The organism is Xanthomonas arboricola, assembly GCF_002940665.1.
Lineage (GTDB): Bacteria > Pseudomonadota > Gammaproteobacteria > Xanthomonadales > Xanthomonadaceae > Xanthomonas > Xanthomonas arboricola_B.
Window position 1 is genome coordinate 1,142,627 of record NZ_MIGY01000001.1, and the last position, 110,268, is coordinate 1,252,894.

Genomic DNA, 110,268 nt, shown 5'->3' on the forward strand with positions numbered 1-110,268 from the left:
GTCTTGCACCGCTGCGATGTCTTCCTGCTGCAGCGCTGCAATACGCGCGATGTTGGCGCGTTGCGCAGCGATGACATGCTGGCCCGAGAGCAGGCTGCACACCGTCAACACCGCCAGCAACAGCAAGCCGGCCAGCGCGGCGCGTGCGCGCAGCAACAACAGCAGTTCGTATTTCCACAGCAGCATCAGCGCGCCACTCCCACACGTCGGCCGGCCACCACCAGCATGCACAGCGCCGCCAGCAACCAGGCACCGACCAGGCCGAGCGCCGCGCCTGCGGCGCGCAGCACCTCGGTGGTGGCAGGCGGCTGGAATGCGAACACCGGAATCTCGTGCCAATGCGCGGAAGAGATGCGCTTGCGTTGATCGGCACCGGCATCCTGCGCGGTGTCGTCGGCCATGCTCACCGCATCGGCCTGCAGCTGGTTGAGCTGCTGCACCAGCGCGTAGCGGTAACGCTCGGCCTGCGCGAGAAACCGCTCGTGCGCACGCAGGTCGGTTTCTGCCAGCGTCATCGACAGCTCGCGCAGCGCAACCGTGGGGCTCACCAGGGCGAACGTGCGCACCAGCAGATTCTGTTGCTGCTGGATGGCCGAATCGCGCGCGGCATAGCGCTCGAACAGGCTCGCGGTGAGCCGCTCGCCTTCCAGCGCCAGCAGGCCCTTGTAGTTCACCGGCAGCTCTTCCACCCGCTGCACGCCATAGCGCGCCAGCGTCTGCTGCTTGAACTGCGCAAAGTGCGGGTCATCCGGGTTGTGGCTGTCGCCGAGCGTGCGCAGGTCGCGCTGGATCGCCACATCGGTTTCCAGCCGCGTCGGCAGGCGATACGCCGCACTGGCCACATCCGGCGCCACGCGCGGCACCAGCAGGGCCAGCCACACCCACACCGCCAGCGACACCAGCAACGCATCGCGGCCGCGCCGGCACAGCATCGACACCGACAGCACCAGCGCGCACCACACCAGCAGATACACCGCATACGCCAGCACCAGCAGCGCGACCCGCAGCGCCTGACCCGGCAACGAGGCGATCGGCAGCAACCCGACCAGGGCCGGCAACAGGCAGGCAGCAGCCACCACCGCGAGCGCGAGATATTTGCCGCCGAACAATTGCCCACGCGTGGCACCCTGCAGCAACAGCACGCGCAGGGTGCCGGTTTCCTGCTCGCGCGCCACCGCGCCATAGCCGAGAAACACCAGCAGCAGCGGCGCCAGCACCTGCAACACGAACGCGGGGGTGAGCTGGCCGAAACGCACCAGCAGCGAGCTCTGACGCACATCGCCGAAGTTGGCGGTGTTCTGGCGATGGCCTTCCAGAAACATGCTGTTGCCGGTGAACGCGTCCACGCCGGCATCGAAGGCGGCCAACGCCGGCAACGGGCGATAGATGAAATGGCCGTAGTGCACCACCCGATGCGGGTGGCGGTCCGGCTGCGCTGCGAAGGCCTGCTGCGCGGCCAGCTGCTGGCGCGCGCGGAACTCGGCCACGTCGCGCTGATGGTGCGCGGCGGTCAATGCCGCCACCAGCGTGAGCAGCATCAGCAGCACCACGCCGATGGCAGCGGAACGGTTGCGCGCCATGAAACGCAGTTCTTCGCGCGCGACCAACAGCACAGGACTCATGCAGCCCGATCCTGCTCACGCGCAAAACGCGCATGCAGGGTGCGTACGTCGAAGCCGCTGTCGCCGGCACCGATGTCTTCGGCAATGCGCCCGTGTTCCAGGAACCCGATCCGGTCGGCCACATCCACTGCACCGAGCAGGTCGTGGGTGACCATCAGCACCGCACCACCGCGTTCGCGCACGCTGCTCACCAGCTGGTTGAAGTCGGCGATGGCGCGCGGGTCCAGGCCGGAGGTGGGCTCGTCCAGCAGCAGCACCGGCACCTGGCGCAGCGTGGCCACCGCAATCGCCACCTTCTGGCGCATGCCCTTGGAAAACCCCACCAGCCGCTGGCGCCAGGCCTCACGCTGCAGACCGGCAGCGGCCAGCGCCAGGCCGATCTCGGCCTGGCTGCGGCGCTGGCCGGCCAGCGCGAGCAGGTAGTCGGCATTTTCCAGCGCGCTCAGGTGCTCGTAGAGCGCGACGTTTTCCGGCAGGTAGGCCAGCCGCGCACGCGCGGCGCCAGGGTCGGCGACCGGGTCGATGCCATCGATCCGCAGGCTGCCGGAGGCGGGTTTGACGAAGCCGAGCAAGCTGGAAAGCGTGGAGGACTTGCCGGCGCCGTTGCCGCCAAGCAAGGCGTAGACACTGCCGGGGGCGACCTGCAGATCCAGCCCCTGCAGCACGGCACGGCCGCGGTAGGCCACATGCAGGTTGCTGATCGAGATCGCGGGGGTGGCTGTGGGACTGGAAAGCATGACAAGGCGATGGGTCAACGAAATGATACGTTATCACATTTCGATAGGTGCTTGAGTCGGACGGCCTCTCGAGCGCGCCAACCGACTATCAGCGAACGCGCTGCGTCCTGCCTTTGGCGACACCTATATCCGAGATGCCGCGAAAACACGCAGGCTCCGCAGCGCCTGCAATCGGCACGTCCCGCTGGTAATCGCCCGCTTCGTGAAGCCGGAGGTCGCGTGCAGCGGACGCGCGACGGTGGCCGCCGAGGTCCCGGCCTTCTTCAGGTGGCCCGACTCAAATGTTACTGTATTACGCAAATGCCCTGCTGTTAGCTGTAGCGCCGGAGGCAGCGAACTCCCCGCACCGCGCAACCTGCGCGTAGGGAATGACCAGATCCCGACGCATGCAACCTGCTGCAATGCGTCGATGCGGCGTGGCACCTTTCAAAGGCCGCCGCCGCTGCCGATGCGGCCATCCGGAATCAGCAGCCCTGCCACGTCCTCCCCTCAATCGAGCTCCCGTACCTCCCCCATGACTTCCGATACGCGCCCCTCCGCCCCGCACGCTTCGCACCTGCCCGAACTCGCTGCCGATAACGCCATAGCCGAGATCACGGCACGCAGCACCGCGCGCGCAGCCGCCGGCCTGCTCGCCGCAACCCTGTTCACCACCGCACAGGTCAGTGCGCAATCCATCGATACCAGCGCGCCGCTGCCGCCGGTACGCGCCTGGCATGGGGCCAGCGAGGCGTTGATCGTCAGACCGGACGATCCGTGGAGTACGCCGGTGGAGCGCGGCGATTTCGCCAGCACGCCCAGCTATGACGAGACGCGCGCGTGGCTGGAACGGCTGGTCGCCGCCTCGCCGCTGCTGTCGTTGGACGTGTTCGGCAAGAGCAGCGAGGGCCGCGACCTGCTGCTGGTCCGCGCGCACAAGGGCGCGCCCGGCAAGCCGGTGGTGCTGGTGCAGGCCGGCATCCACGCCGGCGAGATCGATGGCAAGGATGCCGGCCTGATGCTGCTGCGCGATATCGCGCAACGCGGCAAGGACCACCTGCTCGACCAGGTGGATCTGGTGTTCGTGCCGATCTTCAATGCCGACGGTCACGAGCAACGCGGCCCGCTGATCGGCGCCGCATTGCGCGGCCCGCAGCAGATGGGCTGGAACACCACCACCCGCGGCATCAATCTCAACCGCGACTACCTCACCCTGGAAGCACCGGAAACGCGCGCGATGGTCGCGTTGCTGCATCGCCTGGATCCGGCGCTCTACATCGACCTGCATGTCAGCGGTGGGCTGGATCACCAGTACGACATCACCTTTACCTTCGCCGGTTGGGGCACCTATGCGCGCTCGCGCGCCACTGCCGACTGGCTCCAGCAACGCTTTACGCCGGCGGTGAACACCGCATTGCGCAAACAGGGCCACGAACCGGCCATCTACCCGAGCCTGATCGACGAGGACGAGCCGCGATCGGGCCTGCGTCACGCCCCGGAAGGCCCGCGCTATTCCACCGGGTATGGCGACTTCGCCGGCATCCCTACCGTGCTGGTGGAGAACCATCGCTTGAAGTCCTACCGGCAGCGCGTGCTGGGCGACTATGTCCTGCTGGAAGCAGCACTGCGCGTGGTTGCCCGCGATGCAAAAAACATCGATGCGGCCAAGCGCGCCGATCGCGCCGATCGCCCGCAGGAACTGATGGTGGCCTGGGAACGCCTGCAACAGCCGATCGCCCAGGTACCGTTCAAGGGCGTGAGCTACACCCGCGCCTTCTCGCCGGTGTCCGGGCGGCAGGAACTGCGCTGGGAAGGCCGCGACGAAACCTGGACCATGCCGGTGATCGGCTATCGCCAGACCCAGGCGGTGCGCTATCCGCTGGCCTGGTGGATCCCGCCCGGCAACGACGATGTGGTGGAACTGCTCAAGGCGCACGGCATCCGCTACGAACGCCTGCAGCAGCCGCGCCAGATCAGGGTGCAGCAGATCCGCGTGGTGAAACAGGCCGGCGCCCAGACAGCGCAGGCCGACGAAGCGGACGAAGCCTTCGCCGCCGGCAGCGTCCGCGTGCCTGCCGATCAACCGATGCGCATGCTGGCGGCCGCGTTGCTGGAGCCGCAGAGCAGCGACTCGTTGCTGGCCAGCGGACATTTCCGCAATGCCGGCAGCCCCGACAGCGGCTTGTACGGCGCCGAACTGGTGGACTTCAGCGAGCGCGTGCTGCGCAGCGACGCCGCCCTGCGCGCCGCCTTCGAACGCAAGCTCGCAGACGATGCCGCATTCCGCGCCGATGGCGATGCGCGGCTGCAATGGATCTATGCGCGCTCGCCGTATGCGGCGATCAACGGCTGGCGTTATCCGGTGCGGCGTCAGCTGGCGGACTGACCCGCACAGTGCCGATTCCACGCTATGGGATCGGCACTGCAGCTCGGAGGTCTGTCGCATCGCACAGCGCATAAGACAAGCCGCATCGGCACGCACGTTTGTGTGACTGTTGGCAGGCAGGGCGCCAGCTTCATCGCCGCAGTGAGCGATCCATCACCTGTGCGGGCCTTGAACCCTGCGTCCTAACCCGCCGTCACCGCAGTGGGCGTGACCTGGCTGGCCGGCTTCCGGTTCGGGATCAAGGTGGTGGTCGAAACTGCCGGCGCGGCAGCAGTAACCGTTTCCAGTACCTGCCGGTCGTGTATCTCCTCGCGTGTGCATGCACCCGGACCAAATCTCCGATGGCCGCATCGCACTGGCGATAAGCAACTAGTACGCCCGCTCGAAGTAACAAAAAAAAACGCCACGCCTGGCTCGCCAGTGCGTGGCGTTTTTTTGCGTGCGCACTCAGAGCAGAGGCAGTGATATCCACTTTGACCTAGAAAATGGGGCTTTTTCCCTTCCGTCCTCCCTCACCTGTCGCGCTGGTAATCGGCAGGCCACCGATGCGGACGCTTATGTCCGCAGATACTCATGCCAGCTGTTTCAAACACGTAGAACGCGCGTCTCGATAGGGCAAAACTATCGTCAATCTTTTTTTAGCGCTTCGGCTTCTTAACTTAATTCCAGATTGTAAAAATCCCGCTAAAGCAACGATGCAGACGGCCGCTACCGCAATCCAGGGCGTTGCGACGCTCACTCACGTTCTGCCCGCGCGCCACTCATGGCGCAGCGTCCATCACCCACTCCGCAGAGATTTCAATGAAACTGACCGTCAAGCTTCTCAGTGGCGCCATCGCCCTGGCATCGTCGACCTGCGCCTACGCGCAGCAGGACTCGATGTTCTCCTTCAGCGGCTTCGGCACGCTGGGCGTGGTGCATTCGACCGAGGACCAGGCCGACTTCACGCCCGACATCCAGACCGTGGAAGGTGCCGGTGCCAGCCACTCCACCTCGGCACGCCCGGACTCGCGCATCGCCGGCCAGGTCAATGCCAATTTCACCGAGAAGTTCACCGGCGTGTTGCAGGTGACCAGTGAGTACGCCGAACGCGGCGATTACGATCCCAAGGTCACGCTGGCGCATGTGAAGTATCAGTTCGGCCCGCAGTTCGCTGCGCGCCTGGGCCGCATCACTGCGCCGCTGTACATGCTGTCCGAGTACCAGCGCGTCGGTTACGCCACCCCGTGGGTGCGTCCGCCGTACGAGGTCTACAACTACCTGCTGCCGATGGACGGCGTCGAAGGCGTCTACACCATCAACGCCGGCGAGAGTGTGGTCAGCGTGCAGGGTTTCTACGGCCGCATCAATTCGAAGAAGGCCGATGTGTACGCCATGCGCGGCCTGGCGCTGGGCTTGGAATCGGGTGCGTCCACGTTCCGCGCCGCCTACATCGTGGGCACCACCGATTTCGATACACCGTCGCTGGATCGCCTGTTCTCGGTCTATCAGCGCGTCAATCCCGCGCTGGCCGATCGCCTGACCACCTATGGCGTGGACGGCAGCTTTGCCAGCGTGGGGTATGCCTACGATCCGGGCAGCTGGTTCCTGCGCAGCGAAGTGATCCGCGCCGATTACTCGCCCTCGCTCAACGGCAAGACCACCTCCGGTTATCTCAGTGTCGGCGGTCGCTTCGGCACGCTGACGCCGTCGATCACCTATGCCAACGTCGATCGCAAGGGCCCGACCATCGCGGCCGGCCAGGATCCGGTCGGCGTGATGACGCGCGCACTGGCGCAGGCCGAAAGCGGCCGTCACAGCTTCACCGCATCGCTGCGTTGGGACGCGCGTGAAAGCGTCGCGTTCAAGCTGCAGGCCAGCCACATCAACAACAACGCGGGATCGTTCGGATCGTTGAACAACATCCAGCCGGGCTTCCGTCCGGGCGGCAGCTACAACCTGCTGTCGGCCTCCGTCGACTTCGTGTTCTAAGAGAGCCCCCATGACCATTTCCAAGTATTTTGCAGCCTCCCTGCTTGCTGCGTTGTCGCTGAGCGCGTTCTGCGCCAATGCCGATGTCGTGGTGGTGATGTCGGCCAAGGGCGGCCCGGACAGCCTCAGCGCCGCGCAGGTGTCGCAGATCTTCCTGGCCAAATCCAACAGCGTGCCCGGTGGCGGCGCGGCGGTGCCGATCGATCAGGAAGAAGGCGTCGCCACCCGCGATGAGTTCTACAAGAAGGTCGCCGCGCGCGACGCGGCACAGCTGAAGTCGTACTGGTCGCAGCTGATGTTCACCGGCAAGGCGCAGCGTCCCAAGCGTGTCAGCGGCGACGATGCGGTCAAGAAGGCCGTTGCCGCCACGCCGGGCGCCATCGGTTACATCAGCGCCAGCGCAGTCGACGCCAGCGTCAAGGTCGTCCTGAAGCCGTGACCCGCCACCTGCTCGAGACTCAAGTCATGAGACGCATCCTGTCGCTACCGTTGTTCTGGAAAATCCTGATGCCGGCCGCGGTGGCGATCCTTTGCCTCTCGAGCTATGTGGCCTTCAGTACGCTGGTCTTTCACCGCAACAACGACCGCCTGGAAGCGGTACGCGACGTGCATTTTCCGATGCTCGACGCCATGACGCGCAACGTGGCTGCGCTGGACAAGCTCATCAACGGGCTCAACGGCGCCGCTGCCGCCGGCGATGCCGACATGCTGGCGGCCACCAAGCCGGTGGCCGACGAGATCCACGCCTCCTACGTGAAACTGCAGACATCCGATCCCGCCAATGCGACGGAGCTGGCACGCCTGGGCAACCAGTTCGATCAGTACTACAGCCTGGCGCACGGCGTGGCCGCCGCGTTCGTGGAGCAGCGCGAACCCGATGCGGCGCAGATGAGCGCCATGGCACCGGCACTGGAAACCTATCGCACCACCCTGACCGCCATGCAGAAGCGCGCCGATGCACGCTTCCGCGGCACCGTGCAGGAAGCAGTGGACAGTTCGGTGGCGGCAAGCATCGGCGGGCTGGTGCTGGGCCTGGTCGGTGCGGTGCTGTGCATCGCCTTCGGCTGGATCGTGGCACGCGCCATCACCCAGCCGCTGCACCGTGCGGTGGGCATTGCGCATGCGGTGTCGTCGGGCAAGCTGGACAACCGCATTTCGATCGACCGCAACGACGAGGTCGGCCAACTGCTGCAGGCAATGGACAGCATGCAGCGTCAGCTGCGTCGCGTGATCCAGGCGCAGACCGACATGGGCGACAAGCACGAAGCCGGCATGGTCAGTCACCGTATCGCCGAGCAGGACTTCCCCGGCGAATTCGGCAGCATGGTGCGTGCCAGCAACGCGCTGGTGTCCAGCCATATCGCGGTGACGATGCAGATCGTCGCATTGACCGAACGCTATGCCGCCGGCGACCTGTCGCAGCAGCTGGAGCCGTTGCCGGGCGAGAAGGCGGTGATCAGCCAATCGATCAACGATGTGCGGGCCAGCCTGTTGTCGATCAATGGCGAGATCAAGCGGCTGGCATCGGCCGCAGCGGCGGGCGACTTCGGCGCACGTGGCGACGAGACCGCGTTCGAGCATGATTTCCGCCAGATCGTGGTGGACCTCAATCATCTGATGAGCAGCTCGGACAAGAGCCTGGGCGCGGTGTCGCAGGTATTGCAGGCGATTGCCGGCGGCGACCTGACCACGCGCATGCACGGCGACTTTGCCGGCGTGTTTGCGCGCATGCGCGACGATGCCAACACCACGGTGGACCGCCTGACCGACATCGTCGGGCGCATCCAGCATTCCTCGTCGGAGATCGATACCGCGGCCGGCGAAATTGCCGCCGGCAATCAAGACCTGTCGCGGCGTACCGAACAGCAGGCGGCCAGCCTGGAAGAAACCGCCGCCTCGATGGAAGAACTCACCTCCACCGTCAAGCAGAACGCCGAACACGCGCTGCAGGCCAACGAACTGGCGCGCACTGCGGCCAGTGTGGCCTCCAAGGGTGGCGAGGTGGTCAGCCAGGTCGTCGGCACCATGTCGGGCATCGAAACCTCCTCCAAGAAGATCGCCGAGATCATCAGCGTCATCGATGGCATCGCGTTCCAGACCAATATCCTGGCCTTGAACGCTGCGGTGGAAGCCGCACGTGCCGGCGAACAGGGCCGCGGCTTTGCGGTGGTGGCCTCGGAGGTGCGCACGCTCGCGCAGCGTTCGTCCGCTGCGGCCAGGGAGATCAAGGAGCTGATCGACGCCTCGGTGGGCAAGGTGGCCGAAGGCTCGGTGCTGGTGCACAAGGCCGGCACCACCATGACCGAGATCGTCGCCAGCGTGAATCGGGTCACCGACATCATGGGCCAGATCACCGCCGCATCCAGCGAGCAATCGGCGGGCATCGAACAGGTCAACCAGACGGTGATCCAGATGGACGAAACCACCCAGCAGAATGCAGCGCTGGTGGAAGAGGCCATGGCCGCGGCACGGGCAATGGAGAAGCAGTCCAGCACCCTGACCCAGCTGGTCTCGCAGTTCCAGCTGGAGCCTGCCGGCGTAACGCAGCGGGAAACAGAGCTCGCATAGTCGATCGAGCGGATCGTCTCGCGACGTATCCGGCGCCCTCTTCTGCACGGAGTGCAGGAGAGGGTTTTTTGTATCCGTTGGCCGCGCAGACAGCGGTGATCCGGGATCGTTGCGGGCGAGCCATGTGCGCGTCGCGGCGCTGACCATCGCTGCGGTGCTCCCGCCTCTGTCGCCGGCGTCGGCTGCTGCCCGCTGGTGCTGGGGGGCAACTCCGAGCTCCAGGTGTGCGCTTGCACGCCATCAGCCACCGGGCTTTGCCGATGGCGCAGCTGCGCGCCACCGCACAGCGCATGCGTCAGCGGCACGTTCGCGCGCTCCAGGCATAACCGCACACTTATCGCTTGCCGGTGGCATGCCAACGAATGCGCCGAATGCATCACATTCCTGTGGAAAAAAACGGTGCGACCGCACATTCCTCACGCATACGTCACCACCAAGCAACATTTGCGTGCGATAGCTGTCGCGCTCGTTAGATAGCGAGCCAACCGTCCCCCTACAGCGCGCGTTCCGCTGAGCGTCGATCTGCCCATCAGCAGCCGGCGGTGGCGTCGTGCGTCCGATCGATTTCCAGGAGATTCACTGCCCATGCGCTTCCGGACTTTCTTTGCCGTTCTGCTGTTCACCGCTGCCAGTGCCAGCGCAAACGCCCAGGTCGTCACCCTCAACAAGGGCGGCTACAGCTTGCGCTACGACTGCACCAACCACACCGCGTTGCGCTACGAGTACGTCCTGCAGGCCGATACCGGCTCGGCCGCGCGCCCGTCCAGTTTCAATCTGGATACCGAACTGCCCAGCGGCTGCGCCGGCCAGACCTCCACCGCCTCCTACGCCAGCGTGCGCACCGGCTACGATCGCGGGCACCTGGTGACGTCCAACCACATGGACTACAACGCGACCTACATCCGTCGCGCCAATCTGATGTCCAACATCGTGCCGCAGGTAGCCAGCTTCAACCAGGGCATCTGGGTGCGCGCCGAGAACGTGGCCGAGTGTTACCGCGACATCGCCAGCGTGCAGGTCTACGGCGGGGTGATCTACAGCGACACAACCAACGATTATTTCCTGAGCAGCCACGGCATCCGCACCCCGGATTTCTTCTGGAAGACGATCATTACCGCCAACCCCGGCGGCGGCACCCGCGCAATCAGCTGGCTGATTCCCAACAGCGCCACCCTCGGCTCGCTGGACAGTTACATCGTCAGCATCGACGAACTGGAAGACCTCTACGGCGCCAGCACCATCGGCATCACTGCACCGGCCGCGGTCAAGGCCATGCTGCCTGCCACCACCTGGCCGCAGCCGAGCAATTGCGATCTGGGCTGAAGGCGGTTTCTCTCTTTTTCTAGCCACGTCGATCAAGCGCGGCTGACACCCTGTTGCAAGTAGGCGTCAGGTGGTGCGGACGGCACGCCCGGAACCGGAGTATCCGAGTGGTCCATGCCGATTCCGGGTACCGGCTGCGCCCACCTGGCGGTGAGCGCAACAGCCTGGTCAGCCGCTCTACATCGCCGGGCGTTTGATCCAGCGGACAAGGCCCGGGATTTCCGGGCCTTGTCTGTGCAGGCGGCGGCACGCCTGGCCCGCTGCAACGCGCACTCAGGCATCGGGCGCGGCAAGCGCCGCAAACCAGTCCGCGTACGGGGTGTTTTTAACCAGATGCCGATTGAGGTCTTGTGCGCCATCGCTCCACCACACCGGGCCGCGCTCTCCCAGCGCCGTCTTGGCACGGTCGACCACCGCACGCGCCGCAGCCAGCCGCCCGGCATCGCCGTCGCGCTTGGCCGCCTTGACCGCGCGTCGCGCGTCCATCAACGCGCTGACCAGCCCGGCACGCACGTCTTCGCGCAGATGCGGGTTGGCGGTGCGCCAAAGCCGGCCACGCACGATCAGATACCGGCCATCGGGCGTGGTGACTGGCGCGGCAGCGGCGGCCGTCACCAGCGTCGCGCCGGCTGCAGGCAAGCACGTAGCATCGGACAGACCAGGCCGTGCCTATTCGACCCGCGCGAAGCGGGGACGCGCCACGCCCTCCACCTCGACCTGCGCGACGAACATCGCATACGGCCGCACCCATAGACCGACATCGCTGTCCAACGGGCGATAGAGCACCAGTGGGGCCAGCGTCTCGCTGCACCGCACGACGCCAAGCACTTCATAACGGCCGCCCTTGAAGTGGCGGTACTGGCCCAACGCGATGCTGGGCAATGGCGACAGAGAGGTGTCCATGGATGTCACAGGATGGGCGAACCGCAAGTCTAGGCAGCATGGCCGGCCGCAGCCAGCACATGCCGCGCAACCGGCGGCATGCCGGGTTCAGCGCTGCACGCCCGCGTACAACGCTGCGCCCTGCCTACTGGTCGTCGTCGTCGTCTTCCTCGCCCAGGTCGTCATCGTCCTTCACCGGGTCTTCGATGCCGTCGTCGTCATCGATCTCGCTGTCCTGCGCGGGCCCTTCCTGGATCGGCGCAGTGTCCCGGCCCGGCGCCTTGACGCCATTGGGCGGGGTCGGATCGTCTACGCCGCGGTTGCCGTTTTGATTAGTGCTCATGGTCAGCTCCAGCGGTAAAGGACCGCTCAGCCACCCTCCTCCCGCCGATGTGATGCGCGCGTGTGTCCGGCCCGGCCGCAGCGCCACCCGTGCAGGGTGGCGCGGGCGAACGGGCGCCACTGCATCCGGCCAGCGCCTTCGGTCGTACTGAAGATATCGCCAATGGAGCAACCAGCATGCCGAGCCTGATCTGCGACCTGGAAGACCTGCTCGCCGCCTGGAAGGCCGAAGCCAGAACCTTCGATGCCTGCGACATGCCGGCCTCTGCGCTGGCCTTTCGCGACTGCCATCGTCGTCTGTCCGCGTTGCTGGACGCACATGCAGGCCACACGGCGGCGCCAACGGCCGAGCTGGCTGCGCACGGGCGGCTTCCGAAGAATCCGCCAGCGCTCGCTTGCGCCGCCGCGCCGGCAATGCCACCAGATCCGCCCACAGACCGCCCGACGGCAATTCCGATAGCTGGGTGATGGTGACCGGTTCGGCGGTACTGCGCCGCTGTTCCGGCGCAGGCATCGACAGCCGGGCCTGCAGAGCAGGCGCAGTGCCCTCCTGCACCGCCATCGGTGCCGCGGCGACCGGACCGACGGGCGCTTTTACGGCAGAGCGCAAACCCGACCCCACTCAGTGTGCGGCAGCGCACCCGGCACAGCTGAGGCCTCTCGCGTGCAGCACAGATTCGCCTGCGGCCTGCCGTCGTCTGGCGATACATCAATCGACCAGACACAACGGCTTTTCTCCGGGGCGCAACGTCAGCACACGCACACCGGTACGCGTCACTGCCACGGTGTGCTCGAACTGCGCCGACAACTTGCCGTCGCGCGTATGCACCGGCCACTGATCCGGCTCGGCGCGGATCGCCGCCCTGCCCTGATTGATCATCGGCTCGATGGTGAACACCATGCCTTCCTGCAGCTGCATCCCGCTGCCGGCATGCCCGTAGTGCAGGATCTGCGGCTCTTCATGCATCTGCCGGCCGATGCCGTGCCCGCAGTACTCCTTCACCACGCTATAGCCCTGCTCGCGCGCATGCCGCGCGATCGCATGACCGATGTCGCCCAGCCGCGCGCCAGGACGCACCGCGGCAATCCCCTTCCACATCGCCTGATAGCTGGCCTGCACCAATCGCCGCGCCGGATAGGCCACGTCTCCGATCAGATACGTCGTGCTGGAGTCGGCGATATAGCCGTCCTTTTCCAGCGTGATATCCAGATTGACGATCTGCCCGTTGCACAGCACGTCCCCGGCCGATGGCACGCCATGGCACACCACATCATCGATCGAGGCATTGAGCACGAAGGGGAAGTCGTACTGCCCCTTGCTGGCCGGCCGCGCGTCCAGCTCATCGACAATCATCCGCTCGACGAAGTCGTTGAGTTCCAGCGTGCTGCGGCCTGCCAGCGGCAGTTGATCCAGCGCATGGAACACCTGCGCCAGCAACGCACCGGCGTTGGCCATCAACGCAATTTCCGCCGGCCGCTTGATCATGTCCGCGCCGGTTTCAACGATTGCGGACGCACGCCTGCCGCGCGCAGTTCCTGCGCCACGATGTCCTGGAACGAGGATTCCGGATGCATCTCGCACAGCATGCCGACCTTGATCCAGAAGGTGGCCTGCGCGTTGATCGAACGGCTGGTCACCGTGCACGCGCGACGCAGCTGATCGTGCAGTTCGTCATCGATATTGACGATGCCCATGCAAACTCCAATGCCGTGAATATACGGATCGTATATGAAACGTATATTCGCGCACAATGCCGGCAGTTGCCGTGGACTGCACCGATGGGTGCCGGCAACGCATCCGGGAAGCTGCAGAGCTGGCACGTGACCAAGCTCAAGTTGAAAAAAATTCAGCTGGTGCCAAGCGCGACAGCGAAAAAAATTCAGCCCGAGTTGTGATCAAGTTCATCGATCACGCAAGCCGCTTCTCACTTGCGGGCCTTGGCCTCCCGCGTACCGCGCCGCTTTGGCTGCGCCTTGGTCGGCGCGAGGGCGAACGCAAGGCTCGTGAGTCGATTGCGGCCTTCGGCTCTGGGCTGGCTAGTGAGCTCGCTGAGTCGCTCCAGCAGTACGTTGACCTCCTGGAGATCCCGGTCACTGAGCCAGCCCTTGTTGCGCGAGACCCACAGTTCGCGCTTCTTCCCTTCGGTGACCACCCCCTCAACCTCAAGAGCGGCCTCGAAGTCCTGCTGCGCCACTTGCAACAGGGAACGGGCGAAACGTGCCAACTCGTCTGCATTGCCGTGGGGAGCTAGGTCGTAGACCAAACGGACGGGGCCGGCGCCTTCTCCCGCCAGGCGGAAGACACGCTCGCCCCCAGCCTCCATTACTTCCGTGAGCAAGTCGCCGGCGACCAGCTCGCGCAGGTGGTAGTACAAGCCGTCCGCAGGCCGGCCCAACTGCTCGGCGAGTTCGGCCGTGCTTGCCGCTCCTGCCAGAGAGGCGAGCGTGTCGACGATCTCTTGCCGCACTGGCGAGCTCAGTAGCCTCACTTGCTCGGGCCGGGAAACGAGATGCCGCGGTGATGTCCGCATGGGTATAGACGCTTGTTGAAATTTGTGTGCATTATTTAAACACAAGTGGCGCGCGGGAAGGCGCGCTTCATCAACCGCCCGGAGCAGATGTGTCGATCGATCGATGGAAGACCCTGGGCCTGGCCGCCCTGGCGCTGTTGACAGCGCCTGCGATACCCGCCGTTGCCGCACCCCCTGCTTCCGTCGTTTCTGCAGCGGACTTGCGTGCCGACCTGCAGACCGCGATCGAGGCCATCGAGAAACATCATCCTGACCTTGAACACATGGTGGACAAGGCGACGCTGCACAGCACCGCCAAATCGATCGCGCGTGATCTGGACCGGCCGATGGATCAGACCCAGGCCTGGTCCGTGCTGGCCCAGCTCAATCCTGTGCTGGCCGACGGCCACCTCCTCATCGGCTTGCCCGACTGGAGAGCCTCGGCCGCTTCTGCCACCGCGCAGGGGGCCCCATGGTTTCCTTTCGAGGTCTCCGTGGCGGCATCCGGACATCTACGCCTCGTTGCGCGACTTGGGGGGGCTCCGTCCGCCGATGCCGGGCGTTCTGTCAGCCGTATCAATGGGATCCCGGCCAAAGACGTCGTTCGGACGCTGCTAAAGCGCACTCACGGCGACACGCCCAGTGCCCGTGCGGCGCTGCTGTCGCAACGCTGGTGGCTCTTCTATGCCAAGGTCTACGGCACACCAGAGAGCTTCGATCTCGAATTCACCGACCGGCGAGGTCGGCAGCGGCAGGCCGCGTCACGCTTGGTACTGCCCGCCATCCTGCAACGCGACGCGAGCTTCGAGCGGCTATTTCGCTGCGAAATCAGGAATACAGGCGCCGTACTGACGGTGAGCACGTTCTCCTGGCCAGACAAGGCCCGCTTTTTCGCGTTCACGCAAGCATGCTTCACGCAAATGGCCACAGAACGGGTTCGGCGCCTCGTCATCGACATTCGCCAAAACGGCGGTGGGGATGACGACATGTGGCGCGACGGCATTCTCCGCTATATCGCCGATCAGCCTTACCGGCACGGTTCGCATTACATCAAACGCGTGCTGACACCAGGGCCGGGAGAAGTCGCCGGGCAGCGTGTGGAAGGAACGATCGAATCCGTCACGGAACCGGCAACCGCAGAACCGGCGCACTTCACGGGAGACGTCAACGTGCTGGTCGGCCCGCTGACCTATTCCTCGGCGGTGCTGTTCTCCAACGTCGTCCAAGACTACCGCTTCGGTCACGTGGTGGGTGTCGGCAAATCGGTCAGGACGCGACAGACCGGCGGCGTAAAGACACTGATACTTCCCAATATCGGCCTCCTGCTGTCCTATCCACGCTTCGTCCTCGACCGCCCGTCGGGAGCTCGGCGACCGAAGTGGCTGACGCCCGACAGGCAGATCGCGGACGATCCACTCAATCCAGAAGTCCCGATTGACGTACTGCTTGAGACCAACGATTAGCCACGAAAAGAGGGCGGCTATCTGCCCTCTCATTCTGCGATGCGTCGGCGGTCAGCGGCAGCTGCCGCCAGTCGGTGAACAGCGCGGCGCTTGGCAATGGTTTCGGCACTGCCACAGCTGCGAGACGTGGTTCTTCGACACTATTGCCGCAGCGTTGCGGATTTTCCCCGTTGACACGCTCCAAGCGGCGGAGCGAGTATTCCAACGTCGCCGCATATTCGGCGACCGGGATTGGTCTCCCGAATCAAAAGGCGCACCAGCGCCCATCGATCGATGCACGGCGCTTTTTCATCGCCCGCATCGTCGCGGGTGCATGCCGGCCAGCTTTATGGCGGGCGGTGCGCGGGGGCCGCAAGGCCCACCGGTTCCTTTTGGCCGGCAGACCAACCGCGCACTGTCCGCCACCCCGATTGGTCTCGGCATGGCGGATTCCAAAACACAAAAGGAGTCCAGCATGTCTTACAACACCCAAGTAGCGCCCGCGTCTGCGGCGCGGCAGATGCCCCAGCATGTGGGTCTGATCGCCAACACTCTCACATGCAGCCATGCCACGTGGCTAAGCCTGATGGCGCACCTCGCAGATGCACGCAAAGCCATCCACACCCTCACGATTGCCGACGCTGCTGCAGCGATCGCTGCCGTCGATGCCTTGTATGCGCAGGTGCGGCGATGAGCATGAGCAAACAGTTCCGCGTCTGCACAGGCGTCACCCTCAGCTTCGAAATGATGCAGGGCTATGTGCTGGCCATGCTGCATTCCCACGCGCAACCTGATCTTCCGCCGGTCCTGATCGCCTGCGAAGCCACGGGCGTTGATGACGTCTTGCCGGGCGGCGATGCGCAAAGCGTGGTGCTGGGCCGGCTGCATGTCTGCATGCATGAGGACCCGGCCGTTGATGTCCTCACCTGGCTGCGCAAGCAAGCGCATCACAGCAGAGCAGCACGATGAATACCGCACACGCAATCGCTTATCCAGAAGACGCCGACTACGCGATCAGCGAAGAAGAAGAAGACGTTTCCCGATAGTTTCCTGAGCCACAAAAAAGGCACTTGGACGCGCGTCCAAGTGCCTGCATTTCATTGGTGGGCCCACCAGGATTCGAACCTGGAACCAAAGGATTATGAGTCAGGCCCATTGACCTTAATTATCAAAGAGTTATCGCCATGAATTTTCCCGTTGGCGCCGGAGTAAGCGCTTGCAGCCCAGGGGTGGGCTCGGCATTTTTCCTGCAGACAGCCCATGGACTAAGGCCGTTCCTCGTGGTGGAACGAGAGCGCCCATAGAGACTTGTACATTTTCAAGGAGGTCCGGGCGCCTCCCTCATATTTCTGGACTGCGCTGCCATGCAACCACTGCACTTCCAAATGCTTGTCCGGCTCTAGTCAAGTTCGCTAGCCCACTCAGCAGAGCGCTGGAAGAGGTCCGACCAGAGAAAGCTGAATAGGAGCCCCCTCCCTCCCCGGGTCACGCCTTTGCGTCCACGTCTTTGTGTGGGCTTGTACTCACGCTTTTTATTAGCTAGTCTAGCGTTATGATGATGTTGCCTGAGCTTACGGCTCCAGGGCGTGGCCCGATTTGTGAAGCAAATCGGGCCACGCCCTGGAGCCAATAAGCTGGGGACTTTTTGGTCCAGAACGTGCACACTACCGTTTCTACGCTGAGGGTTCACAATGGCTAAGACACTGACAACAAGGGAGCTGAGCTCAGCAACCTATGGCAAGTTCAGCCGCGCTGGCGTGACTGTGGACGTACGGAGCTTCTTAATGAGTTCCGAAGGTCAGAAGGTCTTACAAAAAATTCATGGCGCCGCCAACCTCCAGATACCGGCCAAGCCTAAAAAATAACCACTGAGCTTTACAGGGCAGGATGCCATGCCGTTTAACCAGCTCATCCTGCCCTTGCTCGGGGGGTATCTTTTAATTACTTATGCTCATTGCTTTGTTTACTGGAGTTCACGCCAGTCAAAGGAGCAATTGCTTTTTGCGTCGGCTTTTGCTGGCGCTTTACTGGCTATATCCGCACGCGTTTTTACCTTGGCGGTAGCAAGTACGGATTGGGGACATTGGCTTTATGAATTCCTCCATCGCTTTGTAAACTACGAGGGCATCGGCACAGCAGTACTTTCGCTAGCTTTTGGTGTCGTATTAGTTGTTTGGATAAATCGCGCCTGGCCAAAAGCTGAGGCAGGCCTTTGGTTATATGGCCGAGGATCTCTCACGCATTTAGAAGCGTTACTCTATGCAAGCTTCACGGGCAGCGTGCCTTCTGAAGATGCGATATTCCGCTCACTACCGGTAGAACTTCCTCTCCGGCTCTTTGCCAGCGTGCCTTTAATTGGGCTACCCGTTAAACGTAAAATTCAGGCGCGCAAGTCCTGGAGAATCTTCACTATCTATGACGAAACTAACAATCTTGCAGTGCCTGCACCATTGATGGTGACTATGAAGGATAGGAAAGTATACGTAGGCTTTTTGCAGCACTCCCCTAGCCTTCAGCAGTCAAGCATGTCTCATCTCAGCTTTGAAGTGGTATCAAGCGGTTACCGAGACAAAGATGATTTGCGCGTTCAATTCACGGATGACTACACCGAAATTTTCTCTTCTGAGAATCCCGTGACAACGCTACCTTCTTATAAAGTTTTTCCGGTAGCGGACATTGTTAGCGCCAACTTCTTTGACGCGGGAGTATTCGATAAATTTCAGCGCCAGAAAATCTGGCTTGGAGACTAGTGATCTCTTGTGATGCGGGTTAATGCGGTCAGCTCAAGCGGAAGCCACCTAAATCTCGAACACTGAGACTGGTTGGATCCAAAATTCGCGCCATGCCTGCCCTTCCCCCGCCCCATACATATGCCCAATTACTCGGGCGAGTCAATCACGATCCAGTACCACTCGATCTGCCACTAAGCGCAATCCGGATACAGCTCGGCTTCCCCTCGCCCGCCGAGGACTTCCAAGACGACGAGCTCGATCTGAACCGGGTGCTGATCCGCAATCCGCCGGCTACGTTTCTGTATCGGGCCGAGGGCTGGAGCATGATCCTGGCCGGCGTTTGCGACGGGGACATCCTGGTCGTTGACCGCTCAGTGAGTCCGATCAATGGCGACATGGTGCTCGCCATCTGGGATGGTAATCAGCCGGTCTGCAAGATTCTTCAAGTCGCGGTCGACCACGTCGAGCTCCACAGCCGCAGCCCACACTGCACGCCGATTGTCCTGGCGCCAGGCACAGAGGTCGAGGTGTTCGCGGTCGTAGGCTTGGTCCGCCAGGTCACGCGCGCTCATTCCCGCGCTGGCCGCTGATGTTCGCGTTGATCGACGGCAACAACTTCTACGCCAGTTGCGAGCGGGTGTTCCAGCCCGAGCTGCGCGGCAGGCCGTTGGTCGTGCTGAGCAACAACGATGGCTGCGCCATTGCTCGATCGGACGAGGCCAAGGCGCTAGGCGTGACGATGGGACAGCCCATCCACAAGGTGCCCACGCAGATCCGCCGGGGGCTGGCGTTGCGCTCCGCAAACTTCGGTCTGTACGGCGACATCGCCTCGCGCATCGGCGTGATCCTTCGCCAAGCCGCGCCACGTGTGGAGGTGTACTCCATTGACGAGTCGTTCCTCGACCTGACCGGGATCCGCGATCGCCGGCAGCTCGCGGTCGACCTACGCGAGCGCGTTCACCAGTGGACTGGCATCCCGAACTGCATCGGCATCGCGCCGACGAAGACCCTGGCCAAGTTGGCCAACCGGGTCGCCAAGGATGCGGCGCGCAAACCGGGCAGCTACCCGGCCGATCTGGCCGGCATCTGTGACTTGGCAGCGCTCAGTGCAAGCGAGCTCGATGCCGTGCTGCGGGCCACGTCAGTTGGCGACCTCTGGGGCGTTGGTAGGCGCTGGAGCGCCAGGCTGCAGGCACGCGGTGTGTATACGGCAGCGGATCTGCGGGATGCAGCTGCAGACGACCTGCTCGCGGAGTTCGGAGTGGTGATGGCGCGCACGCAGCGCGAGCTGCAGGGTCACGCCTGCCTCGAGCTTGAAGAGGTCGAGCCAGACCGGCAGCAAATCATGGTCAGCCGATCGTTTGGAACATGGGTAAGCGACCCGCAAGATATGTCAGAGGCGCTGGCCACCTTCGCCATGCGTGCCACCGAGAAGCTGCGCGCTCGCGGATTGACGTCGAGCGCGATTGGCATCTTTGCCGAAACGGACTCGTTCAAGCCGGGCGTACCGCAGCACAACCCATCACGCACCGCCCCACTCGCCTCCGCCACCTCTGACAGCCGCATCGTGCTCACGACTGTACGCCGGCTGTTCCAGGGCTTCATGCGAGAAGGCTTCGCCTACAAAAAGGCCGGCGTGTGCCTGATGGATCTAGCCAAGCCTGAAGACCTGAAGGGCGACCTATTCACTCCGGCTCGCATCGGCGACGAGAAGCTGATGAGCGCCTTGGACGCTATCAACCGACGCTTCGGGCGGGATACGGCCGGCCTCGGTGCAAGCGGGTGGCAGAACTCTCCAGCATGGGCCTCGCGGCAAGAGCTCTTGTCGGGACGCTTCACTACCTCACTGGCAGATCTTCCGCGCGCCACGTGCTGATCGCGCGCCGGCAGGCCTGACTCAGGCGGCTCGGACTGGTTCCAATTTCTACGGCAACGTGCAGGCCTGGCCATCCGCGAGAGATGGGCGGTCGATGCGCGTGTGCTCAAGCGTATAGGCAAGTGCGGTGGCCGGAGCCCCGTTCCAGGCCCCTAATAGGCAATTTTCGGGATGACCATCGGGAGAAGGTAATTTAGGTAATCCGTCCTCATAAATTCACAAATCCATATATTTATCAAACACTTACATAAAAATATCAAAGGTAATTAAAGGGTAATCTAGAGGTAACGGGATTACCTTTTAGGGAGGTAATCAAGCTCCCAAAAAATATCCTTAAAATTCAAAGGCATAACTTTTTTATGGGAGGACAATTACCTTAAATCACCCCAAAAGGTAATCTATAATTTTCTATTTAAATCAGTTACTTATGCCCTTTTTCAGGTCTCGGATTACCGATTACCTCGTTCCGATGGTCAGTTGCCGAAATGCGCCCGGCGGTCAAGCTGAGGAAAGCAGCCGTACCCACCCGCAAAGCGCCCTAGGCGCGCAGGGATCTGCAGGGAAGAGAGGTCCCCTTGAATCGTACGGATCGGTAACAGCAGCGCGGTCTAGGCCCACCCTGCGGGGGTGCAGCGAGAACCGTGCACGAAGCCCGCAGGCGTGGCGGGGCGACGATTGCGCGCGCCCAGCCGAGGCGGCTAGGTCGACCCAAGCGCTAGGCGTCGTCGTCCCGCGTTATGCCTGCTATCGCCGTAGGGTTCTGAGCCCGCTACTATGGATTGGGAAGGAACTGAACAATCGGGGGGAACGCTTGACTTCTGCACAAACAACCCGTTGTAGCCAGATAACGTCAGAGTTATACTCATGACATGGATTGTTGAGCTGTTGGAGCAAGCTCAAGAATTCTTCGACGAGCTGGCGCCAGATGAACAAGTGCGGGTCGCAGGGGCTATGCGAATGCTCGAAGCGCATGGGCCTACGCTGGGTCGACCGCACGTAGACCTATTGAAGGGCTCACGCCACAAGAACTTGAAGGAGCTTCGTGTTCAGTGTGGAGACAAGCAGTTCCGAATCCTCTTCGCTTTCGACCGCAAACGCAGCGCGGTTTTGCTGCTCGGTGGCGACAAGCTTGCCTATGGTGTTGACCGCTTTTACGTAGATCTCATTCCTATTGCGGAAGATCTGTTCGATGCCCATCTAGAGAGGACCGCAGCGGCCGCTACATCGGTCAAGAAGACCGCTGCCAAGAAGACAAGGGGAAGAAAACCACCATGACCACCATGAACCTCGATGAGTTCCTGTCGAGCAGAGGTTTGAAGGGAAGTGCCGACGTAGAGCAGGCATTTCATGAAGCGATTCAGAATCTGCCCCTGGCCGCACTGCGAGCCAATGCGAATCTCACGCAGAAGGAGATTGCCGGTCTGCTTGGCAAGTCTCAGGCAGCAGTCTCAAAATTTGAAGGTCGCGGAGATTTTTTGATCTCGACGCTGTTTCAATACGTGAAGGCACTACGTGGCAGCATAGATCTCAGCATCAGTGTGGGTGAAGGTATGTTTACCCTCGCCCCGATCGATGATGAAGGGGAAATCTATTTCAAGTTGATGAGAAAAGCTGCCTCGGAAGCTATCAATTCAGGCCCAAGGCAGAGGGACGTGTTCACACTTCGCAGCTTGACGCAAAATCCTGAGTTGCGCTCAGTGCCACGGCGCCACGTCGCATGGTTGAGTGACCATTCGCTCGAAAATTACACAAGCGCTTCCGACGCAATTTCCGACGTATTCACGAAACTAGCAGCGAACGATGAAGCTCAGCCCCTTGCAGCTTGATACTCCTCAGTACCCTGTGGTGAGCATTCGCGCCGTACCGGGCGTGTCAGAGGAAATGCTAGATGCACCGCTGCCTGTGTCTGTGCGAGCGCAGGTACTGTACGACTCAGATTTGTCCCACATGGCGTCCCTTTCGATTGAGCAAAACGACGAGACCCAACCCTACGTGGTCTCGATACAGGTTTTGACAAGCTTTCGTATCGACATCGAACGGTGTCGAGAAGCCTACAAAGCTCTAAACCCTGAAATTGTGGCCGTCAACATCGCAAGAATTCTGTACGCGAGCGCGCGCGAAATACTTGCGATGGTAAGTGCACGTGCGCCTTACGGAAGCGCCATGCTGCCGGGCATGACAATTGAGGCATCCGATGTCGACATCAAATTTGAGACTGGCAAAGTCGACTTCATTCTTGAGCACGCCTTTGGGCTAGATCCCCAAAGGATCCAAGCTTTACGCCAGCAAGCACTTGCAGAAAAATCAGAATCCGAGGTGGCCGAAGAAGCCCCGAAGAAGAGGGTAAAAAAGCTAGCCGTAAAACTGTAAAAAAGAGGCCGCAAGGCCTCTTTTTTTACTTACTATCCTGTCCTATGTGGCAAGGCGATTTCGTGCAATGTCTGCATACTGTGCAGTGAGCTCGATGCCCGTTGCCGCGAAGCCTTCGAGCTCGGCTGCGAGTAACGTGGTTCCCGAACCAGCAAACGGGTCGAGCAAGCGACCGCCCGACTCGCAGATCCTCACCAATTGCCGCATCAACTCGGTCGGCTTGCCGGTCAGGTGATGCTTGTCGGCCTTGCGCACCGACTCACGGATGACCCCAGGCAGCACCGGCGCACGACGATCCAGCGGCATGTTGCCCTTGCTGCCCCACACGATGTATTCGGCCTGGTTGCGGAAGCGCCCCAACTGCGGTCGCACGCCTTCGGTCTTGTCCCAGACGGTGATGCCGCGCCAGGTGAAGCCGGCGATCTGCAGCGCGTCAGTGGTCAGCGGCAGCTGACGCCAGTCGGTGAACAGCAGCACTGGGGCGCCATCCTTGAGCACCCGCGCGCATTCGGATAACCACAGGTGCATCCATTTCAGGTGCGAGCGCTGGTCGCGCTCGTCGCCAACGAAGTCGGCATGCCCACCATCCCGGCAATACTTTGTCGACGGCGGCCGGGCCCGGGCAGCGGCGGTCAGGCCGCCACTCGCGTAAGGCGGATCAGTGATCAGCGCGTCGAACGAATTCGCTTCGAGCGTGGGCAGGATGGTCAGGGCGTCGCCCTGCAGGAGCTGGTTTTTCATGGTGAGAGCCTTCTTGGATTCGCTCGCGGCGATCGGAGGTGAGGCTCTCGGCCTTCAGGTGATTGAGCGTGCCGCAACGCGGGCACTTAATCTGGATTTCATCGAATGCGCCGGCCTTGCACAGCAGGCGGGCGCATTCGCCACAACGGAGGTTCTTGAGCATTGCGTGGTCTTGCGGTGGGAAAGGATTACGCGGCCGCTGGCGGCGCGTAGGGGGTGAAGGCGATGACCTCATCACCCACCCAGTCGTTGATCTTCAACATGCGCGCCTGCAGCGGTTCCAGCTCGTTCGCGGCCCAGACGGCAGCGGCCTCGCGGATCGAGCCGAAGCCGCCTGCGTTCTGCGGCACGATGCCCATGAGTTGCGGAGGGATGCGCAGCGCGGCCAGCATGTCGTCGCGGGTGATGCCCTTGATACCGCTGAACTCATCCTTGGCCGCCACTTCGCTGACCGGGATCAGCTTCAGGCCGTCCTTGTTGCCGCCTGGCGAGTACAGGAACAGATTGCGGAAGTTGCCCGGCCCCTTGGCGCCCTTCATGGCATTGCGCAGCGCGTCGACGTCTTCCTGGCTCTGCTGAGGGTCGGTCAGATAAAGGATGAAGCCGGCATGCGAGCCGTTGTTGTAGTACTTGCGGCGGAACAGCGTGGCCGACTCGTTGAGTAGCGCCGACTGCATCGCCGGCATCCACTCAGGCAGGCCGTAGAGTTCTTGATCGACATCGGCTTCGCGCAGCTGGAACACGCTGCCCGGCTCGAACACGTGCTCGTCGTGCCAAGTGCGCACTTGGAAGTACTCGCCCTCGGTGATGCCGCGCCGCATGTACTTGGACAACGGCGCCGCCAGCGACAGCGCACCGCCCATGCGGTTGCGGCGCCGCTCAACGTAGCCATTGCCCAGCGTGATCCAGTCCAGCGACAGCTGCTCGAAGGCCTCGCGGGTCAGCAGCCGATGCGGCTTGAAGGTACGCGCCAGCATGTTGCGCTTGAAGATCAGTCCGGACTGCAGGAACGGATTGCTGCGCGTGGTCTTGGAAAGGCCATCCAGCGCCACCGGTGGCTCATACCAGCGCCCGTTCTGCCAGCACTCCAGATAGTCCAGCACGCCGCGCCCATCGAGCACCGGCGTCGGGTCACCAAAGGTGAACGCCTCGGTGCGTGCGGGCACGGCTGGCGCTGCAAGCGCGGTGGCGGGCAGCTGGTCGGTCAACATCAAGAGATCTCCATGAAGCCGGAGTTGCGCGCGGTGCGCCCTTCCAGCGGTTCGTTCTGCAGCGCGTGGAACAGTGCCCACGCCAGGTCCGCGTGGCCGGTCTCTTCCGAGCGGCCAGCGGTGAAGGTGGATTGCCGGCCGCTGGCCGTCATGGTCTTGCGGATGGCCATCAACGACTGGGCCACGTCGGTCCAGCCAGCATCGAACTCCAGCCGTCCGTTGTGGATCACATCGAACGCCTTGAGCACCAGGCGCGTCTTGACCTCGGGCGAGTAGCTGAAGGTGACCAAATTCGGGAAGAACTGCTTCACCAGCTGCGCTACGCCGCTGCCCATGCCAGTGGTGTCGATGCCGATGTAGGTCACCCAGTAGCGGCACGTGATGCGCTCGATCTCGGCGGCTTGCTTGGCAAAATCCATGCCCCGGAACTGGATGCGCTCCAGCAGCCGGAACTTGCCGCCAGGCTGCTGCGGTGGCGCCAGCACGACCAGGCCGGCGGTGTCGCCGGTCTCGGCCGGGTCGTAACCGACCCACACCGCGCGATCGCCGTAGGGGCGCGCGGCGAACGGTTTGTAGTCCTGGCCCCATTCGACCCAGCTGTCGACCATGCACGGCTGCAGCATCGCCAGCGGGAAAATGCTGGCGCCGTCGTCGACGAAGTCGCACATCAACAGGTTGGCGAAAGCGTCGGGGCTGTATTCCTCGCGCAGCTCGTCGATGTCGAACAGGTCGCAACCACGGCGCTGGGCATCGAGGATGTTGACGATCTGCCGCCACGCGCGGTCCTGGCAGCGGCGACCGCCGGCCAGCGCATCGTGCGAGACATCGATCTGGATCCGCTGCGCGGCCGGCTTGCCCTTGTTGCGGCGCTCGCCGGTCCAGAACGTGTAGGCCTCGTGGGCCATGCTCGATGGCGTGCTGAAGTAGGTCTTGCGCCACTTCATGTGCATCGCCATGCCGCTGGCGACCTTGTTCAACTCGTTGAACCCGTAGGTCCAGAAGAATTCGTCGAAGTAGAAATTGCCGTGGTAGCCCTGGGCGGTGCGTGCATTGGTGCCCAGGAAGAACAGCTCGGCGCCGTTGGGGAACACGATGCTGTCGCCGCCGGAGAGCGTCTCGTCGATCGTCTCGCGCACGAACTGCTGCATGTAGCCGCGGAACAGGTGCGCCTGCGCTTTGGACGCGCTGAGGAAGATCTGATTGCGCCCGGTGGTGAGCGCATCGATCAGCGCCTCGCGGGCGAAGTAGTACGTGGCACCGATCTGGCGCGACTTGAGGATGATGCGGGTGCGCTCGTTACCGGCCCTATACCAGTCACGCTGATAGTCGAAGCAGCCGTCGACGAACGCTGTGGTCAGCTGCTCGATCTGCTCCTCGCTGAAGTCGTTGCGCTTGGGCTTCTTCTTGGGCGCTGCGTTGCGGTTCGCCACAGCCGGATTCAGGTCGGTTTCGTTGCCGCCGCCCTGGTAGCGCTGGATGCGCGCCTGGCGCTCCAGCTGCCGATGCAGCAGATCGATTTCTTTGAAGTCGCCGCCGGACTTTTCCGGCTTCATGATCAGCACGACCAAGCGCGCTTCGAGCGCACCACCGATGCGCTCAACGTTGTCTGCGCGATCCCACTCGTCACGCGACTTCCAGCTGTGTACAGTCTTCTCGTTCTCGCCAATGGCCTGCGCAATTTCGGTCACGCGCCATCCCATCCAGTACAGGAACTTGGCCTGTCTGCGGGTGTCCATCGGGAGCTGGGTGGCAACGCTTTGCATGCCGACCAGGGTGCGGCCCACCTCTTAATCCGGACAGTTGAACGACGCGTAATCGCCTGATTTACACGGTGATTGCGTTGCTGCGCTATGCGTCGCGTTTGACCATGGGTCATCGCAAATGCATCCAGCGCAGAGGGCACCCATGTCGGGCAAGACCAAGAAGTTCCGTTCCAACTGGTTCCGTGTGGCCGTCGAAGGCGCCACCACCGATGGCCGCACGATTCAGCGCAGCTGGATCGACGACATGGCCGCCACCTACAACCGCGAGACCTACAACGCCCGCATCTGGATCGAGCACATGCGCAGTCTGCTGCCGGACTCGCCGTTCCGTGCGTATGGCGATGTCACCGCCGTCAAAGCCGAAGAGGTCGAAATTGACGGCAACAAGCGTCTGGCGCTGTTCGCCCAGATCGAGCCGACTGCCGACCTGATCACCATCAACAAGTCCAAGCAGAAGCTCTACACCAGCATCGAGGTGCAAGAAAAGTTCGCCAACACCGGCAAGGCGTATCTGGTCGGCCTGGCCGTGACCGATTCGCCGGCCAGCCTGGGCACCTCCATGCTCAGCTTCGCCAGCCAGAACCCGGACGCCAATCCGCTGGCCGATCGCAAGCAGTCACCGGGCAACCTGTTCACCGTCGCCGAGGAAACCGCGCTGGAATTTAGTGAAGTCAGCGAAGGCCCGGTCGCCAATCTGCTCAGCCGGATCCGCACCGCGCTCAGGAGCGAGGACGCCACCAGCATCACCGCCGAGCAGTTCGCAGAGCTTGGCGAAGGCGTCGAAGAGATCGCCGAACACGTGCGCGGCCAGGACGAACGCTTCAACCGCCTGCAGGCCGAGCACGCCGAGCAGAAGACCAAGCACGAACAGCTGGCAAACGACCTGGCGCAGCTGCGCGAGTCGCTGTCGCAACAGCCGGACCCTACACAGCCCGCACGCCCGGTGGTCACTGGCGGCGGCGCAGCCGTGCTGACCGACTGCTGATCCCACACCACACCAAACACGCCGCCAGCGCCCCACCTTCGGAGCCACCATGCAAAACGCCACCCGTCTGCAGTTCAACCAGTTCGCCGAGCAGATCGCCAAGCTCAATGGCATCACCTCCGCCTTCCATTCCTTCGCCGTCGATCCGACCGTGCAGCAGAAGCTGGAAACGCGCATGCAGGAATCCAGCGAGTTCCTGTCCAAGATCAACATCATCCCGGTGGACGAACTGTCCGGCCAGAAGGTGGGCATTGGCGTCACCGGCAGCATCGCCAGCCGCACCGACACCGGCGCCGGCAAGACCCGCACCCCGCGCAACGTCGCCGCGCTCGACAAGAACGAGTACGTCGCCAAGAAGACCGACTTCGACACCGCCATTCCGTATGCGCTGCTCGATGCCTGGGCCAAATTCCCGGACTTCCAGGCGCGCCTCCGCGATGCCATCGTCAAGCGCCAGGCGCTGGACCGTCTGCAGATCGGCTTCAACGGCACCCATGCCGCTGCCGACACCGACCGCGCCGCGTTCCCCTTGCTGGAAGACGTCAACATCGGCTGGCTGCAGCATTACCGCACCAATGCAGCCCAGCGCGTGCTGGCCAGCGGCAAGACGGCGGGCAAGATGGTCATCGGCGCAGGCGATGGCGCGGACTACCGCAACCTCGACGCGCTGGTGTTCGATGTGGTGAGCAACTTGCTCGACCCTTGGCATCGCAAGGATCCGAGCCTGGTGGTGGTGCTCGGCCGCGACCTGATGCACGACAAGTATTTTCCGATGGTCAACAAGGACCAGGCGGCGAGCGAGAAGATCGCCACCGATCTGATCTTGAGCCAGCGCCGCGTCGGCGGCCTGCAGGTGGCCGAGGTGCCGTACCTGCCGGACGGCGCGTTGATGGTCACCTCGCTGGCGAACCTGTCGATCTACTACCAGACCGGCGGCCGTCGCCGTTACATCCAGGAAGTGCCCGCACGCGATCGCATCGAGAACTACGAGTCCTCCAACGATGCCTACGTGGTCGAGGACTACGGCCTGGGCTGCGTGGTCGAGCACATCGAGATCGAGGCCTAAACCATGGCCGACAGTCCCGCCAAGCGTCACCACAGCCGCGTGCTGGCCGAGCTGGAAGCGGCGCAGCGCGCTCCGCACCAGCTGATGGCCGGTGCAACGGCCTACGAGCAGCATATGGCGCAGCTGCAGAGCGATCGCCTGCGGCTGAAGCAGATCCAGTCCACCCAAGGCAAGGCGGCGCTCAAGGTGCAGCTGCTGCCGACCTACGTGCCGTATCTGGCCGGCGTGCTGGCCGGCGGCCAGGGCGCGCAGGACGAGATCGTGATGACGTGCATGGTGTGGCGCATTGATGCCGGCGACTATGCCGGCGCGCTGGAGCTAGGTGCCTACGTGCTCAAGCACTGCCTGCAGATGCCTGACCGCTTCTCCCGCACGGTGGGCTGCGTGCTTGCTGAGGAAATTGCCGAGGCGGCGTTGTCAGCGCAGAAGACCGGTCAGAGCTTCGATGAGGCCGTCCTGGCCGACACCGCCGCGCTGACTGCAGAGCAGGACATGCCTGATGAGGTGCGCGCCAAGCTGCACCTGGCACTGGCCCGCGCAACGCTTGCGGGCATCACCGATGAGACGCCTGCCGACCAGGCGCAGCCCATCGCCGCTGCCGCTGTCTCCGACCTGCAGCGCGCCATCGCACTGCATGGCAGCTGCGGCGGCAAGAAGGATCTCGAGCGCGCCGAGCGGCTCTTGAAGAAATTCAGCGTTGAGCCTGCGGGCACCAACGCATAACCGAGCGTCCCCGCAACCCTCGCCGGCTCGGGGCTGATCCACAGCACTCCATCGCTGCGGTGACGCCCCGACCACCGGCGATCTATTCCGAGCCATCCATGAGCGGATTCACTGCCACCGGCACCACCAGCGCCACGCTTGATGCGATCGCCAATGCGCCGTTCTGGCCGGCGATCGCACCGGGTGCCGTGCGCGCGAGCATGCGACTGGATGGCACCGTCACCGATGCGCGCCTGCGCCACGCCATCGTGGCCGCGATGCTCGCGGTCAACGATGAGTTGCAGACCTGGGCGCAGACGCAGCAGGCGGCCGGCTACGCCGCGTTGACCGATGTGCCCAGCACCACTGTCGATGGCCTCTCGCGCCGCGTACAGCTGTACCTACGCGCCGTCGCGTGTGCCACCGCTGTCGAGGTGGCAGAGCGTTATCGCAGCTTCGACGCGACCGACAGCGCCAACCAGCGCGCCGATGACCTGTCACCGAGCATCACCGAGCTGCGCCGCGACCAGCGCTGGGCCGTGCGTGACCTGCAGAACCTGCCGCGCAGCACGGTAGAGCTCATCTGATGCGCGTGCACGCCATGCAAGGCGACACCGTCGACCTGCTGTGCTGGCGCCACCTGGGCAGCACGGCCGGCCTGGTCGAGCGCACCTACCTCCTCAATCCCGGCCTGGCCGAACTGGGCGCCGTGCTGCCGCATGGCACGCCAGTGGAGTTACCCGAGGTAACCACCACCACAGCGGCGATGACGCCGCTTGTGCAGCTATGGGACTGATCTGATGACCGAACCCACCTCCGTATCGAGCGGCTTTTTGATCGCCACCGGTGTGGGCCTTGCCTCCGTGCTGCCTGGCATCGACGGCGATGCACTGATCGGCGCCTTCGCCGGCGGCGCGTTGTTCGTGGTGTCTGCCGCCAAGCAACCGCTGCTGGCGCGGCTGATCTATTTCCCGGTGAGCGTGATCGCCGGCTACCAGCTGGCGCCGGAAATCCTGCGCTGGTTGCCCATCAAGTCCAGCGGCGTGGCCGCCTTCGCCAGTGCGGCGTGCGCGATCACCGTCACGCTAGGCCTGATCGAAAAGAGCAAGTCGTTCGACTTTTCCTTCCTACGTCGTGGAGGTCCGCCCAGTGCATAGCCTGGTCACCGTCCTGACGTTGATGGCCTCGCTCGCCATCTGCGTCCGCCTGCTTACCTACCACCGCCCGGTCGACGCGCGCCATCGACGCGGCGCGGGCTGGTGCGCGTGGTTGCTGATCGCCAGCACCGGCGGTCAGGCGCTGCACATCCTGCTGGCCGGCGCCAGCTCGCAAGTCAGTCTCTGGCACCTGGGCACGTTAATCGTGCTGGCGGTGCTCACCTACCGCGCCCAGGGCAATGTGGCGCGCATCCTGAAGGTCGATTGATGTTCACCGATACCCAGCTCGCCTCGATCATGCAGTGCTCGGCCCAACGTGCACAGCGCTGGCACGGCCCACTGCTCGCCGCCGCCAACCGCTTCGGCATCACCACCAAGCGCCGCGCCGCGCATTGGCTCGGCCAGGTCGGCCACGAAAGCCTGAGCCTGTCGCGCATGGAAGAAGGGCTGACCTACACCACCAGCGCACGGCTGCTGGAAGTGTTCGGCGCACGCATCACGCCGGCACAAGCGCCCAAGTTTCTGCGCAACCCGGTCGGCCTGGCCAACTTCGTCTACGCCGATCGACTGGGCAACGGCAACGCCGCCAGCGGCGACGGTCACCGCTACCGGGGCCGTGGCTCGATGCAGCACACATTCCGTGGCAACTACCGCCGCATCGGTGAGCTGATCGGCTTGCCGGTGGAAGAGCAGCCGGATCTGCTGCTGCAGATCGAGCCAAGCGCACTGGGTGCAGCGGCGTACTGGCACGACAACGGCCTCAACGTGCTCGCCGATGCGGGCGATGTGCTCGGCCTGGGCCGCAAGATCAATCTGGGCAACGTGCGTGCCAAGCGCTTGCCCGAAGGCCACAGCGATCGTGTCACGCGCACGCAGCGCGCCCTGCAGATCCTGGGTGTGAGCTGATGGTCACGCGCCTGATCATCCTGATGGCGCTGATTGCAGTGCTCGTTGGTGGCTGCGTGTGGCAAGAGCAGCGCGTCAACACCGCGCAACGCGAACGCAAGCAAGCTCTAGACGCAAAAGCTGCCGCTATCGCCGAGCGCGACAGCGCAAAGAGTTCCACAAAGGTCGTTGTCGAGTACGTCGACCGCGTGCACATCGTGCGCGAGGCCGGCGCCACCATCACCCGCGAGATCCCGATCTATGTCACCCAGAAAGCAGACGCTGCTTGCGCTATCCCTGCTGGCTTTGTGCGGTTGCATGACGCCGCCGCCTCGGGCAACCCTGCCGGGCCGCCCACCGGAGATCCTGATGCGCCGGCCGCCGGCATTACGCTCTCTGGCATTGCCGGTACCGTCGCCGACAACTACACCAGCTGCCACGCCACCGCCGCGCAGCTGAGCGCGCTGCAGGACTGGATCGATCTGCATCTACCGGCAGCGGCTCCATGATCAAGCCCGCCAGCCTGCGCGCGCATCTGGTCGCGGCCTTGCCTGACCTAGCGCGCGATGCCGACCGGCTGCTGGTATTCATCGACGCCGGCAGCCTGGTCAGCACGTTCCAGCCGGGGCTGTCGTTCGAGTACCAGTACACGCTCAACCTGATCCTGACCGACTACGCCGGCCACCCAGACAACGTGATGCTGCCGCTGCTGGAATGGGTGCAGGTCAATCAGTCCGAGCTGCTGTCCAATCCTGCGCGCCGTGGTGAGATCGCTTTCGAGGCCGACATCCTCGCCAACGATGCCGTGGATCTGTCGATCAAGTTGCCGCTGACCGAACGCGTGATCGTGACCGCGAAAGACGGCGGCGGCTATGACATCACCCATGCGCCCGAGCCGGTGATCGATCCCACATGGATGAGCTGACCGCGCTGGAGAACTGGGCCGCTCCGCTGCTGGCCCGCCTGCAGCCCGGTGAACGCCGCAGCCTGGCACGCAAGATCGGAACGGAACTGAGACGCTCGCAGAGCCAGCGCATCGGCAAGCAGCAAGCGCCCGATGGCTCACCTTATGCACCGCGCAAGCAGCAGCTGCGGCAGAAGTCCGGGCGCGTCAAACGCGCGAAGATGTTCGCCAAGTTGCGGCAGGCCAAGTTCTTCAAGGTCAGCGCCAGTCCCAACGCTGTGAGCGTGGGGTTTGTGGGGCGTGTGTCGCGCATTGCGCACGTGCATCAAGACGGGACGACCGAACGTGTGCGAAAGAATGGCCCCAAAGCGCGATACGAGAGGCGTGTGCTACTCGGTTTTTCAACTGACGATCAGCAGATCGTGCGCGAGCACTTCTTGAGTCATTTAAGTCAATGAGGTCGCCAAGTCATACGAATTACAGTCTGAGCGAAGTGCGTTGGCCATCATTGATGGTAACGCGAACATTCAAAGTGCCGAAATTCTGACGCGAATGGCAGGTGCGGTTAAATGGTGACTACGAGTAACCACATGAAGCGCTGACCGGACCGTACTTTGTCGTCTTCACCATTCCGGTGCTTGGCTGTGGCCACGCTTCTCCAAAATTTCACGCCAGGCTCTAAAGATTAGAGCCTGTAGGCCGATCTAGTATCAATGCCCAGGCATAACGCGTCGGCAGAGTTCTGAACCAACTGTTCTTGGCCTATGGGTCATGCCCCCCCCTACCTGCATTGGGATCTCGTAATGAATTTTACACGCCGCCTCCGTATCGGAGCGCGACTAGCAACCGGCTTTGGCCTGCTCCTTGCGCTCATCGTTTTGACTAGCACCGTGGCACTTGAAGGTAATAAAACGCAGAGCCGAGAACTCAACCGCGTTGTGGATGTCGGCTTGGCGAAGATGGTGGCACTCACCACGCTACTGGACATCAATAACGACATGATTGTTGCGCGTCGAGAAATGACACTTCTGCGCGATCCTGCAAGTTCAGGAGCCTATCAGGCGCAGATCAAAACGCTAGTTGGGCGCTATGAGCTGACTTGGAAGAATTACAATGAGAAGTTCCCTGCGCCGGATGCGGCTGCCCGTGGTCGGCGCACCCGCATTGAGCAACTGCGTGCCATTGCGATGCCAATCAATCGACAAATAGGCGAGCGGCTGGAGGCTGGGGATTACGATGGCGCGGTGGCCATCACTCTAAACAAAGCAAGACCTGCGATGCAGGCGTGGAACAAAGCAATCTCCGAGAGCGTGGCAGAGCAAAAACGTAATATTGCAACATCGGCCGCCCAAGCAACTCAGGCTAACAAACGTAGCAACGCGATGATTTGGATATTTGGCGCTTTAAGTCTACTGATTGGAGGCTTGGCGGCATGGATGATCACGCAGAGCTTGACGAAGCCGCTATCGCAAGCACTTGCATCCATTACTGCCGTCGCGCGAGGAGATTTGAGCGTAAAGAGCAATGATGCAACTGGCGATGAGATTGGCCAGATGCTGAGAGCGTCCGACGACATGGTAGCGATGCTGCAGCGGTACTCTGACCAAACAGCGACGATGATTCACAAGCACGCCGGCGAAGACATCAGCTACCGGATGCCTGAATCCTTTCCAGGGATCTATGGAGAGCTGGCACGGGGCATTAATACGATGATGTTTGAGCACCTTGATGCCATTGTCGATTCCATGGCAGTACTTGAAGAGTATGCGCGAGGAGATCTGCGCCGGGATGCTCGCCGCCTGCCTGCTACGCGAGCGTTCTTGCATGAATCTATGGACGCAGCTAAAGCTAGCTTGATGGCTATCAATACGGAAATTAAACGATTGGCTCAATCTGCGGCAAATGGCGACTTCGCCGCGCGGGGTAATACGGATCACTTCCAGCATGATTTCCGAGTGATGGTCGAAGATCTGAATTCCATGATGCATATCAGCGATACAAATCTCGGTAAGCTGTCAGAGCTTCTCGGGGCGATTGCGCAAGGCGACCTTACTGCACGGATGGATGGAGAATTTCTGGGTGTCTTCGCCACATTGCGTGATGACGCCAACATGACCGCGCGTCAGCTTGCGACCATTGTTGGCCGGATTCAGCAGTCAGTCACCGCGATCAACTCTGCGGCTGGAGAAATCGCGGCAGGCAATCAGGATCTTTCCCAGCGCACCGAACAGCAGGCAGCCAATCTGGAGGAAACTGCCGCCTCTATGGAGGAATTGACATCAACCGTGCGTCAAAACGCAGAGCACGCGCGTCAAGCGAATCAGTTGTCAATCGGTGCGGCCGAAGTGGCTTCCGAAGGAAGACAGACAGTGGCTAAGGTAGTTGAAACGATGGCTGGCATCGAGGTGGCCTCGCGTAAGATTGGAGATATTAACTCGGTTATCGATGGCATCGCATTCCAGACCAACATTCTTGCGCTAAACGCGGCCGTCGAAGCTGCTAGAGCTGGGGAGCAGGGCCGTGGCTTTGCTGTTGTTGCAACTGAAGTACGCACTCTTGCCCAGAGGGCTACCATTGCGGCAAAGGAGATCAAGGACCTCATCGACGATTCTGTGGGGCGCGTAACTGAGGGCTCACAGCTGGTGAACAAAGCCGGCGAGACTATGGTTGAAATCGTGGCAAGTGTGCAACGGGTCACCAACATCATGGGTGAGATTTCTGCTGCGTCCCAAGAGCAGTCTGCAGGTATCGAGCAGGTTAATCAGACCGTTACGCAGATGGATGAAGCCACACAGCAAAATGCTGCATTGGTTGAAGAAGCAACCGCTGCTGCCCGGTCAATGGAGGAGCAGGCTAACCAGCTGAGTGATGCAGTATCGGTTTTCAAGGTTGAGAGCGCTGCCTCAGCGATCAGTTCATCTACAAAACCCCTTAGTTCCGCCTCACCTCGTATCACACCGTCAGCCAAAGAAAAATTAGCCTGGCAAGGATCCTCCAAGGTAAACGCTAGACTTCCAAGCACTACAGAGTGGCAGAACTTATAAGGCGGCTATAAACATTAAGGCCCGGTTGCCTTCGCGACCGGGCTCTTTAATTTTCGCAGTCTGTCCGAACAAGCTACCCAGGGGCGAGAACGTCCTGTACATGCAGACGCCGCTCTAGTTAGATATGTATAGGTGCAACAAGGTTTGTCTCCGGCAATGACTCAAAACGCGCAGACCCAGACGAAGATGTTCATGCCAGTTGGTAACCAGGCGACAGAGGGCGATTCTTACAAAGCCGGCAGATAGTTAGGCGCCGCCTTCTCAGATGTCTGTAATTCCAAAGATTAACAACGTGGTTAACTGATCGCGAGACGTGATGGCTAGGCGCTTTAAGGTCGTGCCTGAAAAATGGATTTACATTTTTCACGCGCGTACCAACCAGCTTTACAAAGCAATTTAATTGGCTCGATCACGAGAACCGGGGACCCTAGTCAGGTCCTCTCTTTCTTTCCGAGCAATGGCATCTTTCACCGCAGTCGATCTATCGAAACTTCAAGCTCCAGACCTGATCGAAGCTCTGGACTTCGAGACGATCTTCGCTGATGCATTCGCACAGTTTCGTCGGCTCATGCCGGAGTTCTCCGCGCTCACGGAAGCCGACCCGGTCTACAAGCTCCTGCAGCTGTTTGCCGCCCGTGAGCTGCTGATCCGCCAGCGTGCTAATGACAAGGCACAGCAAACCATGCTGGCCTTCGCCACCGGTACCAACCTCGATCACCTCGGCGCGCTGTTCGGCGTCGCTCGCTTGGTGCTGGACCCCGGTCAACCCGACGCCGGCGTCGCGCCGGCCTTTGAGACCGACGTGGACTTCCGCCGCCGCATCCAGCTGGCGCCCGAGGGCTTCAGCGTTGCCGGCCCAGAAGGCGCGTACATCTATCACGCGCTCAGTGCTGCCGCCGATGTCATGGACGCCAGCGCGACCAGCCCCGCACCTGGGCAAGTGCTGGTCACCGTGCAATCGCGCACCGGCGATGGCACCGCGCCGCAGGCACTGCTCGATCAAGTGGCCGCCATGCTCACCGATGACGACGTGCGGCCCATGACAGACGAAGTCGCGGTGCAGAGCGCTCAGATCGTCCCGTACGCCATTCGTGGGCGCATCTACACCTATGCCGGGCCTGACTCAGCGGTAGTCATGCGCGAAGCACTGCGCAGCCTTCAGGCCTATCTCGCCGAAGCGCACCGCATCGGCCGCGACGTTCCGGAATCCGCCATCAAGGCCAAGCTGTTCGCCGATGGCGTGCAACGCATCGAGCTGGACTCGCCTGCAGCCGACATTCGGATCAGCCGCACGCAGGCCGCCTACTGCACCGCGATCGACATCGTGCACGCCGGCATCGATGAGTAATTCACCGCTGCCGCCCAACGCCACGCCGATGGAGCGCGCCCTGGCCGCCGTCACCGAGCGTCTGGAAGCGATCCCGCTGCCGTATCCAGACCTGTGGAACCCGGACACGTGCCCGGCCGGTCATCTGCCGTGGCTGGCGTGGACGCTATCGGTCGACGACTGGAAGGCCGACTGGAGCGATGCGGTCAAGCGCTCGCGCCTGCGCAGCGCCATGGCAATCCAGCGTCGCAAGGGCACCGCCAACAGCGTCCGCATGGTGGTCGCCTCTTTCGGGGGGGCAGTGACCATCCGCGAGTGGTGGCAGCAGCAGCCTCGGGGCCAGCCGCACACCTTCGAGCTGACGCTCACGCTCAACGGGTCCGATGGGCAAGCTGCAAGCGCTCGATTTGTCGATGAGGTCATCGCCGAGGTCGAGCGCACCAAACCCGTTCGCTCGCACTTTGGATTCGTGCAGGGGCTGCAAGCCACCGGCAACGTCTCGCTGGTCAGCGGTATTCGCATCATCAACTACCGCCGTCTGTCGATGACGGCGCGGGGATTCGGCTTCGTGCAGGGGCTGCAAGCCACCGGCAACGTTTCGCTGGTCAGCGGTATTCGCATCATCAACTACCGCCGTCTGTCGATGACGGCTCAGGGATAAACCATGGCACTACAACTGGTCCTCACCACCGCTGGTCGCGCGGCGCTGATCAACGCCGAGAAGAATGGCACCAACGCCGTCAAGGTGGCCAGCATCGGCTTCACTGCGGCGGCATTCGCTGCAACGGAAGACCTGAAGAGCGTCCCGAGTCAGCACCTGGCGCTCTCCAGTATCTCTGGCGGCACGACGTCGTCCACCACCATCCACGTCACCGTCAACGACACCAGCCGGGCGACCTACGAGGTACGCGGGTTTGGACTGTATCTGGAAAATGGCACGCTACTGGGTAGCTACTCCCAGCCCGATCTCATCATGGAGAAGGCGGCCGCCTCGGACCTGCTGATGTCGGCCGACATCCTGTTTTCAGGGGTTACCGTGTCTTCGGTCACGTTCGGCAACGCCAACTTCACCAACCCGGCCGCGACCACCGAGAAGGAAGGCATTGTCGAACTTGCCACGCGAGCAGAAGCGATTGCAGGCGTGGACCCACAACGTGCCGTCACACCGGACGCATTGAAAGCCGCGATCGATAGCCGCAGTGGGTGTGCGCGCTTTGAGGCGTCCGGCACCTTTGTTGTTCCGGCAGGAGTAACGGCGATCTACGTCAGCGGCTGTGCCGGCGGTGGTGGCGGCGGCGGCGGCGGAACGCGCGCCGAGAAGTCCAATGGGACGGGGGTCTACACCGCGACCGGCGGTGGCGGCGGAGGTGCAGGCCAGTCCATCCAGCGCGTGCGTTTTGCGGTCACGCCTGGGGTCAGCCATCCCATCGTCATCGGTGCCGGCGGATCGGCTGGGACAGGCTCAAGGACAGACGGTGCATCTGGAGCCGCTGGTAGTGCGGGGGGCGCAACGGTCATTGGCAACCTCATCACCCTGGCCGGAGGCCAGGGCGGCGGCGGGCTGACGGGCGCCAATCAGGTCGGCGGCGCTGCTGGCGGAGATGGCTATCCGGCGGGCGGCGACTCGGCATCTATCGCCGCGGTTTCGCCCTATGGCCCCGCCGGCACCGGTGGTTCCTGCGCGTTTGGCGGCGGCGGACCGGGCGGGCGGAGTGCTGGCGAAACGACATCGGCCAGTCGTAAAGGCTATGGCTTTGGTGCAGGCGGCGGCGGTGGGGGCGGCGTGTCCAACGGCTCCACCGCCGCGACGTTTGGCAAGGATGGTTCCACCGGGTGCCCCGGCTTCGCTTTTATTGAGTGGTGCTGAGATGACGATTGGACGTTACGCGATGATCCAAGCCGGGACCGACGTGGTGGTCAACATCATCGTTTCCGATAGCGCCTTCACCATTGACGGTTTCGAGTTCCGCGCACTCCAAGACAAGACCGTGTGCGAGCCTGGCATGTACTTCAATCGTGACGATGGGCTGTACTACTTCGACGCGCAGTTCACCCAGCGCGAAGTCATCGCACCTGAGCCGCCTGCGAATTTGTAGCACTGCTGCACCGCGTAGATCACGCAGTTACAGCACAACTGCGGTGTCATCCTGCACGCGCGCGACGACCATGACTGCATGGGCAACGCATCCTCCGCATTGAGTAACGCCATTCGCCTCGGCACCGTTGCCGAGGTGAATCTCGCCACCGCGCGATGCCGCGTGCAGGTCGGGGAGATGCTGACCGACTATCTGCCCTGGGTGGTCACACTGGCGGGTAGCACGATCATCTGGTCGGCGCCGACGATCGGCGAACAAGTCGTAGTGCTGTCGCCCGCTGGCGACCTGGCCGATGGCGTAGTGCTACGGGGCTTGTACTCCGACCAATTCGCAGCGCCTGCAGCATCCGACACGCTCCACGTGCTGGGCTTTGCCGATGGCGCGCAGATCCATTACGACACCGACGCGCATGCGCTGCAGGCCACGCTACCCAGCGGCGGCACCGCCTCCATTACCGCCGATGGCGGTATCACGCTCAATGGCCCGCTGACCGTCAACGGCAAGACGATGCTCAACGGTGATGCCACCATCACCGGTACCGCGACTGCGACCGCCGATGTCATTGGCGGCGGGATCAGTCTCAAGAACCACAAGACCACCGGTGTGACCGCCGGCAGCGCGCTCAGCGGTGGCCCGCGGTGATCGGCGTCGATGCCACCACCGGCCGTGTGATCGAGGGCGAGCAGCACCTGGCCCAATCGATCGCCTGCATCCTCACCACGCCCATCGGAACGCGTGAGCAGCGCCGAGACTTCGGCTCGCTACTGCCGGAGCTCATCGACCAGCCGTTCAACGGTGCCACCCGCACGCTGCTCTACGGCGCCACCGCCACCGCATTGATGCGCTGGGAGCCGCGCCTGCGCCTGACTCGCGTCGACCTGGTCATCGGCGATGTGCCTGGCAGCTTCGTGCTGACCATCGATGGCGAACGCACCGACGTTGCTCCCGCCAATGCGCGCTCGCGCATGACCATCCCGCTCCGCTTCCGCTCTTCCTGATCGAGGAACCTATGTCTACTACCTACCACCACGGCGTTCGCGTCATCGAAGTCAGCGCAGGTACGCGCGTCATCCGCACTGTCTCCACCGCGATCGTCGGCCTGGTCGCTACGGCGTCCGATGCGGACGAGAAGATCTTTCCGCTCAACAAGGCCGTGCTGGTCACCGACGTGCTGGGTGCCATCGCCAGTGCCGGCACCAAGGGCACCTTGCGCGACACCCTGCAGGGCATCGCTGACCAGACCAACCCGGTAACAGTCGTGGTGCGCGTGGCCGAAGGCGAAGACGCGGAGAAGACCTCGTCCAACGTCATCGGCAAGGCAGAGTCCAGCGGCTACACCGGCCTGTATGCACTGCTCGCAGCACAAGCGCAGCTGGGCGTGCGCCCGCGCATCTTGGGGGCGCCTGGTCTGGACACACTGCCGGTCGCCAAGGCGCTGGCGACCATCGCCAAGAAGCTGCGGGCAATGGCCTATGTGCGGCCGGTCGCCGAAACCGTGGCCGATGCCATCACCTACCGAGGGCAGTTCGGCGATCGTGAGTTGATGTTGATCTGGCCGGACTTCCTGGCCTTCGACACCGCCACCAGCACCACGACAGCGGCCTATGCCACTGCACGTGCGCTCGGCCTGCGCGCGAAGATCGACACCGAACAGGGCTGGCATAAGAGCCTATCCAATGTGCCTGTGGCCGGCGTCACCGGCATCTCCAAGGATGTGCATTGGGATCTGCAGGATCCGGCTACCGATGCTGGTTTGCTTAACGAGGGCGACATCACCACGTTGGTCAACTTCAACGGGCAACGCTTCTGGGGGTCACGCACGTGCGCGGAGGACAACATGTTCGCCTTCGAGACGGCCACGCGCACCGCGCAGGTGCTGGCCGACACCATCGCCGAGGGCGTGGCGTTCTACGTCGACAAGCCGATGCATCCCTCGATTGTCAAAGACGTCATCGAGACGATCAACGCCAAGTTCCGCGACCTGAAGGCATCCGGCTACCTGATCGATGCCACCGCCTGGTTCGACGGCACCGTCAACAGCGCTACCACGCTCGCCGATGGCGCGCTGCGCATCGACTACGACTACACGCCGGTGCCCCCGCTGGAGAACCTGCAGCTGTACCAGAAGATCACCACTAGCTACCTGGCCGACTTCGCCGAACGCGTCAACGCGTAACGCACCCGCCTTAGATTCCCGGAGAAACCCATGGCTTTGCCCAAGAAACTCAAAGCGCTCAACCTGTTCAACAACGGTGAGAGCTATCTCGGCCAGGTGGTCGAAGTGAAGCTGCCCACGCTGTCCCGAAAGATGGAGGAATATCGCGGCGGCGGTATGAACGGCCCGGTCGACATCGACTTCGGCCAGGAGAAGATCGAGCTCGAATGGAAGTGCGGCGGCATGATGCGCAGCGTGCTGAATCAGTACGGCGCCACCACGCACAACGCCGTGCAGCTGCGCTTTGCCGGCGCCTACCAGCGCGACGACAGCGGCGCGGTGGATGCCGTGGAATTTGTGGTGCGCGGCCGTCACAAAGAGATTGATCCCGGTACCGGTAAGTCCGGCGACGACACCGAGTTCTCCGTCAAGACCTCCGCCAGCTATTACAAGCTGATGATCAATGGCTCCACGGTGATTGAGATCGATCTGATGAACATGATCGAGATCGTCAACGGCGTGGATCTGCTTGCCCCGCATCGCCGTGCCATCGGCGCCTGACCCTTCCGGCCTGGCGCCGCCAGGCCTCAGCCCTGAGACCTTCCGATGACACCGACCTTTTCCCCAGCCATTCCCCTCGACCAGCCCATCGCGCGCGGCGAGCAGACCATCACCGACCTCAAGGTGCGCAAGCCCGGCGCAGGCGAACTGCGCGGCCTCAAGCTCACCGACGTGCTACAGCTGGATGTCACCGCGCTTGCAACACTGCTGCCGCGCATTTCCTCGCCCACGTTGACCACCGCCGACGTCAATGCGATGGATCCGGCCGACCTGCTGGCGGTAGGCCAGGAGGTACAGGTTTTTTTCTTGCCGAAGGCCCAGAGGGAAGCGGATTTCCCGACTGCGTAGAGGATGCGATGGCCGACATCGCGGCCATTTTCCATTGGCCGCCGTCTGAAATGGACGGCTGGTCGCTGCACGAACTCACGGCGTGGCGCGAGCGTGCCCGCCTGCGAAGCGGAGCCGAATGATGCCCCACCCAACGAACGAGGCCGCCTAAATGGCGGCCTCTGACAATCTGCGCCTGCAGGTCATCCTGGCCGCCGTCGACCGCGCCACCGGCCCGTTCCGCCGCGTGCTCAATGGCAGCCGTGGCGTTGCCACCGCACTGCGCAATCAGCGCGACGCGCTGCGTCAACTCAACAGCCAGCACCGCGACATCGGCGCATATCGCGAACAGGTGGCGTTGGCACAGCGCGCCAAGGCCGCGCTCGATGCGCAGCGCCAATCGGTGCGCACGCTTGCCCAACAGATCAAGGCCACCGGCACGCCCACCGCTGCCATGAATGCCGAGTTTGAGCGCGCCGTTCGTACCGCACGCGAACTCAAGACCGCACACGGCGCGCAGGAAGCCGGCCTGCAGCGCCTGCGTGGTCGTCTGGAGACGGCCGGAATCAGCACCCGCGAGCTGGTCACGCATGAGCGCCGTTTGCGCAGCGAGATCGACAGCACCAGCGCCGCCATGCGCGCCCAGCAGCAGCGGCTGGTGGCGATCGACGCCGCACAGCGTCGCACCGCCCGGATCCAGAGCGCTGGCCTGCAGGCGAGCGCCTATGGCGCCGGCATGGCCTTCGCCGGCCAGCGCGCACTGGGCGCCTCGGTGCTGCCGATTAGCGATGCGATGGAGTTTGAATCGGCCATGGCTGACGTGCGCAAGGTCGTGGACTTCAAGACGCCGCAGCAGTTCCTGCAGATGGGCCGCGATGTCGAGAACCTCTCGATGCGTTTGCCGATGCTGCCGGCCGAGATTGCCAAGATCGTGGCGGCCGCCGGCCAGGCCGCCATCCCGCGCCAGGAGTTGGTCCGCTTCGCCGAGGACGCGGCCAAGATGGGCGTGGCTTTCGACAGCAGCGCCGAGGAAGCCGGCCAAACCATGGCCACCTGGCGCACCGCTTTCCGGATGGGCCAGGACGAGGTCGTCGTGTTGGCCGACAAGATCAACTACCTCGGCAACACCGGCCCGGCCAGCGTCAACAAGATCAGCGCGGTGGTGAACCGCATTGGTGCCCTGGGCGAGGTCGCCGGCCTGCAGAGCGGGCCACTGGCAGCGTTGGGCGCCACCGTCGCCGGTATGGGCATCGAGTCGGAAGTCTCGGCCACCGGCATCAAGAACATGCTGCTCACCCTGGCCTCGGGTGAGTCGGCCACAAAGAGCCAGCGCGAGGCCTTCGACAAGCTGGGCATCAAGGCCACGACCATGGCCAAGGTCATGCAGAAGGACGCAGGCGGGGCAATCTTGTCGGTGCTGCAGAAGTTGCGCGCACTGCCCAAAGCCGAGCAGGCCGCAACGATGACGCAGCTGTTTGGCCGCGAGTCGATCGGCGCGATCGCGCCACTGCTGACCAATCTGGAGCTGCTGCAGGGCAACTTCGCCAAGGTCGCCGACGCGCAGCGCTATGGCGGCTCGATGTCGGCCGAGTACGCATCGCGGGTGGCCACCTCGGCCAACTCGCTGCAGCTGCTGAAGAACACCGCCGTGGTGGTGTCGCAATCGATCGGCCAGGCGCTGCTGCCACAGTTCAAGGCACTGACCGAGCGCACGGCTGCGGTGGTCGGCCAGGTCACGACGTGGATCCGCGCCAATCCGGTGCTGGTGGGTGCGATCGCCAAGACGGCGATCGCCGGCGCCGCGCTGGTCACGATCCTAGGCGGCTTGCTGGTGACCGGTGGGGTGGCCGCGATGGCGTTTTCGCAGATCCACAGCGCCGTGGCGCTGCTGTCGGGTGGTGGCGGCTTTGGTGCGCTGGTGCGTCAGGGGCTGGCGTTCGGCGGCCGCGTGCTGCCCATGCTCGCCAATGGCGCGCGCCTGCTGCTGCCGCTGCTCGGCGGGGTCAGCCTGCCGGTGGTGGCAATCGGCGCCGCCGTCGCTGCGGTGGCGCTGCTGGTGTGGAAGTACTGGGGGCCGATCAAGGCGTTCGCCATCGGGGTGTGGCAAGGCATCGTCGATGTGGCCGCACCGGTGCTGGCCGAGCTGCAGGCGGCACTCGCGCCCCTGGCGCCGGTGTGGGACACCGTGGCAGCAGCGATGGGCCAGGCCTGGACGTGGGTCAAGCAGCTGCTGATGCCGTTCGAGGCCACGACCGCGCAGTTGCACGGTGCAACTCAGGCCGGTCGCGGGTTCGGGCAGATCCTGGGCGCGGTGCTGGTCACCCAGCTGCAGCTGGCGGTCAAGGCGATCGGCTGGCTGGTGCAGGCCTTTGTGTTCGTGCTGCCGGTGGTCAAGCAGATCCTCGGCGGGGTCTGGCAAGCGGTCCAGGGCACCTGGTCGCTGATCGTAGGCGTGTTCACCGGTAACGGTGATCGCATCCGCCAGGGGCTGCTGCAGCTGTGGGCCGGCATCAACCTGCAGCTGGCCAACTGGCCGGCCAGGATGCTGCAGGCCGGCGCCGACATGACCAGCGGATTGATCAAGCCGTTCGCCTCTGTACTTCCGGTGATCAAGCAGATCCTCGGCGGCGTCTGGCAAACGGTCCAGGGCGCTTGGTCGCTGATCGTGGGCGGGTTCACCGGCAACGGCGATCGCATCCGCCGAGGGCTGCTGCAGCTGTGGAACGGCATCAACCTGCAGCTGGCCAACTGGCCAGCCAGGATGCTGCAGGCCGGCGCCGACATGACCAGCGGCTTGATCAAGCCATTCGCCTCTGTACTTCCGGTGATCAAGCAAATCCTCGGCGACGTATGGCAAACGGTCCAGGGCGCCTGGTCGCCGATCGTGGGCGTGTTCACAGGCAATGGCGATCGCATCCGCCAGGGACTGCTGCAGCTGTGGGCCGGCATCAACCTGCAGTTGGCGGACTGGCCGGCCAGGATGCTGCAGACCGGCGCGGACATGATCAGCGGCTTGCTCCAGCCGTTCCCGTCCGTGCTGCCGGTGATCAAGCAGATCCTCGGCGGCGTGTGGCAAACCGTCCAGGGCACGTGGTCGCTGATCGTGGGCGTGTTCACCGGCAACGGCGATCGCATCCGCCAGGGGCTGCTGCAGCTGTGGGCCGGCATCAACCTGCAGATGGCCAACTGGCCGGCCAGGATGCTGCAGGCTGGTGCGGACATGATCAACGGCCTTGTTCAAGGCATCCGCTCCAAGCTCGGCGCCGCCAGTAATGCGATCGCCAGCGTCGGCACCGGCGTGGTCGACCGCTTCAAGGGCTTGCTGGGCATCCACAGCCCCTCGCGCGTGTTCGCCCAGTTGGGCGACTTCACCATGCAAGGCCTGACCGTGGGCCTGCAGCGCGGCCAGGGCGCCCCTGTGCAGGCCGTCATGGCACTTGGCAACCGGATGCGTGCGGTGGGCGCCGGCCTGGCCTTGGCGACGGCCACACCGCCCGTGGCGGCGATAGACAGCCGGGCACCGCTGTCGGCCCCTGCCCGCGCGCCCAGCGCCGCCAGCGCGCCTGCAGGCGGTAACAGCTACGTCATCCACGTCCATGCCGCACCCGGCATGGATTCAACCGCACTGGCGCGCGAAGTCGCACGCCAGATCGAAGAGCGCGAACGGCGCGCAGTGGCCACCCGCCGTTCCAGCCTACGCGACGACTGAGGATCCACCCCGATGATGATGTCCTACGGCACGTTTGTGTTTGCCCTCGATAGCGCCGCCTATCTGCAGCTGCAGCGGCAAATGAGTTGGCGCCACCCCACCAGCGAGCGCGTCGGTGCGCGAGCGGCCAGCCAGTTCCTGGGCCCAGGCGATGAGACCATCGAGCTGTCGGGTCTGATCGCGCCGGACCTGACGGGCACGCGGACCTCGCTGGACACGTTGCGCACGCTAGCTGCCGCCGGCGAGCCGTTGCCGCTGGTGGATGGGACAGGCTTGGTCTACGGGCCGTATGTGCTGCTGTCGGTCAATGAGACGGCCTCGCTGTTCTTCCCGGATGGCACGCCACGCCGGGTCGAGTTCCAACTGAGCCTGCGCCGTGCAGACGACGTTGCGCCGGAGGCGACCGCCGCATGAACTACCCGATTCCGCAGTGGCGCGTCGTGCTGGATGGCACCGACCTCACCGAGCGCATCGCACCGCGTCTGCTCGATCTCACCCTCACCGAATGCCGTGGCGGCGAAGCCGATCAACTGGATCTGCGCATCCACGACCACGACGGCAAGATGGCGCTGCCCAAACGCGGAGTGCGCCTAGCGGTTGCACTGGGCTGGAAAGCCACCGGCCTGGTCGACAAAGGCACCTTCATCGTGGACGAGGTGGAGTACAGCGGCGCACCTGACATCATCACCGTGCGCGCGCGCAGCGCAGATCTGACTGCCGACATGCGCACACGACGAGAGCGCAGCTGGCACAACACCACGCTGGGTGCAGTGCTCAACACGCTCGCCGGCGAGCATGGACTGACCCCGCGCGTGGCCGAGGTACTGGCGCGCACCAAGTTGCCGCATCTCGACCAGGCCAACGAGAGCGACATGAATCTGCTCACTCGCCTGGGGCAGCGCTTCGATGCGGTCGCCACAGTGAAGGCAGGTGCATTGGTGTTTGCTCCGATCGGCGCCGGCACCACGGCGACCGGCAAACCGCTGCCGACTGTCACCCTGACGCGGCGTGATGGCGATCAACACCGCTACTCCGTAGCCGACCGCGATGCCTACACCGGCGTGCGCGCGTACTGGGTGGACAAGGGCAAGGCGCGGCGGCAGTCGGTGCTGGTTGGCACAGACGACAACGCCAAGCGCCTGCGCGAGTCGTATGCCGATGAGGCAACTGCACGCCAGCACGCGCACGCGGAGCTGGAGCGGGTGAAGCGTGGCGTGGCGAAGTTCGACTACACGCTGGCGATCGGGCGAGCGGATCTGTTCCCAGAGCATATCGTCACGGTGAGCGGCTTCAGGCCGGAGATTGATAGGCAGCGCTGGCTGATTGCAAAGACCACCCACGCCATCAACGGCTCAAGCGGTTTCACTACTTCGCTTGTGTTGGAGAGCACACCTTGAACCTTCGTGTATATCAACGTGCGGCATCCATACTAGCATCGCTACTTCTACAGATAAATTTTCTTACGGTCCCGTTCCCTTTCACAGCGACCTATCCCCCAGCACATGTAGGAATTCTCTGATGGTCAGCTAGACGAAGGACGTTTAGCCTTGGTCATCGACGTCGTGCGACTAGGAGAATGACAAGCAGATCGCAATAAGAACAGCGCACCAGAAACTCTAAAATCTGCTGAAAATAGGGCTCCTGGTCAATTATCTTTTCGTGTCGGAGTCGATCGACTGAACCTGCGCAGCTAATGAAAAGAGCTATGCGGACAGCCCGACCGGGAAAAAAACGGAGAATCCAGATGGACCTGTGCACAACGTTGTTGCCGAAAACCCTTACTTTCATCACCACGTACCGATGCACTGCAGCCTGCACGCAGTGCTGTTTTGAAAGCAGCCCCAAGGTCAAAGGACGACTTAGTCGTGACGAGATGATTCGGGCACTTCACGATGTAAAGAATCGCTTTAAGTCGCTGCGTGTCGTGGTGTTCACGGGCGGCGAAGCGACCTTGCTCAAAGATGACCTGATTGCCGTCATCGCCGAGGCTACCTCTCTGGGTTTGGTCACGCGTATCGTCTCCAATGGCTCTTGGGGAAAAACGAAGACCACGGCCAAGCGCTTGGCTGACAAGTTAGCCGGCGCAGGCTTGTGCGAGTTAAACATCAGCACCGGCAAGGACCACCAAGAGTGGGTTCCACAGGAATCAGTCGTCAACGCAGTGGAGGCGGCATTTAATGCTGGTGTACTTACTTTGGTGACGGTCGAAGCTGACACCGCCGACAGCGCAAAACTGGCAGCGCTTATGAAAGACCCAACCTTGACGACCCTCCGATCAAGGGGAGTGATTGTCCAATCCAATAGTTGGATGTCGTTCAAGGCCACTGGCGAGGAGCGAGACCACGCGCTTACAACGGGACGACGTGCCACACCATGCGAACAGATTCACAGCAACATTGTCGTCACGCCGTACGGCGAGGTCTCGGCGTGCTGTGGGCTGACGTTGGAGCACATTCCCGAAATGAAGTTGGGAACAATGCATGAGGGTGTTTCCGACACATATCTACTACAGCGTGATGACTTCCTCAAATACTGGCTGCGCATGGACGGCCCGGGGGAAATCGTGCGCAAGGTTATGGGCGATGAGCGCGCTGATGAATTGCTGTCCGATTCTGTACATATCTGCCAGGACTGTGCCGTGCTGCACAAGAACCCCGAGATTCGCGAGCGAATTGCTGCTACTTACGAGCAATTCGTTCCAGAGGTGATGAGCCGCTACGCGCTCACCTCAGCTATCGATCAACTTGTCGAACAAAAGGAGTGTGGACGGTGAAGCGACGGAAGTTCATTCAGTCAAGTCTTGTAGCCGGTGCCGCTGCTGCTGCTCCCGTGGGCGCGGCAGCGATCGAAGGCACAGCAAGGGTGTTTGGCGAGCCCGCAAGCCTAACCGGTGGCACCGCCAATGCCACGGTTACCAAGATGCTGCTTCCGCTGTCGCGGGGAGGCATGCCAGCAGAAGGATGGGACCGCTGGTCGCGCTTGTCCGCCTCCGTTGTTCAAATGTTCTCAGACCCGGCGCAGCGCGAGGTGTTCAACTCGAACCCACAGAAATTTTTGTCCACGGTAGGGTACGATGCCCGAGCGCTTGACGCACCAACCCTATCCCTGCTCGTTGCGCTTTCAGCACCAGAAGTCCAGAGCGCAGTCCACGAAAAGGACTATGCATCGCTGCTCAGCTATCTTCATGTTTCCGGAGCGCTGGATAGGCCAAAGCCGGATGCGCTTACCCAACAGATGGCCAAGGTCCTGTCTACGAACCTTGGGATCATCAAGGAATCCTTGGGGCTGGCCCCAGATTCACCACTGACGGGCGAAATCGTCCAGAAGTTCGTTTCAACCGGCAACGCTTCGCCGTCGACGGCTGACCTGGCCGCGATCGGTAACATTGCCGAGTTAGTGCGTGTAGCACCGGGTCAGGCAGTTGTTGGGGCGTTCGCGCTAGCTGTGGCAGCGGTAGAGGCGGCAGTGGGTGTGCACGCCGTAGCCGTCCTGTTCACTGCTATTACATTTGTCAACAGCGTGTCGGTAACTGGCCAGAGACCGATGGATCAAGTGGCTGAAATGTCAGCGTTCACAGGGCAGATGAGTCGCTTAGATCCTGAGATCTGCGAAAGTTGCAGCGTTGCGCAGCGCGCTGCTGCAATGCTGGGCGCTCCTGCGTTGTATTCGGAGCACGCGAAGTTGGTCATCCGAAACGAAGTGGCGGCGTTCCTGCGCGCCATGCAGCAAGTGGGCCTGATTTCATATGAGGAACACGCATTTCCCACTATCGTCGATGCTGTTTATGAATATGGCATGCGCACGATTGCAGCATAGGAGAAATTAAACATGAATTGCGATATCCCACTGCACTTGGCCGATGGCAAGACATATCTTGCGATCTTCGGTCCGTTCGTGCTTGTCATGGGGCTCGTGGCATATATGCTCTATGCCGGCAAAGCGCCAACTCCATCAAAAAAGGCTGCTTTGGCGGCGGTTCTCCTAGTCAATATTGGAGCTGCGTCATTCTTCATCTGGCAGGCACGTAGCGCTCAAGTTACTGTCGGTGACGACAGCCTTACACTGCGCGTTGGGACGGAGAGGGTGATCGTGCCGTTGAGCGCCCTGCGCTTGGACGAAGCATTGGATGCAACATCCATTCGCTTCCCCCTACGCAAGTTCGGCACCAGCCTGCCGGGAATGCACACTGGCTGGTTCCGAAAAGAGGGAGGCGGTGACGCATTTCTACTGCGCTCTTCGGAGCCCTCGACGCTCGTCCCGACCTCCAGTCAATTCGACGTGGTCATTCCCACCGTGGCCTACGAACAAGTACGTCAGTGCGCATCTGCCCCCAGAGCAGCGCAGTAGGTTCTCTAACTGGATGATTGCTGATCAGCCGGCGGCCTTCCGCCGGCTTTTTTATGACAGCCGCTTTGCTTAGCGAAATCAATCATTAAACGTCTGCCGCTGGTTGCCGATAACGCACTCTTTTGCGAGGACCAGCTGTCCTATCTGTAACTCGATCAGGACTTCTTTTTTTTGCGCCCGCCAACATTGATTTGTATGTGGCTTTGATCGACGATCGCTGTCGTCGAAACCGCTTGGCCCACGTCGCTGTTGTCGAACGACAGGACTGGGCCAGCCCCTGTATTGGAAGACGAGGCATCGCTTACCAAGCCCAATGCCGCAAGCACAGCGTTGCGAGCAGCCGGTGCTGCATCTTTGAACGCAGACAGCAGGAGCCTATCAGCAGGGTCCAACTGCGCCCGATGTCCAGACAGCACGTACATGACATCAACGCCACGGTCTAGCGCGGCCAGTAGATAAGCTCCGCCGGGCAGATTGATGTCTTTCTCGAAGTTCAGTTGCGCGTAGCGCGTGAGGCCAAGTTGCACAGCCATCTCGTCCTGCGTCAGGCCAAGTCGCTTGCGCTCTTCCTTCAGGCGTTTCCCTACCGTCATTACAGGCATTTCCTTACTTGACAATGTTAAGTTAAGTCCACAAAATTCCCAAAAGTAGACGGAACCACCACATGCCCCGGAAGAGTCAAATGCAGCAGTTCACGCCCCGCAGCCCGGAACAGGCGCGGCAGTGGCTCGAAGCAAATGGCATCACGGTCTCGGCATTCGCCAGGCAGAACGGCGTGGATCGGTCGATCGTGCATGACCTGCTCCGTGGCCGTTCTCAAGGCAAATATGGCGAGTCTCACAAGGCGGCGATCGCCCTAGGCCTCAAGGCACCACCCAATAGTGCCACAGAAATCCCAACCGCTAAGAGCTCAAGGGGGTGAGCATGTTTGGTCGGAAAAAAATCGTGTTTCGCTGCGAAGCGTGCAGTGCACGTCTCATCAAGCGCACCAGCGTCCTCGCACACAAGTTCCTCCGGCATGACTCTTACGTGTGCGAGAACCCGATGTGTGGTGCGACCTACACAGGCCATTCGGAGTTGACTGGGATTGCCAGCCCCAGCGGGGTGCCCACATCACACAGCGAGCTTCCACCAACACCGGCGTATCAGCGCGCCCAAGCGCTGCAGGCCTACCGCGAATCGCTAGGCGACCGCCAGCTGGATTTGCTTCCCGTCGGCGGCGAGCAGTTCTTCCCTCACCTCTGAGGCATCCCTAATGCGAAAGACCATTGATTGGGCGGCATTGCCGCCCACGGCGAAGCTTTGCCTGGAAGTTGCGCTCATCCACGGCGGCTTGTTGAAGACCGAGCACGGCTACATCGGCCGCACTGCTGCGCCGGAGACAAGTCAGCGCTTCGGCGCAGTTCTAGTTGCGGCGCTCATGCGCGAAGGCCTTGCCACCTCTGACGCCTTCGATGAGCGACTTGTCGCGCTGACCGACGCCGCGGCGGCTTTGTTCCATCTCCAACACGCAAACATTGAGGTCGGCTCGTGATGCACGCCAATAGCTGGTTCACCGCACAGGAGCCGCGATTCGTAGATGCGGCCAGCAATGTCCCGCAGCGCATAGCACCGCACGCCAAGCACGAAGAAGCACGACTGCTCGCTGCTGCCGTTGACGCGCACCGCCGGGCCGGCGGCGCTTACGTCGTGATCGACAACGCCACAGCTCCGCTCGCGCCTCGGCGCTCGCTCGGCGTCTAAGGAAGTTCGATGCAAGAGGATCTGCGGCAACAGGTGCTGTCCCGGCTGGAACGGGATTACGGACTCAAGCACCGTAGTGGTACCGAGTACATGCGCGGCGGCAAGTGCCCGTCGTGCGGCAAGAAAGAGCTTTACACCAACCATCTCAAGCCTTGGGTGGTGAAGTGCGGCCGCCAATCCAAGTGCGGGCGCGAGCTGCACGTCAAGGATCTCTACGACGACCTGTTCGACGACTGGTCCAAGCGCTTCCAGCCAACGGCTGCGGCTCCCAACGCTGCGGCCGATGCATACCTGCAGTTCTCGCGTGGCTTTGACCTGGCACCGCTGAAGGGCCTCTACACCCAGGACAGCCACTACGATCGCAAGATCAGCGCGGGCACTGCGACTGTGCGCTTTGCGCTGGTCAAGGGCGGCTGGTGGGAGCGCCTGATTGATCGTCCGCATCGCTTTGGCAAGCAGAAGGCGCGCTTTGCGCCAGGCCAGAGCTATGCGGGGGTGTGGTGGGCGGCGCCTGCATCGCTGACAGCGATGCAGACGGCGCGCGAGGTGTGGATCGTCGAGGGCATCTTCGATGCGATCGCGCTCCTGCAGCACGGCGTGTGTGCAGTGTCGGCCATGTCCTCCAACGCTTTTCCGGAAGAATCGCTGCGCGAGCTGGCGAAGGCACGCATGGCCGATCTTCCGACGCTCGTGTGGGCACTGGACAACGAGCCAGGCGCCCGTGCCTACACGCACAAGCACATCAAGCGCGCAGCGGCGCTGGGCTTCGACTCGCGGGCCGTGCAGATCCTGCAGCGCGACGGCAAGAAGACCGACTGGAACGACCTGCATCTGCGCGCGATCGCGTCCGACGATCCCAAGCAATGGGATAACGACGTCAAGGAAGCTCGCTACCAGGGCGACCTGCTCGTGGCCCGTACGGCGGTGGACAAAGGTCTATTGATGTTCGAGCACGACGGCCGCAACGACTTCTGGCTGGAATATCGCTCCCGCCTGTACTGGTTCGATTTCGACACGCAGCGCTTCGACAAGCTGCGCAAGGAGAAGCTGGGCGACATCGATGCCGACGACGGCGACGAGGTTGCTGCCGAGGATCTGAGGAAGATCAAGCGCGCCGCCTGTTCGGTGCAGAAGATCGCCAACTGCTACCCGGAGGCGCTGTACTTCCAGCGGCAGGAGGTCACGGACGAGAGCTGGTACTACTTCCGCGTCGATTTCCCGCACGACGAGCCCAGCGTAAAGGGCACCTTTACCGGTGGCCATGTCTCCAGCGCGTCCGAATTCAAAAAGCGCCTTATCTCTCTGGCGGCCGGCGCGATGTTCACCGGTACCGGCCACCAGTTGGACCGCCTGATCGAGGAGCAGACCGAGGCCATCAAGAAGGTCGACGCCATCGACTTCGTGGGCTACAGCAAGGAACACCGCGCCTATCTGCTCGGCGATATGGCCGTGCGCGACGGTGAGCTGGTGACGGCCAACGAAGAGGACTACTTCGAGTTCGACAAGCTGCGCTTGAAGACCACGCAGAAGTCCATCCGGTTGGAGATTCAGCGCGACGCCGAGGCATTCCGTGTGGACTGGCTGCCGTGGCTATGGCAGTGCTTCGGCACGCACGGCATGGTCGCCATGACGTTCTGGTTTGGCTCGTTGTTCGCGGAGCAGATCCGTGCCGGGCACAAGAGCTTTCCGTTCCTTGAAGCCACTGGTGAGGCCGGTGCCGGCAAGACCACGCTGCTGACGTTCCTGTGGAAGCTGCTGGGCCGCTCGGACTACGAGGGCTTCGACCCGGCCAAGTCGTCCAAGGCCGGCCGTGCGCGCGCCATGGGCCAGGTGTCCGGCATGCCCGTCGTCCTGCTGGAGGCCGACCGCAGCGAGCCTGACAAAGCGCACTCCAAGACGTTCGAGTGGGATGAGCTGAAAGACTTTTTCGGCGGCGGCACCCTGGCAACCCGTGGCGTGCGCAACGGCGGCAACGAGACCTACGAGCCGCCGTTTCGCGGCACGATCGTGATCACCCAGAACGCCGCGGTGGACGCCAGCGAGGCGATCCTCACGCGCATCGTGAAGCTGCACTTCAAACGACCGCAGGTCACCACCGAAAGCCGCATCGCGGCCGACAACCTCAACGCGCTGCAGGTCGAAGAAGTCAGCCATTTCCTTGTGCGTGCCATCCGCCAGGAACGCGCCATCCTCGATCTGTTCGCCGAACGCGTAAAGGTCTTCGAGGCCAAGCTGCGCGCGCAGCAGGATCTGCGCCTGGAACGCGTCATCAAGAACCACGCTCAGATGCTGGCGCTGTTCGACTGCCTGCGCCTGGTCATCACCATCCCTGACGACATGGTCGAGCAGACACGGCTCGCGCTGTTGGAAATGGCCCTGGAACGGCAGAAGGCGATTAGTGCGGACCACGCGATGGTCAACGAGTTCTGGGAGGTCTACGAATACCTCGAAGCCACCGGACACGGCAAAGCTGTGGTCAACCACAGCCGCGACGCGCAGCGCATTGCGATCAACCTCAATCACTTCGCTGCGCGGGCCGCGCAGTTCAGTCAGTCCGTGCCCGATCTAAAGGTGCTACGTGCGCTGCTCGGCGACTCGCGCCGGCACAAGTTCATCGGCGCGAACGTGGCGGTCAACAGCGCCGTCCTCAAGGACGATCTGACCGGCGTCGGCACCACCGTGAAGTGCTGGGTGTTTTCCAAATGAGCGCACTCGCACATGTGGGAAATTTTGAGAAATTTTCGTTGACATCTGCCCAGGAGCGGAGCAACCATTACCGCGTCGCCGCAAAATCGGCGACCGGGATTGGCGTCCCGTACTTACACGGCGCAACAGCGCCCATCGATCGATGCTCGGCGCTTTTTTCTCGCCCGGCGTACGCTCGGGCGCGTGCCTGCCAGTTCTATGGCGGGCGGTGCGTGGGGGCCGCAAGGCCCGCCGGTTCCGTGTATCCGGTACGCCAACCCGCACCGTCCGCCACCCCGATTGGCGTCGGGGCGGCGGATTTCTGTCAAAGCACGGAGTTCCGCATGTCCTACGACGCTCAAGAAGCGCCGGCTAATGCCGCGCGTCAGATCGCCCATTACTTCGGCCTGATCGCCGACACCCTCGATTGGAACCACACCGCCTGGCTCGCCCTGCAGGCGAAGCTGCAGGCTATGGGCAAGGCGCCCGAGGCGCTGACGTTGGCCGATGTCGAGGCCGCCATTTCCAGCACCAATGCCGACCTGGCAGAGGTGCGCCAGTGAGCCGCCGCGACCTGCATAAAGCGCTGCGCGTCGCTCCCGGCGTCTACCTGCTCCTGCAGATCCGGGCGACCGACGTCCTGGCCGAACTGTACGCCGACAGCCTGCATGATCGCCCACCGGTCATGTTCGCCTGCAGCGCGATCGAAAAGGCTTCCGAGTTGTTCCTGGTCAATGACGGCACTGGCCTGGCCATTGGCTCGTTGCACGTTGTGATGCCGGAAGCCGAGGCCGCCGCGCTGCAGGAATGGGTAATCGATCGCATGCCCACATTGGAGGTGGCTTGATGGACGCTGCTGACCGGAACGTACAGCTGCCGGCGGACGCCGATTTCTCGATCAACGAAGAGGAGCAATACCGCCTCTGGCGCGCGTACCACGCGGCCGCGTTGCTCGCGGCGCTGACCAATGATGTCGCGATCGAGGCAGGCATCAATCACGACGGACCGGCAGCAGTGGCCGAGTACATCCGCCACGAACTACTTGATGTGCTCAATGGCGCGCAGCGTCTGCGTGAGCCTGATCCCAGCATCCCGCCATCCGGCGCCGACCTGATCTAACCCCGCAACAGCGGGCCTTGGGGCGGTGCTGTCACACCGCCCCAAGGCCCTCCACCAACGCAACTCAGGAGAGTCGATATGCAACAGCACACTGGAACACGTCCAGCCACGGCAGCACGTCCGTTGGTTTTGAGCACCGGACCTGGCGCGGAGGCTAGCACGCCGGCCGTCGTCGCCTACGATCGCGGCATGGGTGACTGCTCGGCGACCATCACCATGCACGTCACGCATGGTGCGGTTGTGGTCACTGCCACCCTGGACATGGGACCACTTCGCCAGGAGCGTCAGTCCTGGGAGCGGCGTCGCGGCACAGGCACTGGCTGGAAACTCATCGACGGCCCCCGCCTATGGACAACGGCGGAAGACCGGATCAGCACAGAGTTGGCCGAGTTCATGGACGGCCTGGACTTCCCCTTCGACCTGGCCAACATGCTGCCGCGCCGGCCGACTGCCGCTGCCGCCGCCGCTGTGGCCCAGGCCGCGCAGGAGGTGGCGCATGGTTGAGTTGCTCGCTTTGGCGATGATCCTGGCGCCGGCCGCCGGCGGCGCGCTGGTCTACAAGCTGTGGGCCTCGCGCCGTCCACGCCTCACGCAGACCGGCCTAGCTGTTGGACAGGTGCCGCAGCGCCTGCGTCGCCGCACCCGCATGGCTGTGCGGCGGGAGGCTGCTCATGGCTGAGTCCGTCATCCTTCTCGGCCCGCAGGGCAGCTGCAAATCGCTCAACGCCGAGGTGCTGTGTCAGCAACTCGGCCTGCAGGAGGTCATCGAACTAGACGATTTGTTGTTCACGTTCCGAGCTGATCGGCTGGAACCTTTCGGGCAGCTGATCCTGACCTGCGACGAACAGCAGGCGCATACGTGGTCGGTACGCTGGGGCTTGCGTCTCATGCGTGTCGCAGAAGCCCGCGCCCAGCTCGGTGCCGCATGGAGGACGCAGCCATGAACCTGCAGCGCACGATCGAAATTGCCCGCGCTGCCGCGCGTATGGGAGAGCCTGGCACCTTGTCCACCGGGGAGGCGCTGACCGCCGCTCTGGTGCTGAATCGTGCCGATTGGCTGGCCGAGATGGACTACACCATTGCCCAGGCGCTGGACCGGATCGACTCCGACACCGTGCAGCATCTCCGGGACGCCGAGCGCGTGCTGCGCCTGGAGGTACCGTGACGCAACGTCAGGTCGACCACGATAGTCCTCTGCCGCCCTGCAAGAACGGCCACCTGGCTCGCCATATGCTCGATGCCCGCCGCCCCGAGGCGGGCGGCGGGCACTTCATCGAGTGCGTGTGTGGGCGCACGCACAAGCATCCCAGCTACGAGCTGGCCATGATCGAATGGCGCCGAGCGCATCGGATCCGCGCACCACGCCAGCCACGTCACTGCGCCCCAAACGTCGTGCAGCTCGGTCTGCGCTTCACTGGCACGCGCCAGCGATGATCGAGGGCGCGAATATGGAAGGGTTTCGCAGGGCTTGCGAGGCGCGCCACTGGCTTCGGCAGGGCTACGTGGATGCAGCCAAGGTGCGAGAGCTCCGGCTCCGCATCGCGGCCCAGCGCGGCTACGCCGCGGCTGACTTGCTCGTGGAGGAAATGCGCGAGCAATGGCGGCACAGGCGGGAGTGGACCAAGGAGCAAGATGCATGAGCGGAGGTGTACTGACATTTGAGGATCTGCGGCGCCTATGCGCGCCAGTTGGCCCCTCCCCTCGTGCAGCTACCGTGGTGCGTTGGGCCAACGATCAGGGCATCCGTTACAAGTACGACGGTCGAGGTGGGATCTGGACAACGCTAGATGCGCTCAATGCCGCCCTTGGGTTGCAGCAAGACAACGACACCGAGATGGATACAGAACAGGAGCTGATGTAATGGCACGAGGCCGCAAGCGCAAATTCAATCCACTCATACCGGCACACATTGACCAGGCCGCGCTCCCGCGCGGCCTGTATTGGGAGGATGGCCGGTGGTACGTCGTCGAGCCGCATCCCGAAGGCGGGGCCACACGAAAGCAAACCGTGGCGTACGCTGGAGCTCGTCTATCGGAATTGCATGGAATCGTTGAGGAACGTGCAGGTAGGGGCACGCGCGGCACGTTGCGCTATCTCTTCGATCGCTTTCACGAGTCGTTGGAGTTCAAGGAACTGGCAACCGACACGCAAGATGACTACCGGCGTTATGCCGACTCCATTGCCAGCTATCTCCGCAAAGACGGATCAAAGTTGGGCTCGGTGCAGGTGGATCGAATCACCACCCCCGTGGTCCAACGACTCGTGGAAGTCTTCGCGATGGGGCGGCCAGCCAACCGTTACCAACCCGCGCTTCCAGCGACGCCGAGTAAGGCAAATCACCTTCACCGCTATTTACGTCGCACACTCGCGTGGGGCGTGCGCGTGGGCCTATGCAGATCGAACCCAGCCATCGGCGTGAGGCAAGCACGCGAAGCAAAGAAACACCGGATGCCAACGCCGGCCGCGTTCGACAAGGTGCTGACCTTCGCAAGAGAGCGCGGCTCCCTTCCGCCGCATACAAAAGGCAGCTGCCCGAGCTATCTCGCGCCAGTCATGGTGCTCGCGTATAGCGCGCGCTTACGCGGCATCGAGGTGTGCACACTCAACGACACACATAAGCAGCCAACGGGCATCCATGCTCAACGACGCAAGGGATCACGCGACACGCTTACCGAGTGGGATCCAGAGATGATCGAAGCGTGGGATTTCCTCGTAGTACGACGAACAGCCATATGGGCCAAAAACGGTCGAAATTTTGCAGTCCCGATCAAGGCTGAGGATCGGCGCCTACTTGTTGAACAGACCGGTAATCCGATGGCTAAGTCATCGCTTGATAGCGCCTGGCAGCGATTCATCACGCTCGCAATGAAAGACGGGATCATTTCGAAGCAGGAGCGCTTCTCGTTGCATGGCCTAAAGCATCGCGGCATTACCGATACAGTGGGTAACCGGGGCGACAAACAAGACGCTGCAGGGCACGTGACACCAGCAACGACAGGCCGTTATGACCATGCGCTGCCGGTGGTAAAACCGCCAAAGCGCAGCTAATTTTCCCGGCAATTTTCCCGGTTGCCTCAACTCAGGGCGCTTGGCAGGAGCTAAGCCCTTGATTTTATGGTGGGCCCAGAAGGATTCGAACCTTCAACCAAAGGATTATGAGTCCTCTGCTCTAACCGTTGAGCTATAGGCCCGGCGGGGTGGGTGGCGAGATGCGGGGCATGTCGGACCGTCCAGCTGAGGCGAAAGTTTACCTGCCCGCGCGCGTCGCTGTCTGCTGACGTCAGGCACCAATGAGGAGAAGCGCCCGCACCCACCCGTGCCCGTACATGCCCACATAAAAAAGCCCGGCGCGAGCCGGGCTTCTAAATTTGTATGCGATCAGTGCGCTTTGCGCACCATTTGCGGTGCAAGATCCGGAGCTACAAGTACCTCAGCAATCAGCAATCAGCACCTCAGCAATCCCGAATCCCCACTCCCCAATCCCGGCTGCTAAGCCATCTCAAGCTGCGCATCGACCAACTGCCGGCCTGCGCGGAATCCCTGCGCGATGGCTTCCTGGTAGGTCTCCCAGCCCGGTTCCCGGCCACCGATGCGTGGCTGGCGTTTGCCGCCCAGCGCATACACATCGACCCACAGCGTCCACCTGGCGCCCGGGGATGCCTGTTCGGTGCGTACGCGAATCTCGTGCTCGCGGTACGTGGTGGTTTCAAAGCGGCTTTGCCTGCTCATACGACGGCCTCGTTCCATTCGTCCATCAACTTAGAAGCCACGGCTAGAACGTCACGTGAGCCAGCAAGAAACCTCGGCCGCATGTTGCGCCGCTGTCCGGCTTCGTCGCCAAGGCGTGAATGTCGCCTGCGCCATCCCCGGCGCATCCGTGTTCCGGCGACGTCCACCCGGCCAAGCATAGCCCGCGGCATGCCCCACAATGCAACAGCCCCGCATGTGCGGGGCTGTTGCGTGATCACTGCACCGAGACGGCTACCGGATCAGTCGATGTCCAGGAACGAGCGCAGCTGTTCCGAACGGCTCGGGTGACGCAGCTTGCGCAACGCCTTGGCCTCTATCTGACGAATCCGCTCGCGGGTGACGTCGAACTGCTTGCCGACTTCTTCCAGGGTGTGATCGGTATTCATGTCGATACCGAAGCGCATCCGCAGCACCTTGGCCTCGCGCGGGGTCAGCCCTGCCAACACGTCCCGCACCGTCTCGGAGAGGTTGATGTTGGTGGTGTTGTCGATCGGGGACTCCACGTTGGTGTCCTCGATGAAGTCGCCCAGATGCGAATCCTCGTCGTCGCCGATCGGGGTTTCCATCGAGATCGGCTCCTTGGCGATCTTCATCACCTTGCGGATCTTGTCCTCGGGCATGTCCATTTCCTTGGCCAGCTCCTCCGGCGTGGCCTCGCGGCCGAACTGCTGGAGCATCTGACGGGAAATGCGGTTCAACTTGTTGATCGTTTCGATCATGTGCACCGGAATACGGATGGTGCGCGCCTGATCGGCGATCGAACGGGTGATGGCCTGACGGATCCACCAGGTTGCATACGTGGAGAACTTGTAACCGCGACGGTATTCGAACTTGTCCACGGCCTTCATCAGGCCGATGTTGCCTTCCTGGATCAGGTCGAGGAACTGCAGGCCGCGGTTGGTGTACTTCTTGGCGATGGAGATGACCAGGCGCAGGTTGGCCTCGACCATTTCCTTCTTGGCCTTGCGTGCCTTGGCTTCGCCATAGGCCATCGCGCGGCTGATTTCCTTGATCTCGCCCAGGGTCAGGTAGTTGGCCTTCTCCATCTCGATCGAGCCCTGCTGCTCGGAGACAATCTGGTCCTTGACATCGCGCAGCGCCGACGACCACTTCTGCTTACGCTTGAGTGCGTCTTCCACCCATTCCAGGTTGGTCTGGTTGCCTTCCCAGGAGCGGATGAAATCCTTGCGCGGCATGCGCGCCACGGTGGTGGCCAGGTGCAGCACCTTGCGCTCGTGATCCTTGATGCCATTGACCACGCCACGCAGCTGGGTGACCAGTGCATCGGTCAGCGGCAGCGGCAGCTTGAGCGTGGTGAAGATGGCGGCCATGTCCTCGCGCGCCTTGACCACCAGCTTGTGCTCGGCGCCGTTCTTGGCATACACCTTCTTGAACTTGGCGTATTCGTTGGCCAGGTTCTCCATGCGCGTGGCCACTTCCACCGGGTCAGGACCGGTCGGGCCGGCCTCCTCTTCGGCAGCGTCGTCATCGCCGTCTTCGTCGTCGTCTTCATCGGCCGCATCCTCGTCGACGGCGACGGGACCGGCGGCGGCCAGCGCGGCAGCGGCGGCATCGGCTTCTTCGATCAGGTCGTTGAAGCCAACCACGATCTCGGCCAGACGCTTCTTGCCTTCCTTGTGCGCTTCGTAATCGGCCAGCAGCATTTCGGTCGACAGCGGGAACACGCCCAGTGCTGCCTGGACCTGGCTCAGGCCCTCTTCGATACGCTTGGCGATGGCGATTTCGCCTTCGCGGGTCAGCAGCTCGACCGTGCCCATTTCACGCATGTACATGCGCACCGGGTCGGTGGTGCGGCCGCCTTCGGTGTCGAGCGCGGTCAGCGCGGCGGCAGCTTCTTCGGCTGCGGTGTCGTCAACCTCGCGGTTGCCGGTGTTGCCATCGTTGAGCAACAGGGTTTCAGCATCGGGCGCAACTTCATGGACATCGATGCCCATGCCGTTGATCATGCTGATGATGTCTTCGATCTGCTCCGGGTCGACCAGGTCGTCGGGCAGGTGGTCATTGACTTCGGCGTAGGTCAGATAGCCCTGTTCCAGGCCCTTGCTGATCAGTAGCTTGATGTCGGATTGCTGGGCAGGACGTTCGTTGGCCATGAGTGCTCGCGCCACCGGCTTTGAGATTGGAAAGAGAACCTAGCATTATACCAGCGTGAAGCCCGGTCTGCCGGATTCAAGACAGGACCGCTGGTAGACGTGATATCTAGGGTCTGAGAAGGAAGGTCACCGGGCCATCGTTGACCAGGTCGACAACCATATGGGCACCAAAGCGCCCGGTTTCCACCCCGCCCAGATGTTTTTCGCGGCAGATCGCCACCAATTGATTGAACGCCCGTTCAGCCTCCAACGGCGGCGCCGCGGTGCTGAAGCCGGGGCGATTGCCGGAACTGGTGTCCGCGGCCAGGGTGAACTGGCTGACCAGCAGCAGGCCGCCGCCGGTGTCGGTGAGTGAGCGGTTCATCTTGCCGGCGTCGTCGGCGAACACGCGGTAGCTAAGCAGGCGCTCGGCCAGGCGCCGGATCTGCGCATCGGTGTCGCCGGGCTCGACCCCGACCAGGGCCAGCAGCCCGGGACCGATCTGCCCGACGGTCTGCGCATCGACCGTGACTGCGGCGCGGGTGACACGTTGGATCAGCGCAAGCATGGGCACTCTCAGGCAGCAAACTGTGCCGCGCAGCATGCCCAGCGCTGTTCGCACTGTCACGCGCGGGTCTTGGCCGGCCGCGCTGTTTAGAATTGCGCGGATGAAACCCGATGTTCGCGCTCGCCTGCTCTACACCATTGCCGCCACCGTGGGCCGCCTGCCGTGGCCGCTGCTCAAACGTGTGGCCGACGCGCTGGCCTGGAGCTGGCGCAAGCTCAATGCGCGCGAAGCCCGCGTGGCACGCCGCAACCTGGAATTGGCGTACCCGGAACTGGATGCCGGCCGGCGCGCGCAGCTGCATGCGCAGGTGCTGCGTTCGACCGCGCGGCAGACGCTGGAAGTGCTGCGCACCTGGACCCGCCCACCGGCCGAGAACCTGGCGCGGCTGCAACGCAATGGCCAGGCGCTCTACGACGCCGCGCTGGCCTCCGGGCGCGGCGTGATCGTGGCCGCACCGCACTTCGGCAACTGGGAGCTGCTCAACCAGTGGCTGTCCGAACGCGGGCCAATCGCCATCGTGTATCGCGCGCCGGAATCGGACGCGGTGGACGGTTTCCTGCAACTGGCACGCGGCGGCGACAACGTGCGTCAAGTGCGTGCCGAAGGCCCGGCCGTGCGTCAGTTGTTCAAGGTGCTCAAGGACGGTGGCGCGGTCGGCATCCTGCCCGACCAGCAGCCGAAAATGGGCGATGGCGTGTTTGCGCCATTTTTCGGCATCCCCGCCTTGACCATGACCCTGGTCAACCGACTTGCCGAGCGCACCGGCGCGATCGTGCTGTATGGCTGGTGCGAACGTGCCGGTGGCGACCTGCAATTTGCGTTGCATGTGCAGCCGGCCGACCCGGCAGTGGCCGACGCCGACCCGGTGCGCGCCGCCAGCGCGCTCAACGCAGGCATCGAACAGATCGCCCGGCGCGACCCGGCGCAATACCAATGGACCTACAAACGCTACACGCTGCGCCCACCGGGCAGCGGCGAGCCCAATCCGTATGCGACCGAGCGGCATCCGCACTGACGCCGGCTGGCTGAAGACGGATCCGCCTGCGCATAGCGCGGCAGCGGCAGCGGCTCAATCGTCGTGCGGATCGGCCGGCGTGGCGAGGATGCGCTGATAAAACGCCAGGTCCAGCCAACGGCCGAACTTGAAACCGGCCTCGCGCACGGTGCCGGCATGGGTGAAGCCGAACTGTTCGTGCAGGGCGATGCTGGCCTGATTGCTGGCATCGATACCGCCGACCAGCACATGCACGCCGCGCTGTTCCGCCGCCGCGATCACGCCCTGCAACAGCAGGCGTCCAAGCCCCTTGCCGCGATGGTCGCGGTGCACGTAGATCGAATGCTCCACGCTGTACTTGAACGCCGGCCAGGCGCGGAAGGTGCCGTAGCTGGCGAACCCCATCAGGCTACCGTCGGCAGCTTCCACCCCGATCACCGGAAACCCGCCCGCACGCTTGGTCGCAAACCAGCCGACCATGCTCTCCGGTGGCCGCGGCCTGTAGTCGTACAACGCGGTCGAGTTGGCGATGGCGTCGTTGAAGATCTCCAGGATGGCGCTGGCGTGGCGGTCTTCGCTGCAATCGATGAGAGACATGGGGTCCGATGCGGGCAGAGGGTCTTGGGATTAAAAGGCATTGCCGGGCGATGAACAACGCAGCCGGCCTGCAACCCATCCGCGCCCGCCGCGCAACTCCAATTGCGGGCGCTGGATGCAGCGTTCCACCCGGCCGTGGCGACCGGCAATTGCGAACCACGCGACAATGGCCGCGCGCGGCAGGCAACGGCCGCGGCAGCGTCCGCCTTGAAGCGGCCCTGGCAGTCCCCATCTGGAGTCGTGCATGAGCAGCCCCGTCCCCTCCCCCAGCGCACAGGCCTTCGGTGATCCGGCGGCGATCCGTTGCGAGCGCGCCGCCTCCGAACTGCGCGCCGGCCGCCCGGTGCTGCTGACGGCGGCCAACGGGCAGGCACGCGCGGTGCTGGCGCTGGACAGCAGCACCGCGCAGTCGTACGCGGCCTTCGCGCGTGCGGCGCAGGGGCGGCACTATCTGTTCGTCACCCCGACCCGCGCCCAGGTGCTGGGCTTGAGCGCGCCGCAGGGCGCACGCGTGGCGCTGGTCGAACACGACTACGACCAGCTCGCTGCCCTGGCCTACCTGCGCGATACCCCGGTACCGACGCAGTGGACCGCGGGCGATGCGCTGGACGCAGGCGCGGTGGAAATCGCGCGGCTGGGGCTGCTGCTGCCGGCGATGCTGGCCGTGGAGCTGCACGATGCGGATGACCACGCCGCCTTTGCCGGTTGCCAGTCGCTGACACTGGACGATCTGGGCAGCGGCTGCGCCAAATCCGCCGCGGCCGGCTACGAGCTGGTCACCCGCACGCCGGTGCCGTTGCGCGGGCTGGGGATGAGCGAGTTCGTGGTGTTTCGCGGCGGAGTGGCACAGCGCGACCAAGTGGCGATCGTGGTCGGCCAGCCCGACCTGTCGGCGGCAGTGCCGGTGCGGGTGCATTCCTCCTGCCTGACCGGCGATCTGTTCGGCTCGCTCAAATGCGATTGCGGCGACCAGCTGCGGCATGGCCTGGCCAAGCTGAAGGAGCTCGGCGGCGGCGTGCTGCTGTATCTGGACCAGGAAGGCCGCGGCACCGGCATCGCCGCCAAGATGCGCGCGTACGGCTACCAGCATGCCGGCCTGGACACCATCGATGCCGACGCGCAACTGGGCTTCGGCCCGGACGAGCGCCGCTACGGCAGTGCGGTGGCGATGCTGCGTGGTCTTGGCATCGGCCGGATCCGGCTGCTGACCAACAACCCCGCCAAGGCCGAACGCCTGCGCGCGGCCGGCATCGCGGTCGAAGACCGCATCCCGGTGACCGGCGACATCACCCCGGAGAACGAGCAGTACCTGCGCACCAAGGCCGCGCGCGCCGGGCATGCGCTGGATGTGGACGCGCTGATTCTGGCCGCGCAATAAGCGCCGCCTGCGCCGGATGCGCCCGCGCTCGGCGCCCGGCTATGCTTGCGCACCGCTCCTGCAGGCCAGCCTTGTGCACGACGCTCCACCGCCGCACCCCGAGGTCATCGTCGCTGCCGCGCCGGCAGAAGTTCCGGCCGTGGACCACACGCAGTGGCAACCGCTGCCGCAGCGCGGGGCGTATGTGGCCGGCGTCAACGGCGCGCTGGGCGGCGGATGTGCCGGCCTGATCGCAGCCGGCGTGACCGTCACCGTGCTGCACGCCTGGCATGACTGGCCGGTGGTGCTGGGCGTGACCGTGGTGGCCGCGCTGCTGGGTGCGTGGTTCGCGGTCAAGCGGCATCGGCTCACTCACTGGAAACTCGACCAGCACGGCCTGGCGCTGCAACGCGGGCATCTGTGGCAGAGCGACACGCGCATTCCGATTTCGCGCGTGCAGCACGTGGACCTGCGCCGCGGCCCGATCGAACGCGCCACCCGGCTGACCACGCTGGTGGTGCATACCGCAGGCAGCCGGCTCAACGCGGTGGCCTTGTCCGGCCTGGATCAGGGCGATGCCGAACGCCTGCGCGACCGCCTCGCCCGCCAGCTCGATCACGACGACGACGCGCTGTGAGCGCCATCGAACATCCCGGCCAGGACGAGCAGCGCCTGCATCCGCTGTCGTGGGTGTTCGTGTTGTTGCAGCAGATCCGCCAGTTCCTGATTCCGCTGGCGGCCTTGGTGCTGTTCGGCAGCCGCGATGGCAGCCGCGACTCGGCCGACCACATCGCCACCGGCGTGGTGATGGCGGTGCTGGTGGCGATCTCGGTACTGCGCTATTTCACCTACCGCTACCGCATCGGCACCGATGGCGTGGCGATCCGCAGCGGGCTGCTGGAACGCAGCCGACGCGATATTCCGTTCGCGCGCATCCACAACGTGGTGGTGCATCAATCGCTGCTGCACCGGCTGGCCGGCGTGGCCGAGGTGCGCCTGGAATCGGCCGGCGGCCACAAGCCCGAAGCGGAAATGCGCGTGCTGCGGCTGGACCAGGCATTGGCGCTGGAAGACCTGATCCGTCGCCGCACGCATGACGCCGATGCCAGCACGCCGCAGATCCTCAACGACAGCACCACCCTCCTGCGTTTGCCGCCGGCCGAAGTGATCCGGCTGGGGCTGATCTCCAATCGCGGCATGGTGGTGGTGGCGGCCAGCTTCGGCGTGATCTACCAGATGATTCCGCGCCGCACGGTGTCCAACTTCGTCGAGCACAACGGCGAGCTGGCGTACCGCTACGTCAGCCAGATCCATCCGGGGGCGGCGGTCACCGCCGCATTGGTGGTGCTCGGCGCCTTGGCCGTATTGGTCGCGATGCGTGCGCTGTCGGTGGCGCTGGCGCTGGCGCAGTACCACGGCTTTCATCTCAGCCAATCCGAGCGCCGCCTCACCGTGGAGCGCGGCCTGCTGACGCGGATCCGCAGCAGCGTGGCGCTGCGGCGCATCCAGTCGTGGACGCTGTACGAAAGCCGCCTGCATCGCCTGTTCGGCCGTCGCCAGTTGCGGGTGGAGACCGCAGTGGCCGGCACCGCCGACAGCGAAGGCAGCGCGTTGAAGGAGCTTGCGCCGATTGCCGAGCCGCAGCGCTGCGATGCCTTGTTGCAGCGCCTGCTGCCGGGGATTGCCTGGCCGCCGGCACAGTGGCAGGCGATCGCCACGCATTGCTGGTGGCGATTGAGTCTGCCCACGCTGTTGTTGCTGCTGCCGCTGGTGATCGGCCTGGCCTGGCAATTCGGCAACCAGGCAGCGTGGTTGCTGCTGTGGTTGCCGTGGAGTGCGTTCAAGGCGCATCGCCAGGTGCATCGCATGGGCTACGCGGTGGATGCGCGGTTTGTCGCCGTACGCGGCGGCTGGTGGAAACGCTGGTGGCGGCTGGCCGAGCTGGACAAGCTGCAGGCGCTGCAACTGCAACGCTCGCCGCTGGACCGTCTGTCCGGCACCGCGACGTTGTGGCTGGACACTGCCGGCGCCAGCGCGACCGGCCCGGGGTTGCGCCTGCGCTTTGTGCCATTGGCGCAGGCGCAGGTGCTGCAGGCCCAGTTGGGTGCCGCGTTGGCGCGGCGCAAGCTGCGTTGGTGAATCGGGAATCGGGACTCGGGATTGGGGGATTGGGGATTGGATCAACCGCTGATTGGCGGCGGTATCTCGTCAACGGGCGACTAGCGGCGATCAACGTTGCGCCGGGCCCCAGTATCCGAGTTCGCGGCGGATCTGCAGGCCTCGCCACACTGCGCCCAGCGGCTTGCGCCGCAGTGGACCCAGCTTGCCGGCGATGAAGTCCTCGGTCGCTGCCATCACCCGCTCCGAGGACTGCCCGTCGCGATACGGGTGGATCGCATCGGCATACCTGGCGAGCGCATTGCGCAGCGCCGCATCCGGCGCCAGCGCGCGCGCCAGCTGCTGCGGCAATTGCCCGGGCTGCTGGAAGTCCAGCATATGCGGCTGCGGCACGCGGTTGCGGAAGGTCACCACCGGTTTGTGCTGCACCACGAACTCGGACACGATCGACGAGGTGTCCGACACCAGCACATCGGCCGCACGCTGCGCGGCCATGACCTGTTCGGGTTCGACAAAGCGTGCATGCGGCCCGGCCAACGCGCGATAGCGATCGAACAGTTCCGGCGCGCACTTCGGATGCAGCGTCAACAGCCAGTAATGCGCACCGCGCGCGATATCGGCGGCGATCTCGTCGTAGAGCGCGGGCGCAGCGCTCAGGCGCTCGGTAAACGTGGAGCCGAACAGGATCACCGGGCGTCCGTTGGCGGGCGCGCGCAGTGCAGCGCTGCGGCCGCCATCGTCGCGGAACACCGGGTCGAGCTTGGGCCAGCCGGTTTCGACCACCGCAAAATGCCCTTCGCGCTCGGCGAGTGCGCGAAACGGCGCCGTGGTGGCCGGGCCCTGCGTGCAATACAGATCGAACAGCCCGCGCACGCGGAAGTGCCCACGGTTGTCTTCGCGCTTTTGCACATTGAAACCATGGAACAACTGCACCTTGGCACCCGCAATGAACGGTGGCACCCAGTTGGCCGCACTGAACACCGCACGCGGGCGCAACGCCAGCGCCTCGCGCAGGCCGACCTCGCGCACGTCCGGCAACGCCAGTCCGCGCGCACCGCCCTCGAACCACGCCGACACCGCATGGCCGCGGGCCTGTAATGCCTGCGCCAATGGCGCCAGAATAGGCAACGCGTAACGCTCCGTTGCGAACAGCAGGTATTGAGCCATCACATGTCCTCTTCGACCGCACCCGACGAACGGCCGCGCATCAGCGCCTGCATTATCGCGTTCAACGAGGCCGATCGCCTACGCGACTGCCTGCGCTCGCTGGCGTTCTGCGACGAGATCGTGGTGGTGGACTCCGGCTCCACCGACGCCACCGTGACGCTGGCCACCGCACAGGGCGCGCGCGTCCTGCAGCGCGCCTTCGATGGCTATCGCAGCCAGAAGGCGTTCTGCGTTGCGCAGGCCAGCCACGACTGGGTGCTGTGCCTGGATGCCGACGAACGCGTCAGCGATGCCTTGCGGGCGTCGATCGTTGCCGCGCGCGATGGCGGCTTTGCCGATGCGGCCGGCTATCGCTTCGCACGGCTGTCGGATTATTTCGGCCGGTTCCTGCGCCATGGCAACGCCTATCCGGATCGGGTGCTGCGCTTGTTCGATCGACGCCGCGGCGGCTGGCGCGGCAAGCGCGAGATCCACGAGGCGGCCAGTGTCGACGGTGCAGTGGTGACCCTGGCCGGCGATCTGATCCATTACCCGTACCGCTCGCTGGCGCAGCAACTGGCCAAAACCCAGCGCTACGCGCAGATGATGGCCGAGCACGAGCACGCGCGCGGCAAGCGTGCGACCTGGAGCAAGCTGGTGCTGGCGCCGGCCTGGCGCTTCTGGCGCGGCTATCTGCTGCGCGGCGGGTTTCGCGATGGCTGGCACGGGTTGATCTACGCCTACGTCCGCGCCAACTACGTGCGCCAGAAGACCATCATGCTGTGGCTGCTGCAGCACAACCAACCGGTGCAGGACCCGCCGCGTGCGGACGATCGGCGCGTCGACTGAGAGCGGCCGACAACACCGCTGCGCTCGCCGCTACGTTGGCGCAAGACACACGCGGAGCCGGCGGTCGCAACATCCATCCCGGTGGTGGGCGCAAAGCCCGCAACCCGCTGCCGGACCGCTCGCTAGACCCTGTCGGCCACTCGCGCCGAGGCCTCCTGCGCCTGGCGCGCCGCCAGGCCCACCAGCACACCGACCAGCGCCGTGTAGAAGCTGGCCGACACCTGGTGCGCAAACATCGACTGGGTCAGTCCGCACAGTGCATAGCTGGCCACGATCATCACACCGGCCGCTGCCGGTCCGCGGAACTGGCGCTGGCCGCTGCGGCGATGCAGCCGCACGAAGATCCACAACGGCACCCCGTACACCGCAAACAACAGCAACAGGCCCGGAACACCCTGGGTGGCGCCCCACTCGGCCAGATCGTTGTGCGCATGGCCCAGATGACAGCGCAGCAGCCAGGTGTCGCCGGCGCACACCGGCAGCTCGCGCATCGCATCGTCGAAGCGCCCGACGCCGATGCCGGTGAGCGGATGCGCGCGCAAGGTGTCCCAGGCCACATGCAGGCGCTCGATACGGGCACCGGCGGACGAGTCGCTGTCGCCGACCTCATAGCGCTGCAGGTCGCTCTGCAACTCGCCCAGGCGCATCTGCTCGGTCAATGCCGGCACGCTGAGCACCACGCCCACCGCCAGCACCGCACTGCCGACGAAGGTCAGCAAGCGCATGCGTGCACTCTGCCAGGGCGCGCCCCAGATCAGCACGCCCAAGGTCATCAGCAACGACAACCACACCCCGCGACTGCCGCTGAGCACGATCACCACCACCGTGGCGATGGCCGCGCCCACCAGCCAGCGCACGTTGCCGAGCGGACGGCAGAACACCGCCACCACCAGCAGCATCAGCGCGATATCGGCAAATACGATCGCATTGGTCCAGCCTTCCGCGCGGTCGGCACCGTTCATCACCTGCAGCATGGCGATCAACATTGCCGCGAACACGCCCGCCAGCGCGCCACGCCATAGCCAGACCTGCCGCGGCTGCAGTGCGTACGCCCACACCGCCGCCCACGGCAGCACCAGAAAGCGCGAGCGGTTGTCGACATCGCGCAGCCCGTGTTCGAACAAGGCCACCGACAACAGCGACATCGCGATCACCACCGCCGTCAACCACCCCAACGCGCGCAGCGACCCACGGCGCGCGGCGACGCCTGCGCGCAGGCTGCGCCAACCCACCAGCGAGCCAAGCAACAGGCACAGCCCGAAGGGCAGCAACCCGCTCGGCATGCTGACCACCAGTGCGGTCAACGCGAACACGCCCAGTTCGGCAATGCCCATGCCCGCCGGTGACGCGATGGGGGCCGACGAGGAAAGCGAAGCGGGCTGGGTGGGCAAGGAATTCATTCAGACATCGGTGGCCAATGGGGGCGAAATCGGGCGACACGCGTCAGCGACGCCGGCCAAGCTAACGATGCCCCGCATGAATCCATGCTAGACAGCGGCCGGCGGCGGCATTGACGGGCCGCCGATCGCGGCAGACACCTGCGCTGCGCCGGCTCATTCGGTGTCCAGGTTGCCCTGCTCCTGCGCTTCCACCGCCCGCTGCTCGGAGCTCGCCACGCAGCTGCCATGCACGGCATCGGCCGGCACCAGCCACCAGCGACGGCGGTTGGCCACTCCCACCATCTGGCTGCGGCTGCGGTCCACACAGGCCAGCAGCGCGGTCTCCTGCGCCATCAGCCACCGTTGGTGCGGACGTTCCGCCTGCCAGGCCACCGCACGCTGCAGCTGTTGTTCCCACGGCACCTTGAAGCCGAAGGTCTGCGCGGGGCGGTCGGCCATCAGCAGGTTCTGCTCCTTCCAGGCCACCAGCCCGAGCTGCGCGTCCGGTCCGATCCGACGCCCGGCCTCGCGCATCACCGCGCCCGCCGAGCTGGACTCGTTGAAGATCGGAGAGCAGACCAGACCGAACGCCACCCACCACGCGCCCAGCAGCGATGCGGCGGCAAGCGCGGAACGGCGCACCCGCAGCAGCAACAGACTGGCCACGCCCCACGCACCGACCGCCAGCAACAGCCAGCCGAGCGGGTCGGTGGCCTCGCTGCCGACCCCGCGGCTGTCCATGATCTTCTGCTCGAACCCCGGGTGCCCGATCAGCATCGCCGCGCCGCCGGCAGCAAAGGCCACCGTCAGCAGCAGCACGAATCCGAACAGCAGCCGCTGCACCCCGGCCCGGCGCAGCAGGCCTGCCGCCAGCGGCGCCAGCGCCAGGCAGAACATCGGCAGCGCCGGCAGGATGTACACATCGCGCTTGCCGCTGGGAATGGTGAAGAACACCAGCACCAGCAGCCACCAGGCCAGCGGCAACAGATAGCGCGCATCGCGTCGCTTGAGCCGGCGCCACCAGGCCGGGATCGCCCAGGGCAGCACCAGGATGGTCGGCAGCCACATCGTGGCCATACCCTTGAAGTGGTACCAGACCGGCTGCGCGTGATCCCAGGAATTGGCATAACGCTTGGCGGTCTGGCGCAGCAGGATGTCGTTGAGATAGACCCGGTATTCGGGCTGGCCGGCGGTCAGCGCAGTCACCATCATCGGCACGAACCACAGCAGGATCGCGACGAAGAAGAACAGCGGCCCCAGCCAGAAACGCCGATCGCGCACATGCACGCGCACGCCCGGCCAGCCGCGCGCCGCCGCAATGCCGGCCGGGATCAGCATCAGCAGGGCGATGATGCCGACCCCCTTGGTGATCACGCCCAGCCCGGCGGCGAACCAGCCCAGCGTCCACCAGCGCCAGGCCGGCCCCAGCAGTAGATGACGCAGCAATCCGTAATTGGCCAGGGTGATCCAGAACACCACCAGCGGATCGATCTGCGCCTTCTTGGCTTGAAAGGTGAAGTGCAGCGTGAACAGCAGCATCCACGCCGCATACGCGCCCACGCGTCGGGTCCACAGCCGCCGCCCCAGGTCGTACACGCAGGCCAGCGTGCCCAGCGCCGCCAGCAGCGACGGCAGCAGGAACGCCACCCGCCAGTTGCCCAGCAGCGTGTAGAACAGCGCCTGCAGCCACATCAGCATCGGCGGCTTGTCCGAGTACAGCTCGTTGCCGCGATGCGGGAACAGCCAGTCGCCGCTCATCACCATCTGCTTGGCAACCAGTGCAAACCGTGGCTCGTCCGACGGCCAGGGGTCGCGCAGTCCCAGGCCGGCACCGATCACCAGAACGGCCGTGATGGCCAGCAGCCAGAAATCCTTGGAAGCACGAGTCTTGAGCATGACGGGCCGCAATGGGTGCACAGGTGGAGCGCCGGGGGCGGCGCGCGGTCAGGACGCTTTTAGCAAAAGCGCGTAGAAAAAACCGTCGCAGTGCTGCTCGCCGGGGAAACGCTGCCGTCCGGCACCGGCCGCATGACCGAACTGCGCACCCAGCGGCTGCGCCTGCGCATCGGCGGTGCGTTGCAGGAATGCCTGCACCTGCGCCTGGTTCTCGCGTGCAAGCAGGGAACAGGTGGTGTAGAGCAGCTGCCCGCCCGGCCGCAGCGTGCGCCAGGTGGCATCGAGCAGACGCGCCTGCAACGCACACAAGGCGTCGATATCGTCGGCACGGCGATGCAGCAGCACGTCGGGCTGCCGGCGCACCACGCCGGTGGCCGAACATGGCGCATCCAGCAGCACCGCATCGAACGGCTGGCCGTCCCACCATGCGGCGGTATCGGCCGCGTCAGCCGCATGCAAGGTCACCTGCGCACCCGGCACGGTGCGCTGCAAGGTCTGCTGCACCCGCTCCAGCCGGCGCGCATCCACATCCAGCGCGGTGAGCTGCAGGCCAGGATGACGTTCCAGCAGATGCGCGGCCTTGCCACCGGGGGCTGCGCAGGCATCGAGCACGCGTGCAGATGGCGCCAGCGCCAGCGCATCGGAAACCTGCTGCGCAGAGCCGTCCTGCACCGAGACATCGCCGTCGGCAAAGCCCGGCAACTGGCTCACCGGCACCGCGCCGTGCAGACGCACCGCATCCGGCAACACCGCATCCGTGTCCGCGCCGATGCCCAGCGCTGCCAGCCGCGCGACATAGCCGGCCGGGTCAATCCGCGAGCGCTGCACGCGCAGCCACATCGGCGCCATCTGCGCGCTTGCCACGAAGATGGTCTCGGCCTGGTCGCCCCAGTCGGCACGCAGCTGCTTGCGCAGCCAGGACGGCCAGCCCGCATCGGCGGACACCGCCGGAAATCCCTCGCGCTGGGCGCGCCGCAGGATCGCGTTGACCATGCCGGCCTGGCGCGGCCGGCCCAGCGCGCGGCACGCGTCCACCGTGGCGGACAGGGCCGCATGGGCGGGCAGCTGCAGCACGTCGAGCTGGGCGAAGCCGGCCATCAGCAGCGCTTTGAGTTCGGCATCGCGCGGCGGCAACGGACGTTCCAGCCACTGCCGCAATGCCACGTCATAGGCCGGGCGGCGGCGCAGCACTGCAAAGCAGATCGCCTCCACCAGCGCGCGGTCGCGTGGATCGTCAAGGCCGGGCAAGGTCGCGGCCAGTTCGGCCTTGAGCGAGCGGCCCTGGTCGAACACTGCCGTCAGCACCCGGGCCGCGGCCAGGCGCGAGCCGACGCCGGCAGTTGCGGTCTCTGCCGGCATCAGCGCAGCGCCGGCAGGTCGCGGCGCGCATTGAGGTAGTCGGCAGCGGTGATCGCCTTGCCGCCCTCGCGCTGCAGCACGCGCACCCGCAGCGCCCCCTGCCCGCAGGCAATGTCGATGCCCTGCTTGCCGGCAGCGAGCAGGGAGCCCGGTGCCTGCTGATGCGCCAGCTCCAGCGCCACCGCGCCATGCAGGCGCACGCGCTCGCCGGCCAGGATCGCCTCGGCCACCGGCCATGGATTGAACGCGCGTACGCGCCGCGCCAGTTCCTGCGCCGATTGGGTCCAGTCCAGCCGCGCCTGCGTCTTGTCCAGCTTGTGCGCATAGGTCACGCCCTCTGCCGGCTGCGGTTGCGCCACCGGACGGATGCCCGCACGCAGCAGGCCCAGGCCATCGGCCAGCACCTGCGCGCCCAGCGCGGCCAGGCGGTCGTGCAGCTGCCCGCCGGTTTCCTGCTCGCCGATGGCCAGCCGCTGCGACAGCAGCACCGGGCCGGTATCCAGCCCGGCGTCCATCTGCATGAGGCAGACGCCGGTTTCGGTATCACCGGCCTCGATCGCGCGCTGGATCGGCGCAGCGCCACGCCAGCGCGGCAACAACGAGGCATGCACGTTCCAGCAGCCATGGGTCGGCGCGGCCAGCACCGCCTTGGGCAGGATCAGGCCGTAGGCCACTACCACCATCAGATCGGCATCGAGCGCGCGCAGCGTGGCCAGGGCCTCGGGCGAGCGCAGCGTCTGCGGCTGCAAGACCGGGATGCCGCGCGCGATCGCCTCCAGCTTGACCGGCGACGGCGTCAACCCACGGCCACGGCCGGCAGGCCGATCCGGCTGGGTGTAGACCGCCACCACTTCATGCCGCTGTGCAGCTGCGCGCAACGAGGCGACGGCAAAATCCGGCGTACCGGCGAATACGATTCTCATAGGGCGGGGATTCGGGAGTGGGGATTGGGGAGTGGCAGCAGCGGCAGCGGCGTGGAATGGGGATTCGGGCATCGGGATTCACAGCAGGGGGCTTGGGCAACAGAACTAATGGTTAGCCCATTCCACATTCCCAATCCCGAAGTTCGCCCCCTCCGAGTACGCGGAGCGCGCGCAGCGACTGCCTGCGCCATCGCCTCAATCGCACGCAATAGCGCCGCGCCTGGCGATTGGGCATGGGGACCAACGGATCCGGCAAGCAGCCAGAAAAACCCGCTTCACCAATCCCCAATCCCAAATCCCCAATCCCCAATCCCGGCCCTCAGGCTACGTGCTTACGCTGCTTGGCCAGTTTCTTGCGCACCATTTCGCGCTTGAGCGGCGACAGGTAATCGACGAACAACTTGCCGTCCAGATGGTCCATCTCGTGCTGGATGCATACCGCCAGCAGGCCATCGGTGCTCAGTTCCTGCGCCTTGCCCTCGCGGTCGAGATAGCGCACGGTGATCGCATCGGCGCGGGCGACATCGGCATAGATGCCCGGGACCGACAGGCAACCTTCCTGATACACCTGCTCGCCCTGCCTGCTCACGATCTCCGGGTTGATGAACACCTGCGGGAGGGTCTTTTCCTCGCTGACGTCGATCACCATGAAACGCTTGTGCACGTCCACCTGACTGGCGGCCAGGCCGATGCCGGGCGCCTCGTACATGGTCTGGAACATGTCGTCGAGCAGGGTCTGGAATGCCGGGCTGGTGAGCTCGGCAGCGTCGACCGGCGCGGCCTTGGTGCGCAGCCGCGGGTCGGGGAATTCGAGGATAGGGAGCAAAGCCATGGGATTACCCGTCTGGGGAACACCGGCGCTGCGCCGGCAAGACGCTGTCATTCTAGCGCAATGCTTGCGTGACGCCCCGGTTTCTGGACTATAGTGCGCAGACCTGTTGGGGAATCAGGCAAGAAGGCACTCATGTTGAACCGACTTCGTACGGTCGTCGCTGCGGCGATGCTGACCGTCGCGACCTACGCTGCCGCGCAAGCGGTGGGCGAACATCCAGACACTTACGTGGTCCGCAAGGGCGATACCCTGTGGGACATCGCTGGACGTTTCCTGCAAAAACCGTGGTTGTGGCCGGAAATCTGGCAGGCCAACCCGCAGATCCAGAATCCGCACCTGATCTATCCGGGCGACGTGATCAGCCTGGCCTACCTGGATCGCGTCGCCAAGGGCACCGTCCAGGCCGGCCCGCGCCAGGAAGCGCCGATCAACGCGATTCCGCTGGCCGATGTCGAGCCGTTCCTGAAGAACCTGCGCGTCACCGACGACTTCGACCAGCTACCGTACGTGGTGGGTCTGGAAGGCGGCCGCACGCGCGCCACCACCGGCCAGGTGGCCTACGTGGTGGGCCTGGACGATGCACAGCCGGGCCAGCGTTTTGCGGTGGTACGCCCGACGGTGAAGTTCAGCCTGCCCAAGCACAACGAAGACCTCGACGCGGCCGGCAACATCACCGCAGGCGCCGGCAACATCTGGAAGAACTACATCGCGCCGAGCACGCGCCGCGAGTTCCTCGGCTACGAACTGGCGCAGGTCAATGTCGGCACCATCACGCGCAGCGCGGCGGGCGGCAACTCCAAGGCGGCCACCCTGCTGCTGCAGGACAGCGGCCGCGAAGTACGCGCCGGCGACCGCATCGTCGCCGTCGAGGCGCAGCCCTACGACCTGCAGTTCATCCCGCATCCGCCGTCGGACCAGGCCCTGCAGACCGAATTGCGGGTACTGGCCATCTCCGACGCCTTCACCGTCGGCGGCACCCGCGATGTGATCGCCATCTCCGGCGGTGCCCGCGAGGGCATCAACAACGGCACGGTGTTCTCGATCTGGCGCAAGGGCCGCACGGTCAGCGACCGCGTCAAGCACTCGCGCTTCTCGCGGGCCGACGACGACTTCAGCGGCCCGGCCGGCTCCACCGTCGGTCTGCCCGACGAATACGCCTCGCACGCGATGGTGTTCCGCACCTTCGACAAGGTCAGCTATGCGCTGGTGATGGAAAGCGTCAAGCCGACCGGCCTGGGCTACTTCGTCAAGCATCCCGACGCGCAGTAAGCAAAAATTCCGATGCGGTAATGCGACGGCGCCTGAGGGCGCCGTCGACGTTTGCGGTCCAGGCTTGACGCATGGCCCTCCCCACTTCCGACCTGCGCGCACTCCTGACCCTGCTCCTGGCGGGTGGCCGCAGCCCGCCGCGCAACACGCTGCTGAGCTGTTTCGCCAGTCCGGCCGAGATACTGACCGCCGGGCCCCAGGCCTGGCGTGCCGCCGGCTGCGACGAGCTGCAGGCGGCCCGGCTGCAGGCTCCCGATGCGCGCAGCCTGGACGTCGCCCTGCAGTGGTGCGAGCAGCCGGGCCATCACCTGATCGGCCTGAACGATCCCGACTACCCCGCCCTGCTGCGCCACATCGTCAATCCGCCGCTGGCCCTGTTCGTGGACGGCGACCCGGACGCGCTCTGGCACCCGGGCGTGGCCGTGGTCGGCAGCCGCTCCGCCACCGCCGGCGGCCGCGACCACACCCGCGCATTCGCCTCCAGCCTGGCCTGCGCCGGGCTGGCCATCGTCAGCGGCATGGCCGCCGGCGTGGACGCGATCGCACACGAGGCCGCGCTTGCCAGCGCCGAGGCCATCACCGTGGCGGTGGTGGGCACCGGGGCGGATGTGGCCTACCCGGCAAATCACCACTTCCTGCGCGATCGCATCGCCGCGCGTGGCGCGGTGGTCAGCGAGTACCTGCCCGGCACCGGGCCGGTCGCGGCACACTTCCCGGCCCGCAACCGGATCATTGCCGGGCTGGCACTGGGCACCCTGGTGGTGGAGGCGGCCATGCGCTCGGGCGCGCTGATCACCGCGCGGCTGGCAGCGGAGGCAGGGCGCGAGGTGTTCGCCCTGCCCGGCTCGCTGCACAACCCGCTCGCGCGTGGCTGCCATCACCTGATCCGGCAGGGCGCCACCCTGGCGCAGGAGCCGGGCCAGGTCATCGACGGCCTGCGCCTGCTGTCGGGCGAACTGGCAAACGCCTTGCGCCAGCGCCTGGCCGCCCCCACTGATCAGGCCAGGACACCGCCGCAGGCCGGCCCGGCGCGCCCGGATCCGGACTACCAGCGCTTGTGGCAGGCGCTCGGCCACGACCCAACCCCTATGGATTCCCTGGTCGAACGCACCGGATTGACGGCCGCCACGCTGTCCTCCATGCTGCTCATCATGGAACTGGAGGGAGACGTGGTCACCGAGCACGGTCGCTATACCCGCAATCCCTAGTTTCTTCACCTCCACAGCGTCGCGCGACGCAGGCCGAGGGGCAATGAAAGAGAGCATTCTTGATGTACTGCTGTACCTGTTCGAACATTATTTCAGCGAAGATGCGGACCTGGTCCGCGACCGTGACTCGCTTCAGAATGGCCTGATCCAGGCCGGTTTCAGTCCCGCAGAAATCAGCAAAGCCTTCGACTGGCTGGACGCGCTCTCCGAGCAGCGGCCCAGTGTCGCGCGCCCGCATGTCGATGGACCGGTACGCATCTATCACGGCCCGGAGCTGGACAAGCTCGACGTGGACTGCCGTGGCTTTCTGCTTTTCCTGGAGCAACACCGCATCCTCGACGCCGACCAGCGCGAGCTGGTACTGGACCGCGCCATGGCGCTGGATCAGGACGAACTGGATCTGGACGACCTCAAATGGGTGGTCTTGATGGTGTTGTTCAACCAGCCGGGTGCCGAAGCGGCCTACGCCTGGATGGAAACGCAGATGTTCCTGGACGAGCCTGAACCCGTACACTGAGGCGGAAGCCGCAACGGAAGCGTGCGAGGGAACGGCAATGAGCAGTTGGTATTACGCCGAAGGCAACCGCCATCGGCGTGGCCCCGTGGCCGACGAGGCATTGCTGGCGTTGTATCGCGATCACGCGATCGCGCTGGACACCTTGGTCTGGCGCGACGGATTTGCCCGCTGGGTGCCGCTGTCTGCGTGCGCCGACGAGCTCGGGCCACCGATGTCCACCGATCTGCGCGCCGCAGCGCAGCCGCCGCCCCTGCCGCCGGTTCCGCCAGCGGCTGTTCACAACGCCGCCGCCAGTGCACCCTCTTCGTCAGTGCATCGCCTGCCCAGCAACGGCCCGGGTTGGCCGCTGGCGTTGGTGCTGGGCGCGGTGGTGGGCATGTTCGTGCTGGTGGCGATGATCGGCGTCCTGGCTGCGATCGCGCTGCCGGCTTACCAGGACTACACCGCGCGCACCAAGGTCGCCCAGGCGATCACGGCACTGGCGCCCTTGAAGCCGCAGATCGCCGAATTTCTGGCGCAGCAGGGCCGTTGCCCGGTCAACGGCGACACCGGCTTTCTCGCGCCCGAGCAGTATGCAACCGATGTCCTGACCAGCGTGCAGATCGGCCGTTTCGACACCACCGACTGCGGAGTCGAGGCGCTGCTGCATGCGCCGAAAATGACCAGGATCGACGGCAAGGCGCTGTGGCTGGATTTCGACGCGGACGCCGGCAGCTGGCAGTGCAGCTCCGAGATCGACGACAACCAACTTCCGCCGGACTGCCGCGGCTAGTCAATCGTTTCACGCAAGGGGACTTCAATGACGCAGTGGTATTACGCCGACGCACAACGCGAGCGCCAGGGGCCGGTGGACACGGGCACGCTTCGCGCGCGCCTGTCGGAAGGCCTGATCGATGCATCCAGCCTGGTCTGGCGCGAAGGCTTGCCGCAATGGGTCGCACTGGGCGAGGTCGCGGCCGAGCTGGGGATCGACACCGCGGTGCCAGCGCCCGCCGCGCCGAGCGTCGGAGATGTGCCGGTGAACGTTGCGCACAGTGAGCCGCAGGCGACGGTTCACCCAACCAGCATCGCGGTGGATCACACGCCTGCCGCAGATGCGCCGTTTGCCGGCCCGGCGGCAGACGCTGCGCTCGGGCGGTCCGACTCCGGGCTTGCCGATCACCCTGCCGTAGCCGACCACCTGCAGCGTCCGCCGAGCGGGCAGACTGCGCTGACAGATCCAGCGGCGTGGCCCACCACGCCGGCAGACCCTGCGGCAACCCCGGCGGCATCGAGCCCGCTCCTGACCGACACCTCCCACGCGCCTGCAACACCCGCGCATGCCGTGTCGCAACCACCGGCCGGCGCGCCGCTTCCAGGCGCCTGGGATTCCGTCGCCGCGCCCGCGGCAAGCGTCGCATTGCGCGATGCCCCGGTCGTCTACGCTGGCCTGTGGCGGCGCGTGGCCGCCAGCATCCTGGACAGCCTGATCACCAGCTTTGCGGTGTACCTGATCGTGGTCCCGCTGGTGTTCGTCGTGGCGCTGGCGACCACCCGGGGCGATTCCGGTTCGGCGCTGGACGACGGCAGCGCGCTCGGCATCGCCATCCTGGTGATGTCCTATGGCATCGGTCTGGCGATCCCGACGCTGTATTTCGCCTGGATGCAGTCCAGCCGGCACCAGGCCAGCCTGGGCAAGCTCGCCTGCGGCATCAAGCTGGTGCGCGCCGACAGCAACGGCGGCCGGGTCGGTTTCTGGCGCAATGTGCTGCGCTATCTGGCCTACATGCTGATCACTGTGCTCACCCTGGGCATCGGCATGATCGTGGCGGCGTTCATGGCCGGCATGACCACGCGCAAGCAGGCTCCGCACGACAAGGTGTGCGACACCCTGGTGGTGGACCGCTGGGCGTTCACGGATCACCCGGAGCGGCAATCCAGGGGTCTGGACACGGTCACCATCGTGGTCCTGGCCATTTATGCGGTGCTGTTGGTGCTCACGGTCGTGGCGGTCGCCTTCCTGCTCGCCGCCATCGGAATGAGCCAGAGCTAGCAGTTGGCGGCTCTGGCCGCTTGACACGGCGGCGTCCGCCGTGATCTTTCTAATAAGAGAACTGAACGCCCGGGCTCGTTTCCCGGGCGTTGACCTGTGGGAACCATTCGATCTGCTTCCCTCCACCGGCCAATTAGGCCACGCTACCCGCCCCCCGGGCTCTGCCCAAAGAATTCGCCACCATGCCCAAGCACCTGCTCATCGTCGAATCGCCTGCCAAGGCCAAGACGATCAATAAATACCTCGGCAAGGACTTCACCGTCCTGGCCTCGTATGGGCACGTGCGCGATCTCGTTCCCAAAGAAGGCGCGGTCGATCCGGACAACGGCTTCGCGATGCGCTACGACCTGATCGAAAAGAACGAGAAGCATGTCGAAGCCATTGCGCGCGCGGCCAAGGGCGCCGACGACATCTATCTGGCGACCGACCCGGACCGCGAGGGCGAGGCGATCAGCTGGCACATCGCCGAGATCCTGAAAGAGCGTGGACTGCTCAAGGACAAGACGATGCAGCGGGTGGTGTTCACCGAGATCACCCCGCGCGCGATCAAGGAAGCCATGCTCAAGCCGCGCGCGATCGCGGCCGATCTGGTCGATGCGCAGCAGGCCCGTCGCGCACTCGACTATCTGGTCGGTTTCAACCTGTCGCCGGTGCTGTGGCGCAAGGTGCAGCGCGGGCTGTCGGCCGGCCGCGTGCAATCGCCGGCGCTGCGCATGATCGTCGAGCGCGAGGAAGAGATCGAAGCCTTCATCGCACGCGAATACTGGTCCATCGATGCGCATTGCCGGCATCCGTCGCAGCCGTTCAATGCGCGCCTGATCAAGCTGGACGGGCAGAAGTTCGAGCAGTTCACCGTCACCGATGGCGATACCGCCGAAGCGGCGCGGCTGCGCATCCAGCAGGCCGCGCAAGGCGTGCTGCATGTCACCGATGTGGCCAGCAAGGAGCGTAAGCGTCGCCCTGCCCCGCCGTTCACCACCTCAACGCTGCAGCAGGAAGCCTCGCGCAAGCTCGGTTTCACCACCCGCAAGACCATGCAGGTGGCGCAGAAGCTGTACGAAGGCGTGGCGCTGGGCGACGAAGGCTCGGTCGGTCTGATCAGCTATATGCGTACCGACTCGGTGAACCTGTCGCAGGACGCCTTGTCGGAAATCCGCGATGTGATCGCGCGCGATTTCGGCACCGCTTCGTTGCCGGACCAGCCCAACGCCTACACCACCAAGTCCAAGAACGCACAGGAAGCGCATGAAGCGGTGCGCCCGACCTCGGCGCTGCGCACCCCGGCGCAGGTGGCACGCTTCCTGTCCGACGACGAGCGTCGCCTGTACGAATTGATCTGGCGCCGCGCAGTGGCCTGCCAGATGATCCCGGCCACGCTCAACACCGTCAGCGTCGATCTGTCGGCCGGCAGCGCGCACGTGTTCCGCGCCAGCGGCACCACCGTGGTGGTGCCCGGCTTCCTGGCGGTCTACGAGGAAGGCAAGGACACCAAGAGCAGCGAGGACGAGGACGAGGGCCGCAAGTTGCCGCTGATGAAGGCCGGCGACAACATCCCGCTGGATCGCATCGTCACCGATCAGCATTTCACCCAGCCGCCGCCGCGCTTCACCGAGGCGGCGCTGGTCAAGGCGCTGGAGGAATACGGCATCGGCCGGCCGTCCACCTACGCCTCGATCATCCAGACCCTGCAGTTCCGCAAGTACGTGGAGATGGAAGGCCGCAGCTTCCGTCCCACCGACGTGGGCCGCGCCGTGTCCAAGTTCCTGTCGGGGCATTTCACCCGTTACGTGGATTACGACTTCACCGCCAAGCTCGAAGACGAGCTGGATGCGGTCTCGCGTGGCGAGGAAGAGTGGATCCCGCTGATGGAGAAGTTCTGGGGCCCGTTCAAGGAACTGGTCGAGGACAAGAAGGATTCGCTGGACAAGACCGACGCTGGCAGCGTGCGCGTGCTGGGCACCGACCCGGTCAGCGGCAAGGAAGTCAGCGCGCGCATCGGCCGGTTCGGCCCGATGGTGCAGATCGGCACCGTCGAAGACGAGGAAAAGCCCACCTTCGCCTCGTTGCGACCGGGCCAGAGCATCTACTCGATCTCCATCGAAGACGCGCTGGAACTGTTCAAGATGCCGCGCGCGCTGGGCCAGGACAAGGAACAGGACGTCAGCGTCGGCATCGGCCGCTTCGGCCCGTTCGCGCGCCGCGGCAGCGTCTATGCCTCGCTGAAGAAGGAGGACGACCCGTACACCATCGATCTGGAGCGCGCGGTGTTCCTGATCGAGGAGAAGGAAGAGATCGCGCGCAACCGCGTGATCAAGGACTTCGAAGGCAGCGACATCCAGGTGCTCAATGGCCGCTTCGGCCCGTACATCAGCGATGGCAAGCTCAATGGCAAGATTCCCAAGGATCGCGAGCCGGCGTCGCTGACGTTCGAAGAGGTGCAGCAGCTGCTGGCCGACACCGGCAAGCCGGTGCGCAAGGGCTTCGGCGCCAAGAAGGCCACGCTCAAGAAGAACGCGGTGAAGGATTCGGCCAAGGAGGCCAAGGACGCCGCAGCCAAGAAGACCGCGGTAAAGAAGACGGCCACCAAGACCGCGGCGAAGAAGGCGCCGGCCAAGAAGGCCGCTGCCAAGAAGGCCACCAAGCGCGTGGTCAAGAAGACCGTGAGCAAGGCCGCAGGCTAAGGGCGCCGCATGCAGCACACGCTCAGCCCGGACCGCGCAGTCGCCACCCTGAGCCGGGGCGGCGTGATTGCCTATCCCACCGAAGCGGTATGGGGACTGGGCTGCGACCCGCGCCAGCAGGCCGCCGTGCTGCGGCTGCTGGAGATCAAACGGCGCCCGGTCGACAAGGGCGTGATCGTGGTCGCCGCCAGCGTGGATGTGCTGCACGACTGGGTGGATCTCGACGCGCTGGCACCGGCCCGCAAGCAGCAGGTGCTGGCCAGCTGGCCGGGCCCGCATACCTGGATCCTGCCGATTACCGCCCAGGCGCCGCGCTGGGTCACCGGCGCGCATGACGGGCTGGCGGTGCGCATCAGCGCACACCCGCTGGTCGCCGCGCTCTGTACGGCCTGGGGCGGCCCGCTGGTGTCCACCAGCGCCAATCTGGCAGGTGAGCCACCCGCACGCAGCTTTCAGGCGCTGGACCCGGCTCTGCTGGCCAGCATCGACGGGGTGACGGACGGCGAAGTGGGCGCGTTGGCGCAACCGACCCAGATCCGCGACGCCCGTAGCGGCCAGATCCTGCGCGACTGAGCAGCCGCCGCGCGCCGCCTGTCGGCGCGCTTGGCCCTTGACGCCTTGCCCCCCTTTGCCCACAGCCGGGCAGACGCGCACACTGCGGCCATGCGTACCATCCTGACCCTCCTGTTGCTGGCCACCGCGCTGCCTGCGTCGGCGGCCAGCACCGCCAGCAAGCCGGATCCGAATGTGCGGATCTACCGCTGCGTCAGCAGCACCGGTACCGTCGCCCTGCAAGATGCGCCATGCAGCAGCGGCCGCCAGCAGGTGCTGGACCTGCAGCGCCCGCAGGATCCGCCACCACGACCGCAGCGCGCCGTTGCCGCCCCGGCCGCCGTCGCCACGCAGCCACCGCGCGAGGTGCGCATCGTCACCGTGCAGCCGCCGCAGCCGATGTACGAGTGCACCACCGAAGACGGCGACCGCTATACCAGCGACAGCCCGGAAGGCAATCCGCGCTGGGTGCCGACCTGGGGCCCGGCCTATGTGGGCAATGGCATTGCCCCACCGGTCAACGGCGGCGGCATCCAGCGTCCGCCGATATCGGTCCGCCCACGCCCGGCGATGTCGGTGCAGGGAAGCGCCGGTCGCGGTGGAAGCTTGCGCGGCAGCGCAAGCTTCAGCGGCGGCGGTTATCAGGGAGGCTACCAAGGCGGCTACAACGGCGGCGGCTACGGCGGCACGGTGATCGTGCCGTACGGCAACGTGCAGATCCGCGATCAATGCCATGCCCTGCCCGAACAGGAAGTCTGCGCGCGCCTGGCCGACCGTCGCTGGGAACTGATCCGCCGCTACAACAACGCCTTACAGAGCGAGCGCCAGGACCTCAGCCGCGAACAGCGCGGCATCGACGCGCGCCTGCAGCGCGATTGCGGCGGCGCATGAAGCGCTGGCTAGGGGCGGCATTGCTGGCGTCTGCCTCGGTGGCCGGCGCACAGGAAGTGGCGATCTATCGATGCACCGATCCCAGCGGCGCGCTTACCGTGCAGAACATGCCGTGCCCGAAAGGCATGCAGCAGCAAAAGAAACTGATGACGGCACCGGCCGCGGTGCCGTTGACGCCGGGCGTCGCGGGCGCAGCATCGCCTGCGCGTACAGCGCCCGCGACGCAGCCGCGGACCACGCCTAAGGCCGATGTCTCCGCTGCCGCCCCGGCTGCGCCACCGGTACCGGTGGCACCGACGCCAGCTGCCACGTCCTCGATATCCACGCTGCCACCGCCACCCTTGTTCGAATGCACCGCGCACGACAACGGGCGCTATTTCACCGAAGACCGCGAGCCGGCCACGCGCTGCCTGCCGATGCAGACCACCAACCTGGCGGGTGGGCCGGCGACCGGCGGCGGCAGCGCCTGCGAAGTGGTCACCGATCGCTGCGCACCGGTGCCGGACCAGACCCTGTGCGAGGCCTGGCGTCAGCGTGCCGAGCAGGCCGAATCGACCTGGCATTTCTCCGACGAGGCGCAATCGGCCGAGCGCAAGCAGCGCTACGCGCAGATGCGTCGGGTGCTGGACGAAAGCCGCTGCGCGAATCCGTCCGCCACGCCGTGATGCTGCAACCGGCGATGCAGCGCACAGCAGCCAGCGTGCCGGCGCTGTGCTTGCCGGGCTGATTCTTTCGAGCCACTGCAACCGTCAGCGGTCTCCGGATGACATGCACAGTGCAGTGAGCCGCACGCAAGCGGGCCGGCTGCGCTGTCGCCTGCATTGCGCGCAGGCGCCAGCGGACAGGACAGGCGCGCCGTCGGCTCGGCGCATGCCTGCGCATCTTCCGGTGCCATGCACACGCACTGTCCGCGTCACCACGCGCGCAGGCGTGTCAGAACCCGTAACGCAAGAACCCGCCATCCACTGCGATGCATTCGCCGGTGATGTAACTGGCTGCCGGCAGACACAGAAAGCCGACGGCGGCGGCGACTTCTTCCGGTTCGCCGATGCGGCGCATCGGGGTGCGCTCGATGACCTGTTCGTAGTAATCCGGATCCGACAACGGCCCGGAGGTGCGACGGGTGCGGATGTACCACGGCGCCACCGCGTTGACGCGGATGCCGTCCTCGGCCCATTCCACCGCCAGGTTGCGCGTCATCTGCTGCAACGCGGCCTTGGTCATGCCGTACGGTGCACCGCTGCGCACGTGGGTGATGCCGGAGACGCTGCCGACGTTGACGATCGCCGAGGCCGCGTGGCGGGTCAGCAACGGATGCGCATAACGCGACAGCTCGAAAGCGGCGAACACATTGGTTTCGAAGATGCCGCGCCACTGGTCTTCGGTGTAATCGATCGCCGCACGGGTGATGTTGCCGCCGGCGTTGTTGATCAGCAGATGCAGGCCATCGGCATGGTCTTCCACCCAATCCAGAATCGCGCGCCGCTCTTCATCGTCGGCCACGTCGGCGGCCAGCCCATGCAGTTCGCGCCCGGGAAATTCCTCGGCCAACTCGTCGCGCGCCTGCGCCAGCGCATCGGCATCGCGCGCCACCATCAGCAGATCCGCACCGAAGGCCAGCAATTCGCGCGCGATGGCAAAGCCAATGCCGGCGCTGGCGCCGGTGATGAGCGCGGTCTGTCCATCCAGCCGCCAACGATGGGTTGTCACGTGGGTGATCCTCTTTCAAGCCGCAGGAAACGGCCGCGGCAGCGCGATTGACGCATGCCTGCGGCCCGGGCGTTAGGATACCGCCACCCCGAGCGAGGTCACGACGATGAAACGGCATTGGATTCTTGCGACCAGCCTGACGTTGCTGCTGGGCGCCTGTCAGCGACCGCAACCTGCACCCACCGAGCAGAAGCCCGAGCCGCAGGCCACCGCCCTGCGCGACCACATCCAGGAGCCGTTGAACAAGGCGCACGCAGTGCAGGCGGCAACCGATCACGCTGCAGACGATCAACGCAAGGCGATCGATGCGGCCACGCAGTGAGCGCATCGCATCACGCCAGCGCGTCGCGGACGTAGGTCGTAGACGGCGGCAGGCAGTCGAAATGACGCGCGGGCTCCGGCATTCGCGCTTGATGCGCTGTTTGCGGAAACGCGCCGACGCTGCATGACACAGGCGCCACTGGCGCAGACACGATAACGCCGGCACGAAGCCGGCGTTATCGATCCATCATGCTGCAAACCTGCCGCGTCAGAACCCGCAGAAGCAGTACGCCAGCGACTTGACCGGGGTGCCGCCCGCCTTGCTGTCGTGCACGGCGTCTTCGACGAAGCGCAGCTGCGTATCCACTTCCGGCAGCGAACGCGCCAGCAGTGTGCGCGCCATGCCCGAATCGCCCAGCATCCAGGCGCCCATGCGGCTGCCGGCAAATCCGCTCATGAACTGCGAGAACGGCGTCGCCGGCTTTTCCACATAGCGCACGCGGAACTTGCCGCGGCTCAACTTGGCGCGGTCGGCCGCATCTGCCACCGCTTCGGACATGCCGCCGAACGCGTCCACCAGGCCATGCTGCCTGGCCTGCGCACCGCTCCACACGCGACCGCGTGCGACCTTGTCGATGGCATCCACCGATTGGTGACGCGCCTGCGCCACCTTGCCGGTGAAGTCGGCGTAGCCCTTGTTGATCACCGCTTGGATCACCTGGCCGGCGGCCGGGTCCAGCGGCCGGGTGATGTCGAAGGCGCCGGCAAACCGCGTGGTGCCCACGCCATCGGTATGCACGCCGATCTTGTCCAGCGCGCGGGTCAGGTTGGGCACCATGCCGAAGATGCCGATCGAGCCACTGATGGTCGACGGGTCGGCATAGATGCGATCGGCATTCATGCTGATCCAGTAACCGCCCGAGGCGGCCAGATCGCCCATCGACACCACCACCGGCTTGCCGGCCTGCTTGAGCGCGACCACCTCGCGACGGATCTGCTCGGAGGCGAACACTTCGCCGCCGGGCGAATCCACGCGCAGCACCACCGCCTTGACCTCCTCATCGTCGCGCGCCTGACGCAGCAACGCGGCGGTGGACTCGCCCCCGATACGACCGGCCGGCTGCTCGCCGCTGCTGATCTCGCCAGCGGCCACCACCACCGCCACCTGCGGACGGCTGTCCATCGGCGAGCGCTGCGCCTGCAGCTGGCTCAGATAATCGTTGAAGCCGATGTTGCGAAAGCCGCTGTCGGCATCGCTGTCGGCGACGCCGCGCTTGGTCAGCAACGCATCGACTTCCTCGCGGGTCTTGAGCCCGTCGACCAGCTTCTGCTGCAGCGCGAACTTGGCCAGATCGCCACCGGTCGCGGCCACGCCCTCGGGCAGGGTGTCGATACCGGCGGTCAGCTGCGCCGGGCTCAGCTTGCGCGCGTTGCCGACATCGGCCAGGTAGCGCTGCCAGACATCGTTCATCCAGAACAGGTCCGCTTCCTTGGCGTCGGCCGAAGCGGCATCGAGGATGTACGGCTCGGCGGCGGACTTGTACTCGCCCACGCGGAACAGATGCACGTCCACGCCGAGCTTGTCCTGCAGGCCCTCGCGGAAATACTGCCGATAGCGGCCAAGTCCTTCCAGCAGCACGCTGCCCATCGGGTCGAGATAGACCTCGTTGGCCTGTGCGGCCAGCAGGTACTGGCCCTGGCTCATGCTTTCGCTGAAGGCGACGATCTGCTTGCCGGAGGCGCGCAGCTTCTGCAACGCCGCGGCCACTTCGCGCTGCGAGGCGAAACCGGAGGGCTGAAACTTATCCAGGCTCAACACCACCCGTTCGATCTTGCGGTCTTTGCCGGCCGCCTCGATCACCCGCACCAGGTCACGCAGCTGCACTTCCTCGGCACTCTTGTCGCCGACCGCCTTGGCCAGCGACCGGCTCACCGGATCGGCGCTGAACTGCTCGACCAATGTGCCTTCGGGGTTGATCACCAGGGTAGTGCGCTCGGCCAGCGGCTTGCTGCCGTCGCCACGCGCAATCGCCACCACGAACAGCAGCAGCACCAGGAACAGGAAACCGAAGAACACCAGGTTGAAGATCAGGCGCCGGGTGAAATTCATCACATCCCACAGGCCGACGAAGAAACTGGCGATGGGACTGCGACGCACGGGGTGGTTCATGGAAAACTCCGTCGAAAGACGCTGCATACAAGTCAATGGTGTCCAGCATACCGGCTGCGCGGCACGCGCGGCATGCGCTGGAAGTCAGGGGGCCGCGCCGGCAGTGAGCCGCCGGCTGGTCTGCCGGAAGCGCAAGCCCATCAGGACCGATGCCACGGTCAGGCCCAGAATCAGGCCGATCCACATGCCTTGCGGCCCCCATCCCAGCCCCAGGCCGAGCCCGGCCCCGATCGGCATGCCGACACCCCAGTACGAGAACATCGCCAGGAACATCGGCACACGGGTGTCCTTGAGCCCCCGCAGCGCGCCGCTGGAAAGCACCTGGATGCCGTCGGGAAACTGGAACGTGGCGGCAAACAGCAGCAGCACCGAGGCCAGCGCGGCCACCGCCGCATCGTCGGTATAGACGCTCACGATGGCATCGTGGCCCAGCAACAGCACGCTGGCCGACAGCGCCTGGGTGCCCAGCACGATGGCGTAACCGGCCCAGGCCGCACGCCGCATGCCGAGCGGATCGCCGCGCCCGACCGCATGCCCGACCCGCACGGTGGTCGCCTCGGCCACGCCCATCGGAATCATGAAACACAGCTGCGCGACGTTGATCGCGATCTGGTGAGCGGCCGCTTCGGTGGAGCCGAGCCGGCCGATCAGCAAGGCGGTGACGATGAACAGCCCGCCTTCCATCAGCACGGTGATGCCGATCGGCAGACCGGTGCGCAACAGATCGCCGATCGCACGCCAGCGCGGCCCCTCGAAATGGGCGAACAACTGCAGATGCGCGAAGCGCCGCGAGCGCCACAGATACAGCGCAAACACGCTGGCCTGCACCCACATGGTGATCGCCGAAGCCATGCCCAGCCCCTGCGCACCGTGCTCGGCAAAGCCGAACTTGCCATAGGTCAGCGCGTAGCCCAGCGGCGCCAGCACCAGCAGGCCGCCAAAGCCCAGCAGCATGGTCGGCAGGGTCCAGTGCATGCCCTCGCTGAGATAGCGCATGCAGAAGTAGAACGTCAGCGCCGGCCCGCCCCAGCGCACCGCATGCAGGAAGTCGGTCGCGCCCGGCACGATGTCCGGCGCAATCCCGAAGGTGGGCAGCAGCGGCGGCACCGCACTCAGGAACGCGAACATCACCGCGCCCAGTCCCAGCGACAGCCACAGGGCCTGGCGGAACAGCGGGCCGATCTCGCGCTCGTGACCGGCACCGCGCAGTTGCGAGACCGAGGCGGTCAACGAGATCAACGTGCCGATCGGCACCAGCATCGGCAGCCACAGCAGCGAGGTGCCGATGGTGACCGCCGCCAGCGTGGCGGTGCCGTGGTGACCGGCGATGACGTTGTCGACAAATCCGATCAGGCCGGTGGAGACGTGGCCGAGCACCAGCGGCAATGCGAGCAGGCCGGTGGTGCGCACTTCCGCGGCGAAGCGCGGCGTCGCGGACGTGGGTACAGGAGAGACAGACATGACAACCGATCGCTGCGCGGACTACGGCCGTGCCGGGAGGCGCTGGCACCGGGTCGCGTGGGGCCGCTATCTTACCCGCACTTGCGACGCGGGCAGCGGCTGTCGGCGGCCAGGCCACGCCGGGAACGCGCGCGGCGGCAGGTGCGCGGCGGCGAACGGCCGGCGTGGCTGGTCACCGGAACGGGGATGCCTGGGTTTCAGCGTGGTCCATGTCCTTCGTGACGATCGTCGCTTCGCACACCCATCACCGAGGGCGGCAGCCCCGCATGCCCCAGGCTCGGTTTCCGGCATCGACGATGCGGGGAGACGACATCAGCGCAGGGATGCTGCAACGGCGCTGTCCCGCCGCTGCCGATTAGCGCGCCAGCTGGCGCTTCAACCAGGCGCTGCGCGTTGCCGGCGCCTGCGCAAGCAGGGCATCGCGCAAGCCATCGCGCTCCTGCGGCGGGGTGCGTTGTGCCAGCATCGCCAATTGCTCCAGCTGCCCGGCATCCAGGCTGCGCAGCGCCGCCAGCAGCGTGTCGCGCTGCGCTGGCGGCACGTAGCCGACCAAGGGCTGCAACTGCGGATAGAACGCGCCCAGCTGCGAGCCCAGGCGCCAGCCATCGCGATGCAGGCGATCCATCGCGGTGAACTGCGTGCGCAACGCGCGCTGCTGGTCGTCGGGCAAGCCATGCAGACGTTCGCGTGCCTGCCGCAAGACCACCCGGTCGGTGGCGGTGAGCCCTTTCCAGGCCGCATAGCGGGCGCGCAGCTCGGCCCGCTGGGCCGGCGTCAATGCGTCCCAGCGCGCGCGTTGCTGCGCAGCGCTCGGGGTGGCGGCCGTGGAGGCTACGGGCGTCGGCATGCCGGATGACGCAGGCGCGTTGCCTTCTTCCAATGGCGCCGGCAGGGTTTGCGCGGCGGCCGTGCCGACCGCGGCCACCATCAGCAGGCCGCACCACTTAATTGTCGTCATCGACGGTCTCCAGGGTGGCGGCAGGCTGGCCGGCGGCGGTGGCATGCGCGCCGGATTCGTCGGCCGGCACCGGGTGGCCGGCCGCATACCAGGCGTAGAAATCGGCCGAACGCGCCAGTTCCAGGTCCGGGTCGGCGAGCATCGCCTGGTCGCGCGGATCCAGGCCGGGGCTTGCCACTGCATCCGGCAAGTCGGCGGCGGGAAGCTCTTCCACCAGCACCGGCGCGGCATCGGTGACATGCAGCACGCCGGCCGGGGCCTGCGAGACCGGCTCGGGCGGCAGGGCCGGGCGGCGGTGCGTCCACCACCAGCCCAGCACCGCGAGCAGCAGCGCCAACGCCAGCACGGCCAGCACGAGGCCGGCGTGGCGGCGGTCGATCCGTGGCCACTGCCAGTGGCGCGCAGGACGGGTGCGCGGCGCGGCCGGGCGGCGCGACTCGGCGGTGGCCACGAGCGCGGCCGCGACAGGCTGCAGCGGCATGCCGGCCAGGGCCGACTCGCGGAGCTGTGCCAGCCGGCTGACCTGCGCCGGGCTGAGCTCGCGCAACTCCTGCTGCGCCGCCTCGGCCAGCGCCCGCCAGGCCTGCGCATCCGGATTGCCGGCCGCATCGCGCGGACAGGCGCGGGCCAGCGACTGCCGATAGGCCGCCACCTCGATGCCTTGCACCTCGCTGGCAGGCTCCTCTTCCAGTCCGGCCACGATACGCAGCAACAGCGCCAGCCGGTCGCCGGTCTGCATGCGCCCTAGCGCGGTGAACGGCGGCAACCAGGTTCCCGGCATGGGCTCGCGTCGCAGCGGTGGCGCGGTTGCCAGCAGGCTCCAGAAGCGCATCGGCCAGCCGGCCATCGGGCGACCCGCCGCCTGGCTGCTGAACGCCCGCAACGCCGCCGCCAGGGCCCGCTCGGCCATCGCGCCATCGCCGCATTGCAGGTGTGCAAGCACCAGACCCCGGCGTTCGACAACGCGCAGGAAAGCTGACAGCGCGGCAGGGGTGACGGGGGCGTCGGGGATTACGGTCATGGGAACTCCAGCATCGGCCGGCATGATACCGACGCAATCGCGCCTCGCCGATGGCTTGACAGATCGACCCGGCTGCGCTGCGCCCGGATGCCATCGACCGCCCTCACCCGCGCGGGTTGTGCACAGCGGCAGACATGCCGATGCGCAGGCGTCTGTCAACTGTTGATTTTTCTTTGTTGCATTCGTGTTTCACGCCTAAGTTATTGATCCTTATAAACTTAAGCCGATTGGTGAAAAAATGTCCAAGAGGTTGCAGAGTCTAGTGAATCCGCCTTCACAGCGTGGAGCACGAGACTAATTCACAGGTTTATCCACAGGCAGTGTGGATAAACCCGTTTCCTCAACCCTCACATAGGTTTACGTCGGATTTATCACTTCGATCACACAAACGCGTCGTAAGCCGAAGCGCCGATTCGAGGGCGATCGATCAGCGTCTGCCGGGTACTGGGCAGGGTCGGTAGACTGGCCGGATGTCTTCGACCGTCGCCACCTTGCGCGTCGCCCTGCCGGTGCCGCTGCCCCAACTGTTCGACTATCTGCCTCCGGCCGATGCCCCGTTGACCGACCCGGCGCGGGTCGGCTGCCGGGTGCGGGTGCCGTTCGGGCCGCGCGAGCTGGTCGGGGTGGTGGTGGAGATCGGCCAGCTGGCCTCCGCCGAGGGGCTGCGCCCGGCACTGGCATGGTGCGACGACGCGCCGCTGCTGGTCGAGGAGCTGGCCCGTTCGCTGCAGTGGCTGGCGCGCTACACCCACGCCCCGCTGGGCGAGGCCCAGTCCAGCGCCCTGCCCGGCCCGCTGCGCCGCGGCGAGCCGCTGGCCGACACCCACGCCTGGGCCTGGCAGCTTACCGAGGCCGGGCGCAGCGGTACCGCCAGCCTGCGCGCCGGCAGCCGCCCCGCCTTGCTGGCCGCCCTGCTGCTCACCGGTGCGCTGGGCGAAGAACAGCTGGACCCATTGCTGCCGCAGTGGCGGCAGGCCGCACGCAGCCTGGCCAAGCGCGGCCATGCCGAGCGCGTGGCGGTGCCGGCCGACAGCATCCCGCCCCGCCCCGGCAGCGGCCCGCAGCTCAACGACGAACAGCAGTCCGCCGCCGACGCGATCCGTGCGCAGGGCGGTTTTGCCACCTATCTGCTCGATGGCGTCACCGGCAGCGGCAAAACCGAGGTCTACCTGCAAGCGATCGCCGACTGCCTGGCGGCCGGTCGCCAGGCGCTGGTGCTGGTGCCGGAGATCGGCCTGACCCCGCAGACCCTGGGCCGCTTCCGCGCCCGCCTGGGCGTGCCGGTGCACGCGCTGCATTCGGGCCTGTCCGATGGCGAGCGGGCACGGGTGTGGGCGGCGGCGTGGCGCGGCGAAGCCAAGCTGATCGTCGGCACGCGCTCGGCGGTGTTCACCCCGCTGCCCAATGCCGGGCTGATCGTGATCGACGAAGAACACGACGGCAGCTACAAACAGCAGGACGGCATCCGCTATCACGCCCGCGACTTCGCGCTGGTGCGCGGCAAGGCGCTGGATGTGCCGGTGATCCTGGGCAGCGCCACGCCGTCGTTGGAAAGCCTGCACAACGCCTATTCCGGTCGTTACCGGCATCTGCGCCTGTCGCGCCGGGCCGGCGAGGCGCGTCCGCCGCGCGTGCGCGTGCTCGACGTGCGCAAGCGCCCACTCAAGGACGGCCTGTCGCCGGAGGTGCTGGCCGGCATCGGCGCCACCCTTGCGCGTGGCGAGCAGGTGCTGGTGTTCAAGAACCGCCGCGGCTATGCGCCGGTGCTGCTCTGCCACGACTGCGGCTGGACCGCCGCCTGCCAGCGCTGCAGCACGCCGCTGCACCAGACCCCGATGACCGTGCACGCCGGCGGGCGGCGCCTGCAATGCCATCACTGCGGCGCACGTCAGTCGGCACCGCTGGCCTGCCCGGCCTGTGCCAGCCTGGCGCTGCAGCCGCAAGGCATCGGCACCGAGCGGCTGGAAGAACGCCTGACCGAAGCATTCCCGGAGTTTCCGGTGGTGCGCATCGACCGCAGCACCACCCAGCGCCGCGATGCGCTGGAGACCCAGCTGGCGCGCCTGGGCAGCGAGGCCGGCATCCTGGTCGGCACCCAGATCCTGGCCAAGGGCCACGATCTGCCACGGCTGACCATGGTGGTGGTGGTCGGCATCGACGAAGGGCTGTTCTCGGCCGACTTCCGTGCCGCCGAAAAACTCTCCCAGCAGCTGATCCAGGTGGCCGGACGCGCCGGGCGCGCCGACCGCCCCGGCGAGGTCTGGCTGCAGACCCATCACCCCGAACACCCCTTGCTGCAGACCCTGGTCAACGGCGGTTACCACGCCTTCGCCGATGCCGAACTGCAGCAGCGCGAGGCCGCGGGATTTCCGCCGTTCGCGCATCTGGCGCTGTTCCGCGCCGAGGCCAAAGACGTGGCCGCGGCCAACCAATTCCTGCTGGCGGTGCGCGGCCTGACCACCGCAGACAGCACCGCGCAATCGCCCGCGTTTGCCGCAGTGGAATGCTACGGCCCGATGCCCGCACCGATGCCGCGCCGCGCCGGTTTCCAGCGCACCCAGTTGCTGTTGTCCGCGCAACAACGTTCGGCGCTGCATCGTTTGCTGGACGCGCAACTGCCCGCGATCTATGCGCTGCCGCAGGCGCGCCGCGTGCGCTGGTCGCTGGATGTGGATCCGATCGATCTGTATTAGTGCAGGCGTATCGCACGCGGGGCAGCGCAGCAGCCAGACCCAGGTGTTGTAGGAGCGCACCTGGGCGCGATGTGGCGTTACCGGGAATGCCATCGCACCCAGGTGCGCTCCTACGACACCGCGAGCTACTTGGCCGCGCGATGTACAAGGCCCACGTATTTGCAGCAATGTGTTGGGTCGGCGGCGCGTGCGGTGCTTGCCATGAACCACGCTGGCCTGAGCTGTGGCGCGAAACTCAGGTCAGCGCAGTCATCACCCCACGCTGGTACGCGGGCCGCGCGCGCAGGCGCTGGTACCACGCCTGCAGATGCGGCAGCTCGGGCCGCTCGATCGGCATTTCGAACCACGCGTAGATGAAGCTGCCGAGCGGAATATCGCCCATCGCAAATTGCGCGCCGGACAGATACGGTTGCTGCGCCAGCGCCGCATCCGCGCGTGCGAGCAGTTCGCCCGAGCGCGTCAGGGCCGCGGCGATGCGCGCAGGATCGCGCTCGGCCTCCGGCGTGCGCAGCACGCCCCAGAACAGGTCGCGAAACACGCCGGCAAACGTCGAGGTGGCCCAGTCCATCCAGCGATCGCCCAGCGCGCGTTCGGCCGGTGCCTGTGGATACAGGGCCGGCGCATATTGCGCAGCCAGGTAGCGCACGATCGCATTGGACTCCCACAGCACCAAGTCGCCATCCTGCATCGTCGGCACCAGACCGTTGGGATTCAACGCGCGATACTCGGGCGTGTCGTTGCGACCAAACGCACCGCCGACTTCGATCGAGGTATACGGCAGGCCGGCTTCTTCGGCGCACCACAGCACCTTGCGCACATTGCTGGAATTGCGCCGCCCCCATAACGTGATCGAGGCGCTGCCTGCAGCCGATTGCGTTGCAGCGTCGGTCACCCTCATTTCCCCGCTGCCGGCTTGGGCGTCGTGCGCGCCGGACGCTTCGCGGTGGACGCCTGCGTGGCGACAGCGGCCGCTGGCTGCGCCGCTTTCGCCCGCCCGCCCTTGGGCGCATCGCGCACCCACAAGGCCTGCTCGTCCTGCTTGATCTCGAACAGGCCGATCGCACGCACCAGGTCGCTGAGTTTGCGATAGCCGTAGTTGCGCGGATCGAACGAGGCCTGGTTGGCCACCTGCTTGCCCACCGCCCCCAGATGCGCCCAGCCATCGTCTTCGCAGGCACTGTCGATCGCATTGCGCAGCATCTGCACCAGCCGGGTGTCGCCGCGCAGCGCGGTGGCGTCCTTGCGGCCGGCGGCGGTGTCGCTGGCCGCTGCCGCCTGCTCGCCCAGCGCTTCGACATAGGTGAACTTGGAACAGGCATTGACGAACGGCGCCGGGGTTTTCTTCTCGCCGAAGCCGTACACCTTCATGCCATCGGTGAGCAGACGCATCACCAGCGGAGTGAAATCCGCATCGCTGGAGACGATCGCAAAGCCATCCAGATTGCGCGCGTACAGCAGATCCATCGCATCGATCACCATCGCCATGTCCGAGGCGTTCTTTCCCGAGCTGTAGGCAAATTGCTGGATCGGCCGGATCGCATATTCGTGCAGCGCCGCTTCCCAGCTCTTCAGGTGCGGGCTCTTCCAGTTGCCGTAGGCACGGCGCACGTTGGCCACGCCATAGCGCGCCACTTCGGCCAGCACCACATCGATCTTGCCGGCCGGCGCGTTGTCGGCATCGATCAGCAAGGCGATGCGTTTGTCGGGATTGTCGATCATGGTCATTCCTTGTAGAAATCGTTGGCATCGACGTCGATGCCACGAGCGCCGCCGTCCGTGCCGCCCAGCGGGAAGTACCGGCCATCGTGCAGCGTGAGCACGCCGCCAGTCAGCAGTTCGCGATCGGCGCCCTCGCTGACCAGGGTGGCATGCACCCGGCCACCGCCACGTTCGCCTTCCACCTCGAAGACGAAGTCATCGATGCCCGGCGCAAGACTGGTGCGATACAGATCCAACCGCATCGTGTGGATCTGGCCGATCTGTGCCTGCATCACCGCATCGTCCTGCAGGGCGGTGCGCGCCTGATCGGCAAACAGCGACCACCCGGTTACGATCAACCAGACGAAGGCGCCGATCACCACCACCGCGAGCGGCAACAGGCAGCCCAGCAGGCCGATCGTCACGCTGCTGATCCTCTTTTTCGGCCGCGCGGCGGATGACGGTGCGGGCGGCATCGGCGGCGGGGACGGCGGCAGCGGCAAGGGAGGTGGCAGCGACGACATGCGGTGACCGGATGACTGAATGAGAGACGACATGATGCCGTAGACGCGTCATGCGCACGCATCCTATTCATTGACGATGCGGCAAGCTGATGCGCCCGCGTCGCATTCCATCGGACCTTACGATGACTTCTTCCCCCTCCCAAGCTCCGCTGCACCTGGTTGTGGTTGGCGGCGGTTTTGCCGGCTTATGGGCCACCCGCGCGCTCGACGATCCCGGCATCCGCATCACCCTGATCGACCGCCAGAACCATCACCTGTTCCAGCCGCTGCTGTACCAGGTCGCCACCGCCGGGCTGTCGGCACCGGATATCGCCGCGCCGCTGCGCCACATCCTGCGCGAGCAGCGCAACGTCGAAGTGCTGCTCGGCGACGTCGCCGAAATCGCCCCGGCCCGCCGTGAGGTGGTGCTCGCCGACGGCAGCACGCTCGGCTACGACATGCTGCTGCTGGCCACTGGCGCCACTCACGCCTACTTCGGCAACGATCAATGGGCCGAGCATGCGCCCGGCCTGAAGACGCTGTACGACGCGCTGGTGCTGCGGCGCAAGTTGCTGCTCGCCTTCGAGCGCGCCGAGGCCGAATCCGACCCGGCCGCACGCGCGGCCTGGCTGAGTTTTGCCGTGGTCGGCGGCGGCCCGACCGGCGTCGAGCTGGCCGGCACGCTGGCCGAAATCGCCCGTCACACGCTCAAGAACGAATTCCGCCATATCGACCCGCAGCAGGCGCGCGTGCGCCTGGTCGAAGCCGGGCCGCGCGTGCTGCCCTCGTTCCCGGACGACCTCACCGCCAAGGCGCGCAAGCAGCTCGAGCGCCTGGGGGTGGAAGTGCACACCGGCACGCCGGTCAGCCATATCGATGCGCTGGGCTATCAGCTCGGCGAGACCTTCGTGCCTGCACGCACCGTGGTATGGGCCGCCGGCGTGGCCGCATCGCCGCTGGCGCGCACGCTCGGCGTGCCGCTGGACCGCGCCGGCCGCGTACTGGTGGAGCCGGACCTGAGCGTGCCTGGCCATCCGGAGATCTTCGTCGGCGGCGACCTGGCCTCGGTCCAGCAGGACGGCCGCCCGGTGCAGGGTGTGGCACCGGCGGCAAAGCAGATGGGCAAGCACATCGCCAGGACGATCCGCGCCCGCCATCGCGGTCAGCCTGCACCGGCGTTCCGTTATCAGGACTACGGCAACCTGGCCACGATCGGCCGCATGGCCGCCATCGTGCATGTGGGCAAGCTCAAGCTTTCCGGCATCGTGGCCTGGTGGTTCTGGCTGGCCGCGCATGTGTACTTCCTGATCGGTTTCCGCAACCGGTTCGTGGTGCTGGTGAACTGGGCGATGGCGTACTGGAGCTACCAGCGCGCCGCGCGCATCATCTTCGGCGGTGCCACCGACGACCCGCCGCCCAGCAGCAAGGACGGATGACAGCGCCGCAGGCCGTGCGCGATGCTGTGCGGCCTGATGCGACAGTCTGATCGTGACCACTCTCCTGTTTCTGCTGGATCTGCTCGGCACCTTCGTGTTCGCCCTCAGCGGCGCGACCGTGGCGGTGCGCAATCGCCTGGATCTGTTCGGCGTACTGGTGCTGTCGTGCGCGGCGGCGGTGTCCGGCGGCATCGTGCGCGATGTGCTGATCGGCGCCACCCCGCCGGCCGCGCTGGTGCATCCGCAGTACCTGCTGGTCGCCTGCCTGGCCGGCGTGGCCGGTTTCTACTGGCATGCGGCGGTGGAACGGCTGCGTAACCCGGTGCAGTTGTTCGACGCGGCTGGGTTGGCGCTGTTTGCGGTCTATGGCACCAGCAAGGCGCTCGACTATCAGCTCAGCCCGCTCAGTGCGACCTTGCTCGGCATGCTCAGCGGCATCGGCGGCGGCATCGCGCGCGATCTGCTGGTGGCGCGGACGCCGGTGGTGCTGCAGGCCGAGCTGTATGCGGTCGCCGCGCTGGCCGGTGGCGGCCTGGTCGCGATCGGGCACATGCTCGACGCGCCGCAGGCCTGGTCGCTGGCAACCGGCGCGCTGGTCTGTTTCGGGCTGCGTTTCATGGCCATCCGCTATGGCTGGCATCTGCCGGTGGCGCGCCTGCCGGAATAGCGCAGGCGGCCGCCGTACGTGGTCGATCATCGACGGGCAACCACCAGGCTTCGGACGCGAAGCATCGGCAGCGCCACACATGCAAACGGCCCGGAAAACCGGGCCGTTCCTGTACCACCTGCCGCGCGATCAGGGATCAGGCGACGAACAGTGCCTTCATCTTCTTCAGCGCATTCGCCTCGATCTGGCGGATACGCTCGGCCGACACGCCGTACTCGTCGGCCAGCTCCTGCAGCGTCACCTTGGAGTCGGAGTCCAGCCAGCGACGCTTGACGATATCGCGCGAGCGCGTATCCAGACCGGCCATGCCTTCGCGCAGCAGCTGCAGCTGATTGTCTTCGCTGTCGTGACGCTCGTAAGCCTGCGACGGATCTTCGTCGTTGGCCACCAGGTAGCTCACCGGCGACGGCGGGCCGTGATCGTCGTCTTCGTCGGACGAGGCATCGAAGCCGATATCACGACCGGACAGACGCGACTCCATCTCCATCACTTCGCGCTCGGAGACGTTCAGATCCTTGGCGACTGCGGTCACCTCGGACGCATTGAGCCAGCCCAGGCGGGTCTTGGACTTGCGCAGGTTGAAGAACAGCTTGCGCTGCGCCTTGGTCGTGGCGACCTTGACGATGCGCCAGTTCTTCAGAATGAACTCGTGCATCTCGGCACGGATCCAATGCACCGCGAAGCTGACCAGGCGCACGCCCATTTCCGGGTCGAAGCGCTTGACCGCCTTCATCAGGCCGATATTGCCTTCCTGGATCAGGTCGCCAAGCGGCAGGCCGTAGCCGTTGTAACCGCGAGCGACGTGCACCACGAAGCGCAGGTGGGAATGGACCAGCTCGCGCGCGGCGTCCAGATCCAGCTCGTCACGGAAGCGACGGGCAAGATTCTGTTCCTCATCGACCGACAGCACCGGGATCTGGTGCACGGCACCGATGTAGGCGTCCAGCGAACCGAGCGCACTGGGAATCGGGAGATTGTTTGCCACAAGGGCAGTCGAGGTGATCTGGTTCATAGGGCACCATCTTAGCAGTCGAACTAGTGGACTGCCGGGTACAGAAAGAGTTCCCAGCATTCCATTTATAGGACGTTCGGGCTTTTTGCAGTGCCGTCGTTCTACGGCAAAGCTCCCGACTTCAGGCGCTTACGCTACCACCGCCGTCCTGCGCAGACCGTGACAAAGACGCCGCGAAATGGACCGACGCCAGGATCGTTCAGCCCCTGGACGAGGTGGTGTCCAGCGCGTTGCGCGGCGGCAGCGACCAGTCGATCGGACCGAGCCCACGGCGCTGCAGGTGCTCGTTGGTCTTGGAGAAGTGCTGGCAACCCAGAAAGCCGCGATGCGCTGACAACGGCGAGGGATGCGGGGCCTTGAACACGCGATGGCGTGCCTGGTCGATGACCTTGCCCTTGGCCTGCGCGTAGCTGCCCCAGAGCAGGAACACCAGGCCTTCACGCTCGCGGTTGAGGGTCTCCACGACATGGTCGGTAAAGCCCTCCCAACCCTTGTTCTGGTGCGCGCCAGCCCGGCCCTGCTCTACCGTCAGCACTGCATTGAGCAGCAGCACGCCCTGACGCGCCCACGGCATCAGATAGCCATGGTCCGGCCGCGCGATGCCCAGGTCGTCCTGGATCTCCTTGTAGATGTTGAGCAGCGACGGCGGTACCGGCACGCCGGGCAACACCGAAAAGCACAGCCCATGCGCCTGGCCTTCGCCGTGATACGGGTCCTGGCCAAGGATCACCACCTTGACCTGTTCGAACGGGGTGGCGTCGAAGGCTGCAAAGATCTGCGGGCCCGGCGGGAACACCCGCGCGCCGGCCGCCTTGCGCTGGCGCAGGAATGCGGACAGCTCCTGCATTTCCGGGCGCAGCAACCAATCGCCCACCCGCGCCTTCCACGACGGTTCCAATTGGATACGTGCTTCCACCTCAGCCACTTCAGTCATAGCGTGACCGCCTGATCCTCGAGCCGTGCCAGGCGCAGCTGGAACAGCACCTTGGTCACCAGCAGACGTTCTTCGATGGGTTTTTGCACCAGATCGTTGGCGCCGGCGCGCAGCAGTTCGGACTGGTTGCGCGGATTGGTGTCGCCGGTCATCACCAGCACCGGCAGCCGGCGCTTGCCGTAGGCGAAGTCGATGCGGATGCGCTCGACCACGTCGCGGCCGTTGAGCTCGCCCTTCAGGGTCACATCGGTCAGCACCACGTCGATGCGGCGCTCGGTGCGGCCCAGCGATTCGGCGGTCAGCAGCGCGAAGGCATCCTCGGCGGTGAGCACATGCACCACCTTCAGGCTCTGCCGCTCGAGCATGCGCTTGGTCGCCTCGGCCACCACGCGGCTGTCCTCGATGTACAGCACGGTCGCGCCGACCACCGGCTCGGGCTGCACATAGCCGCGGATGAAGGTCGCCAGGGCTTCGTGACCCAGCGCCTTGTCAAAATAATCGGTGACGTACTCGGTGAAGCGACGCTCCACCAGATGCTGCTGCGCGTCGCCGGAGACCACGATCACCGGCACATAGGCCTGGCCGGCCGCTTCGCGCACGCTGCGCGCCAGCGTCAGACCGTCGCCATCGGGCAACGACAGCGAGGTGGTGACCAGATCCACCGCACCGGCTTCCAGCGCGTGGCGCGCCTCGGCGATGCTGGAGCAGCCGATCACCTGCACGTTGGGCAGATCGCGCTGCAACACATCGGCGATCAGCTTGCGCACCAGCTTGGAGCCATCGACCACCATCACGCGCGGCGCGTCACTGATCAGGTGCTTGAGATCTGGTGGGTGCATGGCAGGCCTCAGGTCTCGGTGGGACGGGTCTGGCGAAGGAAATGGCCGGTCACCAGCCAGGCGCCCAGCCAGCCCAGGACCAGCGTGCCGACCAGAACCATCGCAGAATGCAGCAGATCCAGCCCGTGCAGGGTAAAGGAGCTGCCGTAGCTGTCGGCCAGGATCGCCAACGGCGCGCGCAGCGCCAGCCCGGAAGCGGCGATCAGCGCGAGCGCCACGGCGCCGGCACCGAGCCCGTACCAGGCCCCCAGATACAGGAACGGACGCCGGATGAAGCCATCGCTGGCGCCCAGCAATTGCAGCACGCCGATTTCCTCGCGCCGCGACTGGATGTCCAAACGCACCGTATTGCCCACCACCAGCACCGCGCCGACGCCCAGCAGTGCCGACAGCACCTGCACCAGCCGCTCGCCGAAGTGCAGCCAGCCATCCAGGCGCTTGCGCCACAACGCGTCGTGCTGCACCTGGTCGGCCTGCGGCAAGGCCTGCAGCGCGCCGGCCAGCTGCGCATCGTCGGCCGTCTCGGTGGGCGTGACGACCAACAGCGTGGGCAGCGGGTTGTCGCCCAGCGCATCGATCGCCTCGTCGAGCTTGGCGCTCTCGCGCAGTTCGGTCAGCCCCTGCGCCGGCGTACGCAGCGTGACCTGGGCAACGTCCGGGCGCGCGCGCAGCTCGCCGGCCAGGGCCTGCGCGGCCTCGGCGCCGATCTCGACCTTCAGGAACAGATTGATCTCGCGCGACTGCTGCACGCTGCCGGCCAGCAACTTGACGTTGTCCAGCGCGATCGACAGCCCCAGCGGCAAGGCCAGCGCCAGCGCCATCACCACGATGGTCAGCATGGTGGCCCAGGGCTTGCGCATGGCACGGCCCAGGCTGAAGGCGATGCTGTGCAGATGGTGGTCGATCCACACGCCGACCCGCGAGGGGGCGACGGCGTCGGTATTGGCGGGTTTGCTCATTCGGCCAGATCCTGCGGCGAGATGTCGTCGACCAGCCGGCCGTGATCCAGGATCAGCACGCGCTTGCGCATCTGCTTGAGCAGGGCCAGGTCGTGGCTGACCACCAGCACGCTGGTGCCGCGCGCGGGCAGCTCGGCGAACAACTGCATGATTTCCGCGGCCAACGCCGGATCCAGATTGCCGGTGGGCTCATCGGCCACCAGCAGGCGCGGTTCGCCGACGATGGCGCGGGCGATGCCCACGCGCTGCTGCTCGCCGGCCGACAACTGCGACGGCAAGGCCCGCTCGCGATGGGCCAGCCCGATCCGCTCCAGTGCCGAGCGCACGCGCTTGCCGATCTCGGCACGCCGGGTGCCGCGCAGGATCAGCGGCAACGCCACGTTCTCGGCGATGCTGCGGTCGTTGAGCAGACGATGGTCCTGATAGACCGCACCCACCTGGCGACGGTGCAGCGGAATCTGCCGGCCGCGCACCTTGAGCAGGTTGCGTTCGCCCAGCAGCACCGCGCCCTGGCTGGGTCGCTCGCTGAGGTGGATCAATTTGAGCAGGGTGCTTTTGCCGGCGCCGGAGTGGCCGGTCACGAACAGCATCTCGCCATCGGCCACTTCGAAGCTGACATCGGTCAGCGCCTGGTGGCCACCGGCGTAGTGCTTGCTGACGTTGTCGAAACGCAGAACGGTCATCCGGCGATTATGCCGGAGCGCCAGCGCTTGCGTCGCATCGCCGGAGCCCGGCGATGCGACGCAGGCCGCAGGCGATCAGTTGCCGGACACCAGCGAGCGCAGGCGACGACCGATACGGCTCAGCAGCGACGGGCTGCCGGACGGCTTGGCGGCGCTGCGCACCGGTTTGGCGACCACCTGGGTGGGCTTGCGCGGTGCCGCAGGTGCGGCAACCGGTGTGGAGGCCACTGCCGGCTCGGCACCCTCGACCGGACGGCCGTTGCGACGACGCCGCCGCTTGCGCGGTGCGCGCTCGGCATCGGCCACGATGGTGGAAGGCGCCTCGACCGACGCCGCAGCAACCACCGGCGTTTCGCTCGGCGCTGCCGCGGCCGGGGCTTCGCCCTCCACACGCGGCTTGCGACGCGGACGCGGCTTGCCATCGGCGCTGCCGCCGTCGCGACGACCGCCGCCACTGCCGCTGCGCGACGCACCGCCCGGGCCGCTGCGACCGCCACCGCGGCGCTGCTCTTCGGCAGCACGCTGTTCGCGCGCCTCGCGGAAGATCGTGCCCACGCTGTCGCCCGCATCGTCGTCGGCCTCTTCGCCTTCCACCGGCACGCGCGCGGTGCGCGGCAGCGGCGTCAGCAGCTCGGAGGTCACCGGTTCGACCGGGATCTTCTGCTCGATATATGCCTCGATGTCCGGCAGGCTCATCGCATAGCGCTCGCAGGCGAAGCTGATCGCATCGCCCTCTTCGCCCAGCCGCGCGGTACGGCCGATGCGGTGCACGTAGTCTTCCGCATCGAACGGCAGGTCGTAGTTGTAGACGTATTTGACCCCGTCGATATGCAGACCGCGCGCGGCCACGTCGGTGGCGACCAGGATTTCGAGCTGTCCCTTCTGGAAGCGGTTGAGCAGCGACTCGCGCTTCTTCTGCGGCACATCGCCCGACAGCACGCCGACCCGGTAGCCATGCCGCTCCAGGGTGCGCGCCACGCGCTCGACGAATGCCTTGGTATTGACGAACACCATGGTGCGCGCGCCTTCGCTACGCGACAGCAGGCCCAACAGCAGCGTCTGCTTCTCTTCGTCGGAGGGGAAATAGATGCGCTGGCGCACCCGCGCGGCGGTGATGCTTTCCGTTTCGACGACCAGCTTTTCCGGCTCGTTCATGTGCTCGTAGGCGAGCTCGAGCACGCGATGGCTGAGCGTGGCCGAGAACAGCAGGGTCTGCCGGGTCCCGCGCTCGGGCATGCGCCGCAGCAGGAAGCGGATGTCCTTGATGAAGCCCAGGTCGAACATGCGGTCGGCTTCGTCCAGTACGCAGATCTCGCAGGCGTGTAGCGAGACCACCTTGTGCTGCTTGACGTAGTCGATCAGCCGGCCCGGGGTGGCGATGATCACGTCCACGCCCTGCTGCAGCAACTCGCGCTGCTTGTCGTAGTCCACTCCGCCGTAGACCAGCGCAAAGCGCAGGCCAAGGTCGGCGCCGAACTTGACCGCATCCTTGTGGATCTGGATCGCCAGTTCGCGGGTCGGTGCCAGGATCAGCGCGCGCGGGTCTTCCGGCTTGCGGTCTGCCAGCGCCGGGCGGATCAGCAGGCGGTTCATCACCGCCACCAGGAACGCCAGGGTCTTGCCGGTGCCGGTCTGGGCCTGGCCGGCGACGTCGCCGCCCGGCAGCGCGACCGGCAGGGTCAGCGCCTGGATCGGGGTACAGCGGGTAAACCCGGCGCTCTCCAGCCCGGCGATCAGCGCCGGATGCAGGTCGAACGTGGAAAAAGTCAAATCGGTCAGCGGTTTGTCGCTCATTATTCCGTCTTCGTGAGGCGCCCTGGGCAGCCCGGGCGCGGCTTGCATCGATGCCGACAGCGTCGCAAACTGCGGCTGTTGTGGCGGACAGCGCGGCTTCAGGACTGATACTTGATTCAGTCGCGCAATGCCCCAGTTTAACGCAATGTAGCGGCCTGCCCGTTCGGGCGGGCCGTTTTGGTTTCCAGGAGACCCAACGTGAGCGACAAGGTTCAACATGTCGGCGATGCCGACTTCGATACAGCTGTACTGCAATCCGGCGAACCGGTGCTGGTGGATTTCTGGGCCGAGTGGTGCGGACCCTGCAAGATGATCGCCCCGGTGCTGGACGATCTGGCCGATACATACCAGGGCAGACTGAAGGTTGCCAAGGTCAATGTGGACCAGAACCGCGCCCTGGCCATCAAGTACCACGTGCGTTCGATCCCGATGCTGTTGCTGTTCAAGGACGGCCAGGTGCAGGCCACCCAGATCGGTGCGGTTGGCAAGGGCCAGCTGACCCAGATGATCGACAAGACCCTGGGCGGCGCGGCCGCCTGAGCGGGTGGGCGTCCAGCGATGGGCGCCCGGTGATGCGCCAGCAGTTAAATCCTGCTGCGGCAGGCGCTTGCGCGGTTGCGCGCAGCGGTGATAGTGTCAGTTGATCCGGAGCACGTTCGTGCGCCGACGTACCCCTCTAGAAACCTCTTCTAGACTCCCATCACCTAAAGTTCGCCCCCCAGCCGGGCGCTCGCACTCTTAGCGAGGAATCACGCACTTGTCCGATCATCCTTCCTCCGATACCGGGAGCAGCGTCGACGCTCCTGTCGAGAAGCGCGTGCGCAAGCCGCGCGTGAGCAAGACCGCCGCTGCCACCGACGACGGTGGCGCGCAGCAGCCCAACCTGCCCTTGCCCGCCAGCCCCGCATCCGACGCTCCACGTGCCCCGCAGGCACCGTCGCACGCTGCCGACTCGGCACCGGCGCAGACGTCCGGCGATGGCGCCTCTTATGCCGGTAACACCCCCAGCGCCAACCAGGGCAACCCGGGCGGCGACACCCATGGCGACTCCCGCGAGGGTGGCCAGACACAGCAGCAGCGCTTCAATCAGGCGCAGCAGCAGCAGAACCAGAATCAGGCGCAGCACCGGGCTCAGGGCCAGAACCAGGGTCAGGCACAGGCGCAAGGTCAGGGCCAGGGCCAGGATCAAGCCCAGAATGGCGGCCAGAACCAGCAAGGTCAGGGCCAGGGGCAGAATCAGCAGGGCAACCGCCGTGACCGCTTCCGCAACCGCCGCGACCGTGGACGCGACCGCTTCGGCAACGAGGGCGGCGGCGGCATGCCATCGTCCGATGGCAGCAACGAGCCGTTCATCGCGCGTCCGCACCCGGCCGTGCCGGAAGGTTTCCCGGTCTATTCGCTGAGCGATCTCAAGCGGATGCCGGCGCAGAAGCTGCTGGACATCGCCGACCAGCTCAACATCCAGGAAGGCGTGGCGCGCGCGCGCAAGCAGGACGTGATCTTCGCCCTGCTCAAGGTGCTGACCCGCCACGGCGAAGGCGTTGCCGCCGACGGTGTGCTGGAAATCCTGCCTGACGGCTTCGGCTTCCTGCGTGCCGCAGAAGCCAGCTACCTGGCCGGCCCGGACGATACCTATATCTCGCCCAGCCAGATCCGTCGCTTCAACCTGCGCACCGGCGATCACCTGTCCGGCCGCATCCGCTTCCCCAAGGACGGCGAACGCTATTTCGCGCTGTCGATCGTCGACACCATCAATGGCGAGCCGCTGGAAGCCAGCAAGAACAAGGTGCTGTTCGAGAACTTGACCCCGCTGTTCCCGCGCCGGCGCTTCCGGCTGGAGCGTGGCGATGGATCGACCGAGGACATCACCGGCCGCATCCTGGATCTGATGGCGCCGCAGGGCAAGGGTCAGCGCGCGCTGATCGTCTCCCCGCCCAAGGCCGGTAAGACCATGATGATGCAGCAGGTGGCCACGGCCATCACCAGCAATCATCCCGAAGTGCACATGATCGTGCTGCTGATCGACGAGCGCCCGGAAGAAGTGACCGAAATGCAGCGCACCGTGCGCGGCGAGGTCATCTCCTCCACCTTCGACGAACCGGCCGCCCGCCACGTGCAGGTTGCCGAGATGGTGATCGAGCGGGCCAAGCGCCTGGTCGAGCACAAGAAGGATGTGGTGATCCTGCTCGACTCGATCACCCGTCTGGCACGCGCCTACAACAACGTGGTGCCCAGCTCGGGCAAGGTGCTCACCGGTGGTGTGGACGCCAATGCGCTGCACCGTCCGAAGCGTTTCTTCGGTGCGGCCCGTAACGTCGAAGAAGGCGGCTCACTGACCATCATCGCCACGGCGCTGGTGGAAACCGGCAGCAAGATGGACGAGGTGATCTACGAAGAGTTCAAGGGCACCGGCAACAGCGAAGTGCATCTGAACCGTCGCATCACCGAAAAGCGCGTGTATCCGGCGATCGACATCAACCGCTCGGGCACGCGTCGCGAGGATCTGCTGATCGAGCCGGAGCTGCTGCAGAAGATCTGGATCCTGCGCAAGCTGCTGCACCCGATGGACGAAATCGCAGCGATGGAATTCCTGCTGGACAAGATGAAGACCACCAAGTCCAACGACGAGTTCTTCAGTTCGATGAAGCGCTGATTCGGTCGGCATTCTCGATATGAAAAAGCCCCGCATCGCGGGGCTTTTTTTGTGGGCGCGGTATTCGTGCAGACGGGCACCTGGTTATCGTCTGCGCCACGCCTGCCGTCGTTCGGCGGCTACGCCAGCCGACGCGAATCCGCATACGGCGGGGTGTCGGGGTAGTCGTCCTCGCGCAGCCGGGCTTGTAGCTCGCGCCACCATTGCGGGTCGAACAGCTCCGGATGCAGGTGCTTGACCGCTTCCAGCTGCGAGGACGGCAAGCCCATGAACAGCGCGAAGCGCTCGGGGAACACGTCGCGCGGGCCGACATGGAACCAGGGCTCGGCAGACATCTGCTCTTCATAGGTGGCGGGGATTGGCCAGTCGCGGAAGGTGCATTCGGTGATCAGGCACAGCTCGTCGTAGTCGTAGAACACCGCGCGCTGATGGCGGGTGATGCCGAAGTTCTTCAGCAGCATGTCGCCGGGAAAGATGTTGTTGCGCGCCATGTCCTTGATCGCCTGCCCGTAGTCCAGCGCGGCCGCATGCGCGGCCTCCGGCAATTGTTCGCGCAGGTAGAGATTGAGCGGGCGCAGGCGGCGCTGCACGTAGCACAACGCGATCAGCACGTCCTGGCCATCTTCGCTCAGACTCGTCGCACAGCTGGTCTGCAGCTCTTCCAGCAACGCGGGCGAGAAACGCGACTTGGGAAACCGCAGGAAGCGATACGGCTGCGCGTCCAGCAAGCGGCCGATGCGATCGAGCTGGAACACCAACTCGTACTTGCCCTCCACCTGCGCACGGCTCATGGTCTTGGGATACGCGAAGCGGTCGCGGATCAGCTTGAATACCAGCGGATAACTGGGCAGCGTAAACACCACCATGACCATGCCGGGCGTGCCATCGGCATGCACCAGCTGCTCGGAGGGATGGGCCTGGAAATGACTGAAAAAGGTGCGATAGCGTTCGGTCTTGCCCTGCTTGGCGCGCCCGAGCATCGTGTACAGCTCGTCGACCGGCTTGTGGGTAAGCAGGCTACGCAAAAACACCACCGCGTCGCCGACGGTGGACAGATCGGCCTGGAAGTAACTGCGCGAATTGCTGAACAATTGCGCGACGTCGCTGCGTCGGGTCAGCACCGCTTCGGCACGCAGACCGGCGTCGTCGTTGACCAGGGCGATGACGCATGGCGAGAAGCGATGCTCGCCGAACACGCGGCCGACCAGGTAGGCGCGACGCTCGCGATAGAACACCGTTTCCAGCAATTCGACACTGCGCACCGGATGCTCGCCCCAGTGCGCGAGATCGTCGAGCAGACGCACCGCGATCGCCGCTGCACAGCGGGTGCGATGCGCATACGGAACGCCGAAGGAATAATCGCCGAGCACGCGCACCAGCATGTCGGTCAGCCGGCCGGGCGAGACCGCGTAGGTATGCCGCGCGACCGGCACGGTGATCGCATCGGTCGGCTCGATATCCAGCGCGATGAATTCGATATCCGCATCCACGCCATGGGTGCCGAAGTAACGCCGGGTCAGGGTGTTGTAGAAGGTCTTGTACAGCTCCTGATCGATCAGCCCGCTCAGCAGTGCGGCGTAATGCACGCGTGCGCGCATCCACAGCGCGCGATCGTGCGCCTGCCCCAGCAGCACCGCGCGCAGACGCAACATGCATTCGCTGATGTACTGGTCGTAGAGCGCGATCCGTGCCACCGCGTCATCGCGCGCACAGCTCCAGTCGCGCGTTTCGAAGCGCTGTTTGGCGCGTGCGGTGATCTCGGCGAACCGGGCGTGGTAGTCCTCGAAGGCGTCGTACACGGCATGGGCGATCGCCAGCGCACGGCGCTCGGACTGCGGCGGTAACGGGAGCTGGCTCATGCCGGCAGTGTACCCAGCGCATGTTGCGGCGTGCAGCCGAGCGCACCGGCCAATCGAACAGGCGCGCAGCCGACCAGATACCGGGGCCGCCCGCAACCAGGCGCAGGATCTCTCGCAGGCAAGGCATTGCAAGGTCATCAGGCCTGGCACGCAACGACGGTGTTCTCGCAGTTGCATGCAAACGCCGAAAACGACAAGGCCCGCCCCTGATCGAGGCGGGCCTTGACTGTCGCAGCTGCCGGACGCGCCGCCAGGCGGTGCGCTGGATCAGGCCTTCAGCGTGGCCAACACGTCGTTGAAGGTCTTGCTCGGGCGCATGGCCTGGCTGACCTTGGCCAGGTCCGGGTGGTAGTAGCCGCCGATCTCGACCGGCTTGCCCTGGGCGCCGTTGAGCTCGGCCACGATGGTGGCTTCGTTCTCGGTCAGGGCCTTGGCCAGTGGTGCGAACTTGGCCTGCAGGGCGGTGTCCTCGGTCTGCGCAGCCAGGGCCTGCGCCCAGTACATCGCCAGATAGAAGTGGCTGCCGCGGTTGTCGAGTTCACCGACCTTGCGCGCCGGCGACTTGTTGTTGTCCAGGAACTGGCCGTTGGCCACGTCCAGCGCCTTGGCCAGCACCGTGGCGGACGGGTTGTCGTAGCGGTTGCCCAGATGCTCCAGCGATGCGGCCAGGGCCAGGAAC

The 110,268-nt window shown here is 65.0% G+C and carries 116 protein-coding genes, 1 tRNA gene, 1 other RNA gene and 4 pseudogenes (2 of these 122 only partly in view); 80 read left to right on the forward strand and 42 right to left on the reverse strand.

Annotated features, from left to right (window positions below; all coding sequences use genetic code 11):
• The 3 genes in view from XarjCFBP7645_RS04915 to XarjCFBP7645_RS04925 are tightly spaced (each overlapping or abutting the next) and all read right to left on the reverse strand, a layout consistent with a single transcriptional unit that may run on beyond the window.
• On the reverse strand, positions 1-186 hold the start of the coding sequence (locus tag XarjCFBP7645_RS04915; protein ID WP_104536432.1) for a DUF3526 domain-containing protein. It extends 1,083 nt beyond the left edge of the window; the window shows 186 of its 1,269 coding nt (coding positions 1-186); it begins with the start codon at positions 184-186; its stop codon lies off the left edge, out of view.
• Positions 186-1,622: an ABC transporter permease gene (locus XarjCFBP7645_RS04920; protein ID WP_104536433.1), complete on the reverse strand. Its 1,437-nt coding sequence runs from the start codon at positions 1,620-1,622 to the stop codon at positions 186-188. The genes XarjCFBP7645_RS04915 and XarjCFBP7645_RS04920 overlap by 1 nt, the downstream gene beginning before the upstream one ends.
• On the reverse strand, positions 1,619-2,359 hold the full coding sequence (locus tag XarjCFBP7645_RS04925) for an ABC transporter ATP-binding protein (protein WP_104536434.1): 741 nt from the start codon (positions 2,357-2,359) through the stop codon (positions 1,619-1,621). Before XarjCFBP7645_RS04925 ends, XarjCFBP7645_RS04920 begins: the two co-directional genes overlap by 4 nt.
• A 514-nt stretch (positions 2,360-2,873) precedes the next feature.
• On the opposite strand from XarjCFBP7645_RS04925, the gene XarjCFBP7645_RS04930 reads away from it, so the two are divergent.
• The 6 genes and pseudogenes from XarjCFBP7645_RS04930 (at position 2,874) to XarjCFBP7645_RS04950 (ending at position 10,586) form a co-directional block, all read left to right on the forward strand.
• Positions 2,874-4,724, forward strand: coding sequence for a M14 family metallopeptidase (locus XarjCFBP7645_RS04930; RefSeq protein ID WP_104536435.1), 1,851 nt, complete (start codon positions 2,874-2,876; stop codon positions 4,722-4,724).
• A gap of 186 nt (positions 4,725-4,910) precedes the next feature.
• Positions 4,911-4,994: pseudogene (locus XarjCFBP7645_RS21305) on the forward strand (RidA family protein); the annotation flags it as partial.
• A 531-nt stretch (positions 4,995-5,525) separates the two neighbouring features.
• The gene (locus tag XarjCFBP7645_RS04935) at positions 5,526-6,695 is read left to right on the forward strand and encodes a hypothetical protein (RefSeq protein ID WP_104536436.1); all 1,170 of its coding nucleotides are present in this window, start codon (positions 5,526-5,528) and stop codon (positions 6,693-6,695) included.
• Positions 6,696-6,705: 10 nt separating this feature from the next.
• Positions 6,706-7,134: a substrate-binding domain-containing protein gene (locus tag XarjCFBP7645_RS04940; RefSeq protein ID WP_104536437.1), complete on the forward strand. Its 429-nt coding sequence runs from the start codon at positions 6,706-6,708 to the stop codon at positions 7,132-7,134.
• Positions 7,131-9,263: a methyl-accepting chemotaxis protein gene (locus XarjCFBP7645_RS04945; protein ID WP_104536438.1), complete on the forward strand. Its 2,133-nt coding sequence runs from the start codon at positions 7,131-7,133 to the stop codon at positions 9,261-9,263. The genes XarjCFBP7645_RS04940 and XarjCFBP7645_RS04945 overlap by 4 nt, the downstream gene beginning before the upstream one ends.
• Positions 9,264-9,848: 585 nt before the next feature.
• Positions 9,849-10,586, forward strand: coding sequence for a DNA/RNA non-specific endonuclease (locus XarjCFBP7645_RS04950; protein ID WP_104536439.1), 738 nt, complete (start codon positions 9,849-9,851; stop codon positions 10,584-10,586).
• 40 nt (positions 10,587-10,626) lie between these two features.
• On the opposite strand, the gene XarjCFBP7645_RS04955 is transcribed toward XarjCFBP7645_RS04950, so the two are convergent.
• The 4 genes from XarjCFBP7645_RS04955 to XarjCFBP7645_RS04970 all read right to left on the reverse strand — a co-directional run bounded on the left by XarjCFBP7645_RS04955 (position 10,627) and on the right by XarjCFBP7645_RS04970 (position 11,811).
• A non-coding RNA gene (locus XarjCFBP7645_RS04955) (sX9 sRNA) lies at positions 10,627-10,702 on the reverse strand.
• 157 nt (positions 10,703-10,859) lie between these two features.
• Positions 10,860-11,204: a hypothetical protein gene (locus XarjCFBP7645_RS04960; RefSeq protein WP_104536754.1), complete on the reverse strand. Its 345-nt coding sequence runs from the start codon at positions 11,202-11,204 to the stop codon at positions 10,860-10,862.
• A gap of 51 nt (positions 11,205-11,255) precedes the next feature.
• Positions 11,256-11,489 carry a DUF1653 domain-containing protein gene (locus tag XarjCFBP7645_RS04965; protein WP_104536440.1) on the reverse strand — a complete coding sequence of 78 codons (234 nt, stop codon included), beginning with the start codon at positions 11,487-11,489 and terminating at the stop codon, positions 11,256-11,258.
• A 124-nt stretch (positions 11,490-11,613) separates the two neighbouring features.
• On the reverse strand, positions 11,614-11,811 hold the full coding sequence (locus tag XarjCFBP7645_RS04970) for a hypothetical protein (RefSeq protein WP_104536441.1): 198 nt from the start codon (positions 11,809-11,811) through the stop codon (positions 11,614-11,616).
• 176 nt (positions 11,812-11,987) lie between these two features.
• Here XarjCFBP7645_RS04970 and XarjCFBP7645_RS21865 point away from each other — a divergent pair, with 176 nt between their 5' ends.
• Positions 11,988-12,278 (forward strand): hypothetical protein, encoded by a 291-nt coding sequence (locus tag XarjCFBP7645_RS21865; RefSeq protein WP_258079501.1) that lies wholly within the window; start codon positions 11,988-11,990, stop codon positions 12,276-12,278.
• A gap of 241 nt (positions 12,279-12,519) precedes the next feature.
• Here XarjCFBP7645_RS21865 and map read toward each other — a convergent pair whose 3' ends face one another.
• The 3 genes from map to XarjCFBP7645_RS04990 form a co-directional block, all read right to left on the reverse strand.
• A complete protein-coding gene (map, locus tag XarjCFBP7645_RS04980; RefSeq protein WP_104536442.1) occupies positions 12,520-13,296 on the reverse strand; it encodes a type I methionyl aminopeptidase in 777 nt (258 codons plus the stop codon).
• Positions 13,293-13,505: a ParD-like family protein gene (locus tag XarjCFBP7645_RS04985; RefSeq protein WP_024938505.1), complete on the reverse strand. Its 213-nt coding sequence runs from the start codon at positions 13,503-13,505 to the stop codon at positions 13,293-13,295. Before XarjCFBP7645_RS04985 ends, map begins: the two co-directional genes overlap by 4 nt.
• Before the next feature lie 230 nt (positions 13,506-13,735).
• Positions 13,736-14,278, reverse strand: a complete 543-nt coding sequence (locus XarjCFBP7645_RS04990; RefSeq protein WP_219842085.1) for a winged helix-turn-helix domain-containing protein — start codon at positions 14,276-14,278, stop codon at positions 13,736-13,738.
• Between the two features lie 152 nt (positions 14,279-14,430).
• On the opposite strand from XarjCFBP7645_RS04990, the gene XarjCFBP7645_RS04995 reads away from it, so the two are divergent.
• The 9 genes from XarjCFBP7645_RS04995 (at position 14,431) to XarjCFBP7645_RS05030 (ending at position 22,740) form a co-directional block, all read left to right on the forward strand.
• Entirely contained in the window at positions 14,431-15,783 is a 1,353-nt protein-coding gene (locus XarjCFBP7645_RS04995; RefSeq protein WP_104536444.1) for a S41 family peptidase, read from the forward strand.
• Positions 15,784-16,237: 454 nt separating this feature from the next.
• On the forward strand, positions 16,238-16,456 hold the full coding sequence (locus XarjCFBP7645_RS05000; RefSeq protein ID WP_104536755.1) for a hypothetical protein: 219 nt from the start codon (positions 16,238-16,240) through the stop codon (positions 16,454-16,456).
• Positions 16,453-16,731: a hypothetical protein gene (locus XarjCFBP7645_RS05005; protein ID WP_181126179.1), complete on the forward strand. Its 279-nt coding sequence runs from the start codon at positions 16,453-16,455 to the stop codon at positions 16,729-16,731. The genes XarjCFBP7645_RS05000 and XarjCFBP7645_RS05005 overlap by 4 nt, the downstream gene beginning before the upstream one ends.
• 923 nt (positions 16,732-17,654) lie before the next feature.
• Complete coding sequence (locus XarjCFBP7645_RS21310) at positions 17,655-18,512, forward strand: hypothetical protein (protein WP_146096270.1); 858 nt, start codon at positions 17,655-17,657, stop codon at positions 18,510-18,512.
• A gap of 92 nt (positions 18,513-18,604) precedes the next feature.
• Positions 18,605-19,084 (forward strand): LexA family protein, encoded by a 480-nt coding sequence (locus tag XarjCFBP7645_RS05010; RefSeq protein ID WP_080960035.1) that lies wholly within the window; start codon positions 18,605-18,607, stop codon positions 19,082-19,084.
• Positions 19,084-20,370: a Y-family DNA polymerase gene (locus XarjCFBP7645_RS05015; protein WP_047127442.1), complete on the forward strand. Its 1,287-nt coding sequence runs from the start codon at positions 19,084-19,086 to the stop codon at positions 20,368-20,370. Before XarjCFBP7645_RS05010 ends, XarjCFBP7645_RS05015 begins: the two co-directional genes overlap by 1 nt.
• Before the next feature lie 864 nt (positions 20,371-21,234).
• On the forward strand, positions 21,235-21,645 hold the full coding sequence (locus tag XarjCFBP7645_RS05020; RefSeq protein ID WP_080960036.1) for a type II toxin-antitoxin system RelE/ParE family toxin: 411 nt from the start codon (positions 21,235-21,237) through the stop codon (positions 21,643-21,645).
• Entirely contained in the window at positions 21,642-22,196 is a 555-nt protein-coding gene (locus XarjCFBP7645_RS05025) for a helix-turn-helix transcriptional regulator (protein WP_052767879.1), read from the forward strand. Before XarjCFBP7645_RS05020 ends, XarjCFBP7645_RS05025 begins: the two co-directional genes overlap by 4 nt.
• A complete protein-coding gene (locus XarjCFBP7645_RS05030) occupies positions 22,171-22,740 on the forward strand; it encodes a hypothetical protein (RefSeq protein WP_047127444.1) in 570 nt (189 codons plus the stop codon). Before XarjCFBP7645_RS05025 ends, XarjCFBP7645_RS05030 begins: the two co-directional genes overlap by 26 nt.
• 42 nt (positions 22,741-22,782) lie before the next feature.
• Here XarjCFBP7645_RS05030 and XarjCFBP7645_RS05035 read toward each other — a convergent pair whose 3' ends face one another.
• The 4 genes from XarjCFBP7645_RS05035 to XarjCFBP7645_RS05050 are packed head-to-tail and all read right to left on the reverse strand — an operon-like array spanning position 22,783 to position 26,455.
• On the reverse strand, positions 22,783-23,481 hold the full coding sequence (locus XarjCFBP7645_RS05035) for a DNA-methyltransferase (protein ID WP_047127445.1): 699 nt from the start codon (positions 23,479-23,481) through the stop codon (positions 22,783-22,785).
• A complete protein-coding gene (locus XarjCFBP7645_RS05040; protein WP_306291541.1) occupies positions 23,399-23,716 on the reverse strand; it encodes a Com family DNA-binding transcriptional regulator in 318 nt (105 codons plus the stop codon). The genes XarjCFBP7645_RS05035 and XarjCFBP7645_RS05040 overlap by 83 nt, the downstream gene beginning before the upstream one ends.
• Positions 23,670-24,692: a phage portal protein gene (locus XarjCFBP7645_RS05045; protein WP_047127446.1), complete on the reverse strand. Its 1,023-nt coding sequence runs from the start codon at positions 24,690-24,692 to the stop codon at positions 23,670-23,672. The genes XarjCFBP7645_RS05040 and XarjCFBP7645_RS05045 overlap by 47 nt, the downstream gene beginning before the upstream one ends.
• A complete protein-coding gene (locus tag XarjCFBP7645_RS05050; protein WP_181126224.1) occupies positions 24,692-26,455 on the reverse strand; it encodes a terminase ATPase subunit family protein in 1,764 nt (587 codons plus the stop codon). The genes XarjCFBP7645_RS05045 and XarjCFBP7645_RS05050 overlap by 1 nt, the downstream gene beginning before the upstream one ends.
• A 142-nt stretch (positions 26,456-26,597) precedes the next feature.
• On the opposite strand from XarjCFBP7645_RS05050, the gene XarjCFBP7645_RS05055 reads away from it, so the two are divergent.
• The 28 genes and pseudogenes from XarjCFBP7645_RS05055 (at position 26,598) to XarjCFBP7645_RS05195 (ending at position 49,720) form a co-directional block, all read left to right on the forward strand.
• Entirely contained in the window at positions 26,598-27,440 is an 843-nt protein-coding gene (locus XarjCFBP7645_RS05055) for a GPO family capsid scaffolding protein (protein WP_047127448.1), read from the forward strand.
• A 49-nt stretch (positions 27,441-27,489) separates the two neighbouring features.
• Positions 27,490-28,506 (forward strand): phage major capsid protein, P2 family, encoded by a 1,017-nt coding sequence (locus XarjCFBP7645_RS05060; protein WP_047127449.1) that lies wholly within the window; start codon positions 27,490-27,492, stop codon positions 28,504-28,506.
• Positions 28,507-28,509: 3 nt separating this feature from the next.
• Positions 28,510-29,229 (forward strand): phage terminase small subunit, encoded by a 720-nt coding sequence (gene gpM, locus XarjCFBP7645_RS05065; RefSeq protein WP_047127450.1) that lies wholly within the window; start codon positions 28,510-28,512, stop codon positions 29,227-29,229.
• A gap of 98 nt (positions 29,230-29,327) precedes the next feature.
• A complete protein-coding gene (locus tag XarjCFBP7645_RS05070) occupies positions 29,328-29,795 on the forward strand; it encodes a head completion/stabilization protein (RefSeq protein WP_047127451.1) in 468 nt (155 codons plus the stop codon).
• Positions 29,795-30,004, forward strand: a complete 210-nt coding sequence (locus XarjCFBP7645_RS05075) for a tail protein X (protein WP_005917735.1) — start codon at positions 29,795-29,797, stop codon at positions 30,002-30,004. The genes XarjCFBP7645_RS05070 and XarjCFBP7645_RS05075 overlap by 1 nt, the downstream gene beginning before the upstream one ends.
• Before the next feature lie 4 nt (positions 30,005-30,008).
• A complete protein-coding gene (locus tag XarjCFBP7645_RS05080; protein ID WP_005929454.1) occupies positions 30,009-30,365 on the forward strand; it encodes a phage holin family protein in 357 nt (118 codons plus the stop codon).
• A complete protein-coding gene (locus XarjCFBP7645_RS05085) occupies positions 30,358-30,633 on the forward strand; it encodes a phage holin family protein (protein WP_047127452.1) in 276 nt (91 codons plus the stop codon). The genes XarjCFBP7645_RS05080 and XarjCFBP7645_RS05085 overlap by 8 nt, the downstream gene beginning before the upstream one ends.
• On the forward strand, positions 30,633-31,271 hold the full coding sequence (locus XarjCFBP7645_RS05090) for a glycoside hydrolase family 19 protein (RefSeq protein WP_047127453.1): 639 nt from the start codon (positions 30,633-30,635) through the stop codon (positions 31,269-31,271). Before XarjCFBP7645_RS05085 ends, XarjCFBP7645_RS05090 begins: the two co-directional genes overlap by 1 nt.
• Positions 31,271-31,759, forward strand: coding sequence for a hypothetical protein (locus XarjCFBP7645_RS05095; protein WP_047127454.1), 489 nt, complete (start codon positions 31,271-31,273; stop codon positions 31,757-31,759). The genes XarjCFBP7645_RS05090 and XarjCFBP7645_RS05095 overlap by 1 nt, the downstream gene beginning before the upstream one ends.
• Complete coding sequence (locus XarjCFBP7645_RS05100; protein WP_047127455.1) at positions 31,756-32,175, forward strand: phage tail protein; 420 nt, start codon at positions 31,756-31,758, stop codon at positions 32,173-32,175. Before XarjCFBP7645_RS05095 ends, XarjCFBP7645_RS05100 begins: the two co-directional genes overlap by 4 nt.
• On the forward strand, positions 32,163-32,612 hold the full coding sequence (locus XarjCFBP7645_RS05105) for a phage virion morphogenesis protein (RefSeq protein WP_047127456.1): 450 nt from the start codon (positions 32,163-32,165) through the stop codon (positions 32,610-32,612). The genes XarjCFBP7645_RS05100 and XarjCFBP7645_RS05105 overlap by 13 nt, the downstream gene beginning before the upstream one ends.
• Positions 32,613-33,593: 981 nt before the next feature.
• Positions 33,594-35,198: pseudogene (locus tag XarjCFBP7645_RS05110) on the forward strand (methyl-accepting chemotaxis protein); the annotation flags it as partial.
• Positions 35,199-35,655: 457 nt separating this feature from the next.
• The gene (locus XarjCFBP7645_RS05115; protein WP_016904173.1) at positions 35,656-36,546 is read left to right on the forward strand and encodes a baseplate assembly protein; all 891 of its coding nucleotides are present in this window, start codon (positions 35,656-35,658) and stop codon (positions 36,544-36,546) included.
• Positions 36,539-37,081 (forward strand): annotated as a pseudogene (locus XarjCFBP7645_RS05120) (phage tail protein I); the annotation flags it as partial. The gene XarjCFBP7645_RS05115 and the pseudogene XarjCFBP7645_RS05120, both read left to right, overlap by 8 nt.
• Positions 37,082-37,189: 108 nt before the next feature.
• Positions 37,190-38,392, forward strand: a complete 1,203-nt coding sequence (locus XarjCFBP7645_RS05125; RefSeq protein WP_104536446.1) for a phage tail protein — start codon at positions 37,190-37,192, stop codon at positions 38,390-38,392.
• Between the two features lies 1 nt (position 38,393).
• Positions 38,394-38,621, forward strand: a complete 228-nt coding sequence (locus tag XarjCFBP7645_RS05130) for a hypothetical protein (RefSeq protein WP_181126180.1) — start codon at positions 38,394-38,396, stop codon at positions 38,619-38,621.
• Between the two features lie 78 nt (positions 38,622-38,699).
• Positions 38,700-39,263 (forward strand): phage baseplate assembly protein V, encoded by a 564-nt coding sequence (locus XarjCFBP7645_RS05135; RefSeq protein ID WP_047129474.1) that lies wholly within the window; start codon positions 38,700-38,702, stop codon positions 39,261-39,263.
• The gene (locus XarjCFBP7645_RS05140) at positions 39,260-39,619 is read left to right on the forward strand and encodes a GPW/gp25 family protein (protein WP_047129475.1); all 360 of its coding nucleotides are present in this window, start codon (positions 39,260-39,262) and stop codon (positions 39,617-39,619) included. Before XarjCFBP7645_RS05135 ends, XarjCFBP7645_RS05140 begins: the two co-directional genes overlap by 4 nt.
• A gap of 11 nt (positions 39,620-39,630) precedes the next feature.
• Complete coding sequence (locus XarjCFBP7645_RS05145) at positions 39,631-40,797, forward strand: phage tail sheath protein (RefSeq protein ID WP_047129476.1); 1,167 nt, start codon at positions 39,631-39,633, stop codon at positions 40,795-40,797.
• Between the two features lie 30 nt (positions 40,798-40,827).
• Positions 40,828-41,337, forward strand: a complete 510-nt coding sequence (locus XarjCFBP7645_RS05150; RefSeq protein WP_006450505.1) for a phage major tail tube protein — start codon at positions 40,828-40,830, stop codon at positions 41,335-41,337.
• Between the two features lie 45 nt (positions 41,338-41,382).
• Positions 41,383-41,685, forward strand: coding sequence for a phage tail assembly protein (locus XarjCFBP7645_RS05155; protein ID WP_023904844.1), 303 nt, complete (start codon positions 41,383-41,385; stop codon positions 41,683-41,685).
• A gap of 8 nt (positions 41,686-41,693) precedes the next feature.
• Entirely contained in the window at positions 41,694-41,807 is a 114-nt protein-coding gene (locus XarjCFBP7645_RS05160; RefSeq protein ID WP_005922203.1) for a GpE family phage tail protein, read from the forward strand.
• A 29-nt stretch (positions 41,808-41,836) separates the two neighbouring features.
• Positions 41,837-45,373 (forward strand): phage tail tape measure protein, encoded by a 3,537-nt coding sequence (locus XarjCFBP7645_RS05165; RefSeq protein WP_230608589.1) that lies wholly within the window; start codon positions 41,837-41,839, stop codon positions 45,371-45,373.
• A 12-nt stretch (positions 45,374-45,385) separates the two neighbouring features.
• Positions 45,386-45,787 carry a phage tail protein gene (locus XarjCFBP7645_RS05175; RefSeq protein ID WP_016905066.1) on the forward strand — a complete coding sequence of 134 codons (402 nt, stop codon included), beginning with the start codon at positions 45,386-45,388 and terminating at the stop codon, positions 45,785-45,787.
• Positions 45,784-46,770, forward strand: a complete 987-nt coding sequence (locus XarjCFBP7645_RS05180; protein ID WP_039408404.1) for a phage late control D family protein — start codon at positions 45,784-45,786, stop codon at positions 46,768-46,770. Before XarjCFBP7645_RS05175 ends, XarjCFBP7645_RS05180 begins: the two co-directional genes overlap by 4 nt.
• Before the next feature lie 347 nt (positions 46,771-47,117).
• A complete protein-coding gene (locus XarjCFBP7645_RS05185) occupies positions 47,118-48,146 on the forward strand; it encodes a radical SAM protein (protein ID WP_039408406.1) in 1,029 nt (342 codons plus the stop codon).
• Positions 48,143-49,189 (forward strand): hypothetical protein, encoded by a 1,047-nt coding sequence (locus XarjCFBP7645_RS05190; RefSeq protein WP_139052483.1) that lies wholly within the window; start codon positions 48,143-48,145, stop codon positions 49,187-49,189. The genes XarjCFBP7645_RS05185 and XarjCFBP7645_RS05190 overlap by 4 nt, the downstream gene beginning before the upstream one ends.
• A gap of 12 nt (positions 49,190-49,201) precedes the next feature.
• A complete protein-coding gene (locus XarjCFBP7645_RS05195) occupies positions 49,202-49,720 on the forward strand; it encodes a hypothetical protein (RefSeq protein ID WP_104536449.1) in 519 nt (172 codons plus the stop codon).
• Positions 49,721-49,875: 155 nt separating this feature from the next.
• Here the strand turns inward: XarjCFBP7645_RS05195 and XarjCFBP7645_RS05200 are convergent, their stop codons facing one another.
• Complete coding sequence (locus tag XarjCFBP7645_RS05200) at positions 49,876-50,313, reverse strand: helix-turn-helix domain-containing protein (RefSeq protein WP_039408420.1); 438 nt, start codon at positions 50,311-50,313, stop codon at positions 49,876-49,878.
• An 89-nt stretch (positions 50,314-50,402) separates the two neighbouring features.
• Here XarjCFBP7645_RS05200 and XarjCFBP7645_RS05205 point away from each other — a divergent pair, with 89 nt between their 5' ends.
• The 16 genes from XarjCFBP7645_RS05205 to XarjCFBP7645_RS05280 all read left to right on the forward strand — a co-directional run bounded on the left by XarjCFBP7645_RS05205 (position 50,403) and on the right by XarjCFBP7645_RS05280 (position 58,315).
• The gene (locus tag XarjCFBP7645_RS05205; protein WP_223571140.1) at positions 50,403-50,642 is read left to right on the forward strand and encodes a DNA-binding protein; all 240 of its coding nucleotides are present in this window, start codon (positions 50,403-50,405) and stop codon (positions 50,640-50,642) included.
• Between the two features lie 2 nt (positions 50,643-50,644).
• Positions 50,645-50,965 (forward strand): ogr/Delta-like zinc finger family protein, encoded by a 321-nt coding sequence (locus tag XarjCFBP7645_RS05210; RefSeq protein ID WP_039408425.1) that lies wholly within the window; start codon positions 50,645-50,647, stop codon positions 50,963-50,965.
• A 10-nt stretch (positions 50,966-50,975) separates the two neighbouring features.
• Positions 50,976-51,254: a hypothetical protein gene (locus XarjCFBP7645_RS05215; RefSeq protein WP_039408428.1), complete on the forward strand. Its 279-nt coding sequence runs from the start codon at positions 50,976-50,978 to the stop codon at positions 51,252-51,254.
• Positions 51,251-51,463 carry a hypothetical protein gene (locus tag XarjCFBP7645_RS22075; protein ID WP_039408433.1) on the forward strand — a complete coding sequence of 71 codons (213 nt, stop codon included), beginning with the start codon at positions 51,251-51,253 and terminating at the stop codon, positions 51,461-51,463. The genes XarjCFBP7645_RS05215 and XarjCFBP7645_RS22075 overlap by 4 nt, the downstream gene beginning before the upstream one ends.
• Positions 51,464-51,472: 9 nt before the next feature.
• The gene (locus XarjCFBP7645_RS05225; RefSeq protein ID WP_047127459.1) at positions 51,473-54,169 is read left to right on the forward strand and encodes a toprim domain-containing protein; all 2,697 of its coding nucleotides are present in this window, start codon (positions 51,473-51,475) and stop codon (positions 54,167-54,169) included.
• 323 nt (positions 54,170-54,492) lie between these two features.
• Positions 54,493-54,711 carry a hypothetical protein gene (locus XarjCFBP7645_RS05230; protein ID WP_039408439.1) on the forward strand — a complete coding sequence of 73 codons (219 nt, stop codon included), beginning with the start codon at positions 54,493-54,495 and terminating at the stop codon, positions 54,709-54,711.
• The gene (locus XarjCFBP7645_RS05235; protein WP_039408442.1) at positions 54,708-54,995 is read left to right on the forward strand and encodes a hypothetical protein; all 288 of its coding nucleotides are present in this window, start codon (positions 54,708-54,710) and stop codon (positions 54,993-54,995) included. The genes XarjCFBP7645_RS05230 and XarjCFBP7645_RS05235 overlap by 4 nt, the downstream gene beginning before the upstream one ends.
• Positions 54,995-55,267 (forward strand): hypothetical protein, encoded by a 273-nt coding sequence (locus XarjCFBP7645_RS05240; protein WP_039408445.1) that lies wholly within the window; start codon positions 54,995-54,997, stop codon positions 55,265-55,267. The genes XarjCFBP7645_RS05235 and XarjCFBP7645_RS05240 overlap by 1 nt, the downstream gene beginning before the upstream one ends.
• Positions 55,268-55,345: 78 nt before the next feature.
• Positions 55,346-55,771, forward strand: coding sequence for a hypothetical protein (locus tag XarjCFBP7645_RS05245; protein WP_039408449.1), 426 nt, complete (start codon positions 55,346-55,348; stop codon positions 55,769-55,771).
• The gene (locus tag XarjCFBP7645_RS05250) at positions 55,764-55,946 is read left to right on the forward strand and encodes a hypothetical protein (protein ID WP_039408452.1); all 183 of its coding nucleotides are present in this window, start codon (positions 55,764-55,766) and stop codon (positions 55,944-55,946) included. The genes XarjCFBP7645_RS05245 and XarjCFBP7645_RS05250 overlap by 8 nt, the downstream gene beginning before the upstream one ends.
• Entirely contained in the window at positions 55,939-56,211 is a 273-nt protein-coding gene (locus tag XarjCFBP7645_RS05255; RefSeq protein ID WP_039408458.1) for a hypothetical protein, read from the forward strand. The genes XarjCFBP7645_RS05250 and XarjCFBP7645_RS05255 overlap by 8 nt, the downstream gene beginning before the upstream one ends.
• Positions 56,208-56,432, forward strand: coding sequence for a hypothetical protein (locus XarjCFBP7645_RS21625; RefSeq protein WP_047126755.1), 225 nt, complete (start codon positions 56,208-56,210; stop codon positions 56,430-56,432). The genes XarjCFBP7645_RS05255 and XarjCFBP7645_RS21625 overlap by 4 nt, the downstream gene beginning before the upstream one ends.
• Positions 56,429-56,701: a hypothetical protein gene (locus tag XarjCFBP7645_RS05265; RefSeq protein WP_039408463.1), complete on the forward strand. Its 273-nt coding sequence runs from the start codon at positions 56,429-56,431 to the stop codon at positions 56,699-56,701. The genes XarjCFBP7645_RS21625 and XarjCFBP7645_RS05265 overlap by 4 nt, the downstream gene beginning before the upstream one ends.
• Positions 56,698-56,907 carry a DUF7696 family protein gene (locus XarjCFBP7645_RS21870; RefSeq protein ID WP_039408465.1) on the forward strand — a complete coding sequence of 70 codons (210 nt, stop codon included), beginning with the start codon at positions 56,698-56,700 and terminating at the stop codon, positions 56,905-56,907. Before XarjCFBP7645_RS05265 ends, XarjCFBP7645_RS21870 begins: the two co-directional genes overlap by 4 nt.
• On the forward strand, positions 56,904-57,128 hold the full coding sequence (locus tag XarjCFBP7645_RS05275) for a hypothetical protein (RefSeq protein WP_047127460.1): 225 nt from the start codon (positions 56,904-56,906) through the stop codon (positions 57,126-57,128). The genes XarjCFBP7645_RS21870 and XarjCFBP7645_RS05275 overlap by 4 nt, the downstream gene beginning before the upstream one ends.
• Positions 57,128-58,315: a site-specific integrase gene (locus XarjCFBP7645_RS05280; RefSeq protein ID WP_047129478.1), complete on the forward strand. Its 1,188-nt coding sequence runs from the start codon at positions 57,128-57,130 to the stop codon at positions 58,313-58,315. The genes XarjCFBP7645_RS05275 and XarjCFBP7645_RS05280 overlap by 1 nt, the downstream gene beginning before the upstream one ends.
• Before the next feature lie 67 nt (positions 58,316-58,382).
• Here the strand turns inward: XarjCFBP7645_RS05280 and XarjCFBP7645_RS05285 are convergent.
• The 4 genes and pseudogenes from XarjCFBP7645_RS05285 to dtd all read right to left on the reverse strand — a co-directional run bounded on the left by XarjCFBP7645_RS05285 (position 58,383) and on the right by dtd (position 61,678).
• Positions 58,383-58,458: transfer RNA gene (locus tag XarjCFBP7645_RS05285), tRNA-Ile, on the reverse strand.
• Between the two features lie 298 nt (positions 58,459-58,756).
• Positions 58,757-59,079: pseudogene (locus XarjCFBP7645_RS05290) on the reverse strand (DUF6566 family protein).
• A 177-nt stretch (positions 59,080-59,256) separates the two neighbouring features.
• Complete coding sequence (rpoD, locus tag XarjCFBP7645_RS05295; RefSeq protein WP_104536451.1) at positions 59,257-61,131, reverse strand: RNA polymerase sigma factor RpoD; 1,875 nt, start codon at positions 61,129-61,131, stop codon at positions 59,257-59,259.
• A 106-nt stretch (positions 61,132-61,237) separates the two neighbouring features.
• Positions 61,238-61,678 (reverse strand): D-aminoacyl-tRNA deacylase, encoded by a 441-nt coding sequence (dtd, locus tag XarjCFBP7645_RS05300; RefSeq protein WP_104536452.1) that lies wholly within the window; start codon positions 61,676-61,678, stop codon positions 61,238-61,240.
• On the opposite strand from dtd, the gene XarjCFBP7645_RS05305 reads away from it, so the two are divergent.
• Positions 61,677-62,693 (forward strand): lauroyl acyltransferase, encoded by a 1,017-nt coding sequence (locus tag XarjCFBP7645_RS05305; protein WP_181126181.1) that lies wholly within the window; start codon positions 61,677-61,679, stop codon positions 62,691-62,693. The genes dtd and XarjCFBP7645_RS05305 overlap by 2 nt on opposite strands.
• Positions 62,694-62,747: 54 nt before the next feature.
• Here the strand turns inward: XarjCFBP7645_RS05305 and XarjCFBP7645_RS05310 are convergent, their stop codons facing one another.
• Positions 62,748-63,269, reverse strand: coding sequence for a GNAT family N-acetyltransferase (locus XarjCFBP7645_RS05310; RefSeq protein ID WP_104536454.1), 522 nt, complete (start codon positions 63,267-63,269; stop codon positions 62,748-62,750).
• A gap of 244 nt (positions 63,270-63,513) precedes the next feature.
• Between XarjCFBP7645_RS05310 and ribA the strand changes: the two genes are divergently transcribed.
• From ribA to XarjCFBP7645_RS05325, 3 genes are all read left to right on the forward strand, one after another.
• Positions 63,514-64,647, forward strand: coding sequence for a GTP cyclohydrolase II RibA (gene ribA, locus XarjCFBP7645_RS05315; RefSeq protein WP_104536455.1), 1,134 nt, complete (start codon positions 63,514-63,516; stop codon positions 64,645-64,647).
• 139 nt (positions 64,648-64,786) lie between these two features.
• Positions 64,787-65,263, forward strand: coding sequence for a PH domain-containing protein (locus tag XarjCFBP7645_RS05320; protein WP_039529659.1), 477 nt, complete (start codon positions 64,787-64,789; stop codon positions 65,261-65,263).
• Positions 65,260-66,765 (forward strand): PH domain-containing protein, encoded by a 1,506-nt coding sequence (locus XarjCFBP7645_RS05325; RefSeq protein WP_104536456.1) that lies wholly within the window; start codon positions 65,260-65,262, stop codon positions 66,763-66,765. Before XarjCFBP7645_RS05320 ends, XarjCFBP7645_RS05325 begins: the two co-directional genes overlap by 4 nt.
• A 90-nt stretch (positions 66,766-66,855) precedes the next feature.
• Here XarjCFBP7645_RS05325 and XarjCFBP7645_RS05330 read toward each other — a convergent pair whose 3' ends face one another.
• Positions 66,856-67,914 carry a CDP-glycerol glycerophosphotransferase family protein gene (locus XarjCFBP7645_RS05330; RefSeq protein WP_104536457.1) on the reverse strand — a complete coding sequence of 353 codons (1,059 nt, stop codon included), beginning with the start codon at positions 67,912-67,914 and terminating at the stop codon, positions 66,856-66,858.
• Between XarjCFBP7645_RS05330 and XarjCFBP7645_RS05335 the strand changes: the two genes are divergently transcribed.
• A complete protein-coding gene (locus XarjCFBP7645_RS05335) occupies positions 67,915-68,739 on the forward strand; it encodes a glycosyltransferase family 2 protein (protein WP_104536458.1) in 825 nt (274 codons plus the stop codon).
• 122 nt (positions 68,740-68,861) lie between these two features.
• On the opposite strand, the gene XarjCFBP7645_RS05340 is transcribed toward XarjCFBP7645_RS05335, so the two are convergent.
• The 5 genes from XarjCFBP7645_RS05340 to def all read right to left on the reverse strand — a co-directional run bounded on the left by XarjCFBP7645_RS05340 (position 68,862) and on the right by def (position 75,128).
• Positions 68,862-70,139: an O-antigen ligase family protein gene (locus XarjCFBP7645_RS05340; protein ID WP_104536459.1), complete on the reverse strand. Its 1,278-nt coding sequence runs from the start codon at positions 70,137-70,139 to the stop codon at positions 68,862-68,864.
• 153 nt (positions 70,140-70,292) lie between these two features.
• Positions 70,293-72,014, reverse strand: a complete 1,722-nt coding sequence (locus tag XarjCFBP7645_RS05345; RefSeq protein ID WP_104536460.1) for an ArnT family glycosyltransferase — start codon at positions 72,012-72,014, stop codon at positions 70,293-70,295.
• Positions 72,015-72,062: 48 nt separating this feature from the next.
• Positions 72,063-73,373, reverse strand: a complete 1,311-nt coding sequence (gene rsmB / locus XarjCFBP7645_RS05350; RefSeq protein ID WP_104536461.1) for a 16S rRNA (cytosine(967)-C(5))-methyltransferase RsmB — start codon at positions 73,371-73,373, stop codon at positions 72,063-72,065.
• Positions 73,373-74,296 (reverse strand): methionyl-tRNA formyltransferase, encoded by a 924-nt coding sequence (fmt, locus tag XarjCFBP7645_RS05355; protein ID WP_104536462.1) that lies wholly within the window; start codon positions 74,294-74,296, stop codon positions 73,373-73,375. Before fmt ends, rsmB begins: the two co-directional genes overlap by 1 nt.
• 319 nt (positions 74,297-74,615) lie before the next feature.
• A complete protein-coding gene (def, locus tag XarjCFBP7645_RS05360; RefSeq protein ID WP_104536463.1) occupies positions 74,616-75,128 on the reverse strand; it encodes a peptide deformylase in 513 nt (170 codons plus the stop codon).
• A 132-nt stretch (positions 75,129-75,260) separates the two neighbouring features.
• On the opposite strand from def, the gene XarjCFBP7645_RS05365 reads away from it, so the two are divergent.
• The 9 genes from XarjCFBP7645_RS05365 to XarjCFBP7645_RS05405 all read left to right on the forward strand — a co-directional run bounded on the left by XarjCFBP7645_RS05365 (position 75,261) and on the right by XarjCFBP7645_RS05405 (position 84,943).
• The gene (locus XarjCFBP7645_RS05365) at positions 75,261-76,397 is read left to right on the forward strand and encodes a LysM peptidoglycan-binding domain-containing protein (RefSeq protein WP_104536464.1); all 1,137 of its coding nucleotides are present in this window, start codon (positions 75,261-75,263) and stop codon (positions 76,395-76,397) included.
• A 71-nt stretch (positions 76,398-76,468) separates the two neighbouring features.
• Positions 76,469-77,605 (forward strand): DNA-processing protein DprA, encoded by a 1,137-nt coding sequence (gene dprA, locus XarjCFBP7645_RS05370; protein WP_104536465.1) that lies wholly within the window; start codon positions 76,469-76,471, stop codon positions 77,603-77,605.
• 43 nt (positions 77,606-77,648) lie between these two features.
• Positions 77,649-78,122, forward strand: coding sequence for a DUF494 family protein (locus tag XarjCFBP7645_RS05375; RefSeq protein ID WP_003484452.1), 474 nt, complete (start codon positions 77,649-77,651; stop codon positions 78,120-78,122).
• A gap of 37 nt (positions 78,123-78,159) precedes the next feature.
• Positions 78,160-78,894 carry a pilin gene (locus tag XarjCFBP7645_RS05380; RefSeq protein ID WP_104536466.1) on the forward strand — a complete coding sequence of 245 codons (735 nt, stop codon included), beginning with the start codon at positions 78,160-78,162 and terminating at the stop codon, positions 78,892-78,894.
• Positions 78,895-78,921: 27 nt separating this feature from the next.
• Positions 78,922-80,154, forward strand: a complete 1,233-nt coding sequence (locus XarjCFBP7645_RS05385) for an RDD family protein (protein WP_104536467.1) — start codon at positions 78,922-78,924, stop codon at positions 80,152-80,154.
• 182 nt (positions 80,155-80,336) lie between these two features.
• Positions 80,337-82,835 (forward strand): DNA topoisomerase I, encoded by a 2,499-nt coding sequence (locus tag XarjCFBP7645_RS05390; RefSeq protein ID WP_104536468.1) that lies wholly within the window; start codon positions 80,337-80,339, stop codon positions 82,833-82,835.
• 9 nt (positions 82,836-82,844) lie between these two features.
• On the forward strand, positions 82,845-83,408 hold the full coding sequence (locus XarjCFBP7645_RS05395; protein ID WP_104536469.1) for a Sua5/YciO/YrdC/YwlC family protein: 564 nt from the start codon (positions 82,845-82,847) through the stop codon (positions 83,406-83,408).
• Positions 83,409-83,498: 90 nt separating this feature from the next.
• Entirely contained in the window at positions 83,499-84,278 is a 780-nt protein-coding gene (locus tag XarjCFBP7645_RS05400) for a hypothetical protein (protein WP_104536470.1), read from the forward strand.
• Positions 84,275-84,943: a hypothetical protein gene (locus tag XarjCFBP7645_RS05405; RefSeq protein ID WP_104536471.1), complete on the forward strand. Its 669-nt coding sequence runs from the start codon at positions 84,275-84,277 to the stop codon at positions 84,941-84,943. Before XarjCFBP7645_RS05400 ends, XarjCFBP7645_RS05405 begins: the two co-directional genes overlap by 4 nt.
• A gap of 268 nt (positions 84,944-85,211) precedes the next feature.
• Here the strand turns inward: XarjCFBP7645_RS05405 and XarjCFBP7645_RS05410 are convergent, their stop codons facing one another.
• On the reverse strand, positions 85,212-85,988 hold the full coding sequence (locus XarjCFBP7645_RS05410; RefSeq protein WP_104536472.1) for an SDR family oxidoreductase: 777 nt from the start codon (positions 85,986-85,988) through the stop codon (positions 85,212-85,214).
• Positions 85,989-86,094: 106 nt separating this feature from the next.
• On the opposite strand from XarjCFBP7645_RS05410, the gene XarjCFBP7645_RS05415 reads away from it, so the two are divergent.
• Positions 86,095-86,310: a hypothetical protein gene (locus tag XarjCFBP7645_RS05415; protein WP_104536473.1), complete on the forward strand. Its 216-nt coding sequence runs from the start codon at positions 86,095-86,097 to the stop codon at positions 86,308-86,310.
• A 207-nt stretch (positions 86,311-86,517) separates the two neighbouring features.
• On the opposite strand, the gene sppA is transcribed toward XarjCFBP7645_RS05415, so the two are convergent.
• The 4 genes from sppA to XarjCFBP7645_RS05435 form a co-directional block, all read right to left on the reverse strand.
• Positions 86,518-88,419: a signal peptide peptidase SppA gene (sppA, locus tag XarjCFBP7645_RS05420; RefSeq protein WP_104536474.1), complete on the reverse strand. Its 1,902-nt coding sequence runs from the start codon at positions 88,417-88,419 to the stop codon at positions 86,518-86,520.
• A gap of 84 nt (positions 88,420-88,503) precedes the next feature.
• Positions 88,504-89,880: an MATE family efflux transporter gene (locus XarjCFBP7645_RS05425; protein WP_104536475.1), complete on the reverse strand. Its 1,377-nt coding sequence runs from the start codon at positions 89,878-89,880 to the stop codon at positions 88,504-88,506.
• A gap of 355 nt (positions 89,881-90,235) precedes the next feature.
• Positions 90,236-90,838 carry a DUF3106 domain-containing protein gene (locus XarjCFBP7645_RS05430; RefSeq protein WP_104536476.1) on the reverse strand — a complete coding sequence of 201 codons (603 nt, stop codon included), beginning with the start codon at positions 90,836-90,838 and terminating at the stop codon, positions 90,236-90,238.
• Positions 90,825-91,859, reverse strand: coding sequence for a hypothetical protein (locus tag XarjCFBP7645_RS05435; RefSeq protein ID WP_104536477.1), 1,035 nt, complete (start codon positions 91,857-91,859; stop codon positions 90,825-90,827). Before XarjCFBP7645_RS05435 ends, XarjCFBP7645_RS05430 begins: the two co-directional genes overlap by 14 nt.
• Positions 91,860-92,329: 470 nt before the next feature.
• Between XarjCFBP7645_RS05435 and XarjCFBP7645_RS05440 the strand changes: the two genes are divergently transcribed.
• Positions 92,330-94,552, forward strand: coding sequence for a primosomal protein N' (locus tag XarjCFBP7645_RS05440; protein WP_104536478.1), 2,223 nt, complete (start codon positions 92,330-92,332; stop codon positions 94,550-94,552).
• Between the two features lie 235 nt (positions 94,553-94,787).
• Here the strand turns inward: XarjCFBP7645_RS05440 and XarjCFBP7645_RS05445 are convergent, their stop codons facing one another.
• The 3 genes from XarjCFBP7645_RS05445 to XarjCFBP7645_RS05455 are packed head-to-tail and all read right to left on the reverse strand — an operon-like array spanning position 94,788 to position 96,675.
• Positions 94,788-95,450, reverse strand: a complete 663-nt coding sequence (locus XarjCFBP7645_RS05445; protein ID WP_104536479.1) for a glutathione S-transferase family protein — start codon at positions 95,448-95,450, stop codon at positions 94,788-94,790.
• Positions 95,447-96,277, reverse strand: a complete 831-nt coding sequence (locus XarjCFBP7645_RS05450; RefSeq protein ID WP_166773929.1) for an NYN domain-containing protein — start codon at positions 96,275-96,277, stop codon at positions 95,447-95,449. The genes XarjCFBP7645_RS05445 and XarjCFBP7645_RS05450 overlap by 4 nt, the downstream gene beginning before the upstream one ends.
• On the reverse strand, positions 96,274-96,675 hold the full coding sequence (locus tag XarjCFBP7645_RS05455) for a hypothetical protein (protein WP_146096271.1): 402 nt from the start codon (positions 96,673-96,675) through the stop codon (positions 96,274-96,276). Before XarjCFBP7645_RS05455 ends, XarjCFBP7645_RS05450 begins: the two co-directional genes overlap by 4 nt.
• A 221-nt stretch (positions 96,676-96,896) precedes the next feature.
• Here XarjCFBP7645_RS05455 and XarjCFBP7645_RS05460 point away from each other — a divergent pair, with 221 nt between their 5' ends.
• On the forward strand, positions 96,897-98,189 hold the full coding sequence (locus XarjCFBP7645_RS05460) for an NAD(P)/FAD-dependent oxidoreductase (RefSeq protein ID WP_104536481.1): 1,293 nt from the start codon (positions 96,897-96,899) through the stop codon (positions 98,187-98,189).
• A 52-nt stretch (positions 98,190-98,241) separates the two neighbouring features.
• Positions 98,242-98,856: a trimeric intracellular cation channel family protein gene (locus XarjCFBP7645_RS05465; protein ID WP_104536482.1), complete on the forward strand. Its 615-nt coding sequence runs from the start codon at positions 98,242-98,244 to the stop codon at positions 98,854-98,856.
• Positions 98,857-98,992: 136 nt separating this feature from the next.
• Here the strand turns inward: XarjCFBP7645_RS05465 and rpoH are convergent, their stop codons facing one another.
• From rpoH to rhlB, 6 genes are all read right to left on the reverse strand, one after another.
• Positions 98,993-99,868 (reverse strand): RNA polymerase sigma factor RpoH, encoded by an 876-nt coding sequence (rpoH, locus tag XarjCFBP7645_RS05470; protein ID WP_024938885.1) that lies wholly within the window; start codon positions 99,866-99,868, stop codon positions 98,993-98,995.
• A gap of 199 nt (positions 99,869-100,067) precedes the next feature.
• Positions 100,068-100,793: a uracil-DNA glycosylase gene (gene ung / locus XarjCFBP7645_RS05475; RefSeq protein WP_104536759.1), complete on the reverse strand. Its 726-nt coding sequence runs from the start codon at positions 100,791-100,793 to the stop codon at positions 100,068-100,070.
• 5 nt (positions 100,794-100,798) lie between these two features.
• Positions 100,799-101,641: a response regulator gene (locus tag XarjCFBP7645_RS05480; RefSeq protein WP_166773926.1), complete on the reverse strand. Its 843-nt coding sequence runs from the start codon at positions 101,639-101,641 to the stop codon at positions 100,799-100,801.
• Positions 101,642-101,649: 8 nt separating this feature from the next.
• Positions 101,650-102,600, reverse strand: a complete 951-nt coding sequence (gene ftsX, locus XarjCFBP7645_RS05485; RefSeq protein WP_104536483.1) for a permease-like cell division protein FtsX — start codon at positions 102,598-102,600, stop codon at positions 101,650-101,652.
• Positions 102,597-103,283 (reverse strand): cell division ATP-binding protein FtsE, encoded by a 687-nt coding sequence (gene ftsE, locus XarjCFBP7645_RS05490; RefSeq protein WP_016903688.1) that lies wholly within the window; start codon positions 103,281-103,283, stop codon positions 102,597-102,599. The genes ftsX and ftsE overlap by 4 nt, the downstream gene beginning before the upstream one ends.
• Before the next feature lie 75 nt (positions 103,284-103,358).
• On the reverse strand, positions 103,359-105,077 hold the full coding sequence (gene rhlB, locus XarjCFBP7645_RS05495) for an ATP-dependent RNA helicase RhlB (protein ID WP_047127482.1): 1,719 nt from the start codon (positions 105,075-105,077) through the stop codon (positions 103,359-103,361).
• A 198-nt stretch (positions 105,078-105,275) separates the two neighbouring features.
• Between rhlB and trxA the strand changes: the two genes are divergently transcribed.
• On the forward strand, positions 105,276-105,617 hold the full coding sequence (trxA, locus tag XarjCFBP7645_RS05500) for a thioredoxin TrxA (RefSeq protein ID WP_005923050.1): 342 nt from the start codon (positions 105,276-105,278) through the stop codon (positions 105,615-105,617).
• A gap of 217 nt (positions 105,618-105,834) precedes the next feature.
• Positions 105,835-107,730, forward strand: coding sequence for a transcription termination factor Rho (gene rho, locus XarjCFBP7645_RS05505; RefSeq protein ID WP_080960038.1), 1,896 nt, complete (start codon positions 105,835-105,837; stop codon positions 107,728-107,730).
• Positions 107,731-107,849: 119 nt separating this feature from the next.
• Here rho and aceK read toward each other — a convergent pair whose 3' ends face one another.
• Together aceK and XarjCFBP7645_RS05515 are read right to left on the reverse strand one after the other, a co-directional pair.
• Entirely contained in the window at positions 107,850-109,589 is a 1,740-nt protein-coding gene (gene aceK, locus XarjCFBP7645_RS05510; RefSeq protein ID WP_104536484.1) for a bifunctional isocitrate dehydrogenase kinase/phosphatase, read from the reverse strand.
• A gap of 267 nt (positions 109,590-109,856) precedes the next feature.
• Positions 109,857-110,268 carry the end of an NADP-dependent isocitrate dehydrogenase gene (locus tag XarjCFBP7645_RS05515; RefSeq protein WP_104536485.1) on the reverse strand. 1,820 nt of this gene lie beyond the right edge of the window, so 412 of the gene's 2,232 nt are visible here — the last part of the coding sequence; its start codon lies beyond the right edge, outside the window; the stop codon is at positions 109,857-109,859.

Bases quoted from the DNA above. Each gene is read 5' to 3' on its own strand.
- map (WP_104536442.1), bottom strand. From the start codon at position 13,296: ATGATCAAGCGGCCGGCGGAAATTGCGTTGATGGCCAACGCCGGTGCG.
- rpoH (WP_024938885.1), bottom strand. From the start codon at position 99,868: ATGAACCAGATCACCTCGACTGCCCTTGTGGCAAACAATCTCCCGATT.
- XarjCFBP7645_RS21625 (WP_047126755.1), top strand. From the start codon at position 56,208: ATGAACCTGCAGCGCACGATCGAAATTGCCCGCGCTGCCGCGCGTATG.
- XarjCFBP7645_RS05150 (WP_006450505.1), top strand. From the start codon at position 40,828: ATGGCTTTGCCCAAGAAACTCAAAGCGCTCAACCTGTTCAACAACGGT.
- XarjCFBP7645_RS05080 (WP_005929454.1), top strand. From the start codon at position 30,009: ATGACCGAACCCACCTCCGTATCGAGCGGCTTTTTGATCGCCACCGGT.
- aceK (WP_104536484.1), bottom strand. From the start codon at position 109,589: ATGAGCCAGCTCCCGTTACCGCCGCAGTCCGAGCGCCGTGCGCTGGCG.
- XarjCFBP7645_RS05435 (WP_104536477.1), bottom strand. From the start codon at position 91,859: ATGACCGTAATCCCCGACGCCCCCGTCACCCCTGCCGCGCTGTCAGCT.
- XarjCFBP7645_RS05100 (WP_047127455.1), top strand. From the start codon at position 31,756: ATGATCAAGCCCGCCAGCCTGCGCGCGCATCTGGTCGCGGCCTTGCCT.
- XarjCFBP7645_RS04925 (WP_104536434.1), bottom strand. From the start codon at position 2,359: ATGCTTTCCAGTCCCACAGCCACCCCCGCGATCTCGATCAGCAACCTG.
- XarjCFBP7645_RS05230 (WP_039408439.1), top strand. From the start codon at position 54,493: ATGTCCTACGACGCTCAAGAAGCGCCGGCTAATGCCGCGCGTCAGATC.
- XarjCFBP7645_RS05365 (WP_104536464.1), top strand. From the start codon at position 75,261: ATGTTGAACCGACTTCGTACGGTCGTCGCTGCGGCGATGCTGACCGTC.
- XarjCFBP7645_RS05195 (WP_104536449.1), top strand. From the start codon at position 49,202: ATGAATTGCGATATCCCACTGCACTTGGCCGATGGCAAGACATATCTT.
- XarjCFBP7645_RS05215 (WP_039408428.1), top strand. From the start codon at position 50,976: ATGCGAAAGACCATTGATTGGGCGGCATTGCCGCCCACGGCGAAGCTT.
- XarjCFBP7645_RS05175 (WP_016905066.1), top strand. From the start codon at position 45,386: ATGATGATGTCCTACGGCACGTTTGTGTTTGCCCTCGATAGCGCCGCC.
- XarjCFBP7645_RS05050 (WP_181126224.1), bottom strand. From the start codon at position 26,455: ATGCAAAGCGTTGCCACCCAGCTCCCGATGGACACCCGCAGACAGGCC.
- XarjCFBP7645_RS05375 (WP_003484452.1), top strand. From the start codon at position 77,649: ATGAAAGAGAGCATTCTTGATGTACTGCTGTACCTGTTCGAACATTAT.
- XarjCFBP7645_RS05440 (WP_104536478.1), top strand. From the start codon at position 92,330: ATGTCTTCGACCGTCGCCACCTTGCGCGTCGCCCTGCCGGTGCCGCTG.
- XarjCFBP7645_RS05380 (WP_104536466.1), top strand. From the start codon at position 78,160: ATGAGCAGTTGGTATTACGCCGAAGGCAACCGCCATCGGCGTGGCCCC.
- XarjCFBP7645_RS05010 (WP_080960035.1), top strand. From the start codon at position 18,605: ATGCCTGCCCTTCCCCCGCCCCATACATATGCCCAATTACTCGGGCGA.
- ftsE (WP_016903688.1), bottom strand. From the start codon at position 103,283: ATGACCGTTCTGCGTTTCGACAACGTCAGCAAGCACTACGCCGGTGGC.
- XarjCFBP7645_RS05060 (WP_047127449.1), top strand. From the start codon at position 27,490: ATGCAAAACGCCACCCGTCTGCAGTTCAACCAGTTCGCCGAGCAGATC.
- rpoD (WP_104536451.1), bottom strand. From the start codon at position 61,131: ATGGCCAACGAACGTCCTGCCCAGCAATCCGACATCAAGCTACTGATC.
- ribA (WP_104536455.1), top strand. From the start codon at position 63,514: ATGAGCAGCCCCGTCCCCTCCCCCAGCGCACAGGCCTTCGGTGATCCG.
- XarjCFBP7645_RS05335 (WP_104536458.1), top strand. From the start codon at position 67,915: ATGTCCTCTTCGACCGCACCCGACGAACGGCCGCGCATCAGCGCCTGC.
- XarjCFBP7645_RS04950 (WP_104536439.1), top strand. From the start codon at position 9,849: ATGCGCTTCCGGACTTTCTTTGCCGTTCTGCTGTTCACCGCTGCCAGT.
- XarjCFBP7645_RS05030 (WP_047127444.1), top strand. From the start codon at position 22,171: ATGAAGCTCAGCCCCTTGCAGCTTGATACTCCTCAGTACCCTGTGGTG.
- XarjCFBP7645_RS21310 (WP_146096270.1), top strand. From the start codon at position 17,655: ATGCCGTTTAACCAGCTCATCCTGCCCTTGCTCGGGGGGTATCTTTTA.
- XarjCFBP7645_RS05390 (WP_104536468.1), top strand. From the start codon at position 80,337: ATGCCCAAGCACCTGCTCATCGTCGAATCGCCTGCCAAGGCCAAGACG.
- XarjCFBP7645_RS05040 (WP_306291541.1), bottom strand. From the start codon at position 23,716: ATGAGGTCATCGCCTTCACCCCCTACGCGCCGCCAGCGGCCGCGTAAT.
- XarjCFBP7645_RS05395 (WP_104536469.1), top strand. From the start codon at position 82,845: ATGCAGCACACGCTCAGCCCGGACCGCGCAGTCGCCACCCTGAGCCGG.
- XarjCFBP7645_RS05090 (WP_047127453.1), top strand. From the start codon at position 30,633: ATGTTCACCGATACCCAGCTCGCCTCGATCATGCAGTGCTCGGCCCAA.
- XarjCFBP7645_RS05165 (WP_230608589.1), top strand. From the start codon at position 41,837: ATGGCGGCCTCTGACAATCTGCGCCTGCAGGTCATCCTGGCCGCCGTC.
- XarjCFBP7645_RS05205 (WP_223571140.1), top strand. From the start codon at position 50,403: ATGCAGCAGTTCACGCCCCGCAGCCCGGAACAGGCGCGGCAGTGGCTC.
- XarjCFBP7645_RS05340 (WP_104536459.1), bottom strand. From the start codon at position 70,139: ATGAATTCCTTGCCCACCCAGCCCGCTTCGCTTTCCTCGTCGGCCCCC.
- XarjCFBP7645_RS05225 (WP_047127459.1), top strand. From the start codon at position 51,473: ATGCAAGAGGATCTGCGGCAACAGGTGCTGTCCCGGCTGGAACGGGAT.
- XarjCFBP7645_RS05105 (WP_047127456.1), top strand. From the start codon at position 32,163: ATGGATGAGCTGACCGCGCTGGAGAACTGGGCCGCTCCGCTGCTGGCC.
- XarjCFBP7645_RS05480 (WP_166773926.1), bottom strand. From the start codon at position 101,641: ATGCACCCACCAGATCTCAAGCACCTGATCAGTGACGCGCCGCGCGTG.
- XarjCFBP7645_RS05385 (WP_104536467.1), top strand. From the start codon at position 78,922: ATGACGCAGTGGTATTACGCCGACGCACAACGCGAGCGCCAGGGGCCG.
- XarjCFBP7645_RS05035 (WP_047127445.1), bottom strand. From the start codon at position 23,481: ATGAAAAACCAGCTCCTGCAGGGCGACGCCCTGACCATCCTGCCCACG.
- XarjCFBP7645_RS05185 (WP_039408406.1), top strand. From the start codon at position 47,118: ATGGACCTGTGCACAACGTTGTTGCCGAAAACCCTTACTTTCATCACC.
- sppA (WP_104536474.1), bottom strand. From the start codon at position 88,419: ATGAACCACCCCGTGCGTCGCAGTCCCATCGCCAGTTTCTTCGTCGGC.
- XarjCFBP7645_RS05155 (WP_023904844.1), top strand. From the start codon at position 41,383: ATGACACCGACCTTTTCCCCAGCCATTCCCCTCGACCAGCCCATCGCG.
- XarjCFBP7645_RS05460 (WP_104536481.1), top strand. From the start codon at position 96,897: ATGACTTCTTCCCCCTCCCAAGCTCCGCTGCACCTGGTTGTGGTTGGC.
- XarjCFBP7645_RS05145 (WP_047129476.1), top strand. From the start codon at position 39,631: ATGTCTACTACCTACCACCACGGCGTTCGCGTCATCGAAGTCAGCGCA.
- XarjCFBP7645_RS04970 (WP_104536441.1), bottom strand. From the start codon at position 11,811: ATGAGCACTAATCAAAACGGCAACCGCGGCGTAGACGATCCGACCCCG.
- dprA (WP_104536465.1), top strand. From the start codon at position 76,469: ATGGCCCTCCCCACTTCCGACCTGCGCGCACTCCTGACCCTGCTCCTG.
- XarjCFBP7645_RS05430 (WP_104536476.1), bottom strand. From the start codon at position 90,838: ATGACGACAATTAAGTGGTGCGGCCTGCTGATGGTGGCCGCGGTCGGC.
- XarjCFBP7645_RS05070 (WP_047127451.1), top strand. From the start codon at position 29,328: ATGAGCGGATTCACTGCCACCGGCACCACCAGCGCCACGCTTGATGCG.
- gpM (WP_047127450.1), top strand. From the start codon at position 28,510: ATGGCCGACAGTCCCGCCAAGCGTCACCACAGCCGCGTGCTGGCCGAG.
- XarjCFBP7645_RS05305 (WP_181126181.1), top strand. From the start codon at position 61,677: ATGGGCACTCTCAGGCAGCAAACTGTGCCGCGCAGCATGCCCAGCGCT.
- XarjCFBP7645_RS05075 (WP_005917735.1), top strand. From the start codon at position 29,795: ATGCGCGTGCACGCCATGCAAGGCGACACCGTCGACCTGCTGTGCTGG.
- XarjCFBP7645_RS05160 (WP_005922203.1), top strand. From the start codon at position 41,694: ATGGCCGACATCGCGGCCATTTTCCATTGGCCGCCGTCTGAAATGGAC.
- XarjCFBP7645_RS05450 (WP_166773929.1), bottom strand. From the start codon at position 96,277: ATGACCATGATCGACAATCCCGACAAACGCATCGCCTTGCTGATCGAT.
- rsmB (WP_104536461.1), bottom strand. From the start codon at position 73,373: ATGCCGGCAGAGACCGCAACTGCCGGCGTCGGCTCGCGCCTGGCCGCG.
- XarjCFBP7645_RS05345 (WP_104536460.1), bottom strand. From the start codon at position 72,014: ATGCTCAAGACTCGTGCTTCCAAGGATTTCTGGCTGCTGGCCATCACG.
- XarjCFBP7645_RS05025 (WP_052767879.1), top strand. From the start codon at position 21,642: ATGACCACCATGAACCTCGATGAGTTCCTGTCGAGCAGAGGTTTGAAG.
- XarjCFBP7645_RS05275 (WP_047127460.1), top strand. From the start codon at position 56,904: ATGAGCGGAGGTGTACTGACATTTGAGGATCTGCGGCGCCTATGCGCG.
- XarjCFBP7645_RS04935 (WP_104536436.1), top strand. From the start codon at position 5,526: ATGAAACTGACCGTCAAGCTTCTCAGTGGCGCCATCGCCCTGGCATCG.
- XarjCFBP7645_RS05310 (WP_104536454.1), bottom strand. From the start codon at position 63,269: ATGTCTCTCATCGATTGCAGCGAAGACCGCCACGCCAGCGCCATCCTG.
- dtd (WP_104536452.1), bottom strand. From the start codon at position 61,678: ATGCTTGCGCTGATCCAACGTGTCACCCGCGCCGCAGTCACGGTCGAT.
- XarjCFBP7645_RS05135 (WP_047129474.1), top strand. From the start codon at position 38,700: ATGGGCAACGCATCCTCCGCATTGAGTAACGCCATTCGCCTCGGCACC.
- ftsX (WP_104536483.1), bottom strand. From the start codon at position 102,600: ATGAGCAAACCCGCCAATACCGACGCCGTCGCCCCCTCGCGGGTCGGC.
- XarjCFBP7645_RS05425 (WP_104536475.1), bottom strand. From the start codon at position 89,880: ATGTCTGTCTCTCCTGTACCCACGTCCGCGACGCCGCGCTTCGCCGCG.
- XarjCFBP7645_RS05210 (WP_039408425.1), top strand. From the start codon at position 50,645: ATGTTTGGTCGGAAAAAAATCGTGTTTCGCTGCGAAGCGTGCAGTGCA.
- rhlB (WP_047127482.1), bottom strand. From the start codon at position 105,077: ATGAGCGACAAACCGCTGACCGATTTGACTTTTTCCACGTTCGACCTG.
- XarjCFBP7645_RS05180 (WP_039408404.1), top strand. From the start codon at position 45,784: ATGAACTACCCGATTCCGCAGTGGCGCGTCGTGCTGGATGGCACCGAC.
- XarjCFBP7645_RS05055 (WP_047127448.1), top strand. From the start codon at position 26,598: ATGTCGGGCAAGACCAAGAAGTTCCGTTCCAACTGGTTCCGTGTGGCC.
- XarjCFBP7645_RS05255 (WP_039408458.1), top strand. From the start codon at position 55,939: ATGGCTGAGTCCGTCATCCTTCTCGGCCCGCAGGGCAGCTGCAAATCG.
- XarjCFBP7645_RS05005 (WP_181126179.1), top strand. From the start codon at position 16,453: ATGAGCATGAGCAAACAGTTCCGCGTCTGCACAGGCGTCACCCTCAGC.
- XarjCFBP7645_RS04965 (WP_104536440.1), bottom strand. From the start codon at position 11,489: ATGGACACCTCTCTGTCGCCATTGCCCAGCATCGCGTTGGGCCAGTAC.
- XarjCFBP7645_RS04985 (WP_024938505.1), bottom strand. From the start codon at position 13,505: ATGGGCATCGTCAATATCGATGACGAACTGCACGATCAGCTGCGTCGC.
- XarjCFBP7645_RS21870 (WP_039408465.1), top strand. From the start codon at position 56,698: ATGATCGAGGGCGCGAATATGGAAGGGTTTCGCAGGGCTTGCGAGGCG.
- XarjCFBP7645_RS05245 (WP_039408449.1), top strand. From the start codon at position 55,346: ATGCAACAGCACACTGGAACACGTCCAGCCACGGCAGCACGTCCGTTG.
- XarjCFBP7645_RS05000 (WP_104536755.1), top strand. From the start codon at position 16,238: ATGTCTTACAACACCCAAGTAGCGCCCGCGTCTGCGGCGCGGCAGATG.
- XarjCFBP7645_RS05045 (WP_047127446.1), bottom strand. From the start codon at position 24,692: ATGTTGACCGACCAGCTGCCCGCCACCGCGCTTGCAGCGCCAGCCGTG.
- XarjCFBP7645_RS05125 (WP_104536446.1), top strand. From the start codon at position 37,190: ATGGCACTACAACTGGTCCTCACCACCGCTGGTCGCGCGGCGCTGATC.
- XarjCFBP7645_RS05405 (WP_104536471.1), top strand. From the start codon at position 84,275: ATGAAGCGCTGGCTAGGGGCGGCATTGCTGGCGTCTGCCTCGGTGGCC.
- XarjCFBP7645_RS04930 (WP_104536435.1), top strand. From the start codon at position 2,874: ATGACTTCCGATACGCGCCCCTCCGCCCCGCACGCTTCGCACCTGCCC.
- XarjCFBP7645_RS05020 (WP_080960036.1), top strand. From the start codon at position 21,235: ATGACATGGATTGTTGAGCTGTTGGAGCAAGCTCAAGAATTCTTCGAC.
- XarjCFBP7645_RS04920 (WP_104536433.1), bottom strand. From the start codon at position 1,622: ATGAGTCCTGTGCTGTTGGTCGCGCGCGAAGAACTGCGTTTCATGGCG.
- XarjCFBP7645_RS21865 (WP_258079501.1), top strand. From the start codon at position 11,988: ATGCCGAGCCTGATCTGCGACCTGGAAGACCTGCTCGCCGCCTGGAAG.
- def (WP_104536463.1), bottom strand. From the start codon at position 75,128: ATGGCTTTGCTCCCTATCCTCGAATTCCCCGACCCGCGGCTGCGCACC.
- fmt (WP_104536462.1), bottom strand. From the start codon at position 74,296: ATGAGAATCGTATTCGCCGGTACGCCGGATTTTGCCGTCGCCTCGTTG.
- XarjCFBP7645_RS05400 (WP_104536470.1), top strand. From the start codon at position 83,499: ATGCGTACCATCCTGACCCTCCTGTTGCTGGCCACCGCGCTGCCTGCG.
- XarjCFBP7645_RS05250 (WP_039408452.1), top strand. From the start codon at position 55,764: ATGGTTGAGTTGCTCGCTTTGGCGATGATCCTGGCGCCGGCCGCCGGC.
- XarjCFBP7645_RS05200 (WP_039408420.1), bottom strand. From the start codon at position 50,313: ATGACGGTAGGGAAACGCCTGAAGGAAGAGCGCAAGCGACTTGGCCTG.
- XarjCFBP7645_RS05115 (WP_016904173.1), top strand. From the start codon at position 35,656: ATGGCATCTTTCACCGCAGTCGATCTATCGAAACTTCAAGCTCCAGAC.
- XarjCFBP7645_RS05415 (WP_104536473.1), top strand. From the start codon at position 86,095: ATGAAACGGCATTGGATTCTTGCGACCAGCCTGACGTTGCTGCTGGGC.
- XarjCFBP7645_RS05095 (WP_047127454.1), top strand. From the start codon at position 31,271: ATGGTCACGCGCCTGATCATCCTGATGGCGCTGATTGCAGTGCTCGTT.
- XarjCFBP7645_RS05130 (WP_181126180.1), top strand. From the start codon at position 38,394: ATGACGATTGGACGTTACGCGATGATCCAAGCCGGGACCGACGTGGTG.
- XarjCFBP7645_RS05280 (WP_047129478.1), top strand. From the start codon at position 57,128: ATGGCACGAGGCCGCAAGCGCAAATTCAATCCACTCATACCGGCACAC.
- XarjCFBP7645_RS04940 (WP_104536437.1), top strand. From the start codon at position 6,706: ATGACCATTTCCAAGTATTTTGCAGCCTCCCTGCTTGCTGCGTTGTCG.
- XarjCFBP7645_RS05445 (WP_104536479.1), bottom strand. From the start codon at position 95,450: ATGAGGGTGACCGACGCTGCAACGCAATCGGCTGCAGGCAGCGCCTCG.
- XarjCFBP7645_RS05015 (WP_047127442.1), top strand. From the start codon at position 19,084: ATGTTCGCGTTGATCGACGGCAACAACTTCTACGCCAGTTGCGAGCGG.
- XarjCFBP7645_RS05240 (WP_039408445.1), top strand. From the start codon at position 54,995: ATGGACGCTGCTGACCGGAACGTACAGCTGCCGGCGGACGCCGATTTC.